Here is a 95,826-nt window from a genome sequence, read left to right on the forward strand (position 1 = left end):
CGCTGAAGGCATCTAAGCGTGAAGCCCCCCTCAAGATGAGATATCCCATGACGTCAAGTCAGTAAGACCCCTTGAAGACGACGAGGTAGATAGGGCAGAGGTGGAAGTGTCGTAAGGCATGGAGCTGACTGTTACTAATAGGTCGAGGGCATAACCAGGAAGGGAACAGACGGATGATTGATTCTTTGTATGTAGTTTTCAGGGTACATAAAATCCTGAATAGAGTGGCCCAGTGGCTCAGTTGGTTAGAGCGCCGCCCTGTCACGGCGGAGGTCGAGAGTTCGAGTCTCTTCTGGGTCGTCTGTGGGGTCTTAGCTCAGCTGGGAGAGCATCTGCCTTACAAGCAGAGGGTCATAGGTTCGAGCCCTATAGGCCCCACTTAAAAATCTGGATGGGTTCCCGAGTGGCCAAAGGGGGCAGACTGTAAATCTGTTGGCAACGCCTTCGAAGGTTCGAATCCTTCCCCATCCATTTTAAGCCGATGTGGCTCAATTGGCAGAGCAGCTGATTTGTAATCAGCAGGTTATCGGTTCGAGTCCGATCATCGGCTTTTGTCTCAGGAAGAGATAGTTAATTTAATAGCGCGGGGTGGAGCAGTCTGGAAGCTCGTCGGGCTCATAACCCGAAGGTCGCAGGTTCAAATCCTGCTCCCGCAACTCGGACTGTATAAGTCCAATGCCCAGATAGCTCAGTTGGTAGAGCAGAGGACTGAAAATCCTCGTGTCGCTGGTTCGATTCCGGCTCTGGGCATTTTCTCTGTAAAAATTTAATTGCTGATAAGGGCGTGTAGCTCAGGTGGTAGAGCACTTGACTTTTAATCAAGTTGTCCGGGGTTCGAATCCCCGCACGCTCACTTTTTAAAAAGCCGGGATGTGGTATTCCGGAAATGTAATTAAGTCACAAAATGAGCCGGGGATTTTTCCCTGGCTTTTTTGCTATCAAAAAAGCCGGGATGAAAATCGCCGGCTGAGAAAAGAGGAAAATATATGTAAAAAAGCTCTCTGGCTTTGTATGTCTATAATATAGCGGCTAATTGTGAGGAGAGTGTGAAGGATGTATAAAAAGCAGGTTAAGAATTATAAAGATATTTGGTATCAGAGATAAAAAAAGAGAAAACGAAAGGAACGGGTGTAAACCGGAAAGGAGAGGGAAATGGAACGTTTATACAAAATGCTGGAAGCATATGCACAATCAGATTACTATCCCTTTCATATGCCGGGACATAAGAGGAATTCTCTTCTGACCGGGGCTGCTCTTCCATATAGTCTTGATATTACGGAAATAGATGGGTTTGACGATCTGCACCATGCGGAAGGGGTATTGATGGAAGCAGAGGAGAGAGCCGCTGAATTATACCGGGCGGAGGAAACCCATTATCTGATCAACGGAAGTACAGCAGGAATATTAAGCGCTGTACTGGGATGTACCGAGCGGGGCGGGAAGATTCTGATGGCCCGTAATTGTCACAAATCTGTTTATAATGCAGTATTTATGAATGAGCTTCATCCGGTTTATGTATATCCCGAATATTTCAGTAAAACGGAACTTTGCGGGGAGATCCGTGTGTCGGATGTGGAACGGATACTGGCGTCAGACAGTGAAATTAAGGCAGTGGTGATTACGTCCCCCACCTACGACGGTGTGGTGTCGGATGTCCGGGGAATTGCAGGAGCAGCGCACAGAAAAGGAATTCCCCTGATCGTGGATGAGGCTCACGGAGCTCATTTTGGTTTTCACCCATATTTCCCGGAGAACTCGAACACGAAAGATGCCGATGTTGTGATTCACAGTTTGCACAAAACGCTTCCATCGCTTACTCAGACCGCTTTGATTCATATAAACGGAAATCTGGTTGACAGAGGGAAGATCAGAAGATATCTGCATATCCTGCAGTCGAGCAGTCCATCTTATGTTCTGATGGCAGGGATGGACGAATGTATCCGGATGCTGTCTGAGAGGGGCAGGGAAATATTTGAAAGTTACGCAGGCCTTCTTGAGAAAACCAGAGTGGAGCTGCAGAATCTCCGGAATATCGAGCTGCTTTCAACGGAAAATTATGACCGGTCAAAGCTGGTAATATCGGTAAAAAATGCTTCATCCGCCGAAAGCGGAATGACTATGGGAAACAGAGAGTGTGGGAACAGAAAACCTTTTACCGGGAGAATGCTCTATCAGATACTTCTGGGAACTTATCATCTGCAGATGGAAATGGCAGCCGGATCCTATGTGCTGGCTATGACTTCGCCGGCTGACACGGAAACCGGAATGGCACGTCTTGTCACTGCACTGCGTGAGATTGATGCAAGACTGGAAAAAGACCCGGAAAAGGATAGCGCGGGAGAAAAGCCTCAGGGGGAACGGCAGCGGTTCCCCGGCCAAGAGATTATCTTTATTCCTTCTGAAGTAGAAAGGCAGGGAGAGAGCATCGCAGTCTCCTGGGAGCAGGCACAGGGGAGAGTAGCGGTGGAATATGCGTACCTTTATCCTCCGGGGATCCCGCTGGTCGTACCCGGGGAGAGAATCGGCAGACTTACATCGGAAAAGGTACGGGAGTATATCAGGATGGGATTTACAATAGAAGGTACGGAAATGAAAGGAAAGATCAGGGTACTGGCAGATGGGTAAGATATTTTATATAATGGGAAAAAGTTCATCAGGCAAGGATACGATTTATAAAGAAATGAAAAAGCGCCATCCTCAGCTCCGCACGATTGTGCCTTATACAACCCGCCCGATTCGAGAAGGGGAAAAGGATGGAGTGGAGTACTTTTTTACAGATGACGCCACACTGGAGAAAATGCAGAAGGAAGGCAGAGTAATAGAAGTGCGCTCCTATCATACCAGATGCGGTATCTGGACGTATTTTACTGCGGATGACGGCCAGATCGATCTGGAGCACTGGGACTATATAATGATAGGAACACTGGAGTCTTACCGGGCGCTGAGAAAGTATTTCGGGGAAAGCCGCATGGTGCCGGTCTATATTGAGGTTGAGGACGGGCTGAGGCTGATGCGGGCGCTTGAGAGGGAACGCAGACAGGAACGGCCACAGTATGCGGAAATGTGCAGGCGTTTTCTGGCGGACTGCGAAGATTTTTCGGAAGAGAATCTGAGGCGTGCGGGGATCCGGAAAGTATTTGAAAACAACAGCCTCGAGGAATGTATTGGAGAAATTGAGAAATATATAGGGGTATAACTTGACCGGAATATGTGTTATACTTTATAGGTAGTAAAAATGCACGGCAGGTGAACAGTTATGAGTGGTTTTAAGGATGTAGTAGGTCACAAAAATATTATAAAATATATAGAGAATGCGGTGATGGCGGATGCGGTTTCCCATGCCTATATTCTGAACGGTGAGCGGGGATCAGGGAAAAAGATGCTCGCCAATCTGTTCGCGATGAGTCTGCAGTGCCAGGACAGGCAGGAAGACGGAGAAGCCTGCGGAAAGTGTCAGTCCTGCCGTCAGGCTCTGAGCGGAAACCAGCCGGATATTATCCGTGTGACGCATGAAAAGCCGAATACCATCAGTGTGGATGATATCCGGGAACAGGTAAACAATGACATTGTGATCCGGCCTTACAGCAGCCGGTATAAGATTTACATTATTCCGGATGCGGATCTGATGAGTGTACAGGCTCAGAACGCGCTTCTGAAGACGATCGAAGAGCCGCCGGAATATGCTGTGATTATGCTGCTGACGGAGAATGCAGATACGCTCCTTCCGACGATCCGTTCCAGATGCGTTATGATGAAGCTTCGCAATATCAAGGATCAGCTTGTGAGAAAGTATCTGATGGAACAGATGCATATCCCGGATTACAAGGCGGATGTCTGCGTTGCATTTGCCCAGGGGAATATGGGAAAGGCAATCATGCTTGCCACCTCGGACTATTTCAATGAGATCAAAGAGGAAGCGGTCCACCTGCTCAGGAATATCGATGAGATGAGTGTCTCTGAACTGATGGAAGCAGTGAAGCGGTGTATGTCTTATAAGCTGGAGATTAATGACTATCTGGATATTATTGCCATATGGTACAGGGACGTGCTGATTTACAAGGCTACGAAGAACGTGGACAGGGTTGTGTTCTCGGACCAGCTCAGATACATTAAAATACGCGCAAGCAAGAGTTCCTATGAGGGAATTGAGAATATCCTGGATGCCCTGGAAAAGGCGAAGGCAAGGATAAAGGCGAACGTGAATTTTGAGCTGACAATGGAACTGCTGCTGCTGACAATAAAGGAGAACTGACAGAAAATGACAAAAGTGATTGGTGTGAGATTCCGGACGGCAGGGAAGATATATTTCTTTGCGCCGGGAAAATTCAATATAAAACAGGGAGACCATGTAATTGTTGAGACGGCCAGAGGAATTGAGTATGGGCGGGTTGTGAGCGGACCGAAGGAAGTGAAGGACGAGGAAGTCGTGCAGCCGCTCAAATCGGTAATACGTATTGCGAATGAACAGGACAGGAAGACTGTGGAGAAGAATCATCAGAAGGAGAAGGAAGCGTTTAAGATCTGCCAGGAAAAGATACGCAAGCACGGGCTGGAGATGAAGCTGATCGACGTGGAATACACCTTTGACAACAACAAGGTACTGTTCTATTTCACTGCAGACGGAAGGATTGATTTCCGGGAACTTGTCAAAGATCTGGCGGCAGTGTTCCGGACGAGGATTGAGCTCAGGCAGATCGGGGTACGTGATGAGACAAAGATACGGGGCGGAATCGGTATCTGCGGGCGTCCGCTCTGCTGCAGCACATATCTGACCGAGTTCGCTGCGGTCTCCATAAAAATGGCGAAGGAACAGAATCTTTCGCTGAATCCCACGAAGATATCAGGGGTGTGCGGAAGACTGATGTGCTGTCTTACGAATGAGGAAGAGACGTATGAGATACTCAACAGCCAGCTCCCGTCGGTCGGCGATACCGTGACCACGAAAGAAGGACTGACTGGTGTGGTCCACTCCCTGAGTGTGCTCCGCAAACAGGTGAAGGTTGTTGTAAATCTGGAAAATGATGAGAAAGAGATCCGTGAATATAAGGCGGAGGATCTGAAATTTAAACCGCGCAGAAAGAAGCAGAAAGTTTCAAAAGATGAAATGAAGAAGCTTGCGGCTCTTGAAAAGGGAGAAGGAGCGTCGAAATTAGATGACAAGTGATGTGAGACCGGGGGAAAGGCTGGATGACCTGCAGCTTGGCGGGCTTGAGCTGATTCAGAACCCGGAGAAGTTCTGTTTTGGTGTAGACGCTGTGCTGCTGTCGGATTTTGTCAGGGTAAAACCGGGAGAGTCGGTGCTTGACCTGGGAACCGGAAACGGGATTATCCCGGTGCTTCTCTCGGCTAAGACGAAGGGAAAGCATTTTACGGGTCTGGAAATTCAGGCTGACACGGCAGAGATGGCAAGGCGGAGTGTGAGACATAATCATCTGGAAGAGCGGATCGATATCGTCACGGGAGATATCAAAGAGGCGGCAGAGATATTTAAGCCTGCCTTTTTTGATGTTATTACGACGAATCCCCCGTATATGCTTTCCGAACACGGGCTGCGCAATCCGGATGATGCAAAGGCGATCGCCCGGCATGAAGTGCTCTGCTCCCTGGATGATATTCTCAGGGAGAGTATGAAACTGATGCAGGACAAGTGCCGCTTTTACATGATACACAGGCCGTTCCGCCTGACAGAGATACTGACCAAGATGAGTTACTACAAGATCGAGCCGAAGCGGCTGCGCTTTGTGCATCCTTATATTGACAAGGAACCTTCCATGGTTCTTGTCGAAGGGGTAAAAGGAGCAAGACCGCGGGTTACGGTGGAACCGCCGCTGATAATGTACCCGAAGTGACAGGAGGTGTGTGATGTCAGGAACATTATATCTGTGTGCAACGCCGATCGGGAATCTGGAGGATATGACCTTCCGCGCGGTGCGAATTCTGCGGGAGGCGGATGTGATTGCCGCTGAGGATACCAGAAACAGCATAAAACTGCTGAATCATTTTGAGATCCGGACGCCGATGACAAGTTACCATGAGCACAACAAGTATGAAAAAGGGGAAAAACTGGTGGACCGGATGCTTGAAGGAGAGACGGTTGCCCTGATTACCGATGCAGGTACACCGGGAATATCTGATCCGGGAGAAGTGCTTGTACAGATGTGTGTGGAAGCGGGAATCCAGGTGATATCCGTACCGGGGGCTTCTGCGTGCATTACGGCGCTTACGGTTTCCGGCCTGGGGACGAGAAGGTTTGCCTTTGAGGCATTTCTTCCCTCTGACAGGAAAGAACGGGAAGAGATTCTCAGAGAGCTTCAGAATGAGACGAGGACGATTATAATCTACGAAGCGCCGCACAGACTGCTGCGGACGCTTAAGATCCTTTTTGAATGGCTTGGAGACAGGAAAGTTTCAGTCTGCAGGGAGCTTACGAAAAAGCACGAGACCGTTTACCGGAGCACGCTGTCGGAGGCGTGTGCATATTACGGAGAAAATGAGGCAAGAGGAGAGTGCGTGATTGTCATCGAAGGGAAAAGCCGGGCAGATATAGAGCTTGAAAAAAGAGAGAAATGGTCGGAGATGAGTATTCCGGACCATGTGAAGCACTATATGGATCTGGGCCTGGACAAAAAAGAGGCGATGAAGTGTGCGGCAAAGGACCGGGGTGTGACAAAACGGGAGATCTACAATTATTTTGTTAATGCAGGTCTGTAAAAATGAGGTTATAGAATTTAATACATTAATGAAAAAGCATCTGACGACACAGAAAAAATTCGATTCGCCAGATGCTCTTTTTATATCTTTTCAGACTGTATCTTTTCAGTCTGCCCGGGGTTATCCCGGACTTCAACAATCTTTCCCTCTTTCATAAAAACTGTCTTTTTATTCAGGGCACATACTTCATCATAATCATTGGTTACATAGAGAACCGTGATTCCCAGACGTTCATTGATCTTAAGAATATCCGAGATCATTTCGTGTCTGCGGTCGTCATTCTGCCGTGCAAAATCCTCGTCCACGAGAAGCACCTTAGGCTGGCAGACGATAGCGCGTCCAAGCGCCACACGCTGTTTTTCCGCATCGGAGATCGCCCGGAGCTTTTTGTCAAGGACACCGGTGATGCCGAGAAGGGAGGCGGCTGATTTTACACGGGAATCGATCACGTTGCGGGGAAGATCCCTCAGCCGCAGTCCAAGTGCCATATTGTCATACACATTAAAATGTTTATACAGTGTGTAGTTCTGAAAGGCCATTGCAAGCCGTCTGTCCCGGGGAAGGATGTCGTTTAACAGTTCTTTTCCAAGCCAGATTTTTCCGGAAGTAATATCCTCGAGCCCTCCGACCATGCGGAGAATGGTTGATTTCCCGCATCCGCTGGGCCCATGGAATACAACGAATTCCCCGTCCTCGACTGTGAGATTTACGTCGTTTACGGAGACGAAACCGTTGGGATAAGTTTTTGTTAAGTGTTCAAATGTCACGCTGGCCATGAGTACACCTCCATCTTTGTCTCTTTCCTATTTTAACACAAAGAAATGAGAGGTACAATCAAAAAGATACAGTCGGAGCTGACTTAAAATACTGTGCGGGCGAATACAACGCTGGCGGCAAGACCGGCAAAAGTGGCGATCATCGCGCCGGCGAGTGTATAGCGGGATCGGCGGATGCCGGCAGTCATGAAATAGACGCTCATGGTATAGAAGATCGTCTCGGTACAGCACATGGAAATAGAGGCAATCAGTCCAAGTTCGGAGTCGGTGCCATACTCCTTGTAGATATCGAGAAGGAGCCCGGTCGCTGCGGAGGAGGAGAACATCTTGACCACGGAGAGGGGCACCAGTTCTCCGGGAAATCCGATCTGTGCGGTAAACTGCCCGATGAGGGCAGCAAGAAAGTCGAGAAAACCGGATGCACGCAGAATGCCTACGGCAGCCATCAGTCCGATCAGTGTGGGCATGATGCGGATCACTGTGAGAAAACCGCTTTTGGCTCCGCGGATAAATGTATCGTAGACATTGACGCCCCGCAGAAGCCCGTAGACAACGACAGCGAGAATGATAAAAGGTACAATAAAATTAGAAATGTAGAGGAAAACCTGCATAAAAAACTCCTGTTTCTGTAGAATGCCCGGATATCCTATGGCAGCTTTTTCAGACCCGGCTGATTTATGTATATGCAGAATGGGGGATATGAAGAACGTGATATATGCGTCGCAGTGCGGAAGGAATATCACTGAATTGTGGCACATAATATACAGTAAAGCCTTTCCGGGAGCAGTTATGTTTAACAGAAATATCAGAGAGCGTACTGCGGCAGCAGGAATCGCCGTACTGGCTGCAGTATACATATGTGCGGGATGCGCAGGGGGACAAAGCGGGGGAGGAACCGACGAAGCCTTTGAAAATTATACGATGGCACTGTTCCGAAATGAGGCGGCATCCGATACCGTGAATCTGCATTACACTCTGAAAAATCCGGAAAAATACGGGATTGTGCAGCAGGATGTGACGTTCGGGAGCTTTCAGGCGGATGAGGAGGCGGTTATGGCGTCCTCTGAAAACATGAGGAAGGCCCTGGAACAATTCGACTATGAAGGATTGAGTATACAGAACCGGATTACCTACGATATTCTGGAATATTATCTGAAGATGGCCGACCGGAGCGCGGAGTATCTGCTGTATGATGAACCCCTCGGGCTTGTGAGCGGCGTGCAGACACAGTTGCCGGTAGTGCTCTCAGAGTACCGTTTCTATGACAGGGAAGACGTTGATACATATCTGGAACTGCTTTCCACGACCGGAGAATATTTTGACAGTTTGATCGAGTTTGAGCGGGATAAATCGGCAGCAGGACTTTTTATGGCAGACTATGCTGCTGACACGGTAATAGAGCAGTGCAGGGCATTTCTGGATATGGGAGATGGAAACTATCTTTATTCTACATTTGCTGACCGCATAAAAGATGTAAATGAGTTGACAGAGCAGGAAAAAAGTGACTACGTTCAGGAGAACGCGCGCTGCATAGGAGATTATGTCTATCCGGCGTATGAGAAACTGATTTCGGCGGTGGAGAGTCTGAAAGGCAGCGGCAAGAATGAGAAGGGACTGAAATATCTGCCGGGCGGACGGGAATACTACGAGCTTGTGGTGGAACAGTCTGCCGGTGTGGATCAGACGGTACGGGAACTGGAGGATCTTACAAGAAGGCAGATCACGGACGATCTGGAGGCGATGGAAGAAGTCCTGGGAATTACAGCGGATGAAGCAAAGGAAGCAGCGGCTTCCATGGCGAACGGGAATGCGGAAATGATCCTGGGCAGCCTGAAAGAGGGAATTGCCGGGGCGTTTCCGGAGGCACCGGAGACAGCTCTGGAGGTGAAGTATGTGCCGGAGGAGATGGAGGAACATTTAAGTCCGGCATTTTACATGATTCCGGCAATAGATAATACACAGGAGAATGTGATCTATATTAATCAGGCGCATATGGGCGACAGCCTGACTTTGTTTACAACACTGGCACATGAAGGTTATCCGGGACATCTCTACCAGACCCTGTACTATGAAGGGACAGATCCGGATCCCCTCAGAAATATGTTCAATTTCGGCGGCTATGTGGAAGGATGGGCTACCTATGCGGAAATGTGCAGCTACTACCTGACACCGCTTTCCAAAGAGCAGGCGACGCTTCTGCAGAAGAACAGTTCGATTATCCTGGGGCTGTATGCGCTTGCGGATATGGGGATTCATTATGAGGGATGGAGCCGTATGGATACGGTGGAGTTCTTCAGTAATTACGGCATAACGGACGGGGAAACGATTGACCGTATCTATGAGCTGATCATCGGATCTCCGGGAAATTATCTCAAATATTATATCGGTTATGTACAGTTCCTGGAGATGAAAAAAGACTGGGTGAAGGAAAAGGGGACGGCGTTTTCACAGAAAGAGTTTCATGAAGCTGTGCTCACTGTGGGACCTGCGCCTTTTGAGATTGTGGAGAAATATATGTGGAACATCTGTGAGGAGAAGTAGATGCTGAATTATCTGTGGGCGGGGATGATCCTGGCGGGCATCCTCTTTGGGGCATTTAACGGAAAAATGGCGGACATAACGAATGCCGCGCTGGATTCTGCCAAAGATGCCGTGACACTGTGCATTACAATGATCGGGGTGATGGCGTTCTGGACGGGAATCATGGAGATCGCTTCGAAAGCGGGCGTTATCGGGATGGCGTCAAAGAAGTTGGGACCGGTGATCCGGTTCCTCTTTCCGGAACTGCCGAAAGAGCACAAGGCAAACGAGCATATTGCCACGAATTTTATTGCAAATTTTCTGGGGCTTGGCTGGGCGGCAACTCCGGCAGGGCTGAAAGCCATGGAGGAACTGGAAAAACTGGAGGACGAAAGACGGGCGGGACGCTCGTCCGGTCCTGTCCGGAAAAGAGGAATCGCCAACAATGAGATGTGTACATTTCTGATTATTAACATATCGTCGCTGCAGCTTATACCCGTGAATGTGATTGCTTACCGGAGCCAGTACGGAAGTGCAAATCCGGCAGCAATCGTGGGAGCGGGAATACTGGCGACAGCGGTGAGCACGGGGGCAGCGGTGATCTTCTGCAGGATAATGGACCGGGGACGGGGAAAGTGATTGTCTACGGTCCGTTCCTGTCTATTCAATCTGCAGTATAAGATCTGTATATTCTTCGATCAGTTCATCTGTGGTGAAATACAGTTCATTGCCATAGACCATCCACTCACCGGAATGGTCAGAGAGAAATACCAGTACATTCTGCTCCTTTGTGATAAGATCGAGCACATCACTGATATCCTTTGTAAGTCTGTCGATATCGCTGCCGGAGGGCATGTTTTCCCCGACAATCTCCCGGTAGAAGTCTCTGTAATAGGAATCAATCTCCGTATCCCGGTTAATGTAGGACATGAGGGCATCTTCTGTCTGAAGCCGGGCAAGCGTTTCGATGGATTCGGACAGAGAAGCCTGAACCTGGGAGAGGGAGGCGCGTGTCTGGAGAAAATAGGGTCCATCTGTACGGTATGTATCGGTTGTCAGCGCATTTGTGATGACAGATGCATACAGATTTTCGTCGATCGTACTGTAGCACTCCAATGTATCGGAAAGATAGCTTTTTATTGCTTTTTCAACTTTTGCATAGTCGCCTGTAGTTACAGTGCGCCTCAGCATATCTGCAATTTCCGAACTGTCTTCGCTGCCAGGAACCAGCAGTTCACTGATTTGTGAAATTTCTTCGCGCAGGTCATCTTCCTGCTGAAAATCTTTGACTACCTGAATCACGACAACTACGGCAAATACAGCAAGAAGTGCCGCGATTATACCGACTGCAGTAAGGATGATTTTTTTCACAGTTATTTCCCCCTCTTCTGTTTTCCGTTTCCCCCGGTTCCGTTTTTCCCCGGTTCCGTTTCCCCCGGTTCCGTTTTTCCCGGCTCCGCTTTCCCTGTAGATAATTTATTATACCACACTTGACGTATTATAAGAAGAGTGATAATATATGTGTAACTATAAATATTAAAAGGCACCGGGAGGAAGAAGCATATGCTGTTGAAAACATATGAGCGGATTCTGGAAATGTTTCGCGGAAGCCATGGGTACATGAGCTTTGAAGAGCTGAAAGAAGAGGGAATAACAGTAACGCAGATTCAGGAACTTACAGAAAAGGGAGTGCTGGAGAAGTTCGCGAGAGGATGGTACTGGTGCGGTCAGTGCGGGATAGAGAAACCGGAGCATCACAGATATATTGAGATCGGGAAGGTGAATCAGAATGCGGTGATCTGTATGGACAGCGCCTGTTATCTTCAGGGGCTTCTGTCGGAGGAGCCGGAAGTGATATCTGTGGCAACGGAGCGGACAGACAGGAGAAAAATGGAGTTTTCCTTCCCGGTGAAGCGGTATTATCTGCAGAATACGGGCCTGGAGGATGAGGTGGAAACAGTTGCCACGGAATTCGGATCGTTTAAGGTCTATTCTGTGGACAGAACTGCGTGCGACTGTATCCGTATGAAGGACAGGCTGGATGAAGCGGTTCTGGCGGAAGTGTGCCGGAACTACAGAGCTCGGAATAAAGATATGGAGAGGCTTCTGGAATACGGAAAGGAACTTCGGGCACTGAAGTGTATAAAAGAGCAGGCCGGACAGTGGTATGATGTGGAAGAATGAGTGTTTGCTGAGTAACCGAGGAGAATGAAATGCAGCTTAGACAGGAGATACCGGATCAATTCTGGGGATTGTTCCGATCTGTAAACAGAGAAGTTTATATAGAATCTTTATTATGCATAAACAGAGAATATGAATACAGCAATTATTTCCTGACCAGAGAGGTCTGCCTTCAGATACTGAATGATATGAACGCGGAAAAGCGGCTCCGTCTGGAGCGGGAAGAGACAGAATCGGACTTTGATATGCTTGAGACGCCTTCCCTCAGGATCCTGAACTGGCTTGTCCGGACGGGCTGGCTTAAGAAAATTGAAGATTACGTTTCCATGACGACGAATATTGTGATTCCCGATTATGCGGCAGTGTTCATTGAAGCTTTCGAGAAGCTTTCATCGGAGGATCTGGAGGAGACGGAAGTCTATATACAGAATGTATACGCTACACTGTATTCTTTCCGGAATGACCCGAGAGTGAATCTGAATATGCTGCGGACCGCACTGGTGAATACGAGGAAGCTGAATAAGGCGCTTCAGGACATGCTCCACAATATGGACAAGTTTTTTGCACGGCTCCTAGATAAAAGGACCTATGGCGAGCTGCTCCGCGAACATCTGGAAGGGTATGTGGAGGAGGTGGTCAGAAAGAAGTACCACATTCTGAAGACCTCCGACAACTTCTACATATATAAGAACGACATCAAGGAATGTCTTCGCGAGATGCGGGAAGACGAGGAGTGGATTGAGAAAGTGCGCGCCCGCTCAAAGGCGTCGGGTGACGGCGGCGAGGACGTTCTGGAACTGATTGACCTGATCGACAGGGGATTTGACGATATTGAGCACCGCATCGCCAACATGGACAGGGAACATTCCAAATATGTGCGGGCGACGGTGACGCGGCTCAATTATCTCCTGAGCGGAGAGACGGATACGAAAGGCCTGGTAATCAAGCTGCTTGGCCGTATGGAAGACAGCACGAAGCGCGAGGAGATCATTGCGGCGGCGGGAAGCAGGATGAATCTCTCCCTTCTGGAGATTCTGTCGGAAAAATCTCTGTATAAGAGACGGCGTGCCAGAACGGACTTCATCAGCAGGATGGAACCGGACGAGGAGATCGAGGATCTGGACCGGGATGAAGTGCTGAAGATGAACCGCATACAGACCCGTTACAGCCGGGCAGACATCGAATCTTTCATTGAGTCCAATATGAAAGAGGACGTTATGGATGCGGGAGAGCTGAAGGATATGTCGGAAGAGGATTTTGAAAAGCTGATACTCGCATATGACTACAGTACGAGGAGAAACAGCCCATATATGGTTGAGGAGGAGACTTCCGAGATGGTGGAGAGCGGAAGATACCGCTACCCGAAACTGAAATTTATACGGAGGAGACCCGGATGATAGAATATTACGATAAGCTGATGGAGGAAGAGCAGGATGCGGTCAGGGATATTATACAGATCCTGTTCCGGCAGACATTTCTTCTTGAGAGAAAATATGACCGGCGTTCCGGAAGAATGACGCCGGTGAGGGAATACAGGACGGCAGATAAGCATCTGGATTTCCTGAAAGAATACTTCCGGATTGCAGGGATTGAGCTGCGGCAGAACGTACATATGGGAGTGATCTATATCCAGGGGGAAGGCCTGTGGGGAGAGAAGCTTCCCAGACTCGCCACAATCTATCTGCTGGTCCTGAAGATCCTGTATGACGAGCAGATGGCGGAGGTCTCGTCGAGCAGCCATGTGGTGGTGACGATGGGGATGCTAAACGGCAAGGCAGGAGAGTTCCATGTGCTCGGATCGCTGCCGTCTCCCACGGAGATAAGGAGAACCGTGGCGCTGCTGAAAAAATATCAGATTATCGAGCCGGCAGATGTGCTGGAAGAGCTGAACGAGAACACCCGCCTGGTGATTTATCCGTGTATCAACGCGGTGCTTGCAGGGGATGACATCAGGGAACTTTTAAATACATTCAGTGAGGAGGACTACAGTGGAGACGAAGCAGCCGTTCAAGGCACTCTCGAAGATATGCCTGAATAACTGGCATTACATAGACAGGAAAATACTTTCGTTCAACGAAGGGGTCAACTTCTTTACCGGACATTCGGGGAGCGGAAAGTCTACCGTGATTGACGCCCTTCAGATCGTCCTGTATGCGAATACGGACGGCAGGGGATTCTTTAATAAGGCAGCTGCAGACGATTCGGACCGTTCTCTGATCGAGTATCTGAGAGGAATGGTGAATATCGGGGAGAACAATGAAGCGCAGTATCTGCGCAATCGGAATTTTTCCAGCACCATCGTTCTGGAGTTCGAACAGACTGATACCCGGGAGAAGCAGTGCGTAGGTGTCGTATTCGACGTGGAGACAGCTACCAATGAGATCGGAAGACTGTTCTTCTGGCATAAGAGCGGCCTGCTTGAGAACCATTACCGGGCGGACAGACGGTGCCTTACGACGGTTGAGGTGAGAGAGTATCTGCAGCGGTCGTTTGAGCGGACGGATTATTACTGCGGTCCGAGCAATGAAAGGTTCCGGAAGCAGTTGTATGACATTTATCTGGGCGGTCTGGACATGGAAAAGTTTCCAAGGTTATTTAAACGTGCCATACCCTTCCGGATGAATATTAAACTGGAAGATTTTGTGAAAGAGTATATCTGTATGGAGCAGGATATCCATATCGAAGATCTTCAGGAAAGTGTCATGCAGTACGGCCGGATGCGCAGCAAGATCGAGGAGACGATGAAGGAGATATGCGCACTTGAGGACATCCGCAGGAGCTATGAAGAATATGAGAACAGGAGCCGTGATGTGGCGGCGTGCGACTATCAGATCCGGAAGCTGGAGATCCTGCAGATGCAGGCGAAAGTTAAGGAAATACAGACCCGTCTGGAGACAAATACAGGAGAAGTGAAGCGTCTGGAAACGGTAAAACAGTGTCTGGAAGGGCAGCAGGAGGAACTGAGGAAAGAGTATGAGGAGGTCCTGCTGCGAATTGCGGACAGCGGCTATTCTGCTTTGGAGAAAGAGCTTGAAAATCTCAATGAAACACTGGAGCGGCTGTTGGGAAGCAGGGCAAAGTGGCAGCGGACAGCCCAGGGACTGGAAGCGTGGAAGAAAAAGGACGTTACCCCCAATCAGATGATCTGGGATATCGAAAGCTTTGAGAGGATGACCATTGATGAGAGCACCCTGGGAAGGCTCAAAGAAGAGATATCGCAGCTTCGGACCAGCCTGGAAGAAGACCAGAAGGATACGGAAAGCCGGCTGCGGGCAGTGAAGAAAGAAGAAAAGGATGCCCGGGAAGAATTAAAAGAGCTGAAGCAGGGGAAAAAGGCATATCCCAGAGAACTGGAAGAGGCGAGATATGAACTGCGGAACCGGCTTCATGAGAGATGCGGAAAGTTCGTACCCGTGCAGATTCTTGCCGATCTGATCGATGTGAAAGACGAAAAGTGGCACAATGCCGTGGAAGGCTATATGGGAAACAACAAGCTGCTTCTTGTGGTGGAACCGGATTACGTGAAGGATGCCATGGAGATCTACCGGTCCATGGACAGAAAGAAGTATTTCCGCGCGGCTGTGCTCGATACGGAAAAGGTTATGGAACAGCAGAAAGGAAAGGAACAGCCTCCCCGGGAATCCCTTGCGTCTGAGGTGACTGCGAAGGAGCCTTATGTAAGAGCCTATGTGGATTTCTTCCTGGGAAATGTGATCAAATGCGGCAGCGTGGACGAGCTGCGTCAGCAGAAGATCGGAATTACTGCGGACTGTATGCTGTATCACGGCTTCCGACTCCAGCATATTAATCCGGATAATTACACCCGGCGTGCCTATATCGGCGAGACGAGCATGCGCCAGCGTATCCGGCGCCTGGAGGCGCGCTGCACAGAACTGCAGGAGGAGCGGATACCGCTTCAGGAGATGAAGGAGGAGATCAGGAAAATACTGGAATTTGAAAGCCTTTCTCTTCCGGAAGAGGATTATCTTGGCTGGAAAAAGGAAATTTCTGAGATATCAAAAAAAGAAAAGAGAAAAAATCAAGTTATTGAAGAAATGAAAAAGTTGCGAGAAGAATCTGTCTCAGTATGGGAGGAAAAGAAGAACAGGCTGTTTGTGCAGCAGGAAGAAATGAAGGAAAACCTGCAGAATATTCAGCAGGAGATCTGGAAGAACCGGGATAATGCCGAGAGGTGGAAAAAATCATATATTGAAACAACTGCGGAATTGACTGAGAAAGAAAAAGATTTTCAAAGAAATGAAGATAAGGAAAAAGAGTTTGAAGAATATCTGTCTGGAAAGCGGTCCTCCAACTTTGATTACCTGCGTCAACAGAGAATGGCGGAGAGGACTCCTATGGAAAATGCAAGAAACCATGCGTTCTCGGACCTTGTGGACAGGCGTACCATGTATCTGAGAAATTACCCAAACCGGACATTCTCTGCAACGATCCGGGAGAATGCCCCCTATGACAGGCTTCTGGAGAGTCTGAGCTGTGATGAGCTGGAAGAGTACCGGCAGGCAGCAAAAGAGCAGGCCCGTTCTGCGGTAGAGCATTTTAAGGATGATTTCATTTACAAGATCCGCAGTGCCATTCGGGAGGCATACCAGAAGAAAGATGAACTGAACCGTATTATCAGCAGGCTGGATTTCGGAAAGGACAAGTATCAGTTCGTCATCACGAAAAACAAAGGTCCGGATGGAAAGTACTATAAGATGTTTATGGACGATTCCCTCAGCATTAATCCCGCGCAGCTGACGGGAAGCATGGAAAACCAGCTCAATCTTTTCACCATGGAGCATGAAGAAGAGTACGGGGATATGATGAATGAGCTGATCCAGATCTTTATCCCGCCGGAGGATGCTACCAGGGAAGAACTCGACCAGGCAAAGAAGAACATGGAAAAATATGCGGACTACCGTACCTATCTTTCTTTTGACATGCAGCAGATTGTGCGGGGAGACCATGAGATGAAGATCGGTCTGAGCAAGATGATCCGGAAGAACTCCGGAGGAGAGGGGCAGAACCCTCTGTACATTGCTCTGCTGGCAAGTTTCGCCCAGATCTACCGGATCAATCTTTCTCCGAAGATACGGCGGCCTGCGACAATACGCTTGGTAGTTCTGGACGAGGCGTTCTCGAAGATGGATGCGGAGAAGGTGGCAAGCTGTATTTCGCTGATCCGGGGGCTTGGGTTCCAGGCGATCATCAGCGCGACAAACGACAAGATCCAGAACTATCTGGAGAATGTAGACAAGACATTTGTGTTTGCAAACCCGAACAAGAAGCATATTTCCATCCAGGAGTTCGAGAGGACGGAATACGGGCAGCTTAAGGGAGAGGATGAACAGACGACAGAAGGAGGAATAATAATATGAAACTTATGATTGCGTCGGATATTCACGGCTCGGCATTGTACTGTGAAAAGATGCTGAACGCCTGTGACAGAGAGGGGGCGGAAAGACTGCTGCTGCTCGGAGATATTCTCTACCACGGACCGCGCAATGATCTGCCCGAGGGCTATGCGCCGAAACAGGTGATCAGCATGCTCAATCCGCGGAAAGGGGAGATCCTCTGTGTGCGGGGCAACTGTGACACCGAGGTAGATCAGATGGTTCTGGAATTCCCGATTATGGCGGACTATTGCTTTCTGGAACTGATGGCGGAAAGCACGACCGGACAAGGCAGGGCTGCCGGCGTGGAAGATGCACAGACAGGGCAGTGCATGCAGATGCTTCATGTATTTGCCACCCACGGGCACATTTATCATCCGCATCATATGCCGCCCATGAAGAACGGGGATATCCTGCTTAACGGGCATACCCATATTCCCGCCTGTGAGGAGATACTGGATATGGACGGAAACCGGTACTGGTACCTGAACCCGGGCTCGGTGTCTATTCCAAAAGAAGGATCTGCCCACAGTTATATGATCTATGAGAACGGGGAATTTATCTGGAAGAATCTTGAAGGGGAGGAGTACATGACATGGAAGACAGAATCGCGCTTCTGATCGACGCGGATAATGTGTCCGCAAAATATATCAAGCCCATACTGGACGAGCTTTCCAAGTATGGCAATGTAACTTACAAGAGAATCTACGGGGACTGGACAAAGACGAACAATGCGGGATGGAAGGAGGAACTTCTGCAGAATTCCATCACGCCGATTCAGCAGTTCAGCTACACCCACGGGAAAAATGCCACCGATTCCGCCATGATTATTGACGCCATGGATATGCTCTATCAGAGTGAACTGGAAGGATTCTGCCTCGTCTCCAGTGACAGTGACTTTACAAAACTTGCAAGCCGCCTGAGAGAGAGCGGAAAGACGGTGATCGGAATGGGGGAGGACAAAACGCCGATCCCCTTCCGCAAAGCCTGTGACATCTTCACCGTCCTGGAGCTTCTTCTGGAGGACAATATGGAGAAGGAAGACCGGGAGGAAAAGCCTGCCCAGCATCACGCGCAGGGCAAAGAACAGAAGAAAACTTCCGTGGCGGCCCCGACCAAGGATCAGATCGAGGAAGCGGTGGTCAAGATTATCACAGAGAATCAGAATGATGACAGGGAGACCGGACTGGGAGAGGTGGGAAGCCGCCTGGTGAAACTGTATCCGGACTTCGACGTAAGACGCTACGGGTACAGCCTGCTGTCCAAATTTCTGGAGACGCTGCCGAAGCTCAAGCTGATGCAGGAGGGCACCAAGGTAACGGTAACGCTTTACGAAGACAAGAGTAAAAAGGAAATGCTGGAAGAGTATATCCTGCAGCAGATCATGAGCGCAGGAAGATACGGGATCTCCCTGGGCTCTCTGGGAAACCGGATCCGCACGAAGGACAGGAATTTCAAGGTGCGGGACTATGGTTATTCCCAGTTCAAGCAGTATATCCAGAGCTTTGACCAGGTAGAGCTGGTGGATGACGGGGAGCGGACGAGAGCCGTGTATGTGCCGGAGTGAGAGTGGCATAGGAAAAAGAGTGAGGCAGAGAGAAGGCGCGTGGGATGTATCTGCCAGGGAATATGTGATACGGGCATGAAAGAAAGGAACGGGAAATATGCTTCGGGTTGCTGTAGTAGAGGATGATGAGAAGAGCAGAAATCTTCTGCGGGATATGATCGGACGTTATGCCGGAGAGCATCAGATGGAGATTAGGACCGATGAATTTGCTGACGGCAGAGAGATTGTGGAAAACTATACGCCGGATTATGATATCCTTCTGTTTGATATCGAGATGCCGGGGCTGAGCGGAATGGAAGCGGCGGAGAAGATCCGGGAGACGGACCGGGATGTGGTCATGGTTTTTATCACGAACATGGCGCAGTACGCCATAAAAGGATATGAAGTGGATGCCCTTGACTTCATCCTGAAACCGGTCAGTTATGAGACTTTTTCCATGCGCTTTACCAGAGCGGCGGGACGGGTAAAGAACCGGGAAGGAAAACGGCTCACCATCAGTCTGCCGGACGGGACGAAATGGATTGACAGCCGGAAGATCTTCTATGTAGAAACGCAGAACCGGATGCTGGTCTACCATACGGAGGACGGGGTCTTTTCCGTGCGCGGCGCTCTGAAAGACGTTCAGCGGGAACTGGAAGAGTGCCATTTTGTCAAATGCAACCAGTGCTATCTGGTAAACCTGAGATATGTAACTGAGATCCGCAAGAATGTGGCTGTGGTTGCCGGGGATGAACTGGAAATCAGTCGGAGAAACCGCAATGCCTTTCTTGCGGCGGTGACAGATTTCCTGGGAAGCTGATTCTGTGGAAGTGACATTTATAAATAAATGTCGGACGCGAAAAGGAAGAGCAGATACGGGAAATATCTGATGCGGAAAGAATACCTGACACGGGAAATATCGGAGAAAAGAGGTGGAGTCATGGAAAATCCGGCAGAGATTCAGCAATGTATTCTTTATGGGGCAGGACTGTGGGGAGCCTGCCTGGTTTTTCTGCTGCCTCTGGAGCGAAAACAGCATTTTGCGCTGCGGGTCTGTGCTTCGGCAGTGCTGATCCCGGTCATGTCTCTCCTGTATTTTGTTTCAGACGGAATTCTTCAGGAGGAAATCCGGGCGGAAATTCTTCTGATTCTTGTCAGCTATGCGTCTGCTTCAGCAGTGTTCCGGGTATGCGTGAAGGTGCGGGGATTCGAGATGTGGTACTGTGGTGTATGGGGATTTGTCACGAATCTGCTGTTCCTGGAGTTCGGATGGATGGTGGGCGGAAAAGCGGGATTTGTGCTGCAGGGGATTGTCTTCGTCCTGGGATACACGGTCATTGGATTTACGGGCGCCCGCTGGATGCCGGAAAAGGGACATTATACCATCGGACCGAGACAGATGATCTCTGCATGGGTGCTGTGCGCGATGGCGGCAACCGTGGGATTGCTTGCAAATCTGGGGATGACAATTCCGCCGGTGAGTGTGATGCTGCAGATTTACTGCGTGACGATTCTGTATCTGCAGAATACTCTGTTTAAGAAGAGCAGTATGAGGAAGGAACTGGATATGATTCATCTGCTCTGGCATCAGCAGAAAGAACAGTACCGGATATCCAGGGAGACGATTGATCTGATCAATCACAAATGCCACGATCTGAAGCACCAGGTCAGCGCCATGCGAACGATAAAGGATGCTGATGAGCGGGAGAAATACCTGCAGGAAGTTGAAAATTCCGTACAGATCTACAATGCAATTGTGAGGACGGGAAATGAAATACTGGATACGATTCTTACCGAAAAGAGCCTGCTCTGTGAGAACAGCGGAATTCACATTAACTGCGTTGCTGACGGAGCGCTGCTGTCTTTTATGAATCCGGTAGATCTGTATACGCTTTTCGGAAATGCGATTGACAATGCCATCGAAGCGGTGAGGAAGATCGGTCGGAAGGAAAAGCGGGTGATTGACATTATGATTTATGAGAGACAGAAGCTGATTGCGGTGCAGATTGTGAACCCTGTGGAAAACGAGATGAAATTCGAGGACGGGCTTCCGCTGACGACAAAGGCAAAAAACGGATACCACGGATTCGGGATGAAGAGTATGAGGCATACGGTGGAGAAGTACGGCGGATATCTCAGATCGGAAGTGAAAGACGGATGTTTTTATCTGAAGATTATGGTGCCGCAGAAGGAGGAAAGTACGGCGCTGTGATGAAGCGGTTTGATTTTGAATGATAAATATAAACGGGAAAATGGCAGATCCCGCAGAGATGCTCATGTTGGAAAGCGTGGCATTCTGCGGGATTTTGCTGTTGGAGAGGCATTCTGCGGAACCACTTATTCAACAGGAACGACCACTTATTCAAAGTATATTGTATTTGTGCAAAACAGACGATATAATGAGCTTTACGAATATGAAAAACAGAAGATTAAACAAAAAATATTACTGGTACAGATATAAAAAATATATATGGAGCGGCTGTTATGGAGAAAAAAGAATTGAGAAAAAGCATCAAACTGAATCAGGGGTGGAGGTTTACCGGACCGTCAGGACGGGAGGAAGCGGTTAATCTGCCGCACACCTGGAATGCGAAAGACGGTCAGGACGGCGGAAACGACTATTACAGGGGAACCTGTCATTACCGGACAGAGTTTGCAGAGCCGGAGTTTGACCGGGAGAGGGAAGTGGTCTATCTGGAGTTCCGCGGAGTCAATGCAACGGCGGACGTGGAGCTTAACGGACAGAAGGTTATGCACCATGACGGTGGTTACTCAACATTCCGAAAAGATATTACAGAGTTTCTTGAGAAAGAAAATGAAATACGCGTAGCTGTGGATAACAGTGTGAATGACCGGGTTTATCCGCAGAAAGCAGATTTTACTTTTTATGGGGGAATCTACCGCGATGTTTATCTGCGGATTGTGCCGAAAGATCATTTCGACCTGGACTACTACGGCGGTGAAGGCGTCAGGATTACTCCCCGGGTAAAAGGGAAGGACGCGGTTGTACGGGTGGAGAGCTGCTGTAAAGTTCCGGACGCCCGCATAAAAGTGACGATACTCGATGCCTGTGGGAGAACGGCTGCTGAGTCGGAAGGAGCAGATGCAGAAGCGGTAATCACGAATGTACATCTCTGGGACGGCGTGAAAGATCCTTATATGTATACGGCACTTGTGCGGCTTCTCAAAGACGGGGCGGCAGTGGATGAAGTCAGCGTGCCCTTTGGCGTGAGAACCTTTTCCGTGGATCCGAAGAAAGGCTTCTTCCTGAACGGACGCCCGTATCCGCTTCACGGAGTTTCCAGACATCAGGACAGAAAAGGAATAGGAAATGCCCTGACTGAGAGACAGCACGAGGAAGACATGGAGATGATCCGGGAGATCGGGGCGAATACAATCCGGTTGGCGCATTATCAGCATGATCAGTATTTTTACGACCTGTGCGACCGGTACGGTATGATTGTGTGGGCTGAGATCCCGTATATTTCCGAGCATATGCCGAACGGAAGAGAGAACACGATAAGCCAGATGAAAGAGCTGATCGTGCAGAATTACAATCACCCGAGCATCGTTACATGGGGAATCTCCAACGAGATCACGATCTCCACAAAGGATAAAAAGGACATGATGGAGAACCACAGAGAGTTGAACGATCTGTGCCACAGTATGGATCCCGGAAGACCGACCACCCTGGCATGTTATGCAATGTGCGGACCGTTTAACCCGGTCGCGCATGTGACCGACCTGGTCAGCTGGAATCTGTATCTGGGATGGTATGTACCGGGCCTTTTCCTGAACGACTGGTGGATCAGTTTCTTCCATAAAGTATATCCGAACCGGTGCCTGGGCTTCTCCGAATATGGATGTGAGGGAATGCCGAACCTGCATTCTTCCACTCCGCACCGTGGGGACCACACAGAGGAATACCAGTGCATTTACCACGAATTTATGCTGAAATGCTTTGAGAGACATCCCTATATGTGGAGCACGCATGTGTGGAATATGTTCGATTTCGCGGCGGATGCCCGGGACCAGGGCGGCGAGCCGGGAATGAACCACAAAGGACTTGTGACATTTGACAGAAAGATAAAAAAGGACAGCTTCTATATTTATAAGGCATACTGGAGCGATGAGCCTTTCGTGCATCTGTGCGGAAAACGTTATGTGAACAGAGCAGAAAGTGAAACTACAATAAAAGTTTACAGCAACTGCAGGGAGATCGAGCTGTATCAGAACGGCAGACTGCTGGAGAAAAAGACAGGAGAAAAAGTATTTGAGTTCCGGGTAAAGCTGGAAGCAGAGAACGAGATCCGTGTGGTGTCGGGAGAGTACAGCGATACCATGACAGTCAGAAAAGTGGCTGCACCGGATCCGGCATATCAGCTGCCGAAAAAGAAGGGGAAGAGCGCAAACTGGGTGTAAACCAGGGGGCAGCTCCTCCTGTTTTTAGAGGAGCAGAGGGCAGACTTAATAAGATGCTATCCTGCTGTCCATACGGCGGGATGCTATAAAAAGTCCGTTCTGACATTTATGGGAATGGCAGGAGCGGCAAAGTATCAAATACCAGGAGGATAACTGTATGGAGAAAAAGAAAAAGCCCGGTGTTGGAAAATGGGGGATTCTGACAGGAATATCGGCTGTTCTGCTGATTGCCGTAATCATCGGTACAACCATAGCCTTTCAGTATGCGACAACCATTAACGTGGCACTGAATGTATCTACCTACCGGATCGTAGAAGGAGAATCCGATACAGATACAGAGTATTTCAAGAGTGATTTTTCTTCAGATGAAGAAAGACAGGCTTACGAGGAGGAACTGTGCGCCACTCTGGAAGAGGAAGGCGCAGCGCTGCTGAAAAATGATAACGAAGCGCTGCCTCTGGCGGAAGGGGCAAAGGTCAGCCTTTTCGCACACGGTTCCGTTGATCTTATGTACGGCGGCACAGGTTCGGGATCTGTTGATACGGCAAATGCCCCGTCTCTGCAGGATGCGCTTACAGATAACGGAATCGAAGTAAACGGGACGCTCTGGGACTTCTATTCATCCGATGAGATTATGGAGAATTACAGCAGAGTTACCCCGGATGCGATTTCCGATACACTGGAAGCAAACACACAGTATGCGGTGAACGAGGTGCCGTGGAGTGAAGTGGAAACGGCAGCATCCGACAGCTTTGCAGAGTACGGTGATGCGGCAATCGTTGTCCTGTCCCGTTCCGGCGGCGAGGGAGCTGATCTCCCGAGCGGAAATAACGGTACGGATGCGGATTATATTTCAGGATCCGAGGGAAGCGGAAACTATCTTGAGCTTTCCCAGGAAGAACTGGATATGATGGCAGGACTCAAAGAACTGAAGGATGAAGGTGTTTTTGACAGTATTATTGTACTGCTGAATTCTTCCAATGCGATTGAACTTGATTTTCTCAGCCGGGAGATCTGCGGAGTGGACTATGGCGTTGACGCCTGTATGTGGATCGGCGATGTGGGACAGACCGGAATTAACGGCGTCGCAAGCCTGCTGGCAGGCGAGGTCAGCCCGTCCGGAAGTATTGTGGACACGTTCTGTTATGACAATATGACGAATCCTGCAATGTATAATTTCTATTCCCAGGCTTACGCGAATGCGGAAGATTATGAGCTTCTTACGGACGGCCCGGATGTTCAGGGAATGTATTCCACATATCAGGAAGGCATCTATCTCGGATACCGTTATTATGAGACACGCTATGAAGATGCTGTTATGGGAACCGGAAATGCGGGGGACTACGACTATAACACAACTGTCGCGTACCCGTTCGGTTACGGAATAAGCTACACAGACTTTTCTTACAGCGATTTCCAGGTGACAGAGTCCGAAGATGGCTTCGATGTTACTGTGACAGTGACAAATACCGGAGATACATATTCGGGAAAGAAAACGGTTCAGGTATATTTCCAGTCTCCTTACACAGACTATGACAGGGCGAACGGAATCGAAAAGGCATCTGTCGAGCTGTGCGGTTTTGACAAGACGGAGAGTCTTGCGCCGGGAGCATCAGAGACGGTTACGATTCATGTGGATCTGACAGAGCTTCGTACATATGATTCCAACAATGCGCAGACCTACATTCTGGATGCAGGCGACTACTATTTCACAGTTGCCGACGGAGCGCATGAAGCTGTAAATAACATTCTTGCGGCGAAAGGTTATTCACCGGAGAATTCATCCGCTATGGATGCGGAAGGCAGCGCGGATATGACCTACAGATGGAACAATCCGGAACTTGATACGACTGTTTTCTCGACTTCCGAAGCTACCGGAGCCGAGATTACAAATCTTTTTGACGAGGCGGACCCGAACAAGAGCAGCGATGCTCCGGGCGAAGTTACATGGCTGTCACGTACAGACTGGGAGGGAACTTTCCCGACATCGCCGGCAGTTCTGACTGCAAACGAGACGATGGCGGAGTCCCTTGAGTTTACACAGTACAGTCCGGAAGACTATGAGGCGCCGGAGATGCCGACTCTTGAGGCAGACAACGGACTGACCCTGGCTTCTCTGATCGGAGCGGACTATGATGACGAGATGTGGGATGAACTTCTGGATCAGCTTACCTTTGAGGAAATGGTTCAGACAATCACCCTCGGCTTCCATAATACAGCGGCAATTCCGTCAATCGGAAAGGCAGCTACCAAGGATGAGAACGGTCCGCAGGGACTGACAGCGGCGCTGACAGGCGGTGAGTCTGCAATGTGCTATACTTCGGAAGATATTATGGCAGCTACATTTAATACAGATCTGCTGAACGACGTGGGAAGATGCATCGGTGAAGACTGTCTTGCAATGGGATATTCGGGACTGTACGGACCGGGTGTCAATATGCATCGTACTGCTTATTCAGGAAGAAACTTTGAATATTATTCAGAGGATCCGTTTATCTCCGGTACAATCTGCGCAGCAGAGGTACAGGGAATCCAGTCAAAGGGCGTATATGTATATCTGAAGCATGTGGCGCTGAATGATTCGGAATCAAGCCGGAGAGGTGTGAATACATGGCTGAACGAGCAGACAGCCCGTGAGATTTATCTGGAAGTGGCGGACAAAGCTGTTATCGACGGTGGCGCATGGTGTACAATGAGCGGATTTAACCGCTGGGGAACCAAGTGGTGCGGCGAATACACAGCGCTTCAGACAGATTATCTGCGCGGAGAGCTCGGTATGCGTGGAATGAGCATTACCGATTATTCGGGATCCAGCAAGTATATGGATCTTGCGGACGGCCTGATTGCAGGAACAGATATCTGGGACAGCCCGGACGCGACCATTCACACGGCAAATGCATATGAGTATGAAGATGACGCCTTCATTGTATCTGAAATGAGAGAGGCAATGCACAACATTCTTTATACAGTAGTGAACAGCAATGCAATGAACGGCCTGTCTGAGGCAGACCGGCTTGAGTCTGTGACGCCGTGGTGGCAGACTGCACTGTATGCGGCAATCGCAGTATTCGCAGTTCTGACAGTGTTAAGCGGTGTGATGCTTGTACGTGCGGTACGGCGTAAGAAAGCCGGAACAGAGGTGAAATAGGAATGAAACAGGATGCAGCAAAAGCTGCGCCGCAGAATGCGGTAAACAGGGCTAAGATTTATCAGCTTGTTCTTTTCCCCATGAATAACGGGGCGACGAACGTATATTATATCCTGACCATGAACTTTATCGCTTACTATGCAAACGGTGTTCTGGGACTCCTGCTCGCGTTTGCCACAACGATGGTTACGCTGATGCGGGTGCTGGATGCGTTTATCGATCCGGTGATCGGGGCGATTATGGACCGGACATCTACCCGGTGGGGAAAATTCCGTCCGTTTATGGTTCTGGGAAACGGGATTATGATCGTGGCATCGCTGATTATGTTTTTCGGTCTGCGTCTGATTCCGGAAAATGTAATGTGGCTGCGGTACATATGTTATACACTCTTTTACATTCTGTATATGGTGGGCTACACGTTCCAGACATCCGTCACCCGTTCCGGGCAGACCTGTCTTACCAATGATCCGAAGCAGCGCCCGCTGTTTACGATCTTCAATACAGTGGCGAGCCTGATCGGAATGGGACTTGTACAGTTTTTGGCACCGCTGATCACAGGGGGAGATTATACGAGCGAAACGTTCTTCAACATTATGATCCCTCTGGCGATCGTAGTATCAGCAGTTATGACGATCCTTGCAGTGATCGGTATTGCAGAGAAAGATCAGCCGAAGTATTTCGGCATCGGCGGAGGAAGCGGAAAAGAGAAAGTCAAGGTAAAAGAATATGTCGCTATCCTCAGGGCAAACAAAGAACTTCAGCGCCTTATGGTAGCGGGAGCAGGGTGCAAGCTGGCGTTTTCCATTGCCACGAATATGACGGTCTTAAGTATGCTCTACGGGGCAATGATGGGGGATTACGGCGGACTGTATCTGCCTATGATGATCGTGGGATATGTATTTTCTGTGCCGTTTTTCCTGCTGACTGTGCGCACTTCGCAGAAGAAAGGACAGAAAGCGTCTCTTGTATTTTATACGAAGATCGCTCTTGTCATGTATGTGGGAGTTCTCGTGCTTCTGCTGTTCTGGCAGCAGGGCGCGGCGTCTGTGAATCTGAGCCTGCGCCATATCAATATCTATACGGTGCTTTACATATTATTCTTTGGCATCGGATACGGCGCGTATTACGCCACGGCGGATATGCCGATCCCCATGGTTGCGGACTGTTCAGATTACGAGACATTCCGGTCCGGACGGTATATCCCGGGAATCATCGGAACATTGTTTTCTCTGGTTGACAAACTGGTGAGCTCCCTTGGCTCCACGGTGGTCGGTCTGGCAGTTACCGCAATCGGCCTGTCTAAACTGCCGGATGGTACGACGCCCTATACGGACGGCATGCACATGCTTGTCGTGATTCTGTTCTGCGTCGTTCCTATGATTGCGTGGATTGCCACTTTGATTGCAATGCACGGCTATAAGCTGACTGGTGCGAAGATGAAAGAGATCCAGGCCATCAATGCGGTGAGAAAGGATGCAATCAATAAGGGAATGGGTGTCAGCGAGGCACTTGAGAAGTGGAAGACGATTGAGGATGTGCCCGAGGAATTCAGACAAGGGTGAGAAAATAGAATAACGAAGAAAACGCGGAGGCGCATGAGAGGTTGATCTTTCATGCGCCTCCGTCTTTTTCAAATACATCATAATACATGAAAATCCCGGACGCTGACCTTGCCGGACCCGTATCCCCATGATAAAATAAACCTATATCAGATGACGGGACTCGATTTCATGCTTTGAGCAGAAGCAGAGCCACAAAGGAGGTCAGATCCGGATGAACAGAATAAGTCTGCCGTATGGTATTGATAATTTTGAGACAGTGCGAACAAGCAACTGCTATTATATTGATAAAACAGGATTCATCAAGGAATTGTTGGGCGAAGCCTTTTCTGTAAATCTGCTTACCAGACCAAGAAGGTTTGGCAAGACACTGACTATGAGTATGCTCGCAGAGTTCTTTGATATCAGAAAAGACAGCAGGGCGCTTTTTGATGGGCTTGAGATATCGGAAGATCAGGAACTTTGCCGACAGTGGATGAACCAGTATCCGGTGCTTTTTCTTACGCTTAAGGATGTGGAAGGAAATCGGTTTGAAGATGCCTATGGGCTGTTGAAATTTGTTATCTCGTCTTTATGCATTGAACATTCCTATCTGGGAGAAAGTGACAAAACGGATGAAGATGATAAAATCTGTTTTTCCAGATTGAAAAGCAGGACAGGGGATGTAACGGATGTTCAGAGTTCATTGTTTTTGCTGACACGTATGATGAACACACATTATGGGAAAAAGGTAATTATTCTTGTGGATGAGTACGACGTTCCTCTTGCCAAGGCGGGAGACTACAATTACTATGAAGAAATGCTCAATATTGTCAAAAGATTTCTGGGAATGGTATGGAAGTCAAATCCGTATTTGCAATTTGCAGTAGTAAGCGGATGTCTGCGGATTGCAAAGGAGAGCATTTTTACTGGAGCCAATAATTTTATCTCCAATTCAATATCAGACACTCATTATCAGAATTACTTCGGCTTCACGGAAGAGGAAGTGAGGATGCTTTTGGAAGATTCCGGTTTCCCGGAGGCATTGCCGAAAATAAAGAGATGGTATGACGGTTACCGCTTTGGGGAAAAAGAAATTTACTGCCCATGGGATGTGATCAATCATGTACGCGCGCTGATGCAGAATCCAGGTGCGGAACCGGAAAACTACTGGATTGATACCAGTCATAATAATATTATCCGCAGATTTATTGAATTGCCGGATATCAATGTAAATGACAAATTCGAGATACTTCTTTCCGGCGGTGTTATTCAGGTGAGAATCCGGGAAGATCTGACATATGATATCGCTGATACTTCTGAAGAAAATCTGTGGAGCATCCTTTATCTGACAGGATATCTGACTCAGGTCCTTCCGGAAGACCTGCCGGATGGTATGAAGATGGAAAGAGACAAAAAGGTTCTGCGGATTCCGAACGAGGAAATTAAATCGGTATTCAGCGATACTGTCAAGGCGTGGTTTGAAGATAAAATAGAAGCGGAGGACCGCCGGGAATTTTTCCGGGAAGGAATGCATGATACGGTTGGGAGAGAGCGAGTGAGGGCTGTATAGCGAAAACAAAATGGAGAGCGTAGGACTGATTTAAAGCCACAGCAAGAAGCAGGGAGGTGTGAAAATGGCGCGTACGGTTGGAATTGGCGTCCAGGAGTTTGCGGATATAAGAGAAAAAAATTATTTTTATATAGATAAAACTGATTTTATACGGGAGTGGTGGGAAAATGGGGCGAGCGTTACCCTGATCACCCGTCCCCGCCGGTTTGGGAAAACCCTGACCATGAGCATGGTGGAGGAGTTCTTCTCTGTGGAATATGCAGGAAGAGACGATTTGTTTGATGGTTTATCCATCTGGCGAAAAGATGAATTCCGCGCGCTGCAGGGGACGTATCCGGTAATCAGTCTGTCATTTGCCAATGTGAAGGAGAAGAACTATCCGGATATGAAAACGAGAATATGTCAGTTGATCACAGATTTATATAGCAAAAATTATTTCCTGCTTGACAGCGGGCTGTTGACGGTGGAGGAAAGAAGATTTTTTCAGGAGGTCACAGCTGATATGCCGGAGGTGGTGGCGACGATCGCACTCTACAAAATGTCGGATTTCCTCTTCAGGTATTATGGGAAAAAGGTGATAATCCTGCTGGATGAATATGATACCCCCATGCAGGAGGCTTATGTGGATGGATACTGGGATGAGATGACGGCATTTACCAGAAATCTGTTTAATTCTACTTTTAAGACGAATCCCTGGCTGGAACGTGCTATTATGACTGGAATTACCCGGGTCAGTAAAGAATCTATTTTTTCGGATCTGAATAATCTGAAAGTAGTTGAAACAACATCGGATGAATACGCAGTCGCGTTTGGATTCACGGAGGAGGAAGTATTCGATGCCATGGATGAATACGGATATTCAAACAAACAGGAGGTAAAAGACTGGTATGACGGATTTGTATTCGGGAATCACAGGGATATTTATAATCCATGGTCCGTTTTAAACTATCTGGACACAGGAAAACTTACAACTTACTGGGCAAATACAAGCTCCAACAGTATGGTCGGGAAACTGATCCGTGAGGGAAGTCCGGAAGTAAAGACGATCATGGAAGACCTGCTGAACGGAAAGGTACTGCGGACTCAGTTGGATGAACAGATTGTTTTCAGTCAGTTGGAATATAAACGCAATGCAATCTGGAGCCTGTTGTTAGCCAGTGGCTATCTGAAAGTGGAAAATTATAAGCTCGATCCGGATAAAGGAAAAGCGGAGTACGGATTAGCTTTGACAAATAAAGAGGTACGTCTCATGTTTGAGGATATGATAGAGGACTGGTTTGCGGGATACACACCTGCATACAATGAATTTATCAAAGCACTGCTTGTGGGAGATCTGGATGCAATGAATGAATATATGAATCAGGTTGCATCTGAGACTTTCAGCTTTTTCGACACTGGAAAGCGGACTTCCGGCAAAACAGAGCCGGAACGTTTCTATCACGGTTTTGTTCTGGGGATGATGGTAGACCTGCGGGGTAGATACAGTATCTCATCCAACCGGGAGAGCGGATTCGGGAGATATGATGTGGTTCTGGAACCGGCGTCCCGGGCAGGTGACGCAATTATCATAGAATTTAAGGTTCATAACCCAAGGAAAGAGAAAACGATAGAAGAGACGGTGGAGAATGCACTGCAGCAGATTGAGGAGAAGAAATACGAAACAAGCCTGACAGCCAGAGGTATTCCGGCAGAAAAAATACGGAAATATGGCTTTGCATTTGAAGGGAAAACGGTGCTGATAGGCTGAGATTTAAGAGAGGATCCCCGGGGTAAAGTTTGCATTTGTCTGAAAAATGACAAAAAAATAACAATCCCGGGGCAAATTTTTGTCAATTCATCTGTCTTGTCACATGTAAACAACAGTGGTATACTGGGAACACTTGGAAGCAAAGGATGATTACGGGAGAGGTGTAAAGATGACAGTCAGAGAAGAGATCAAACAGTTGAAAAGGGAGAAGAACGCCATAATCCTGGCCCACTATTACGTGAGTCCCGAGGTGCAGGAACTGGCGGATTACATAGGAGACTCCTTCTATCTGAGCAAAATCGCGGCGGAGACAGACGCAGAGGTGATCGTGTTCTGCGGCGTTTCCTTTATGGGGGAGAGCGCGAAGGTGCTGAGTCCGGGAAAAACCGTGCTGATGCCGGACGCCGGTGCGGACTGCGCCATGGCCCACATGGCGGACCCGGAAACGATAGAAAAGATGCGGGATGAGTACGATGACCTGGCGGTTGTCTGCTACATCAACTCGACGGCAGAGCTGAAGCGGTATTCCGACGTGTGTGTAACTTCGGCAAATGCCGTGAAAATCGTGCGGGCTCTGCCGAACAGAAACATTTTCTTTATCCCGGACCGGAATCTGGCACGGTTTGCAGCGTCCCAGGTGCCGGAGAAACATTTCATATTTAATGAAGGTTTCTGCCCGGTTCACGAGAAGATGAAAGCGGAGGAAGTGCGCAGGGCGAAAGAAATGCATCCGGCAGCGGAGGTGCTTGCACATCCGGAATGTACCCGTGAGCTTCTGGAACTGACGGATTATATCGGCAGTACATCCGGGATTATCAGCTACGCGGAAAAGAGCGGCGCAAAGGAATTTATTGTCTGTACGGAAAACGGAGTCAGATACGAGTTGGAGAAGCGCTGTCCGGATAAGAAGTTCTATTTCCCGGAGACAGAGCCGGTATGCCGGGACATGAAGCTGATCACGCCGGAGAAAATCCTTCATGTGCTGAAAACCGGGGAGAATGCAGTGCGCATGGAAGCGGAGATCTGCGAGGCATCGAGGAAACCTCTTGAGAGAATGCTGGAACTGGCGAGGTAAGCTATGCCGCGGATCTGTGGCAGAATGGAGAGTACGATGAAAAAGGAAAAGGTATTAAAAAAGAAGGTATTAAATAAAGATCTGGCCACCGATGTTGTGATCGTGGGAACCGGAGTGGGAGGGCTGTTCAGTGCGCTGAATCTGCCCGGAGACAGGAAGATCATCATGATTACAAAGTCGGATCTGGAGAGCAGTGATTCGTTTCTGGCTCAGGGAGGAATCTGTGTGTTAAGAGGCGAGGACGATTACGACAGCTATTTTGAGGACACCATGAGAGCAGGTCATTATGAGAACCGTAAGGAATCTGTAGACATCATGATCCGCAGTTCCAGGGAGATTATCCATGACCTGATCGGATATGGCGTGGAATTTGAAAAACGGGAGAATGCGGCGGGAGAAAATGATGAGAAAGACAGAAAAACGGGAGACCCGCTTCTGGGAGAGTATGCGTTTACCCGGGAGGGAGCCCATTCAAAGCCCAGAATTCTTTTCCACGAGGACATTACGGGAAAAGAGATTACAAGCAAGCTTCTGGCACAGGTAAAAAAGCTTGAAAATGTGTCCATTTACGAATATACTACTATGACGGACATTATAGAAGAGAACGGCCGGTGCTGCGGAATCGTGGCGGAGAATCCGGAGGGAAAAACGATCCGGATCAGGGCGGATTACACGATCCTGGCAAGTGGCGGAATCGGCGGGTGCTACCGCCATTCCACAAATTTCCCGCATCTGACAGGGGACGCTCTGGATATCTCGAAGAGACACGGCATCCGTCTGGAGCACCTGGACTATGTGCAGATCCACCCTACGACACTGTACTCGAAGAAGCCGGGACGCCGTTTCCTGATCTCGGAGTCTGTGCGCGGTGAGGGGGCGGTCCTTCTGGATAAAAACGGAAACCGTTTTGTTAACGAGCTTCTTCCCCGGGATGTAGTGACGAAAGCCATTCAGGAGCAGATGGAAAAGGACGGCACAGACCATGTGTGGCTGTCCATGAAGAATATTGACAAAGAGACCATATTAAAGCATTTTCCGAATATTTACCATCACTGTCTGGAAGAAGGCTATGATGTGACAAAAGAGCCAATTCCCGTTGTCCCGGCGCAGCACTATTTCATGGGCGGGATCTGGGTGGACTCGGACAGCAGGACAAGTATGGAGCAGCTTTTTGCCGTAGGGGAGACGAGCTGTAACGGTGTACACGGCGCCAACCGGCTCGCGAGCAATTCGCTTCTTGAGAGTCTTGTGTTCGCAAAGCGGGCGGCGAAGAAAATCGCGGCGGAATATGAGGAGCGGGATCAGAAAAACGATTATGGAATCGGTCGGGAATCAGACCGGGAAATGAAACAGGAGAGGAAAAGGGCATGAACGAGATAACAATGAAGCTTCAGGCGGACCATCTGATTATGGAGGCGCTGAAAGAGGACATTTCCAGTGAAGATGTGAGCACCAATGCGGTGATGAAAGAGGCGGTAAAAGGTGAAGTGGAGCTGATCTGCAAGCAGGACGGCATTATCGCGGGACTTGAGGTGTACCGCAGAGTTTTTGAACTTCTGGATCCGAAGACGGAGGCGGAGTTCTGCTGCAAGGACGGCGACGAGGTGAAAAAAGGACAGCTCATGGGAAAAGTGACCGGGGATATCCGGGTGCTTCTCTCCGGCGAACGGGTGGCGCTGAACTATCTGCAGAGAATGAGCGGAATCGCAACTTACACCCACTCTGTAGCGCAGCTCCTGGCAGGAACAAAGACGAAGCTGCTCGACACGAGAAAGACAACGCCGAATATGCGGATTTTTGAAAAATATGCGGTCCGTGTAGGCGGAGGATACAACCACCGTTATAATCTGTCTGACGGTGTGCTGCTCAAGGACAACCATATCGGGGCGGCAGGCAGCGTAACGAAAGCTGTGAAGATGGCGAAGGAATATGCGCCGTTTGTGCGGAAGATTGAGATTGAAGTGGAGAATCTCGATATGGTGAAAGAGGCGGTGGAAGCCGGGGCGGATATCATTATGCTGGACAATATGTCAACAGATGAAATGCGCGAGGCTATCCGCATCATTGACGGAAGGGCGCAGACCGAGTGCTCGGGCAATGTGACGAAGGAGAACATCGGGCGGCTTACAGAGCTTGGAGTGGACTATATTTCCAGCGGGGCGCTGACGCATTCTGCTCCGATACTTGACATTTCCATGAAAAACCTTCATGCTGTAGAGTAAGCTGAGAACTGTATTATCAGTCCGGCCGGGGATTCCGTATGCAGATAGGCGGGGATTATTCGCGGGTGCGGGAGGCAGTTCCGGGCACGGGACTATGTATATGGATGAGTATGCAGAACACAGAACAGGGAAAGGAAGAGAATTGATGACAGGAACGGACAGAAGAAAGGCAATTGTAGAACAGATCCGGCACAGCGCAGCCCCGGTGCCGGGAAAGGCACTGGCAGCCGAGTATGATGTCAGCCGTCAGGTGATCGTACAGGACATCGCTCTGATCCGGGCCTCCGGGTACAATGTTCTGTCTACGAACCGGGGGTATGTGCTCAACGAGCCATCTGTTGTGAGCCGGGTTTTCAAAGTGAAGCACACGGATGAGCAGCTCGAAGATGAACTGAACTCCATCGTGGATCTGGGCGGCATTGTCAGAAACGTGATGGTTAATCACAAAGTTTACGGGCATCTGGAAGCAGAACTTAACGTCACGTCAAGGAGAAAGGCTGCAGAATTTATGGAGGAGATCCGCAGCGGAAAGTCCAGCCCTCTGAAAAACATTACTTCCGGATATCATTATCATACTGTGGAGGCTGACAGTGAGGAGACCCTGAATCTGATTGAAAATATGCTTAAGGAAAAAGGGTATCTGGTGGAGAGACCGGTTTCATCCCGCCCGTAATACGGGGCGGGATTTTTTCGTTGCATCCATACTTGTTTTGATTTACAATGAAACAATAGTGGAAAAAGCAATTTTTATCAGGTAGAGGCAATATATTATGGAAGAGATTCGTACATTATTTGAACATATACTGAACCGGGAGTTCATCCGTGCGGTGATCAGCGGACCGAGAGCAAAGGACGGTGTGATCCGGGTAAAGGTGCGCCCGGTGGAAATGAAGGGAAAGCTTCTGTTTCAACTGGAGTCTTTCACGTCAACCCAGGCGTTTCATGAGAATCTGGATGCGGAAGCGGCGAAGGAGAGACTGGCGGAATATCTGGGGAACTTCCGGCAGATGCAGGCAGAGACCGTACATGAGGAATGGAACGTACTTGTCAGCAAAAAGGGGAAAGCTACAATTCGCAGCAAAAAGAAAAAGAATGCGTCTGCGGCGGCTGATCTTTCCCACAACAGAAGCAAGAGATATATTCTGGAGGAGGGGACTCCGGTCCCGTTTCTGCAGGATCTGGGTGTGATGACGCAGGACGGAAAGATCGTGCGGACGAAGATGGACAAATTCCGGCAGATCAACCGTTTCCTTGAGTTTATTGAGGATGTCCTGCCGCAGCTTGACCGGGACCGGGAACTGACGATCCTGGATTTCGGGTGTGGAAAGTCTTATCTTACTTTTGCAATGTATTATTTTCTGCACGAGTTAAGAAAATATGATATAAGGATTATCGGGCTGGATCTGAAAAAAGATGTGATCCGGCACTGCAGCGAGCTGGGAAAGAAGTACGGCTATGAGAAACTGACATTTCTGGAAGGGGATATTGCCGATTATGAGGGTGTGAACCAGGTGGATATGGTTGTCACGCTCCACGCCTGTGACACGGCCACCGATTACGCGCTGGCAAAGGCAATCGGATGGAATGCGAAGGTGATCCTGTCCGTGCCCTGCTGTCAGCATGAACTGAATGGTCAGTTCGGACAGACGGGGAGTGAATCGGACAAATCGTGCAGGTCAGATGAAAAATGCAGAACAGGTGAAACGTGCAGGACAGGCATAGCCGGGACGCAGCGGAATCAGGTCCTGGCGCCGGTTATGGACTACGGCCTTCTGCGGGAGCGTTTCGCGGCGCTTATGACGGACGGACTGCGGGCAAAGTATCTGGAGCGCGAAGGGTATGAGACACAGGTGCTTGAGTTTATTGATATGGAGCATACGCCGAAAAATATTCTGCTCCGTGCGGTGAAGAGGGGAAGGAGAAACGAAACCGCGGCCGGAGAAATACGAAGATGCGAGGAATTCCTGCAGGTGCAGCCGACGCTCGGGAGGCTGCTGGATGCTGTGGGAGAGGAGAATACCGGCACACAGAAACAGGAGATATAGAATCAGCAATAAAGGGGAGATCAGATTATAATGAAGAAATGGATCATTAAGATCGGGGTTCTGGCGGCTGTTTTCATAGCCGCGCTTGTGATCAGCAGCTTTGTGATAAACAGCGGAACAGATGATGAGATCGTTGATATGGGGGCGCCGTCTCTTCCGCGTATTTCCTTTCAGGTAAACGGGAAAAAGGTGAATACGCTGTTCGGATATGTGGACGAGATGGAGATCACCGCCATGCGTGATACGATCACACCGTTGGAGAGTACAGGCGTCCTGACCATGGAAATCGAGGAGGATGGGAATACCATCGATGCGGTAAATTATGCGGTGTATTCCCTGGATGGAAAGGAAACCGTAAGTGAGGATCAGGCGGATGTCCCGGGGCCCGATGAGACGGTTCTGCTGGAACTGAATAATTCACTTACCGAGTCGGGACAGGAAGCGGTACTGAAAGTGACGCTGACTGTGGACGGCAAAGAGATCCGGTATTATACGAGGATAGTAAGGTCCGATGATATCCCGGCAGCGCAGGCTCTTGCGTTTACACAGGATTTTCATACCAAAGCCCTCGAACAGAGTGCCACGGATGAGCTGGAACGCTATCTGGAACCGGGAGACGAGAGCGACAATACAACCTATCAGACGGTGAATATTCATTCGGACATCACTCATGTCCAGTGGGGCAGCCTGGAACCGCAGGTGATCGGAGATGTGGAGTGGAGCATCAAGGAATGCAATAATGTGTATACGTCAATCCTCGCAAAATACCAGGTGGTCTGTACAGACGATGACGGAGTGGCGAGAACCTATGATATCAGGGAATTTTTCCGTGTGCGGGTAGGTACGGACCGGGTCTATCTGCTGAACTACAACCGGGATATGGAGCAGGTATTTGACGGAAATGAAGCCGTTTCCAATGGAAGTATCCATCTGGGGATTGCTTCGGCGGATGTCCCCTTTGACACAAATAAAGATGAAACGATCGTCGCATTTGTGCAGAACCGGGATCTCTGGATGTTTAACAGTGAGACCGGTGTGCTCTCCCAGGTTTTCAGTTTCGGCAGCAGTGAGGGAAGAGATGCGCGCAGCAGATACGACCAGCACGATGTTCGGATCATCAGTGTCGGAGACAGCGGCGATCTGGCGTTTGCGGTGTATGGATATATGAACCGGGGCGTTCATGAGGGGCAGGTCGGCGTCGGCATCTACTATTTTGATGCGGAGAAAAATGCGATTCAGGAGAAGGCGTTTATTCCGAGTACGAAATCCTTTGCTATTGCGGAAGATGAGCTCGGCAGGATGGTGTTCTATAACCAGAGCCATGAAATGCTCTATGTTCTGGCAGCTGGCACGCTGTACCAGGTGAACCTGGAGTCCGGAGAACAGACAGTTCTGGCGGAAAATCTGGAGGAAGGGCAGTATGCGGTATCCGATGACGGACACCTGATGGCTTATCAGACGAACGGAGGACTGTATACCGCGACCCAGATACAGGTGATGGATTTAAGGAGCGGCGACAGTTACGAGGTAAATGCTTCCGACGGTCAGGCGGTACGGCCTCTCGGTTTTGTGAACAGCGATTTCATTTACGGGAAAATCAATCCGGCCGATGCCGGTACGACTGCGGCGGGCGGCGAGATTACACCCATGTATGAAATGGAAATCCGCAGCTCGGACAATAAGGCGGTGGCATCCTACTCGTTTTCAGACAGCGGGATATATATTACGGATATTCTGATCAATGAAAACATGGTGACAGTCAACCGGGCTGTGAAAAACGGAAGTGTATATAATTCCACCTCCCAGGAGTATGTGACAAACAATGTGGAGCGTCAGACAGTTACCGTCACATCGGGAACCTATACGACGGAGCGGATGCAGAGGCAGGTACGGATTACATTTGGCAGCGGAATTAAGAGTGAGGATGTGAGTATTCTCCGCCCGAATCAGCTGGTATCGGGAGAACCGCTTACGATTACGCTGAGCGGTACAAGCGAGACGGAGAAATATTACGTTTACGGCATGGGCGAGCTGGATGGAATCTATGACCGGGCAGCTTATGCAATTCAGCGTGCAGATGAGATCTCCGGTGTAGTGATCTCATCAAACCAGGCATATGTGTGGGAGAGAGGCAACCGGAACCTGGTGTACTCCATCGATGTGGAGCCCTTCCAGAGAACGGCGGATGAAACTTCTCTGGCGGCATGCCAGAGATTCATGGAGCAGTACGATGCACAGAAGGTGGATCTGACCGGATGTACCCTGGAACAGGTGCTCTATGTGATCAACAAAGGATGCCCGGTGATTGCCCTGACCAGTGCGGACCACGCGATTCTGCTGACCGGCTACACCAGGACGGATATCACCTATATCGACCCGGATACCGGGACAAAGACAACCGTCAGCCAGAGCGAGATGGAGGGAATGGTCAGCGGAAGCGGGAATACCTTCATAGGATATATCAGATAAATGAATCTTTGATACAGGAATAAGCTCCCGCCAGAAAGAGAATGACTACGATGCGGGCCCGGGTATCCGACAGCAGGATATTGCTCACTGCTCAGGACGCTGCGCTCTAATTCGCTGTTCGCAACACCTGCTGTCGGATACCCGGGCTTCCCGCCGGCAGGTTCTCTTTCTGCCGGGAGATTATACCGTATAAAAAACACAATTTTTCCGGAAAGAAGTTTTGAAAAGAGGGGTGAGTCTCCTCCCTCCTGCGTTATACTTCTCTCTGAAAAATTGTGTTTTTTACATTGTAAAACTGCCCCTCGGAGAAAAAATCCTTCCGACTGGTTTTCCCGGTTCAAGCGGACAGGTGTTGCGAACAGCGCATGCAAGCGCAGCGCAGCCCTAAGCGGTGAGCAATATCCTGTCCGCTTGGACCGGGACCCTCCCATAGTCGAAAAATCTCATCTGACACAGCAGTTTTCTAATGTCAAAGATTAACTTTTCAGCAGCCCGTCGATGAGGCGCGATGCTTCGCTCCGGGTGATGGTCTCGGGATCCCACTGGATCTCGACTCCTTTTTTGCGGATCAGGTTGGTGAGGAAGGAGATCTGCTTCGGCGTGGCGGGCTGAGGTCTCTTCACCCGGTAGACAAGCTGTTTCGGGGAGAAGAGCTCCGGGGCTTCTGCCTCAAAGTAGTGGGCGAGTGTCTGATAGAGCTTGGCGGTGGCAAGGGCGTCATGGTAGGCGCGGTGGGCGGATTTGTTTTCGATATGATAGTATTCGCACAGGCTTCCCAGGCTTTTGGAGTCCAGGGAACTGTGAACTTTCTGGGCGATCTTCAGGGTATCAATTCCCAGTTTCTCAAATGCCATGCCGTCCCTGGCGGCGCTGCATTTCATAAAACTGTAGTCAAAGGAGACGTTGTGGCCGATGAGTACGTCATCCTCGCAGAAATCAATGAAATCCGAGACCACCTGTTTCCTGGGGCGGGCGTCAGCGACCATGTCGTTGGTGATTCCGGTAAGACCGGTGATGTACGTGGAAATGGGACTTAGGGGATGGATAAATTCCATGAAGCGGTCCGCCACTTTCCCATCCCTTACTTTCAGGGCGCCGATCTCGATGATTTCGTTTTCCTGGGGATCGAGCCCGGTTGTTTCAACGTCAAAGGCGATATATGATTTCAGCATGTCGGTATCCTTTCTTTTGTATCGTTTCTTTTTATAGTTTTATCTGTATAACCTCGTCTGTACGGTTTCTGGAGCCGTGAAAAATCCTCTCGGGTTGCTATTTACCCCGTGAAAAATCCTTTATTGCAAATTTGCGGATATTATGCAAATTCTGCATGTCATTATAGTACATTTTACAGAAAAAATGTAGTGATTTTAACATCCAATTATAATTAAAATATAAAGAAAATAAAAAAAGTATAAAAATAGATCATTTACAATCAAATGCTTTATTGTTATACTAATTTACTGTGTTAAAGTATTTCCTCAGAAAGGAAAAGGAGGGTAAATCAAATGATAACATTTATTATCGGTCTCGTCATCCTTATTGGCGGAGCGGCGCTCTACGGAAAATTCTGTGAGCATGTCTTTGGCCCTGACGACAGGAAAACCCCCGCCTACACAAAACAGGACGGCGTAGATTATGTACCTATGAAGAAATGGAAAAACAGCCTGATCAACCTGCTGAATATCGCAGGAACAGGCCCGATCCTCGGACCGATCCAGGGTATCCTTTTCGGACCGATCGCGTTTATCACGATCCCCATCGGAAACATTATCGGCGGCGCTATGCACGATTATTTTTCAGGAATGATCTGCCTGCGCGACGGCGGTACGCAGATGCCGGATATGATCCGCAAGTACAGCAACAGAGGTATTTACACATTCTACCAGATTTTCTGCAGTGTTCTGCTTCTCCTTGTAGGTGCGGTGTTCATCTACACACCGGGAGACATTGCAGCGACACAGGTATTTGGTTTTGACGGCAAGGCTACATCCGTATCCACATGGGTGATCTACGGCGTGATCTTTGTATACTATCTGATCGCGACTGTATTCCCTATCGATAAGATCATCGGACGGATCTACCCGATCTTCGGAGCAATCCTTCTGTTCTCCGCAGTCGGCGTGTTCATCGGACTCTTTGTTCACGGTTATCCGCTGACAGAGCTCTGGGATGACTGGAACGGCGGACTGGTTGCATACGGTGATTATTTCAGCGCAAACCACTTTGTCCCGATCTTCTTCATCACGGTGGCATGCGGTATCCTTTCCGGATTCCACTCCACACAGACGGCGATTATCTCCCGTACGATGAAGAGCGAGAAGGAAGGACGCACGACATTCTATAACATGATGGTTCTGGAAGGATTCATCGCCATGGTATGGGCAGCAGGCGCCATGGGTGTTTACAACCTGGGACTTCAGGCTGCAGATGCCAACCTCGCAACAGCGACGATCGGTGTTGTCTGCAAGAACATCCTCGGACCGGTGGGCGGTATTATTGCCATCGCAGGAGTTATCGTACTTCCGATTACATCCGGAGATACAGCGCTCCGTGCGCTTCGTATGACCATTGCCGATGCATTCCATCTGGATCAGACAAAGATAAGGAAACGTCTTGCCCTTGCGGCGGTTATCTTTGCACTTGTCATTGTGATCCTTGTATTTGCGAAACTCAACAGTGACGGATTCAACGTTCTCTGGAGATATTTCGCATGGTCAAACCAGACCCTGTCCCTGTTCGCATTCCTTGCAATCTCCGTATGGATGTTTGAGACGGGACGCGGAAAATATGTGTGGATGCCGCTGATTCCGGGCGCATGGTACACATTTGTGACCATGACATACATCATCAACGCAAAGATCGGCTTTAACGTACCGTGGCCGGTGGCTTATGTGCTCGGTGCGGTTCTCGCTGTCGCTTACGTGGCTGCAATTCTCTGGTATGGAAGAATGCGCGCGAAAATGAAAGCGAACAAAAAGGACAAAAAGTAAAAACCAGAAATTCTGTCATAAAATATCATGGAGCGGGCAACTCTTTTCTGTGAGAGCTGCCCGCAGTTTTTTTGAAGATTGATTTTTCCGGGAATTTGCCATATAATGAAGCGGAAACGGAGCAATCCTGTAAAGTTTTGCGCGCTGCGCGATCCGGATGCGGGATGTTCACGAAAAATAAGGAAAGGGGGCATTATATGCTGAAAGGAAAGACCGTTCTTCTGGCGGTGTCAGGCAGTATCGCCGCATACAAGATCGCGTATCTGGCGAGCGCACTGAAAAAGCTGGAGGCGGACGTTCATGTGCTGATGACGCAGAACGCCACGAACTTTATCAATCCGATTACCTTTGAGACGCTCACGGGAAACAAATGTCTGGTAGACACGTTTGACCGGAATTTTGAGTTCAGTGTGGAGCATGTTTCTCTGGCGAAGAAAGCGGATGTGGTGATGATCGCTCCTGCCAGCGCCAATGTGATCGGCAAGATCGCCCATGGGATTGCGGACGATATGCTGACGACCACGGTTATGGCGTGCAGGTGCAAAAAGTTCGTATCGCCGGCCATGAACACAAACATGTTTGAGAATCCCATTGTACAGGATAACCTGAAGACACTGGAACATTATGGGTATGAGGTGATCAGCCCTGCATCGGGGTATCTGGCGTGCGGGGACACCGGGAAGGGAAAGATGCCGGAGCCGGAGCTCCTGATGGAGTATATCCTGCGGGAAGTCGGATGCGAAAAAGACATGGAGGGCATGAAAGTGCTTGTGACCGCGGGACCGACCCGGGAGCCTGTGGATCCGGTGCGCTACATTACAAATCATTCGACCGGGAAGATGGGATACGCGATTGCAAAGATCTGTATGCGCAGAGGAGCGCAGGTGACGCTTGTGAGCGGTCCGTCTGCGGTGAAGCCGCCGGAGTTTGTGGAGTTGGTTCCCGTTACGACGGCGAAGGAAATGTTCGATGCGGTGACGGAGCGTGCAGGGCGGCAGGACGTTATCATCAAGGCAGCCGCAGTGGCGGATTACCGCCCGAAATATGTGAGCGGAGAGAAGATGAAGAAAAAAGACGGAGGTCTGTCCCTGGAGATGGAACGCACGGACGACATCCTGGCTTATCTGGGAGAACACAAAAGACCCGGACAGTTTTTATGCGGATTCGCCATGGAGACCGAGAATCTCCTGGAGAACTCCAGAAGAAAACTGGAGAAGAAAAATCTGGATATGATCGTAGCCAACAGTCTCAGAGTAGAGGGCGCCGGATTCGGCGGCGACACGAATGTTGTGACGATCATCACGGAAAAAGAAGAGATTCCGCTTGAGAAGATGACAAAGGAAGAGACGGCGGGGAAGATCCTTGACCAGATCCTTAAAATGCAGAATCACTAATTCTGTACCGTAAGTATTGTATCTCGATAAGAGAATGATAACCTAAGGAGGCAGTTATGAAAAATAATTATAATACAGGCAGCAGGACACAGGCAGGAAGCAGAATCAGTACCATGAGTATGGTCCAGGTGGCGATTTTCGGTGCAATTATATGCATCATGGCATTTACCCCCTTTCTCGGTTATATACCGCTTGGATTCACTCGCGCGACGATCATACACGTCCCGGTTATAGTCGCTTCACTGCTGATGGGACCAAAGAAAGGCGGAGCGCTCGGATTTCTGTTCGGGCTGACAAGCTTTATCAACAACACCATGAACCCTACGCCCACATCGTTTGTATTCACCCCGTTTTACAGCGTGGGGGATGTGAGCGGCGGAATCGGAAGCATAATCATCTGCTTTATTCCAAGGATTCTGGTGGGAGTCGTTCCGTTTTATGTGTACAGACTGGCGATGAAGGTCCGGAAGAAGCCGGGGGTATCCCCAACCGGTCTGATACTTGCCGGTGTGGCAGGCGCGCTGACGAACACGCTGCTTGTGATGAATCTGATCTTTGTGTTTTTCCGGGAGGCTTATGCCGCGGCAAATGACGTTGCAGTGACGGCGGTCTACACTTTCATCCTGTCGGTGATCGGGATAAACGGTGTGCCCGAGGCGATTATCGCCGGTATACTTACCCTCTGCATCGGGAAAGCACTTCTGAAGAAAAGTGTCAGGGAAAGACTGGGATTTCGAAATGATTTTGGCTATTGATATTGGAAATACAAATATTGTGATCGGGTGTATCGATGATCCGGAGAAGTATTCTTCCGGCTGTGTGTTTGTGGAGAGACTTTCCACTGTGCGTACCAAGACGGAACTGGAATATGCCATTGACATTAAAAATGTACTGGATATCTATCATATCAAGAAAACAGAGCTGGAGGGCGGAATCATCTCGTCCGTTGTGCCGCAGATCACTACCATTGTGAAACTGGCTGTGGAGAAAATCCTGAAAAAAGAGGTGCTGGTGGTGGGCGCGGGGATTAAGACCGGCTTAAATATCCGGATCGACAATCCGGCGCAGCTCGGCAGCGATCTCGTGGTTGACTCCGTGGCGGGAATCGCGGAATATCCCGTGCCGCTGCTGATTTTTGACATGGGAACTGCGAATACGGTGTGTGTGATTGACAAAAACAAGAACTACATCGGCGGAATGATCTATCCCGGGGTGGGCGTATCCCTGGATTCGCTGACCGCGCATGCCTCACAGCTTGGAGGAATCAGCCTGGAGGCGCCGGAGCACATCATCGGGAAAAATACCGTGGACTGCATGAAGAGCGGGACAATCTACAGCGCCGCTGCTGCCATCGACGGTCTGATTGACAGGCTTACGGATGAGCTGGGCGGAAAGGCAACGGTGATCGCCACCGGAGGGCTGGCAAAGAAGATTATTCCGCACTGCAGGCGGAAGATTATACTGGATGACAATCTGCTGTTGAAAGGCCTGGCAGTCATATACAGGAAAAACAGGAGGGAGCGGTAGTACCGTTCCCTCCTGTTTTTCCGTGGTGCGCCTGGCGGCGCACCGTTATGTATTGAAAAATTATATGTTTTTGCTTACATTTGCCAGATATACAAACTGACATTTCAGGAAGACATTTTATCTAAAAATCCTGCTGCAGTGAGTACGCTCAGCTCCATATCATTTTTCATATATTCGTAAACCGGTTGTTTGTCTGACTCTCCATGAACTCCGTAATCACTGTCTTCCGTAATAATTACTTTGTCTGCATGTACTGCTGTGCCGACAAAGACGTGGTCCTCTTCCTCGTGAAAACCCAGTTTTTGTAAAGTATTTTTATCTTTTGGTGATAACTTTGAGTCACCCCAGACCTTTCGCTGCTCACGACTTAATTGCTTCATGCGCAGCTCAAATTTCCTGCTGTTTTTTATATTATCCCGATATTCTCTTTCTATTTCATTATTGTAATCCAGTGCCAGATAAAGAGAATTACATTGAAAAAATGCACTCAGGGCATCGTCACAGGCAAGGTCATATTCACTGTCGACGATGGCCTTTATCCAGATATTAGTGTCTATTACTATGTTCTGCTGCATGTTTCTCCTTCTTCCTTCTTACCTCATCAAGTTTCTCAAGATCATTATAATCTGACGAGAAAAAATGTATAAATGCAGGGGGTGTGTTTTGAAAGTTTCCGTTTTCATCAATCGGTATTGTGTATATAACCGTTCCCTGTTCTGTATTATCCTCTAAAAAGTAAACGGTGATTTCTTCCGGGGACAGGATTTCCTCAGCAATTCGCCTTTGCATACGAAGCAGCAGATATTCGCTGCCTGTTTCCAGAAGAATCCGCCCCTGTCTGGAACCTTCAATCAACAGATCTCCAAGCTCACTTTGCATATTGGTCTGAAGAAAGGCTTCCGGAGAATCGACCAAAAGTGTCCGGTTTTGAAGCGTATCCAAAGCAGCTGCAAGAGGCAGACTTTGCGAGATACCGAATCCATTATCAACCAGATTAGATTCAATGCCGGTTTTGATATCTTTTAATATAAATTCGCCCCGGTTCATACCGGACATTTTCCAATGATAGGTATAACCGAATTTTTCCAACCATTTTCTGACAAGAGAAAATTCTTTGCCCTGAATTTCCGAAAGTGCATACAGCATTTCGTACACATCGTGTCCGGACAGATCTATATGGCGGGGGCTGGTACCTGCCAACTGCATTGTGCGTTCGGGCAGACTGCGGTGAGCTGAAATTATTTGAAAAGTTTTTGCAAATTCACCGAGCGAAAGAAGGCAGCATCCGGCTTTCTTTTCTATATCTTCCGGAATATTAAAGCCGGCTTTCCTTTCCAGGAAAAAAATATTGACAGAATTATAATATTGAAGAAAATCAATATGTTGTGTTCCTTCTTTTGCAAATACATCTGTTACCTGCCCGTATTCGTCGGGGCTGTTGCCAAAATAAATGTGATATTCCAATGTTTTGCTATCGGAGACAAAGCGAAAAGCAAACTTTACAGTGTAATTTTCTGAAGTTTTGCTGCATATATCACTGAAAGAGCCAAAGACTTCGCTTAATCCAGAGAGGCTGCTGAATTTTTCTTCACGGATCAGGCGGCTGTATGCAGCAGAAAGCATCTGAAGGGCCTGAAAAAGGGCACTCTTCCCGGAAGAATTATTCCCCAGTAAAAGTGTGAGGCGGTTCAGCTTTATCCAACCGGTGTTTCGAAAGACTTTAAAGTCCTGTAGCTGGAAGGCTTCGAGCCTGTAAATTTCAGGAGGATTCTCTGAAGACAGGGAGCACGTATCGAACAGGGATGTGCCTACAGTATCAATGTTCAGCGTCTTATTTTTTTCAAATCCGGTTTCGAGCATAGTTTATTTCTCCTTATACAGAGTATATTCAACTTTCCTGACCGAACGGTTCCCAAGAAAGTATGACCAGAGATGAAGTTTCAGCTTCTTTCCAGAGATACTTCCTATTTCAAAAGGAACGCTTGTTCCTGTGCCCAGAGCATTGTTGAAATTAATACAAGTTAAAGTGAGGCTGCCGTTCAGAAAGTCAGCTTTGATTTCATCTTTTTGATCGGGGATGTCGGTAAAATGTACCGTAATATCTCCAAAATGGCTGCCTTCATCTGTTATGTGAAGCAGCAGTTCTGATTGAGGATTTTCCATCAGGAATGCTGCGGAAGCTATGATCTCATAGCCAGCATTTTCTACTGTGATTTCCATAATAAACATCACGCCTTTCCAAATAGAGTTTCGGGTAATCAGTTTCGAAATATATCTCTATTATAGAGGCTGGAGCGCTGTTTGTCACAGGAAATTTTCGGATTGGTGAAGATATGGAAGAATTCTATAAAAAGGACAGGACTTCTATCCAGAAGTCCCATCCCATATGAAGAAAAATAACATGTCACCTTACAGTGTATCGCCTCTTCTGATATATCCCGGCTTGTCCGGTGAAGCGATGACACGTTTGCCGCGGATCAGCTTCGCGTGCTTGTCTACGACCAGGTTCTCTGCGTGTACACCCTTGCCGATGATAACGTCTGCAGAGATGACGCAGTTTTTGACGACAGCGCCTGCCTTGATCGTACAGCCTCTTCCGATAATACTGTTCTCGATGGTGCCCTCGATGGTGCAGCCGTTGGAGATTACGGAAGATTTCACATTGCTGCCCTCAAAATACTGGGTCGGGCAGGAATCGTTCGTGCGGGTGTAGATCGGCCAGTCATCGCTGAAAAGCCCGTCAGCGGTCTGGAAGTCGATCAGGGACATATTTGCCTCATAATAGCTGTTGAAATCCGTGATCGCTGCAAAGTATCCCCGGTGCGGAACGGCACGGATGTCAAGTTCCTCGCACTCCTCGTTGATGATATCAGCGAAGGTGTACATAGCGGACAGCTTGTGTGCTTTGTTTACCAGTTCAATGAACAGCTCTTTGGACATTACATATGTATCCATGAAGATGTTGCGGTTCTTCGCATTACCACGGTTCGGCTCGAAGGAGAGGACCCCTTTCTGTTTGTTGATGTTGAGCGTCTGGCAGTTGAGGAATGCTTCCTTCGCATTGTCAACTGCGTGGTACATCAGAGTGATGTCGGCGCCGGAATCAATGTGTGTCTGCAGGAATGAGCTGTAGTCTGCCGTGTAGACCATGTAACTCGGGGCAATCACGACATACGGGAATTTGATTCTTTCAATAATATCCATGTTCTCCATGTATGCGGCGATGTCGATGTTGTACAGATCGTTTGCCACAGCGCTCTCTGCAAAGAGAATGTTGAGGTTGCCGCGCTTGGAGTTGATGTTGTAGTGACGTCCGGTGCCGAGGTGCTCGGTCAGCGAACGGGGTTTTCTGCGGACATAAACCTGAATGTTGTCGATGCCGCTGTTGCTCATATTGGAGATCGGGAAATCGATCACACGGTATCTGCCAAGGAACGAGAAAGCTGCCACCGGGCGGTAATCCTGAAGCCCTTCTACTTTGATATGATTTCCGGCGAAGTTAATAATTCCAAAAGCCTGACTCATACTATTCATCCCCCTTTACACGTTTTGCTACCAGTTCGATATTCTGGCTGTCAGCGCTGCCGACAACGGCATTCCTGCCGATCTTGACGTTGTCCGCCACAAGCGCGCGGGTTACAACTGCGCCCTCTGCCACTTCAACGCCGGGCATCAGGACGCTGTCGATGACTTTTGCGCCCTCTGCCACCTTCGCTCCGGTGAAGAGAACGGAGTTCTTAACCGATCCGTCTACCACACAGCCCTGGGTGATAAATGCCCTGTCGATGGTGGCGTCCGGTCCGATGTACTGCGGAAGTGCGGTTACGTCTTCTGTATAGATCTTCCATGTGGAATCGTTGAGATCCAGCTCGTTGTTCTTGTCGAGCAGATCCATGTTCGCCTCCCAGAGAGAGTCGATCGTTCCCACATCTTTCCAGTATCCTTTGTATTTGTAAGCATATAATTTCTTGCCGTCTGCGAGAAGAGCCGGGATAATATCCTTTCCGAAATCATGATTGGAATCTGCGCTCTTCATATCAGCCAGAAGCATCTTGCGAAGAAGTTTCCAGTCAAAGATGTAGATACCCATGGAAGCCAGGTTGCTCTTCGGCTTCTCCGGTTTCTCCTCAAATTCAACGATGCGTCCGTCCTCATCTGTATTCATGATTCCGAAACGGCTTGCCTCTTTCATCGGCACCTCAATAACGGCGATAGTTGCGTCAGCACCGCATTCCTTGTGATATGCAAGCATCTTTGCATAATTCATCTTGTAGATGTGGTCACCGGAGAGAATCAGAAGATATTCCGGTGAAAATGTATCGATGAAATCGATATTCTGCGAAATGGCGTCTGCAGTTCCTCTGTATACGTCAAGATTTGCGTCTGCCTTCTCACGCGGCGGGAGTACATATACACCGCTGTTCTTTGCGTCAAGTCCCCAGCGGCGTCCCACTGCGACATAACTGTTGAGCTGGATGGATTCATACTGCGTCAGAACACCGACAACATCGATTCCACTGTTTGCACAGTTACTGAGTGGAAAATCGATGATACGGTATTTTCCACCATATGAAACGGCAGGTTTTGCCATTTTTTTGGTCAATTCATGCAGACGAGTTCCTCGACCACCAGCCAAAATCATAGCTAACATGTTATTTTGCTTCATAGTGAGCCCTCTCTTTCATTTTTCTGTTCTATATTATACATTTTTTTTGAATGATTTGCTATATTTTTGTGTAAAAAAACGGAACTTTACATAAAATATTTTGGTGTTTTTTTATATAAAATAGCAGCGCGTGCTTCGGACGGGACTCCAACCGAAAATCCGTGCTATTTTACCGTAATATCATATGTTTTTGCCCGGGCTGCCCTTCCGTGGCCGGAAGGCAGAGAGCTGGCGGCAGCTGAAAAATCTGTATAGAAAGAGGAGAATAAATGGAAACAGAATTCGTAATGCAGGAAATGATGATCGGTAAATTTGAAGAGTATCTGGTCGAGAGGGAAAACTCGGCTTCGACGGTGGAAAAATATGTAAGGGATGTAAAAACTTTTTTCCGGTTTCTCGGAGATGTTCCGGCAGTCAGCAGGAAGAGGCTTCTGGAATATAAGGACTGGCTGTTGGAAAATTATGCAGTGCGCAGCGCCAATTCCATGCTCGTGGCGCTTAACCAGTTCCTGGTATTTATAGAAAAGGGGAAAATGCGGATAAAGCAGATCAGGGTCCAGACGCAGATGTTCCGGGAAGCAGAGCGGGAAATGGACAGGGAGGAATTCATCCGGCTTGTGAAGACCGCACGGGCCCACGGCAGGGAACAGCTGGCACTGCTCATGGAAACGGTCTGCTCTACAGGCATCCGCATCAGCGAACTGAGATTCTTCCGGGTGGAGAATGTCCGCAGAGGGATGGTGAAAGTGTGGAATAAAGGAAAATACCGCCTTGTGCTCCTGCCGGAGAGCATCCGGAAGAAACTTCTTATATATATAAGTAAGAACAAAATACGTTCCGGCGCGGTATTCTGTACGAGGAACGGCAAGGAGAAGGACCGCTCGAATATATGGAAAGAGATGAAGAGTGTTGCGGAAAAAGCAGACATTGACCCTGAGAAGGTATTCCCCCATAATCTGAGACATCTTTTCGCGAGGACCTTTTATAAAAAGACGAAAAATCTCATCAATCTTGCCGATATACTGGGACACAGCAGCCTGGAGGTCACGAGGATATATACGTCGGAGGGGATCGAGGAGTGGAAGCGGAATCTGGAGATGCTGGATCTGGTGGATGAGGGGGACTGGAAGGAGAAGAAAAAATAACCACATAATATTAATTATGTGGTAAAGATACTGCAAAAAATTTCAGTAAGAGAACATTTATTCTCTAAAATTCTATACCACAAGTATTTGAAAGTCAATAGTGAAAAAATAACTTTCTATAAGAACCATTTAATATATAGATAACTATAATTTCTGAAAATTGATACAGACGATTCTAAATATTACATAAAATCAAAATGCTGCTGCCGGATAAAAATTTCTCGGGAAATATCTCTGCCAATTACAGAACAGAGAAAATATACGGATCTGTTTGAGTTAATAATGACTGACAGGACTGCGGAATAAGCTGTCTTTTCAGTAAACTTCTTTACAAACTATTTCCATTCACCCCAGTGAAGCCAGATTTACCACATAATTAATATTATGTGGTGAAAATATACAGAGCATTTTCTGCAGCTGCTTTCGTACAGAGAGGACGCTGCAAATTCTTACAGACAGTTAAAAAATAGCCGACGGTCAGAAGTTGAATTCGGAAAAGTGTGATTAGTTGGCAAATATTTTAGCTGGTTTAACGTATAAAGTTAGTGTGAAAGAAGGAACGGAGGGCTATGAATAAGGGTGTAGGAAAAAAACAGGGGAATGTGGGAAGACGATTGGCCGGAATTGTGATCACTCTGGTAATGGTGCTTGGAATGTGTACAGGACTGACACCTCAGGGGACAGGAGAAGTACAGGCGGTAACGACGACAGGAACCAGCGGGCATGTGGCGGATGATGATACGCGGACAACATATACAAATTATTTAAATGACGGAACCAGCGGGGAGTTGACCACGGAATTTTCCGGGCGAGTGTGGGCGGACAAGACGGTCACTACCGATGATCAGACATTCAGCGGTGATGCCGGACCTGATATCAAAGTAACAAATGACTCGGATTTTCTGGTGACGTATTCCGCCTTGGCGACGACACAGAGTATTACCGGAGAGGCTCAGAGTCCGCTTGATGTTGTGTTTGTAGTGGACTTTTCGGGATCGATGATAAATTATGCAATGGATAACGTAGAAAGCCGACTGGCAAATTTGCTGGATGCGCTGAACAGCTCGATTAAGACTCTGATGGAGGCCAATGAGTATAACAGAGTGGCGGTGGTATGCTATTCAGGAAAGCCGGATGAAAGTGTATCCGCATCAGAAGTTTTGTTGCCTTTAAACCACTATTCTTCGAGCCAGAATTACTTTTCTATTAGTGACCGCACGGCGACTACATCAGAAAGAACAGTTAGTTGGAATATAGATGGGGTATCAGGGAATCACACTGTTCAGCAGGCACATGCTACGAATACTCAGATGGGCCTGTATACTGGTATGAATTTATTGACTGTTTCGGATACAACAGTGGAAATCAATGGTCAAACAGTTCAGCGCGTACCAGCGGTGATTCACTTATCTGACGGTAATCCCACAGTTTCGTCAGACAGTCAAAATTGGTGGGAACCGGCAAACAATTCGGGAAACGGCAATGGTGTTGTCCGTATCAGCTCAGTAGGAAACGGCCTGAAAGCAATGATGACGGCAACCTATATGAAGCAAGAAATTAATCGGCATTATAATGCTGATTCAAACTCCGATTATGCGGTGCATGTATATAACATTGGGATGGGGCTGAATGGTATTTTCAATGAGGTAAAAGCCTCTTCTAATTGGAATACGGATATAGATGCCAATAAATCGCAAAATCTCGCGTATGTATCACTGAATCCAGGTAGCCACTGGAATGACAGTAATAATATTGCTCAAAATTTTCGGGATACATGGAATCAATATAAGAACGGCACTAACGTAATCATACCGGTTTCAGAGCCAGCGGCAAGTGCTGGACCAGGAGATTGGACATCTTGGTGGGAGAGTACCTTTCCATCAGAGAATTATACAGTTACTCATCCTTCTCAGAATGATATTACTGAAGTCAATGATTTGAACTATGTGGATCAATATTTTTCTGCTGATAGTGCAGATCAAGTTACAGAAGTTTTTGAAAATATTGTCAGCGACATCACAATGTCCACCCCTCAGGTGCCGACAAATGTCAGCCCTGATGCTATCGACCAGAGCGGCTACATTACATATACTGATGAAATCGGCGATTATATGGAGGTCAAGGATGTAAAAAACCTGATCTTCTCCGGTACGAATTTTACAAATCCTACTGGAAGTACAAACGGCAATACCACTACCTACGCCTTCAGCGGTGAGATTGACAGCCCGGTTTACGGGAAGCAGAACGCCAATGATATTGTTATTACGGTTACATCGAACACGGATAGCAGCACGGGCAAAATGACTCAGACTCTTACGGTAAAAATACCTGCTTCAGCGATTCCCCTGCGTGTGAATACAGTAGAGTTGGATTCATCCGGGAATGTGAAAAGTCACACAACTAATAATGCCTATCCTGTGCGTCTTTGTTATACCGTAGGAGTGCAGGATGGCGTAAAGAATGCTGACGGAACTGTGGATCTTTCAAAGATTGACGATGCATACAAGCAGGCAAATACCGGAACGGACGGCCTGTATTTTTACAGCAACAAATATACGGGTGATATAAAGTGCGAGGATCAGGAGACAGCGGGCAACGCATACGTCGAGTTTACACCTGCGAAGAACAACCCATATTTCTATGTTCAGGAGAGTATTCCGCTGTATACAAACGAATTGTGTACGGAGCCGGTAACAGAAATGCCGACTCCTAATGACGGCAAGACTTACTATTATCAGGTACAGTATTACAGCGGCACGCAAAGCGTAACCGAAAGCCGCTCAGTCACCGGAATCAAGGGGACGACCGAACTAATAAACAATCAGTATTGCGTGAAAGCAGGCGAAATGAATGCGCCTCATGCTGATTCCAAACATGCAGAAAAGCAAACTAATAATACTGCTACTGCGGAGCTGTATTATTACGCGCATATGGACGGAGAAAATGCGAAAATACATCTGGGCAATAACGGACGGCTTGCGGTAAAAACGGCTTCACTTGCCGTAGAAAAGGACATAGAAGTTCCAGAAGGAATGGACGCCGGACAATTCGCAGATCAGGAATTCTCTTTTACCGTGACGCTCAAGGATACTGACAGTAACTTGGTTTCAGGTACATTTTCCACAAGGCATGTAGCTGATGACGGGAATGGAAATGAAGTGTCTGTAGAAAGCGGAATAACTTCATTGAATTTCACTGACGGAACCGCCACGTTTAACCTCAAACCCGGTGAGAAACTCTATATCGACGGGCTCGTCAAAGGATGGAGTTATACGGTAAGTGAGACGGATGATCCAGACGATGGTTTTGATCAGACTACTCCGGCAGACGGAGACGCATCAGGTATACTCGGAGATGCAACGACAACAGCTTTGTTTGCTAATACATATTATCCCGGTTCTATTGCCGTGACCAAGCGGGACGGTGCGGGAGATCCGCTGAAAGGCGCGGCGTTCCAGCTCTATAAGGATGATGGAACAGGCGGCAAAACGAAAGTCGGAAGTCCGGTTTCCACAGTGCCGAGAATACGGCAGAGGATAGCGAACGGAGATTCTCGATTTGACCTTGAGCATATGATTTTTACGGATACGGATGGCAAGAGCTATCCGGTCCATACTGACGGCTCCGGCACGCAGAGATATTTCTATTACCGCAGCCTGACCACTGAAGAACAGCAGAAATATGAGCAGGGCACCCTTACGGGGTATGAGGAAGTCGCCGAGTTTACAAATCTTCTTGTAAATGAAGCGTACTATCTCAAGGAAACTGTAGTACCAGACGGGTACAATGCGCCTCAAACCGATGATGACGGATACCTGATCGTGGGACAAAACGAACAGACGAAAATTTCAGTACCAACCTCAGATGGCGGAACTTCGGTATATCATCTTCTGTTTACGGTGACTAACCATAAGAAGATGGTCCTGCCAACTACCGGCCTTTCAGGCATAGGATGGTATCTGGCAGCGGGAGTATTGTTTCTGACCGGGTCAGTCGTCTTATGGAAGCTGAAAGGTGCAAAGAAAAGAACTGTAAGAATACATGCCCGCCGCCGCAGACGGCGTAAATAAGTGATATAAAAGTGCAAAAATGCTTTTATATAAATAAACTCTCATAAAACAAGAAAAGGAAGGAGAAAATCTTATGAGAAAGAGTAACAGATTATTATCTCGTTTCACAGGAACGTTTGCTGCTCTGGCGCTCGTAATCGGTCTGGCGCCGGCAACGGCGTTTGCCGCAGATGGAGAAGCGAGTATCACGATTAAAGAACCGACATGGTCGGATGGCAGTAAAGACTGGGCGGGTACACAGGCAAACGCGTATCTGGTGCTGGATCAGGTAGATGATTCAGAGACAGATCCTGCTAAGAAACTTTATTCCGTAACTACTGACTTCGATGCATTTTTCAACATCGATACGGATGCCGGAAGCGGTTCAATCGATGAAGTATTTGGAACTGCCGGAACTGGCGGCATTGTGTACCTGTGGTTTGACGACACTGACCTTTCTGCCGGTAGGACCCAGCCTGCTTCCGGTGAGTATATCACCTTCTCCGGTGATGACGCCAAGGCGCTTGATAAGACATACGGTGAAGCTGACCTGGTGAGCCGTATCGTTGGAGATGGTGGTGAAGGTGGAAGCAATGCGGGTGTGTTCTATTCCTGGATTGAGAAGTATATTGAAAAGAATAGGAATAGTATAACTGAGCCACTTACAGCCATAGCTGGATCAGATGCAACTATGACTATCAGTAACCTTAAGGAGGGATACTACGCCATCGACTTCAAGAACATTCCCTCTGGCTTAAGTCTCAAGCAGGGGGTGATGATTGCGACGACAGGGAGTACCTCAGCTGAGATGAACCTCAAGGCGGAGGATCTGCCTTTTGACAAGAAAATAAGCGAGAAGGACGCGAACGAGTGGTTTGATGAGCTTACTGCCGAGACAGGGGATGTGCTTGACTATCAGCTGACAGCGCAGGTTCCCACGCTGACCGACTATGACAATCTCACCAAGTTTACTATGAGTGATACGCTGGAAAAGCAGGAGTTTGATCCTGCCAGTGTTGAAATTGCTATCAATGGTGCCGCTATTACACGGGGAACGGGTGCTGACAGTAATAAGTTTTATATTGGACAGACTCTCCTTGCGACACTGACTCCGGTCGGCTATGCCAATGGCGAGAGTTCCTTCACCCTCACTTTTGTACCATCTGCTCTCGAGGCATATGAGGGCGAGACAGTCGCTGTTACCTACAGTGCAAGGCTTACCACTGACGCGGTGAAGGTAAACGTCAATGACGCCGAACTGGTATGGAGCAATAACGGATCTGACAGCAGCCTGACTGATTCCACCGAGGTGTATACCTACGGCATCGAGCTGACAAAGACCTTCAGTGACGCTACTGTTTCAGCTGATGAGATTGGTGAGGTGACATTCCAGCTGTACAGGGTAAATGGGCAGAATGAGGAGCCCCTCTATTTTACCGGCTCTGCCGGAAGTTACATCCTTGTGTCCGATTCCGATGGAACTGGCAGTGTAACGATGGACCTCAAACTTGACACGTCCAGCAGGAAACTGACTGTTGTGGGGCTGGATGATGATGAGACCTACATCCTGAAGGAGACCAATACTGCAGACGGCTATAACCTGATTGACGAGAATGTCACCATTGATCTTGAAGCACAGGCTGACCCAAAGGCAATGCTGCTTGACGAAAAAGCAACAAGCGTCAAACTGGGAAGTAATCGTCTTACGGTGTCCTTTGTAAACAATACGAACACTACAGATACGGCAATTGCAAGCGTTGCCTTCGAGCTGTACAACCAGAAAGGCTTCAGCCTGCCGCAAACAGGCGGCGCAGGCACATGGGCGCTGACAATGGGAGGGATTCTTCTGATCGCAGCGGCGGGAGGACTGTTTGTGATCTCCAGAAGAAAAAAATCTTCTAAATAACTGCAAGGAACACAATGATTTATATAGATGTGGGCGGAAATTTCCGCCCATCCTTCTTTCTGATGCTTTTCCCCGTGCTTTGCCGGAGCCTTGGGAAAAGCATCTGAACTTTTATCATGAGGTGTGGAAACGGGGGCAAGGTATGTGAAGCAAAGGATTCTGACGATAATGACGGTACTGGTCTTTCTGGCCGGGATATCACTTTTGGCATACCCGGCTGTCAGCAACCTGCTTTATGAAAAAGAACAGGAAGAGAGCATGAAGCATTACAACAGTGTCGTTGAGGAGAAGATGACGACGGATGAACATGCGGCAGAACTGCGGGAGTGCAGGGATTACAATCAGGGGCTTCTGCAGGGGGGAGTCCTGCTTACGGACCCCTTTGATACGAGTCAGCTGGATCCTTCTGCCATGCCTTATGCCGGGCTGTTGAACGTGGACGGAGAGGGAGGGATGGCATATCTGCGGATTCCGGCTATCAATGTGGAACTGATGATCTATCATGGGACAGAAGAGGAAGTGCTGCAAAAGGGAGTGGGGCATTTACAGGGGAGTTCTCTTCCTGTGGGAGGAACAGGAAGTCATTGTGTCCTGTCTGCGCATACGGGACTTAATGACAAAAAGCTGTTTACAGATCTGAACCAGTTGAGAAAAGGCGACGTCTTCTATATCCATGTACTGGGAGAGGTGCTGGCCTATCAGGTTGATCAGATTCAGGTAGTGCTCCCGGAGGAGACGGAAGATCTGAAGATTAATGCACAGCAGGATTATGTCACACTGGTAACCTGTACACCATACGGAATCAATACCCACCGTTTGCTGGTACGGGGAACCCGTGTGCCCTATATAGAGGAAGCAGAGCAGACTGACGTGATGCCAAGACAGAGTACATGGCTGGAACAGTACCTGCTGGCGGCTGCTGTAGGAAGTACAGTAGTGCTGGCGGCTGTGGCAGGAACTATCCTGCGGAGACGAAAGAGATCAAAGACAGCGAGACGCAGGAGAAGGCGCAGAGGAGGATGAAGAGTGTGAGAAGGATATGTTTCAGACTGCTGATCCTGGCGTTTTTTATTTCCGGGGCTCTCATGCTTATGTATCCTCATTTACACAGCCTGTACGCAGAGTTCTGCAACAGGAAAGAAATAGACATGATAGAACGTAGGAAAAAGAGAATTGAGGAACAAGAGCCTGAAGACAGTGCAGAAAAGAGATATCTCCAACTTTATGAGGATATGAAGACGTATAACGAGGAAATATTTCGAAGCGGTCAGAGCGGACTGGCAGATGCGTGGAGCCTTACTCAGCCGCCTTTTCAGCTGTCGGATTATGACGCCCCGGAGGAAGCTGTCGGATATTTGTTCATTGAGACCATGGATGTAGAACTGCCTCTGTATTTGGGGGCGTCAGAGGAAAATTTAAGCAGGGGAGCAGCAGTTCTGGGACAGACCAGTATGCCCATAGGCGGGGAGAACAGTAACTGTGTGATCGCCGCACACCGGGGATGGAAAGGAATTCCCATGTTTCGGGATATTGAGCTTTTATGCCCGGGAGACAAGGTGACGCTGGCTAATTTATGGGAAACTCTGGAGTATAGAGTGGTGAAGTGTATTGTTATCACCCCGGATGACATGGACGCTGTAAAAATTGTAGAGGGAGCGGATATGGTGACGCTCGTGACCTGTCATCCGTATACGCAGAACTATCAGCGGTACGTGGTCTACTGCCGGAGGGAACAGGCAGAACAGGACAGCGGAGACGAAAAGAGCGGCGGAAATGATGCGGATGATCTGCTGATCCCATATGAGGGCGTGGAATATGAACCCTCGGGAGATGAGATCCGGCGGGAGCAGCTGATAAATTATGCGGGGATCGCATTGTTTGCGGGCGTGTGTGCTGTGCTCGCTGCGGCTCTTATGAAGAAGATCTTTTCAAAGGGCGGAAAAGATGGAGAAAAACGTAAGAACAGACAAAGGAAAAAACGGAGAAAGCGAAGAAAGCACAGAGATGGAATAAAGAAAAGTTAAGAACGGAGGATGCACAGTGAGCCACGGAAGAGATCTGACGGGAAAACGTTTCGGACATTTGACCGTGACCGAAAAAACAGAGAAACGGGAGGAGCATTACACAGTCTGGCGCTGCCGGTGCGACTGCGGAAAGGAGATCTATGTAAATACGAAGCGGCTGACCAGGGGGACAGTGAGGGACTGCGGGTGTGTTCCAAGGACGGACGCGCGCCGGGGAAGCATTGCAGAGGATCTGAGGGGAAGGCGGTTCGGAGAACTTACAGTGCTTGAGCGCGCGGAAAACAGAAACGGACGTACATGCTGGCTGTGCCGGTGCTCCTGCGGCAGAGAAAAGATCGTGCCGGCGCATGATCTGAAAGCCGGAAAGACACGGAGCTGCGGAGCACCGGAACACAAAGCGCAGCACCGGAGCATCGACTTAAGAGGAAGAACATTCGGACGTCTGACTGCGCTTTATCCGACAACGCGGAGAGACCGGAGAGGTTCGGTATACTGGCACTGTGTCTGTACATGCGGGAATGAGAAAGAGTTTTCGGAGGCGTCGCTGATGCATGGAAACTGCCGCAGCTGCGGGTGTCTGAAGGCTGAAAACCAGAAGAAGATCTCAAGCCAGCTCCATATGGTCGACGGCACCTGTATTGAGATGCTTGAAAAGCGGAAATACCGGAATGACAATACTAGCGGTTTTCGGGGCGTATACAGGATGAAAAACGGAAAATTCCGTGTAAATATCGGATTTAAGGGGAGACGGTTTTATCTCGGAAGCTTTGAACGTTATGATGAGGCTGTGAGGATGAGAGAGGAAGCTGAGGAGATGATACACGGCGGGTTCGTACAGGCTTACCGGAGATGGCAGAAGAAGGCGGAGGCAGATCCGGTATGGAAAGAGGCAAACCCACTGATCTTTGAAGTTGAGATGGAGAAAGGAACCCTGCAGATCCGGAAAAATATCTGAAACGGTATAGCGGAGAAAGCCTATGGAAAAGTGTGCGGAAATATATGAGAAAAACTTCCTGATTTTTTGAAAACAGGAAGTTTTTCTTTTGTGCATTTTATGGATTGACAATATTTTTTATTCTTTATACTATATTGTTAGTTACCGAACAAATTTTTCTTTTTGACATTTCACAGGAGAGATCAGCGGTCATGGAAGATCATAAGAAGTTAAGAACTGCGGACGACGTGGGCCGGATGATCCACATGGTTTCCCATCAGCTAAAAAGACAGATGTGTGAGCGCGAGGAGGAGGACAGCCTGACGAACATGCAGAGGAGAGTCCTGCATTATATTATGTTCGAGTCCCTGCGGCGCGACATTTATCAGAAGGATGTGGAGAAGGAATTCCAGATCCGTCGGTCAACAGCGACCGGGATCCTGCAGCTGCTTGAGAAAAACGGGTTCGTAAGCCGGGAGTCTGTGGTGTGGGACGCAAGGCTTAAGAAGGTGGTTCCGACTCAGAAAGCAGAGGCGCACAGGGAACAGATCCTGAACAACATCCGCTATGTGGAAGGACTGCTGACGAAGGGGATACCCAAGAAAGATGTGGAGGTCTGCGTCCGGGTATTGGGGCAGATGTCGGAAAATTTGCTGGGTGATGAGAAGAAAAGAGGAGAGGAGACAACAGACCATGAATAGGAAATTACTTCGTTCTGTCCGGGAATACAAGCGCGAGACGATCCTGACGCCTGTGCTTGTCATGCTCGAGGTACTGATGGAAGTACTGATCCCGCTTCTGATGGCGAATATTATCGATATCGGGATCACAGAAGGCGATATGGATTACATCATCAGAATCGGGCTTCTGCTCATTGTAATGGCGATGATCGCCCTGTTTCTGGGGGCGAAAGCCGGGCAGACCGCAGCGATTGCATCAGCGGGTTATGCCAAGAACCTGCGGCATGATATTTTTTACAAGGTGCAGGATTTCTCATTTGGAAACATCGACCATTTTTCGACTTCCGGGCTTGTGACCAGGCTGACGACAGATATCACAAACGTGCAGATGGCATATATGTTTTCAATCCGTCTGCTTGCCAGGGCGCCGTTCATGATCATTCTTTCACTGATCATGACTATGACGATCAGCGTGCCGATCGCACTGATCCTTCTTGTTACGATCCCGATTCTGGGAGGCGTGCTGATCTGGATCGCAAAGAAAGCGCACCCGCATTTTATTGAAGTGTTTGATGAGTACGATGTGCTGAACAATACGGTGCAGGAGAATGTTAATGCCGCCCGCGTTGTGAAAGCATATGTACGCGAAGATTATGAGAATAAAAAGTTCGGGAAGATCTCCCGGAAAATTTTTGTGCTGTTTACGAAAGCAGAGAAGATCGTGGCGTGGAACTCGCCGATCATGCAGTTTACCGTATACGCGGTCGTGCTGATCATGGTGCTGATCGGGGGCAGGAATATCATCGGCGGGAGCATGCAGACCGGAGAACTTACAAGCGTGATCGTGTATGCGATCCAGATCCTGTCATCCCTGATGATGGTGACATTTGTATTTGTACAGATCATGATCGCTGAGGCATCTACGGACCGTATCAGCGAAGTTCTCGATGAGGTGCCGGAGATGGAGGATTCCGAGGATGCCATCAAAGAGGTGCCCAACGGTGACATTGATTTTGAGCATGTGGATTTCAGCTATTCCGGAAAGGGCGGAAATCTTTCCCTCAAGGATGCGAACCTTCACATTAAGAGCGGTCAGATCGTGGGAATCATCGGCGGAACCGGTAGTGCCAAGAGTACGCTGGTGCAGCTGATCCCGAGACTGTACGATGTGACGGGCGGAAGCGTGAAGGTAGGCGGAATCGACGTCAGAAAGTACAATCTGAAAGCACTCCGCGACCAGGTATCCGTGGTTCTTCAGAAGAACGTCCTGTTCACGGGAAGCATTTATGAAAATGTGCGTTGGGGCGATGAGAACGCGAGCGATGAGGAAGTGCAGCGTGTCTGTAAACTGGCTCAGGCTGACAGCTTTATCCAGGAGTTCCCGGGCAAGTATGACACGATGATCGTGGAAGGCGGAAACAACGTGTCCGGCGGTCAGAAGCAGAGACTCTGTATCGCGCGTGCCCTCCTGAAAAAGCCGAAGATCCTGATTCTTGACGACTCTACCAGTGCGGTGGATACCAAGACAGATGCCCTGATCCGTCAGGCATTCCGCGAGGAGATCCCGGACACGACAAAGATCATCATTGCCCAGAGGATTTCTTCTGTGGAGGATGCGGATATGATCATCGTGATGGAGAACGGAGAGATCAACGGTATTGGAACTTCCGAAGAACTGCTTCGCACGAATGCGATCTACCGGGAAGTTTATGAATCACAGATGAAAGGAGGCGCTGACAATGAGTAGACAGGAAAGACCCCGGGTAAATGCCGGAACGATCAAGACAGCAAAGCGCCTGCTGGGATATGTGACCGGAACTTATAAAATACAGTTTATCGTTGTGCTTTTTTGTATCCTGGTCAGTTCTGTGGCATCGATCTCAGTGTCGCTGTCCCTGCGTTATCTGCTGGATGATTATATCATTCCTCTGATCGGCCAGAAGGATCCGGATTACAGTGAACTTTATATGGCGCTGACCGTACTGGGGACGATCTTCCTGTGCGGAGTTATCGCGACATTTGTCTACAGCAGGCTGATGGTCACGATCGGACAGGGCGTGCTTAAGCGTGTCCGCGATGAGATGTTTGAACATATGCAGACTCTGCCGATCCGCTATTTTGATCAGAATACGAACGGTTCGATCATGAGCCTTTACACAAACGATACGGATACCCTCAGACAGATGATCAACCAGTCCATTCCGCAGGTGCTGATGTCGTCGCTGACGATCATTGTGACATTTGTTGCAATGCTGGTGTTAAGCCCGCTGCTGACACTTCTTGCGGTGCTTGTAATTGTTGTGATGATTCTCGTATCAAAAGTGGTTACGGGGAACAGCGGAAAGTACTTTATCCGGCAGCAGCTTGACCTGGCGAATGTGACCGGATTCGTGGAAGAGCGGATGAATGGACAGAGAGTGGTCAAGGTGTTCAACCATGAGAAAATTTCTGAGGAGGAGTTCGACAAGCTGAATGAGCAGCTCTTTGAGAGCTCTTCAAAGGCCCATACATTTGCCAGTATCATGGGACCGGTGATCGGAAACATCGGAAACGTACAGTTTGTGCTGACCGCAGTGTTCGGCGGCTTTTTGTCGGTAGCGGGAATCGGAAACATTACACTTGGCGTTATGGCTTCCTATCTGCAGTTTACAAAGAGCTTTACCCAGCCTTTCATGCAGATCGCCCAGCAGTTCAACTCTATCATCATGGCGCTTGCCGGAGCGGAAAGAATCTTCCGTATGATGGATGAAGAGCCGGAAGTGGACGAGGGATACGTTACCCTGGTCAATGCGAAGAAGGATGCGGACGGCAATATTACAGAATGCAAGGAGCGCACCGGACTGTGGGCGTGGAAACATCCCCATCAGGCGGACGGAACGGTTACTTATACCGAGCTCAAAGGTGATGTGCGTTTCTATGACATGACATTCGGCTACACGCCGGACCATATGGTGCTCCATAATCTGACACTGTATGCAAAGCCGGGACAGAAGCTGGCGTTCGTCGGTTCCACCGGGGCCGGAAAGACCACTATCACGAACCTGATCAACCGGTTCTACGATGTGGCTGACGGAAAGATCCGTTATGACGATATCAATATCAACAAGATTAAGAAAGCCGATCTGAGACGGTCTCTGGGAATCGTGCTCCAGGATACTCATCTGTTTACCGGAACCATTATGGAGAATATCCGGTACGGTAAACTGGACGCCACCGACGAGGAAGTCTACAAGGCGGCAAAACTGGCTCATGCAGACGGATTTATCCGCATGCTGCCGAAAGGATATGACACTCACTTAAGCGGAGACGGCGAGGAACTCTCCCAGGGACAGCGGCAGCTGCTGGCGATCGCAAGAGCTGCTATTGCAGATCCGCCGGTACTGATTCTGGATGAGGCGACGTCCTCCATCGATACCAGAACCGAGAGTATCGTGCAGAAGGGTATGGATAACCTGATGAAGGGGCGTACCGTATTCGTAATCGCACACCGGCTGTCCACGATCCGGAACAGTGATGCGATCATGGTGCTTGAGCACGGCAGGATCATCGAGAGAGGAACCCATGAGGAGCTGCTGAAGCTGAAAGGGACGTATTATCAGTTGTATACTGGAAAGCTGGAGCTTTCGTAATTTTCGGGGACGTAGTAAAGTTAAGTTTTACTACGTCCCGTTTTATTGTTCACTCTGTCCCGAATTGCAAAACCACCCGTCCCTTTTTGAGCAATTTATTCCTCAATTTATCGGGGAAAATATCGGAAATAAGCGCAATTATGTTTTCTGTGTTAAGCGAATACAGCAGAAGATGAAAAAGGGGAGAAAGAACGAAAAACATTTCGAAAAGTGAAAAACACCACAAATTCGTTGATTTTAGGGGAATACGGCCAGATGCCTATTAGAATCGTGCGGATTAGGGACAGGGGATGCCTAAAAAAGGGACGGGGGGTGCGTCAAAAAGGGACAGGGTAAAAGTGAATTGGGGACGTAGCAAAGTTGAACTTCACTACGTCCCCGATACAATTTACATTTTACTACATTCAAAAAATATGGTAAAATATTATCGGTTCTGCCGTGCAGGAAGGAAAACAGTAGTGGTTTCGGATGAGCGGCAGACAAAGTAACGGAGCAAGAGCAGACCGACAGCAGAAAAACTCCTGCACCATGGAGTATGTACGGAGCGGCAGAGCGGTCTGACAGCAGTAGGAGGTTTTCAGATGATCAAATTATATGATAACGGTGTCTATCTTATGAACGGCACCCAGATCGTGGAAGATACGGGAAATGCAGAGGTCCCGGTATCGAAGGAAGAAGCGGCGCAGAATACGATGGCGTACAGCATCCTGAAAGAGCACAATACATCACCGGACATGAAGAATCTGCAGATCCGGTTTGACAAGCTGACGTCCCACGACATTACATTTGTCGGGATTATTCAGACGGCGCGTGCGTCAGGACTGAAGAAGTTCCCGATGCCGTACGTGCTGACCAACTGCCACAACAGTCTCTGTGCGGTAGGAGGTACGATCAATGAGGATGACCACATGTTCGGTCTGACCTGTGCGAAGAAATACGGCGGCGTCTATGTTCCGCCTCATCAGGCAGTTATCCACCAGTTTGCCCGCGAGATGCTGGCAGGCGGCGGCAGGATGATCCTCGGATCAGACAGCCATACCCGTTACGGCGCACTTGGAACCATGGCTATGGGCGAGGGCGGTCCGGAGCTTGTAAAACAGCTTCTCAACAAGACATATGATATCAAGATGCCTGGTGTGATCGCCATCTATCTGGACGGCGAACCGATGAAAGGCGTGGGCCCGCAGGATGTGGCGCTGGCAATTATCGGCGCAGTATTTAAAAACGGCTATGTAAATAATAAAGTGATGGAGTTCGTCGGACCGGGCGTGAAGGGATTAAGCGCGGATTTCCGTATCGGCATTGACGTTATGACAACGGAGACAACCTGCCTGTCCTCCATCTGGACAACGGATGAGAAGATCGAGGAATTCTACGAGATCCACGGCAGAAGAGAGGATTACAAAGAACTGAATCCGGGAGCATGTGCTTACTATGACGGATGTGTTTACGTCAACTTAAGCGAGATCAAGCCGATGATCGCCATGCCGTTCCATCCGAGCAACGTATACACCATTGACGAGCTGAACGAGAACCTGGCGGACATCCTCCACGAGGTGGAGAAGAAAGCTCTTGTCAGCCTGGACGGTGCGGTAGAGTACTCTCTGCAGGACAAGATCAGAGACGGAAAATTCTATGTAGAGCAGGGAATCATCGCCGGATGTGCGGGCGGCGGATTTGAAAATATCTGTGCGGCAGCAGACATCATTAAAGGAAGAAATATCGGTGCGGATGAATTTACATTCAGCGTTTATCCGGCAAGTATGCCGATCTATATGGAACTGGTGAAGAACGGCGCGGTAGCGGATCTTCTCGAGGCCGGAACGGTTGTGAAGACGGCGTTCTGCGGTCCCTGCTTCGGTGCAGGCGACACCCCGGCGAACAACGCGTTCTCCATCCGCCACACCACGAGAAACTTCCCGAACCGTGAGGGAAGCAAGCTCCAGAGCGGCCAGATCTCTTCCGTTGCGCTTATGGACGCACGTTCGATTGCGGCGACAGCGGCGAACAAGGGATACCTGACCCCGGCGACTGCGATGGATGTGGAGTACAAGGGACAGAAATATTACTTTGACAGCAATATTTATGCAAACAGAGTATTTGACAGCCACGGCGTGGCTGACCCCAGCGTGGAGATCAAATTCGGCCCGAACATCAAGGACTGGCCGGAGATGTCACCCCTTCCGGAGAACCTGATTGTGAAGATCGTCTCCGAGATCCACGACCCGGTTACGACAACGGACGAGCTGATTCCGTCCGGAGAGACTTCCTCTTACCGTTCCAATCCGCTTGGACTGGCAGAGTTCGCGCTCTCAAGAAAGGATCCGGCATATGTGGGCCGTGCGAAGGAAGTGCAGAAAGCGCAGAAGGCCATCGAGGCAGGGACATGTCCTCTGGACGCTCTGGAGGAACTGAAACCGGTGATGGCTGCGATCCAGGAGAAGTATCCGGAGGTCGGAAAAGGAAATATCGGCGTGGGAAGTACGATCTTCGCCGTGAAACCGGGCGACGGATCTGCACGTGAGCAGGCGGCTTCCTGCCAGAAGGTGCTCGGCGGATGGGCGAATATCGCTATCGAGTATGCGACGAAGCGCTACCGCTCCAACCTCATCAACTGGGGTATGCTGCCGCTCCTGACGGATGCGGATCATGAGGCGCTTCCGTTTAAGAACGGAGATTATATCTTCATTCCGGATGTGAGAAAAGCAGTGGAAGACAAGGCGGATGTAATCAAGGCGTATGTGGTGAAAGACGGACTTCAGGAAGTTGATTTCCGCATGGGAGATCTGACAGATACTGAGAGACAGATCATTCTGGACGGCTGCCTGATCAACTACTACAGAGCAACGCTGGAGTAAATAAGGGAATAACTTACAGGGACCGGCTCCCCAGGGCATGAAGCCCGGCGGGATGCACGGTCCCTGTTTTGTCCGGGAGAAAATTTTTCTGATTTTTCTGCAACAAAATACAGACAGGGAGACTCTAATCTACAGATACCGAAAAAGCAGTACTGCGGGAGGAGGGGAGCAATGCGCGATTATGAAAACAGTACCGAGCCGGAGCTGATCCGGTGGGCAAAACAGGGAGATGTGGATGCATTTTCACGGCTGTACGCAGGAATTTATAAAGATCTGTATCGGTTCGCCCTGTATACGGTGCGCCACAGGCAGGATGCAGAAGATGCGGTAAGCGAGGCTGTGGCGGCAGCCTGGGAGAATATCGGGCAGCTCAGAAAAGAAGAATCTTTCCGCGCATGGATATTTACGATTCTGAATAACTGCTGCAGAAAGATTCTGCGCAGACAGCGGAAAGATGTGGGAAGCCTGACCGACAGCATACAGCAGGGCAGCGCTCAGGGAAATGGAAGCGGAGTGCAGGAACTTGCAGGCAGTGTCCGGAAACATGCGGACGGCGCCCGGGGGTATGCAGACCAGGATTATGCGGAAAAGCTTGATGTGCGCGAGGCATTCGGAGCACTGGAGGAAGAGGAACGCATGATTCTGGCATTTTCGGTGTTCGGAGGCTACCGGAGTGAGGAGATCGGGGCGATTATGGAGAAAAATGCCGCTACAGTCCGATCCAGAAAGAGCAGAGCCCTGGAGAAAATGCGCAGGATGCTGACGTGACAGGAAAGCTTGTATAGGCGAGAGGAGGCGCAGAAAATGTCAGAAAAAAGAGAAAGAAACCCGGAGGAGATTCTTGACCGGATCCGGAAGGCGGCGGAGAGCGAACCGGTGCCGGAATCCCTGGAGCCGGATCAGATCAGGAAGAGACTGAAAACCATACAGAAAGAAAAACGGCTTCAGAGGCTGAAGAAATATGTCCCCGCCTTTGCCGCTGCAGCATGCATCTGTCTGGTGGCAGGAATCGGGGCTGCCGGAGGGCTGCCCGGTCTGATGAGAGGTATGGAGAACGGCTCGGGAGGGAATGTGGAAAGCAGCGTGGAAAGCGGTTCGGGCTCCGGCATGGAAAGCAGTGCGGAGAGCGGCTCCGGCTCCGGTGCGGAGAGCAGCTCGGAAGCCGGCATGGAAAGCAGTGCGGAGGCAGGAAAGTCCGCATCTCTTCCGGAAGAGAACAGGCTCATGTACGCCCGGGATTACGATGAGATCTATGAATATCTGCAGCGGGCACCCTCCTGGAATTCTGCGGGAAGCGTCCATTCCAGCGGCGCGGCCCAGAACGGCGCGATCTCAAACGGCGCGATCCCGGAGTCGGGAGACGCCACAGATTCCGGAAGCCAGATGCAGTCGGGACAGGCATCATCGGATTCGTATGCGGGACCGTCCGGGGGAGAGGAAGGTCTCTCCTATACCGACACCAATATCCGTCAGGAGGGTGTGGAGGAAGGCGATATCGTCAAGACTGACGGGAAGAACCTTTATATTATGAATAACATGACCGTGGAGATCGTGGGGATCGATTCCGGTATTCTGGAAGAAAAGTCGGAGATCGTACTGGATGAGGATGCATATCTGGCGGAGCTCTATGTCCGGGACGACCGACTGCTTGTTGTGTATACGAAAAGTATTTACGAGGAGAATACAGCCTTTTTCGGAGGATACCGGAACAACACGTATTCTGTCGTGTATGACGTCAGCGATCCGTCTTCGCCCCGGCCGGTGGGCAGCATTTCTCAGAGCGGTATCTATCATACCATGCGGGTGAGCGGAGATTATGTATATGTTCTGACGGATTATTCGGTGGATTCATCAGTATACAGGGGCAGTACCAGGTCTTATGTGCCGGAGGTGCAGGGAGAACTCATGGATGCGGGGAGCATTATCATGCCGCCGGAAAACAGCGGCAGCCAGTATACAGTGATCACGGCATTTTCCCTGAAAGACCCCGGGGAGAAGACAGACAGCAAGGCTGTATTCGGAAACACGGGACTCTGCTATGTGAGCGCGGACAGCATTTACGTGACAGAGCAGTACTACAGCGGCGGCGCAGGAGAGACTGACAAGACGAGTATCCGCAGGATTGCCTACAAGGACGGAGAACTGGAAGGAATCGCCCAGACGAAGATCGACGGAGTTCTGAACGATTCATTTTGTATTGATGAGTATGAGGGCAGTCTGCGCCTGGTCGCGACAGTGACACAGATCGGCACTGCAGAGGCACGGGAAGACAGCGGCAGTTCGAAAGAATGGCCGGAAGAAGCCTCCGCATCAACGGAAGAGGCTGCGGATGAGTGGAAGCAGAGCAACAGCCTGTATATTCTGGACGAAAAGCTTCAGGAGGTAAGCAGGATTAAAGATATCGCTCCGGATGAGCAGATTTATTCGGCCAGATTCATGGGGGATACCGGTTACTTTGTCACCTTCCGCCAGGTGGACCCGCTCTTTTCTGTGGACCTGTCCGATCCGGAACATCCGGAGATCATCGGAGCGCTGAAGATCCCTGGATTCTCGGAATATCTGCACCCTTACGGCGACGGACTGCTGCTGGGACTCGGCATGGCGACGGACGAGGAGGGAATCACCACGACGGGAGTCAAGCTGTCCATGTTCGACATTTCAGATCCCTCCGACGTAAAGGAAACCGACAGCCTCATCCTGGAAGATATGTATTATACGGATGCTGCATATGACTACAAGGCAGTGTATGCCGACGCGGAAAACGGTCTGTTCGGATTCGCGGCTTACGGCGATGACCAGATCTACTATATCTTCACCTGGGAGGAAGGTCAGGGCTTCCGGGAAGTATTTCAGCGGAAGATAAGCGGCGGCGGAGCGAGAGGAATCCGCGTTGGAGATATTTTCTATCTGGTATCCGCAAATACGGTGGAGTCCTACCGGATGGACGGATATGTGAAGATCGACGATATTGTTCTGTGAGGACGGTCTGTGAGAACGGCTGTCCGGAAGAACAATTCAGACTTTACTTTATGTGAAAAGCAGGATAAAATGAAATTGGCGTATACATCCGGGCGAACCGGATCCCCAGGGCCTGTTATGCTGTTATGCGGCCCGGGCGGGACCCGGATTGCCCGGATGTATTGGAATCCGGATGGATTCAGATAAGGAAAGGACCGGAAATATGATATTTGACACACATGCACATTATGATGATGAACAGTTTGATATTGACAGGGCGGAGCTGCTCGGACAGATGGAAGCAGGGGGAATCGGCACCATTGTAAATGCCGGCTCATCCGTGGCGTCCTGGGATAAAATCATCCGGCTCACAGAGGAGTACCCGTTTATATACGGCGCTGTCGGTGTCCATCCGGACGAGGTCGGAGAGCTGGATGAGGGGAAAATTACGCGCATGGCAGAACTGCTTGAGCGGGATAAAATCGTGGCAGTGGGGGAGATCGGCCTGGACTATTACTGGGATAAGGAAAAGCACGACCTGCAGAAGAAGTGGTTTATCCGTCAGATTGACCTTGCCCGGGAGAAACACATGCCGGTAATCATACACAGCCGGGAAGCTGCCGCAGATACGATGGAGATCATGAAGGACCATGCCGCGGGGATGAATGCGGTTATTCACTGTTATTCCTATTCGCCGGAAATGGCAAGAGAGTATGTGAAGATGGGATACTTCATCGGAATCGGAGGCGTCGTCACTTTTAAGAATTCAAAGAAACTCAAAGAGGTCGTGCGGGAGATACCCCTGGAGTCTATCGTGCTGGAGACGGACTGTCCCTATCTGTCGCCGGAGCCCTTCCGGGGAAAGAGAAATTCATCGCTGAACCTGCCTTATGTGGTGCAGGTAATCGCAGACCTCAAAGAGACAACATGCGAAAATGTGATTCAGACGACAGATGAGAATGCGCGCAGACTATATCATCTGGAGAAAGGTACAATGACAGCAGGAGGAGAGTTATGAAGCAGCCGACGCTTGGAAATCCGCAGAATACGATAGCTGTACTGCAGAAATACAATTTTGTTTTTCAGAAAAAGTTCGGGCAGAATTTTCTGATTGATACCCATGTACTGGACAAAATCATCCGTTCCGCCCAGATCGGACCGGATGATTTCGTTCTGGAGATCGGTCCCGGGATCGGCACGATGACCCAGTATCTGGCGTGCGCCGCGGGAAAAGTAGTGGCAGTGGAGATCGACCGCGCCCTGATTCCGATTCTTGAAGACACACTGGACGGATATGACAACGTGAGAGTAATCAACGATGATGTACTGAAGGTGGATATTGCAAAACTGGCGGAGGAGGAAAATGGCGGGCGCCCCATCAAGGTGGTGGCGAATCTGCCGTATTATATTACCACGCCCATTATTATGGGGCTGTTTGAGAATTACGTCCCGATCCAGAGCATAACCGTTATGGTGCAGAAAGAGGTGGCGGACCGGATGCAGGTGGGACCCGGGACAAAAGACTACGGCGCTCTGTCTCTTGCCGTACAGTATTACGCGAAGCCTTATATTGTGGCGATTGTCCCGCCGAACTGCTTTATGCCGCGGCCGAAAGTTGGATCTGCGGTGATCCGGCTTGAGAAATATGAGAAGCCGCCGGTGGACGTAAAAGATGAAAAGCTGATGTTCCGGATTATCCGGGCCTCCTTCAACCAGCGCAGAAAAACACTGGCAAACGGACTGAAAAATTCAGCGGAGCTCGAATTTACAAAAGAGGAGATCGAGGCGGCCATTGCATCTCTCGGCAAAGGACCGTCGGTCCGCGGGGAGGCTCTGACTCTGGAAGAATTTGCCCGATTGTCAAATAAGCTGTGTTCATAAATATTTAATAGACAGTTTATTGTATAATTTTCACATTTTTAGTATAATAAAAAGGTCATACAGAAAAAAGAGAGAAGGAGGAAAGTCACATGGCAAAAGATATTAACAGCATTTTTTTCGATATCACTCCCGAGATAGAAGAACTGGCTCTCAAATGTGAACAGAATAATGCGATCGATAAGGAACTTTACACGAAGTATGAGGTGAAGCGGGGCTTAAGGGATATCAACGGAAAAGGCGTTCTTGCAGGACTTACGAATGTTTCTGATGTCTGTGCGACAAAGATCGTCGATGGAAAGAGTGTTCCGTGTGAAGGCAATCTCTACTATAGAGGTTACAACATCAAGGATCTGGTAAAAGGGTTCCTGGATGCGAAGCATTCCGGATTTGAGGAGACTGCTTACCTGCTTCTTTTCGGAGAACTTCCCGATAAGGACGAACTGAGACATTTTCAGGATATGCTTGCCGAGCGGCGCGCGCTGCCGCCGAACTTTGTGCGGGATATTATCATGAAAGCGCCCAGCCGCGATATGATGAACAGCATAACAAGGAGTATTCTCCAACTGTATTCCTACGATGACAAGGCGGATGACACGAGTATTCCGAACGTACTCCGCCAGTGCCTGAACCTGATCGCACAGTTCCCGATGCTTATGGTTTACGGCTATCACGCATATAATTACAAACTGGGTGAAGACCTGTATATCTACTCGCCAAAGCCGGAGCTTTCCGCGGCGGAGAACATTCTGATGATGCTGCGCGAGGACAGGAAATATACGAAGCTCGAGGCGAAGATCCTGGATATGGCGCTTGTGCTCCATATGGATCACGGCGGCGGAAACAACTCTACTTTTACAACCCACGTTGTCACCTCCTCCGGAACAGACACCTATTCCACGATGGCAGCTGCGATGGCTTCCCTGAAGGGACCGAAGCACGGCGGGGCAAATGTAAAGGTGACACAGATGTTCGAAGATATGAAACAGCATCTGACAGACTGGAACGATGATGATCAGATCAGGGCATATCTGGAAGCACTTCTCGATAAGAAAGCGTTCGATAAAAAAGGACTTATCTATGGAATGGGGCATGCGGTTTATTCGATTTCTGACCCCCGTGCAGATATTTTCAAACGTTTTGTAAAACAGCTTGCAAAAGAGAAAAAGCATGAAGCAGAGTACGCGCTCTATGAGAAGGTGGAACATATGGCTCCGCAGATCATAGGGGAAAAGAGAAAGATGTATAAAGGCGTTAATGCCAATGTAGATTTCTACAGCGGTCTTGTGTACAGTATGCTGGATCTGCCCCCGGCACTTTACACTCCGATTTTTGCCGCCGCGCGTATCGTCGGCTGGAGCGCACACAGACTGGAAGAGCTTAAGAATGTTGACAAGATTATCCGTCCGGCTTACAAGGCGCTTGCACCGCACCGTGAATACATAAAATTAGATGACAGGTAAGTGAGTAACATGAGAGACGAGTTTTATTTCCCATCAAAAGACGGCAACACTGAGATCCATACGATTGAGTGGAAACCGGAGGGTAAAGTGAGGGCTGTCCTGCAGATCTGCCACGGAATGGTGGAGTATATCGGACGCTACGATGAATTTGCGCAGTTCCTGTGCGGCAAAGGATTTTATGTTGTGGGAAATGACCATCTCGGTCATGGAAAATCCGTACAGTCAAAGTCGGAATACGGATTTTTTAATGAAAAATATGGAAATGCATGTGTGCTCGGCGATATGCATACGCTGCGTCAGCGCACGGAGAAAAAATACCCGGATGTCCCCTATTTTATGCTGGGACACAGTATGGGATCGACGCTGCTGCGCCAGTATATCCAGATGTATGGCAACGGCTTAAGCGGCGCGGTTCTGATGGGAGTGGTTTCGGATCAGAACAAGCTGCTGCTCGAATTCGGAAAGCGGCTGTGCCGTGTGATGGCGGCGTTCCGGGGCTGGCACTACAGGAGCAGGATGATCGATTCCATGGCAATCGGCTCCTATAATAAAAAATTTAAACCTGCCCGGACAAGAGCCGACTGGATTACAAGCGACCAGGAACATCTGGACGCCTATGTTGAGGATCCCCTGTGTTCTTTCATGTTCACGGTGAACGCTTACTACAGTATGTTCGGCGGTATGCTGCTGATGAACAGGAAGGAAAGCGTCTACATGATTCCCAAGACGCTCCCTGTGCTCTTCGTCTCAGGGGCGGAGGATCCGGTGGGAGATTTCGGAAAAGGTGTCCGGAAGGTCTATGAAAAATATAAAAATGCCGGTATCCAGGATGTATCGCTGAGGCTCTATGCGGGAGACCGCCATGAGATCCTCAATGAGACGGACCGGAAGCAGGTGTATGAGGATCTGCTGGAGTGGTTCGAGGAGCGGACCCCGGGAGAGGGCAGAGAACAAAGTTAAAAATGAAAATGAAAGCGGCGCTGCTGCAGGAAGTATCCTTTAAGAGAGAACTTTCTGCGGCGGCGCTTTTTTCATTGTATTCCGTTTGTTAGGGAGTGCATTTCGGGCAGATACGTGCTACAATCATTAGGACGCAGTGAAATTGCAGTCGGAAAAATTATAAGGAAAGAGGAGGGCATTATGTTCAATCCAAACAGTACGTTTCTGTTTCTTCTGGCAGGACTGGTTATTCTTTTTGTCATCGCCCAGTCTGTATTCTTTCTCGTGCGCTCATACCGCAGAGGAAAAGAACTGGGAATGGATATGGGCCAGATCAGAAAAACCATCATTTCTACAGCAATATTTACCTTTGCACCGGCAGTATCGATTCTGCTCGGAGTGATTACGCTGTCCCAGTTTCTGGGGCTTCCGCTTCCATGGCTCCGCCTGAGCGTGATCGGAGCGATCACTTACGAATTACCGGCGGCCACGACAACAGCCAATGCGTTGGGAATCACCTCGCTGTCGGAGACGATCACGGATCCACAGGCGTATACGGCGATCGCGTGGGTTATGACTCTGGGTATCTTCCCGGGGCTGATCTGGGTGCCGCTGTTCATCAAGAAGATCCAGGGTGGTCTGATGAAGATCAAGAGCAAGGACAGCAAATGGGGAGACATTGTTATGACAGCGCTTTTCCTGGGGATGATCTCTGCATTTCTGGGAATGGTATTTGCAGATATCAGGGAAGGCCTCCACGGCTGGATTCCGATCTTTGTCCTGCTGTTCTCCGCATTCGTCATGGGAATCTGCGGAATCCTTGTGAAGAAATGCAATATGAAATGGATGGAGAACTATGCGCTGCCCATCAGTATGCTGGCGGCAATGGTATTTGCGGCGGTGATCACGCCGATAATCGGATGATAAACGGTCGCATCGTGAGCGGATGAAAAACAACAGGAGGTTTTATAAGATATGAAGAATAATGGAAGATCCTACGAAGAAAAAACGCATATTTACGGGCGTATCTGGATTCTGCTTGCACTGGGAATGATTTTCTCTTTCCCGACGGCAGCGTGTATCTATTATGATGCGTGGCCGGGGCTCAAACCGGTATTCCAGGGGCTTCTGGGCGTTGCCCCCATTTTCTGGACGGTAGGGCTGATCGAGGTGCTTACATTTGTTCCCATGCTTGGTACGGCAGGTTCCTATCTGGCATTCGTGACCGGAAATCTGACGAACCTGAAAGTGCCGGCAGCGCTTACCGCCATGGAAAACGCGAAAGTGAAACCGGGAACCGAGGAGGGGGAAGTGATCTCCACGATCGCAGTGGCGACTTCCTCTATTGTGACGACGCTGATCATTGCCCTGGGTGTGGCGCTTCTCGTGCCGCTTACCCCGATCCTGAATTCTCCGGTGCTCAAGCCGGCATTTGACAATATTCTGCCGTCTCTGTTCGGCGGGCTGGCAGTTGTATATGTGAGCAAGAACTGGAAGATATCCATCGCGCCGCTTGTGTTTATGGTTGTGCTTTTCCTTCTGGTTCCGTCTCTGTCCGGATCGGTGGGCGTGCTTGTGCCTGTGGGAGCGCTGATCGCTATCGGTGCAGCGCGGATTCTCTATAAGAAGGGGAAGCTGTAGGAGCAGGGAAACTGCGGAAAGAAAACGAAAGTATTTTGTCCGCCGCCGTGGGAACAAAACAGGTTTGCGGCGGGAAAAGATAGAAAAATGGTAGAAAAATGATAGAAAAGAGGTCGTAGGACAATGATAATCGTATACATTATACTGGCGGTGATTGTGATATTTCTCGCGGTTCTGCTCATCCGCGCGGCGATGTTCAAGCCCCTTCCGGAGCCGGTGCCGTCGCAGGAGAAGGTGAATCTGGAACGTGACAGGATTGTGAAGGATATGGTCGAGATGATCCGCTGTAAAACCGTTTCCTATAACGATGAAAGCCTGATCGATACGGAGGAGTTTCGGAAATTCCAGGATCTGCTCCCGCAGCTCTATCCGCTGGTACACGGCAAATGTTCCCGGGAGTTCGTGGGCGTGAACGGAATGCTCTACCACTGGAAAGGGAAAACGCCGGATGAGCCGGTGGTGCTTATGTCTCATTATGATGTGGTCCCGGTGGAGGAGTCCCTCTGGGAGAAGCCGGCTTTTGAAGGAATCGTCGAGGACGGCTGTATCTGGGGACGGGGTACCCTGGATACGAAAGGAACTTTCTGCGGCATCATGGAGGCGGCGGAAAAACTGATCGCAGAAGGCTTTGTACCGGAGCATGATATTTACTTTGCCTTTTCCGGCCAGGAGGAGATCAACGGACCGTCCTGCCCGGCGATCGTGGATCTGTTTGAGGAGCGGGGCATCCGTCCTGCCCTGGTTGTGGATGAAGGCGGAGCCGTGGTCGAGAGCGTATTCCCGGGCGTGGACCGTGACTGCGCGCTGATCGGTATCGCGGAGAAGGGGCTGACCAACATCGAATTCAGGGCAAAGAGCGGCGGCGGACATGCATCCATGCCTCCGGTACACACGATCGTCGGGGAGCTTGCCCAGGCGGTGGTGGATGTGGAGAACCATCCGTTCCCGCGCCAGTTTACGAAACCGGTAAGAGAGATGCTGAACGTACTGGGACGCCACTCCGGTTTTGCATACAGGATCATCTTTGCAAATATGTGGTGCATGGCGCCGCTTTTCGATATGGTATGCAAACTGTCAGGCGGGGAGCTCAACGCCATACTGCGGACGACATGCGCGGTGACAAAGATGCAGGGCGGCAAAGCATTCAATGTGATCCCGCCGGCGGCTTCCGTGGGAATGAACTTAAGACTGATGGGGAAAGATACGGTGGATTCGGCGAAGGCATATCTGGAGAAGACGATCCACAATCCGAATATCGAAGTGTCGGTATACGAGGGCAGAAATCCTTCCACAGAGTCGGATACGGACTGCAAAGAGTATAAGAGGCTCTGCCAGGCTGTAAAAGATACATGGACGGACGCGATCATTTCCCCGTATCTGATGATGGCATGCAGCGACTCCTGGCATTACTGCCGGATCACGGACCATGTGTATAAATTCTCTGCCATGAAGCTGTCCAAAGAAGAGCGGGGGATGATCCACGGAAATAATGAGAGAGTGCCGGTGGACACACTGGTGAAGACCGTGGAGTTCTATGTGCGGCTGATGAAGATGTGCTGATCGCTGCCTCTGCCAAAGAATTTTGACACGTAAAATCCGCCCTGAAAAAGATTCTGGATAGACATTACTCCTCCGGGAAGGCAGAATGGTCTGGAAAGGAGTAAAAGACAGCATGGAAATTGGAAAGAAGTTAAAAGAAGCGAGACTGCAGTCCGGACTGACGCAGGAAAAGGCGGCAGAGAAGATCGGGGTTTCCCGCCAGACCATTTCAAACTGGGAAAATGAAAAATCTTATCCGGACATCGTCAGTGTGATCAGGCTAAGCGATATTTATTCCATCAGTCTTGACAGCCTTTTGAAAGGGGACGATAAAATGATGGAGCACCTGGAGGAAAGCACAGATATTGTAAGGAGCAACCGGAAGCTTGCCGCGGCGGCAGGCGCCAACGTGGTTCTGGTGGCGGTGATGGTAATTCTGAGCATGTTCCTGCCGGAGAATGAATATTTCCTTGCAGCCGTATTCTGCCTGATGATTATAGCTGCTTCGGTTCTGTTTTACCAGATTATAAAACGGTTTTAAGGAGGCGGTTTTTATGACAGGAATTGAGATTATTCCGGCAGTTGGCGGCGCATTTCTGCTTGTCGGAGTGATATCTGTCGTGTATCAGATTTTCCAGATGGTAGTGATCGACGCGCGGGCACGCAATCTGAAGCATCCCGGATTCTGGGGAGTTTTCACCCTGGGAAGTGATAACCTGATTCTCTATCTGATCGGAAGGAGAAGGTATCCGGTGGTCCGCATGACAGACGCGGACAGGAAAGAAATGGCAAGGCGCAAAAAGGTGATTGGCGTAAGCCTGGCCTTTATGGCGGCGGGAGCTATCGGAATCGTGCTGTACGGGATGCTTACTTCATCATTGTGATCTGATAAAATTTTGAGGGCGGGAAGCCCGTATATTTCTTAAACGCAGTTGAAAAGTGATGCACAGAGTTAAAGCCGAGCAGTGAGGCGATCTCTGTGTATGACTTTTCATTTTTTATGATCAGAGTCTGGGCGGCTTCCATTTTCAGGACATGGAAATAGTGAATGATGCTCTGCCCGGTCTCTTTCTTGAAAATTCTCTTCAGATTGGCGGATCCGACCAGAAATTCCGAGGCAATATCATCGATGGACAGGCTGGCGCCAAGGTTGTCGTTCATATATTTGATGACCTGGTTGACCAGCTGGTTTTTATAAATGTGTTTCTGCTGCGTGCGGACGGCAGGCGCGGCGGCCGGGGAGGAGAATGTCCCGTAGGTGATGCCGCGGCGTGCCCGGGAGAGGTAGTCAAAGCGGATATCTTCGGGCAGGGCGGCAGAAAAATGCCTCTCGATGAGCAGCAGAAGAAGGCTGTTAAATGCGGCATAGAGAATGGAAGAGGTGACGTTGAAATAGTTCCCGATCTCTTTGTCGTACAGGATGGAAGGCTTGCTGCTCTTGATCGTCTGTATGATATTCATGTGATATTCGATGGAGGCAAGTGTGGACAGAACCGTGCTGTCGGCATCTGTCGGCTGGTTCATGATGGAAAGCAGGTTCCCGGAAGGCTCTCCGAAATGAAATACCATGACGTCTGCCTGTGAGAAGGAGACGAACAGATGGACGATGTCCGCACAGTAGACGAGAAGGAGCTGCTGTTTCTGTACGAGAAATTCGTTTTTCATGGAAACGATCTGAATCTGTCCGGTTTTGACATAAAACAGATAGTAATGCCCCTGTTCCTTGAAGGAGTAGGGGGTATTCGGTTCGTATTTCTGTATGTGTGAATCTGCCAAATTCTCGATTTGAATACTCAGATTATTATACACTTTACCCATATCGTCCTCTTTTCTGATTTACACAAAATGATACATATTTTTATAATATGCTATTATATGATCAAAATCAATGCTTTTTTTATAAAAAAAGTACCGTTTTATGTAAATCTATTTATATATGAGAATTGTAAGATATAGTCATGTCAGGAACATAGTAAGGCAGAAAGAGGAAAAAGTAAACAAAATCTATGGAGGTGCGAAATGCAAATGAAAAAATGGATGAAAAAGGGAATCGCAGTTGCAGTTGCCGGAACGACAGTATTCAGCCTGGCAGCCTGCTCAGGCGGCGGAGAGAAAAAATCAGAGGACGAGATGAAGATCGGCAGTGACATCATCAAAGATGAGGTGACTCTTCAGGTGTCCGCATCCAAAGGAAAAATGCAGGATTTCATCACAGCAGTGACAGATATCTACAATGAGAAAAATGATGCGAATGTAAGCGTTGAATTTGTTACAGTCGCTTCCGGAACCGCGACAGTACAGATGATCACACCGAAGCTGGTATCCGGAGAGGAGATGCCGGACATTGTCTCTATTTCTGATGACAAGGCGGCAGGTGTTATGGAGAAATTCGAGGATTCCTTCTACAGTGCGGAAGACTATGGATTCTTTGACCAGTACGGTTCGGATTTCTTCGAGCAGAAACTTAACATCTTAAGAGCACAGTCCGCGAATGACAAGATCATCGCATTCCCGAATGACTTTACGGCAGCGTTCAGCTACTATCAGCCGGAAGCATTCGAGGCAGTCGGCGTAAACTTCGAGGACATCAAGTCCTGGGATGAGTACATTGAAGTGGCGAAAAAGGTAAAAGATGCCACAGGTCTTTACGGAATCGCCCTTCCGGAGGCAGGAGAGTTCGAGTTTTTTGTAGACCTGATGTCACAGCAGGGTATGCCGCTGGTTGACAAGGATGGAAATATCAACCTTGGAACACAGGAAGCAAAGAATGCGGCAGAGATCGTTAAGAAGATGAAAGATGCGGGAATCGTGAATTTCTACGGTTCTCAGGACGGAGAGAAAGCGTTCCAGGAATGTGCAATGTTCGTGGCAGGCGGATGGTATGCGAAGAACATGGAGCTGAACTTCCCGGATGCAGCAGGAAAATGGAGAATGTCCGCACTTGTTCCGTTCTCTGAGGCTGACGCAGGAAAATCTCCGGTATCCGGAGGCTCCAGCTGGTATGTTCCGAAGGATGGCAAGAATCCGGAAGTCGCTCTGCAGTTCCTTACATTCATCAGCACAGATGAGGACTGCCTGAAGGCGGCACTGGAAGGCGGCGTTGCAGTTTCCAATACAAAGGCTTATGAGACGGACGCTGCACAGACAGAGTTTGAGTATTACGGAAATCAGAAATACTACGATGTAATCAGCAGCACAGGTGCAAATACAGCAGATGTATACTATACCCCGTCCTATTCAGACGCGACAGCCTATGTATCCACAGCATCCTACGCATACTGGGAATCCGGAGACTATGACGGATCCTACATGAAGGAAGCAGACAATTACGCACAGAAATACGGCGTGAAAGTAAACAACTGAAGTTAAAACAGAAAGCTGGAAATAACAGACAGCCAGAATAATTCAAAAAAGGCAGGACAGACGCAGTTCTGCCTTTCTCTTGAGATGAGGTTAATAATGAAAAAAGTAAAAAGAAAACCAGGTTTAAAGACATATGCAAAAAGTGCATACGGATTTGCAGCTCCGTTTTTCGTCTTTTTCGTAGTGACAATTCTGATCCCGGTCATTGTTTCTTTTGTGTTCAGTTTTATGCAGATCGGGAGCACGTTTAAGTTTGTAGGGCTGCAGAATTACATTGATATTTTCAAGGACCCGCTGTTCCTGCAGTCTTATATTAACATTTTTATCATCATGATCGGTTATATTCCGATTACCATGCTGCTCTCCCTTTTCTTCGCGGTACTTCTGAACAGTCCGCACATTCACGGAAAGGGATTCTTCCGGACGATTTATTATATTCCGACTGTAACTTCTACGGTTGCGGTAGCGTCTGTATTTATGACGTTCTTTAATCCTACCGGACTGTTCAACGGCGTCCTGGAAATGCTCGGGCTGCCTGAAGTGCAGTGGCTGACAGATCCGGTCTGGCTCAGAGTGTCCATGATCATTACAGAGATCTGGATCAATATCGGTTACAATGCAGTACTGTTTCTCGCCGGACTGCAGAGTATACCGAGAATGGTATATGAGAGCGCGGAAATCGACGGGGCCGGCAAGATCAAACAGTTCTTTACGATCACCATCCCGCTGATGAAACCGGTTATCCTGATGGCGACAGTGCTTGCCACCATCAATGGTCTTGGAAGTTTCAATATCCCAAACATTTTCTTCGGCACATCCAACGGTCCGGAGAATGCGGCAATTGTAGTCGGGGTAAACCTGTACAAGACAAGTTTTGAACTGGTAGATTTCGGTAAGGCATCGGCAATTGCATGGACGATGGTATTCGTTGCGGCAGTGCTGTCCTTCGTGCAGTTTAAATTCGGAGGTAATGACGATGAAGCGGAATAACAGGGGAAGACAGATATTCAGTTACTTTTTACTGGCAGTAGGTGCGTTTATCTTTATCCTGCCTTATTTCTATATGATTGTTGCGTCTACCCAGGACAACGCACAGATCATCGGAGGCGGCGTAAACTTCAAATTCGGGGACTCCTTTATGGACAACCTGCACTGGCTTCTGGAGCGGTACGACTATGTGCGCGTAATCATCAACTCCATCATCATCGCTGTTGTCAGCACGATTCTGGCAACCGTCAGCTCCACGATGGTGGGATACGCTCTGGCAAAATATAAATTCAAAGGAGACAAGCTCCTGTTCAACACAATCATGGTGTCCAGGATGGTTCCGTTTTTCACAACGCTGATCCCTCTTTTCTATATCATGAGCAGAATGGGGCTGACCAATACATATACGGGTATTATCATTCCATCCATTGCCAGCACAACGTCGGCATTCATGATGAAACAGTATGCGACACAGTTCCCTACATCGCTGATGGAAGCGGCGAGGATTGACGGGGCAAGCGAGTGGATGATCTTCCGGAAGATCGCTGTGCCGATTCTGATGCCGTCCATTGTCACAACCGGGCTTCTCGTGTTCATGGGAAGCTGGAACCAGTATCTGTATCCTCTCGTTATGCTGACCAGAGGCGATATGTATACGGTGCCGCTTGTAATCAAGAATATCACGACTTCCAGTACGGGCGATCCGATCAATTACGGCGGAATTATGTTTGTACTGGCAACATCGGTTATCCCGATGGTACTGATCTACATGGTCGGCCAGGCAAAATTCAAGGCAACCGATCTGGATGCGGCAGATAAGTAGAGGCGAAAAAATAGAGATAAGTTGAGGGCAACAGGATGAAAGAGACAGATGTACAGTGGGCAGGCGAAATGCTTGCAAAACTGGAAGAAAAAGTAAAGGCGGAACTGGGACGGCTTGGGGATGCCATCCCCTATATGCCTCATGACGGAAAATATACGGATGTGGCGCAGGAACGGGGGATCGACTGGTGGACCAACGGTTTCTGGGGCGGACTTCTCTGGCAGCTGTACAGCGTGACCGGGGAAGATGTGTACAGAGATGCTGCGGTCGTGCAGGAAAAGAGACTTGACGAAGCGCTTTACCGTTTCCGGGATATCCATCACGATGTGGGATTCATGTGGCTGCATACGGCGGTGGCGCACTATAAGGCGACCGGGGATGAGCAGGCATACTATACGGGTCTCCATGCGGCGACACTGCTTGCCGGACGTTTTAACACAGTAGGTAATTATATCGTTGCCTGGAATGACAACAAACCGGGCTGGGTGATTATTGACAGCATGATGAATATCGTCCTGCTGTACTGGGCTTCCGAGCAGACGAAGGACCCGCGTTTTAAGACGATTGCAAAGAAACATGCAGATACGGTGGCGCGCTATCTCGTGAGGGAAGACGGTTCGGTAGGCCATATCGCCAGCTTTGATCCGGATACAGGAGAGTTCCTGGAGCAGATCGGCGGCCAGGGATACAGCGCATCCTCTGCGTGGAGCCGCGGAAATGCATGGGCGGTATACGGATTTGCGTTAAGCTATAAATATACAAGAAATTCCTACTATCTGATGCTTGCGAAACGGGTGGCTAATTATTTCATCGCATCCGTGAGCAGGACGGGATATATTCCCCGCGTGGATTTCCAGGCGCCGGAGGAGCCGAAGATTTACGATACGAGCGCAGGACTGTGCGCGGCCTGCGGCATGATGGAGATCGCAAAATGGGTTTCCCGGGAGGAGCGCCAGTTCTATGAGGCGTCCGCTGTCAATATTATCCGGGCAACGGAAGAGAAATATGCCAACTGGAATATGGATGAGGACGGGATTATCGGGGGAGCTACCGAGGCATACCACAGACCGTCAACCTACGAGGTGCCGCTGATTTATTCGGATTACTTTTTCACGGAAGGGCTGCTGCGGATTCTCGGAAAGGAATTCCCGATCTGGTAGGGAGAAAGGATATTGAGGATGAATCCGCACAATAATGATAGAATCAGACTGGACAGCAAGGACGACTACCTGGCGCTGTTCCATGGCATCAACGATCCGCTGAAGAAATATTACAGCAGCAGTTCCGCGCGGATCGATTATGCGGTGAACGGCGTGGGATACGGAAACAGGATGGCCGGAATTGAGGGCTTTGCCCGGGTGCTGTGGGGGGCAGGTCCGGCCGTGGACCGGCTGGATCCGGAATGGCTGAATCTGATCCGCACCGGGATCTGCAACGGAACGGATCCGGCACACCCGGATTACTGGGGAGAGATCGGAGACTTTGACCAGCGGATGGTGGAAATTCCTGCCATTGCGCTGGCACTGTACCACAGAGACTGTTCCCTGTGGAAACAGCTTACGGAGCCGGAGCAGTACCGGGTGATCCAGTGGCTCGGACAGATCCTGCGCCACAGGTGCGCGGATGGCAACTGGCAGTTCTTTAAAGTGCTGACAGGAAAAGTGATACAGAAGCTGGGGCATGAGGCGGACCAGGATGCGATCGATGAGGCGATGCAGAAGATCCATGCCTGCTATATCGGCGGCGGCTGGTACAGGGACAGCAGCAGGGGACGGCAGGATTATTACAATCCTTTCGCTTTCCATTACTACGGACTGGTGTACAGCGTGCTGGAACCGGAAGATCCGAACAGCCGGATTTTCCGGGAGCGCGCTGCTCTGCACGCAAGAGATTTCCTCCATTTTTTCGCAGAGGACGGAGCAAATGTACCGTTTGGAAGAAGCATGATCTACCGCCATGCGGCAGCGGCATTCTGGGCGGCGCTTCTCTATGCGGGAGTATGCCCCTTCGAAGAGGGAGAACTGAAAGGACTGCTGAACCGGAATCTGCGCTGGTGGCTGCAGCAGGATATCTTTGACCCGAACGGCGTGCTTTCCGTCGGGTATGCCTATCCACAGCTGCTTATGTCGGAACCCTATAACAGCAGCCTGTCTCCTTACTGGTCCAACAAAGTATTCCTGATCCTGGCGCTGGATGATGACCATGATCTCTGGAGGACGCCGGAGAAAGCCATGCCGGTGCGCGGGGAGCAGCACGCTGTCGGAAAAGCAGGTCTGTGTGCAGTTCATGACAACGGGCACACATTTTTCCTGAATGCCGGACAGCCGGGGGCAAACTACCATACGCTGACCAATGAGAAATATCTGAAATTCGCCTACTCCAGCCAGTTCGGTTTCTCGGTTCCGAGAAGCGGGAGCTTAAAGGAAGAGGCGGCAATGGACTCCATGCTGGGCGTACAGTTCAGCGATATCCGGATGATTGTCAGCAGGCAGAGAAAGCCGGTGGAGGAGACAGGGCCGTTTTTCGTCAGAAACCGGGTGGAGGATGTATGCGTCACAGAAAGCTGCGCGGCGTCAACCTGGAAGATCGGGGACAGAGTGGAGCTCCGGACATATCTGACGTCGGTAAAAGGCTGGCAGATCCGGATTCACCGGATCCGTACAAGTGAGGAAATCGTTGTCTATGAGACCGGATTCGCTGTGGGCAATCCGCCGGAGAATCCGGGAGAAGTCAGAACAGACGGCACAGGCTGCTGCTTTGAGGGCGGGAGAGGATTCACCGGAATATGCAGCCTGATTGACGGAATCACGCGGAATGACTGCATGGTAGAGTGCAACCCGAATACAAACCTTATGGACTGGGAAAAGACCTGCCTTCCGGGGCTGATTTCCACGCTCGGGAAGGGAGAACATCTGCTTGTGACAGGAGTGTATGCACACCGCGATACGGAATATGGCAGGAGACAGTGGAAGAACTGTCCGGCGGTGGAAATCCTGCCGGAGCGGGTGGAGATCCGCTGCGGGAATGAGCGGAAGATGGTGGAGCTGTAATAAGAAGGTACCAGATGCCGCCGTATGGAATAATTCCATACGGCGGTTTTTCTGTACAAAGGAAATATTAATAAAGTTTATATAAGGATTGAAATATCCTCTTTTTTATATACTATTTCCACCGTCCTGTGCGCTTCCCTTCTCAATGCAGCGAGTACGCCGCGAAGAAGCCTCCTCTTACCGCCTCGGCAACCTGACCTACTTTCACGCAGTCGCCGATGACAAGTGTGGTCGGATATTTCTCGCAGAGAGCATCCACATATTCGGAGTTCGGTTTCGTTCCGAATGCAGCGATAATGCAGTCTGCGCTGACCTCAACTTCACCATCCGGTCCTTCTGCGACAACGCCGTCCGGGCGGATCTCTTTGATTGTGGTGGATACCATGGATTTCACATGGTTGTCACGCAGCCGGAACATAAGCGGATTCCGGTTGTCCAGAAGTGCGGTCGGACAGAGCTGATCCTGCATCTCGATGATCGTTACGTCTTTGCCGTCCATCGCCAGTTCCAGAGCTTCGTCACATCCGGATATACCGCCGCCGCATACAACGAACTTCTGTCCGGAGATCTTCTCCGGGTGAAGATGTGCGTCGCAGACTTCTACGGCATTTTCGATGCCCGGGATATTCGGCAGGAACGGGGATGCGCCCATGGCTGCGATAATCCGGTCCTTATCCTCCAGTTCCGGAGAATCCGGGGTGATCGTAGTGTTCAACTTGAATACAACGCCTGCTTTTTCGCACTGAAGGATTTCCCAGTCGATGAATTCACGCAGCCTGTGTTTGAATTTCGGGGCGCTGGCAGCATTGAACTGTCCGCCGAGAACATTGTTTTTCTCATACAGAGTAACATGGTGACCCTGCAGAGCGGCAACTCTTGCAGCCTCCAGACCGCCGGGGCCTCCGCCGATGACAGCGACTTTCTTCGGGGAATCTGTCTTCTTAAATGTGTAATCCTGCTCCGCTACGGCAACAGTGTTTACTGCGCAGCCGATCTTGCGGTTCTCGTACAGTCTTCCCACGCAGATCTGGTTGCAGAGCAGACACGGGCGGATGTCTTCTCTTCTGCCTTCCAGAAGTTTGTTGGGAAGATCCGGGTCTGCGATCAGCGGGCGGCCCATCATGATATAATCCACTTTGCCCTCTTCCAGAGCTTTTTCCGCACTTTCCGGGGAATGATTTCCTGCACAGAGAACGATGACGTCGCAGGCTTCCTTGATCTTTGCGGCGTAGTCAACCATACAGGAATCGCCCTGATAGATGGAAGGACAGATCCACTGTTTGTCCTCATAGCATCCCATATCGATGTCAAATGCATCAACGCCGAGCTCTTTCATGTAATTGACGATCTGGATGGATTCCTCCAGGGTACGTCCGCCGTCGAAATCGTGGTCTGCAGCCATGCGCATCAGGATCGGGAAGTCCGGTCCGACCGCTGCTCTCATTGCCTCGTAGATTTCTTTTACAATACGCATACGGTTCTCAAACGATCCCCCATACTCGTCGGTTCTCTTGTTCCACGCCGGAGTCATGAACTGGTCAAGAATGTATCCGCTGTGTGCATGGATCTCGATGGCGTCTGCCTCTGCGACGACTGCTCTCTGAGCGGCGCGGCCAAAAGCCCCTACCAGATCATGGATCTCGTCAATGGTGAATGCACGGCAGAGTTTATCCGGGAAATAGAAAGAAGGAACTTCGCTGGCGCTTACCATCTGGGCGTCTGAAAACGGGAACGCATTCCGTCCCAGTCCGCAGCCGATCTGAAGACAGGCTTTACACCCCTCGCTGTGGATTGCCTCAATGATATAGGACCATCCCTTCATCTGCTGGTCCGTGTCGGCGGTGGTTATGTAATCGATCCAGGGATCGGTCTTGTTGGTGCAGTACTGAGCCTCAATGATCAGCATGCCGATGCCGCCTCTTGCCCTGCGGCGGTAATATTCGATCTGGGCGCCCGACGGGAATCCGTCGTGGTTCTCTGAAAATGTGCCCATCGGGGACATGACAATCCTGTTTTTCAGGGACATGTTTTTGATCTTTCCGCGTTCAAACAATTTTTCGTAGTTCTTTACCATTTTAAGCATCCTCCTTTTTCAAAAATGTACTATAATTTAAAGTATAACTGTACATAAAAGACAATGCATCGGTCAAAAATATAATTTTTGCGAGAAAATATGTGCGCAATGCACAATAAAGGAAAATCACAATAAAAACTGCGCGAGAGGACAGGAGAGGAGGCGAGTGGCGGTTGGGTCTGCAGAAAAGAGACCGGAAAAAGCCGTCACATATTTACATGAAACTGACAGAGATCTTAAAACAGCTCGGCATAGAAGTCGTATCACAACGGATTACACATGAGAAGGAATACTATGGCGTGGATTTTTACAAGAAGGGCGTGGCGCATTATGAGAATGTTATTTACCTGAGCGAAGAAAAGACAGAGGACCCCCATCTTACGGTTATTTTTTCGGAAGAGTCGCAAGCAGCAGAGATACAAGCAGGTGAGACACAAGCGGAAGAGGCAGAGCAGGATGACTATGTCATAACGAAGACTCCGCTTGCGCTGTGTTTTGAGCGGCTTCACAGGTATTTTCTGGAAATGGATGAAAAATGGTTCCTCGTACAGCCGTTTATCTCCTATTTTCTGGGAGAAAACGGACACGATATCAAAAAGATCGCGGAAAAGGCGGCAGAGGTTCTGGAAAATCCGGTCATTATCACAAATGCGGCCTATAAAGTCCTGGCTATTAATGATGCCGGCGGGAAGGTGGAGGACCCGGTGTTTGACAGCGCCCTGCAGAGCGGCTACTGCTCCGCAGAGTCCATCCGTACTTTTGAATATGAAGGCATTACCGAAAAAGTGCTGCAGACGGAACATGCATTTCTGCTCTCCACAGGGCTGGCGGAAAAGATTCCCAGAGTTCTTGCAAAAGTTATGGTAAACGGGAAAGTCGCCGCTTATGTAGGCGTACTGCAGGTAAAGAGGAAGATCACCAGGCAGGACCTGAATATGACGGAGCTTCTGTGCCAGATCCTTCAGAAAGAGATTGAGCGGGACGCCGCGCTTCTTGATCCCACGAACATTATCTATGAATCGATCATCCGGGATGTCCTGTCAGGGCAGATTACCACTCCGTTCGTGCTCCAGGAAAGGCTGAAAGCCTCCCGGTGGATGACGAAGAAATATTTCCGCTGCACGCTGATCGCCACCTATAACCAGTACAAACAGATCGACAATATTTCTTATCTGGTCAACAAGATTTCCGCTACACTTGCCGTTAAGGTGATCCGCTATCACAACAATATTCTGATTCTGAATAATTATGACAGCAGGGAACAGTGGCACAGACAGATCAATATGATTGAGAGAGAGGCGAAGATCCTTTCCCTGAAACTGGGGGTATCCAACGAATTTGAGTCGCTGCTTGATCTGGGGCAGTATTACCGGGAAGCGCTCAATGCAGCGGAGATCGCCATGATCCTGAAAGCGCGGGATACCGTATTTTACTTTGCCGCTTTCCTGCCCTACTATCTGATATCCTGCGTGGACAAGGATGTGCTGAAAGCCTGCCGGAACACATATTACAGCAGATTAAAGAAGTATGACGAAAAACATCATACTTCTTATATCGAGACACTTTATTATTTTATTCTCTATAACTGCAGCATTCAGGATGCGGCAAAGAAGATGTGTGTACACCGCAACACGATGGCGCATCGGATTGAGAAGATCATCGAGATTACCAACATTCCCATACAGAACGGCATAGTGCTGCAGAATTTTGTGCTGTTCCACCAGATACAGATGTATCTGATGAGGGTGGAGGAATGAAGCAGGCGCTGAAGACATCGGTTATGTCGGTCATTCCACCGCTTTATGCATTGGCAGTACAGCAGGCAGGTTATTTATCCACCTTATACACCGGCAGCACAGCATCCCGGATACATTCTGCGAAAGCCTGCGCGCCGGTACTGTTTACGTGTGTCTCATCGCTCTCGAAATACTCGCTGTGTCCCTCGCTTGCGGCATACCAGTCGATCAGGTATGTGTTGTCATGGGCTTCGACAAATTCGCGCATTTCCTGATTGTTAGACTCTTCCCAGGTGGTATATGGTGCTCTTGCCGTCATGATGAACAGAGGAGTATCCGGCCCCATACGTTCCCTCAGTGTGGGAAGAGAATCATACATAAGACCGTTTGCACCAAGTGCAAAGATTACGCCGTCTCCGTTCCAACCCTGATTATTCACATAGGAGTCATAGATATCGTAACTCTCGGTGGTGTACCGGCTGATTGCGGCATCGCAGATGCTGTTTGGGAAAATCGCGTAAAAATCATCGGCAGCGCCCAGGGCAATAGAGTCTCCGATCAGGAGAAGATGGAGGTCTGCCAGGATTTCTTCGTCCGTTTTCGGTGCGGAAGAATCATCAGATCCCTGCTGTGCATCGTCTGCGGCACTGCTGTCGTCTCCGGTTTGCTGCGCCTTTTCCTTTGCAGTCTCGCCGGCAGCCTGCGCCTGTGCTTCCAGGTCTTCAATGTTGCTCAGCGCCTGTTCTTTTGGAACAAAAATTACGCACAGAACAGCAGAGAGAGTGACAGCGAAAGTGACCAGACATGCTTTCATGGCTTTTTTCAGTACATGGACGGCATGCCTGCGTTCCCGTCTGGATCTGGGGCGTGAGGTGATGGTTGTAATGCTTTTTCCGATGATACCATGCCGGACAGGTGTCTCAATAAACCGGTAGGAAAGAGCGGAAAAGATCAGAGTGAGCATGATCTCAATGAGGATCATCCACCAGGTGGATTTTTTTCCGCCGCTGACCAGAAGAATGATGGGATAATGCCACAGATAAATCCCGTATGAGCGGTCGCCGATCCATTTCAGAGGCGGCAGTCCGAGAACTGCTCCCAGCAGGCTTCTTCTGTTCAGAACGGCATAGATCACCACCACAGAGAGCAGAGAGACGAGCACCTGCCCTCCTTTGTAGAGAAAACTGCTGTAACCATCCACGAATCCCGCGATGCACAGAATCCCGATCAGGGCGGCAAGTCCGAGCCCGTCTCTTACCGTGGAGGGAAGAATATTCAGTTCCTTCTCATGCTCGGATGCCATGGCGAGAAGCGCTCCGAAAAGGAGTGAGAAAGCCCGGGTATCCGTTCCGTAATAGACCCGGCTTGGATCCTGGGCCGGATCGAACAGGATCCACATAAGAGCGGCAGATATAAGAGCAAGCAGCGCTGTCACGCCGGGAATCAGTTTCCTGTGCTCTTTAAGCCGGGAAAGCGCCATCAGGATCAGAGGATAGACCAGATAAAACTGTGCTTCGATCGCCAGTGACCAGCAGTGGGTCAGAGGAGAAGGCGCTCCCGCATTTTCAAAATACGAGACATTATTGAATATCTGCCACCAGTTGTTATAGCAGAAAATGGCAGACAATAAATCAGAGCAGGCTTTTGTAAAAAGCACCCGGTTAAAAACAGCGCTCGCAAATATCAGCGCTGCGAGCATTGTCAGGATCGCCGGGAGCAGCCTGCGGATCCGCCGGATCCAGAAGTTCTTCAGATCAATGGTGCCCGTGGTATCTGATTCTGTCAGCAGAATCCGTGTGATCAGAAAACCGGATATGACGAAAAATACGGTGACGCCGATGAGGCCTCCCTTTGCAAAAGGAAGCTGCAGATGATATGCAAGTACGGCAAGTACCGCTATTGCTCTCAGCCCGTCTATTCCGTTTATATATCTTTGCTGCTTTCGGAAACCGGCAGTGTGTTCCTCACCCATTTGTATCCCCCCAGATAAATTATTGTAAACATATTTTGAGAAGGAAAGAAATCCCCTCCTGACTATTCTAGCATATATAGTAGAGAAGGGGATAGAAAATTCATAATATTTGACAAAAAGCAGGAGAATCGGAGACAACCGGATCAGCAGTCCCCGCTGACCATCAGCTTGATAATCTCTTCATTCGTCTCTTTCATGCCGTCCTTTCCGAGGCGTCCGATGCCGCGGATGGTGGATTCCACATCTTTCATGACGATGCCGTCTCCGCCTTTGAACTCCTGATTGTTCTTGTACATGTTGTAGCCCAGGATTCCCGCGTCCACGGAAAATGCGATTTTCGCCGCGCAGGATGCCTTCGCTCCGTCGCAGACGATGCCGGAGACAATTGCAAGGGCGTTGACGACGGTGTGGATTACTGCCTGGTAGTCGCCGCCGCAGAGGTAAACGATTCCCGCTCCGGCTCCTGCCCCGGCGCTGACAGCGCCGCAATATGCGGAGAGAGTCCCGATTCCTGTTTTCTCGTGGATGGCAACGAGATTGGAGAGAACAAGCGCCCGGTAGAGTTCCTCCTTGCTGGAGTTCAGTTCTTTCGCATATTCGATCAGGGGAACCGAGCAGGTGATTCCCTGATTTCCGCTTCCGGAATTGATAATTACGGGGAGTTCGCAGCCATTCATCCGGGCGTCTGATCCGGCGGCTGCCTTTGCCTTCGCCCGCACGGTAATGTCGTTCCCGTAGGAATGAAGGAGAACACTTCCGATATTTGCTCCGTAATCACCGAGCAGCCCCTCCTCGGCAATGGCGTTATTATAGCGGATCTGGCGGTCCAGAAGTTTTGCCACGTCAGAGGTGTCCACGGTACAGGCAAAATTCCAGATGTCTTCCATGTTCAGAAGACTGCGGTCTGCCCGGTTTGCTCCCTCATCTTCATCGTTCTCTTCTGCCTTCAGCTCTTTTTCCAGAAGAATATCTCCGTCCTTTTCGATCAGAACGATATTTGTATGGTAATCAGCGATTCTTACTTTCACATAAGAGTCCCCTTTATATTCCGTGACAATGATGTCGAATACATGGCCGTAGTCGATATGCTCCACCTCAATCGGTGCGTGATCCAGAAAGTCCCGGATCTTGTCTACCTGGTCTTCCGGCACATGGGAAATGACTTCGAGCTCTTTGTCGGGATCTCCAGCTATGATTCCGGCAGCCGCTGCTGCGGGAATGCCCTTGAGGTGGTTGGTGTTCGGCACGATCACGCTTTTTACATTCTTAATAATGCTTCCGCTGACCTGCAGAACGACCCGGTCCGGTATGTCCCCCAGAACTTCACGGGCTTTGGCGGCAGCATATGCGAGGGCGATAGGTTCCGTGCACCCGAAGGCGGGGACAAGCTCCTCCTCGAGAATCCGGATGTAGGTCTGATAGCGGATATCGTCTTTTTTCATTTTTTATGTCAGCTCCTTTATCTTTCTTATTGTAAATGTGTAAATATGGTAAATGATATTAAATAAAACAGATGCAGCCGCGCATTGCCTTGCTTTTTATTAACAGATCCAGCAGATACAGCGGCGCAATGCTTTGCTTCTATAATAATAAAGGAAGCCGGAGAGAATTTCAATTACTATGATCAATAAAGTAACTGAAAGATGGCAGACCCGGTATCAGAGCAGAAAGTCCTGACATTATGGGTAAGCTTGACATTATGGGAATGTTTGAAATTATTATAGGAAAGCTTGAAATTACAGGAAGGGAAGATTGCTATGGAATTTGCTTTACAGAAGTCACTATCTGCCGGTGAAGTAAAGATAATCCGGCAGAAACTGCACTTAAAACAAAAAGAACTGGCAGAATTACTTAATGTGTCTGTCAAAACTGTGGAGCACTGGGAGAGCAGCGGCGGCAGTGCAAAAGGGGCGGCGGCAGCATTGCTGTGCATTTTCCGGGAGAGGACATGGCTTCTGGAGGAACTGGAGGTTCCGGAACTGAAAATGCCGCTGCGGCTCAGGTATATGTATGAGAATCAGCTGTGTACAGTGATCGATGTGGATGATCGCGAACAGCGGATCCGGATTAAAAATTTTGTTACAGATCCATTATTCTGTGCCTTTGGGCGCAATGAGCATCCTTCTTATGAAGACTATGAGAATTTTCTGGAATCCAGGTGCTTCCCGCGGACACGGGATAAGATGAAGATTATTCTCCGCGAACTGGATCTCCCGTTTTACGACCCATTTATGATTATACAGAAGACAGAGGGGCGGATGGCGGAGGATAATTTCTGGATAAAGATAGAGAGGAGCGGTGTATAACCGCTCACTTCATCCGCTCCTCCAGCTCTCTGCACAGCCAGGGAATCTGCGACTCGAACTCAGCGGCGTACCATCTGGCGTCACTGGCATCTGCAGTCGCTTCGATACACATTACCACGAAATCCGCAGCCAGCGCCAGTGCGTCGCCCAGTTCCAGTCCCCGCATCAGCCCGCCGAAAGCGGCGGAGGAGTAGAGATCTCCCGTACCGTGATAGCTCTGAGGGCATTTCTTTGTAAAATAGGAAAATTCATTTCCATCCCGGTCCAGGCTGGCAACTCCGAGCCTGCCCGGTTCAAAGCTCACGCCGGTGAGGACTGCGGTTCTGCAGCCAAGCTCCAAAAGCCGCTGTAAAAGCTCGTGAATATAGGTTTCATCATACTTGCCTTCCTGCCGATATGGCATACCGGTGAGCAGGCAGGCTTCCGTGATATTCGGCAGGATTACATCGGCTTTGGCGCATACTTTCGCCATGGCAGAAGGAAAACTCTCGTCGAAAGCCGGGTAGAGCTGGCCATTGTCCGCCATGGCAGGATCCACCAGGATCAGATTTTCACCGGTGCGGAAGCGGTCGAAGAAATCCGCAGTCTGTCCGCACTGTTCCCGGGAGGCAAGATATCCGGTGTAGATCCCGTCAAACGTGATCCCTTCTTTTTCCCAGGTGTCGGCGATCGGTTCGATCTGGTCCGAAAGATCTTTGCAGGTAAAGCTCCGGAACATGGTATGATTGGAAAGGACAGCTGTCGGAAGGATGCCGCACTCCACGCCCATTGCGGAAATAACCGGGAGCGCCACGGTGATCGAACAGCGTCCGATACAGGAAATGTCCTGGACAGTAACAATTCTTTTCATAATAAAGTAGTCTCCTTTTGTTGGTATTGATTTGTGAAACGTATGCTGTAAATGCATGTTGTATATGCGCGCTGTATAGGAAAATATAGCAGAAACTGGATTGAATAAAAATAGCCAAAATAATATAATTTAACCAGTCCAGTTCATACGGTGGATCGGGAGCAAACTTCGGGAGGGGACTGCTGGCCGCAGAATAAAGAAAATGCCCGGGAGGTGTCCAGAATTTGTCCTGCGTGGATTACATAGTGTGTTATAAACAACGAAAACCCGCTAACCACAAGGGCTAACGGGCTTCGTCGTTTTTATAGTTATCTAAAGGAATGAGAGTAAAGTGCGACACCATCTGGTGTCTTTACTTTATGAGGGGGGAGATAGTTGTTTATCAACTATCTGTCATTTATTATAGACAGCAAATGTGACGAAAGTATGAGTGAATTATAAAAGAAAATGAAAATTTCTAAATTGAAAATAAAAAAACTTTAAAGTACCGATAATCCGGAGTTTATCGAAGTATTTTGGAGAATACATCTGAATAAAAAATACGGATATGATAATATGAGAAGCTGAGAAACATAAAAACGTGTAAATACACAAAAAACAGGAGCAAATCGATGGAGATAAAAGGAGATGCTTATCTGCAGCAACTGATTGAGCGAAAGACGAACGGATCGATTAAGGTGATTGCCGGCATCCGCAGATGCGGAAAGTCTTATTTATTTTTTAATATTTTTAACGAATGTTAAGCAAGAATTCCCCCAACCTCTGCAGGTGGCGGGATAAATTGCCATTATTATCTGAATATTTTGATTTTTTCTCACTTGTAAAAGAACACTTGTTCTCCATCCGGGGATGTGATATAATATGATCAGTCGAAATGTGAAAGGATCTGATTATATTGAGAAATATGGATCATAATGCACATTCAGTTTTTCTTCTTTATTATCATCTCATAATGGTCGTAAAGTATCGTCGAAAAGTGATTGATGACCAGATTTCTGACCGGGCAAAGGATATCTTTGAGTATATTTCACCAAAGTACGGGATTGCTTTAGAAGAATGGAATCATGATCAGGATCATG

76 protein-coding genes, 7 tRNA genes and 1 rRNA gene are annotated in these 95,826 nt (G+C 49.2%); 70 read left to right on the top strand and 14 right to left on the bottom strand.

The annotated features are described in order from the left end of the window. The 14 genes from B5F07_RS12940 to rsmI all read left to right on the top strand — a co-directional run. Positions 1–158: ribosomal RNA gene (locus tag B5F07_RS12940) — 23S ribosomal RNA — on the top strand; the annotation flags it as partial. 68 nt (positions 159–226) lie between these two features. Then, positions 227–300, top strand: a tRNA-Asp gene (locus B5F07_RS12945). Between the two features lie 5 nt (positions 301–305). Beyond that, positions 306–378: transfer RNA gene (locus B5F07_RS12950), tRNA-Val, on the top strand. 11 nt (positions 379–389) lie between these two features. Continuing rightward, positions 390–471, top strand: a tRNA-Tyr gene (locus B5F07_RS12955). A 6-nt stretch (positions 472–477) separates the two neighbouring features. Next, a tRNA-Thr gene (locus B5F07_RS12960) sits at positions 478–550 on the top strand. A gap of 32 nt (positions 551–582) precedes the next feature. Next, positions 583–656, top strand: a tRNA-Met gene (locus B5F07_RS12965). 21 nt (positions 657–677) lie between these two features. Then, a tRNA-Phe gene (locus B5F07_RS12970) sits at positions 678–750 on the top strand. 30 nt (positions 751–780) lie between these two features. Next, positions 781–853: transfer RNA gene (locus tag B5F07_RS12975), tRNA-Lys, on the top strand. A 299-nt stretch (positions 854–1,152) separates the two neighbouring features. Continuing rightward, a complete protein-coding gene (locus B5F07_RS12980) occupies positions 1,153–2,625 on the top strand; it encodes an aminotransferase class I/II-fold pyridoxal phosphate-dependent enzyme (protein WP_087161713.1) in 1,473 nt (490 codons plus the stop codon). Then, positions 2,618–3,196: a guanylate kinase gene (locus tag B5F07_RS12985; protein WP_087161714.1), complete on the top strand. Its 579-nt coding sequence runs from the start codon at positions 2,618–2,620 to the stop codon at positions 3,194–3,196. The genes B5F07_RS12980 and B5F07_RS12985 overlap by 8 nt, the downstream gene beginning before the upstream one ends. Positions 3,197–3,256: 60 nt before the next feature. Next, positions 3,257–4,252, top strand: coding sequence for a DNA polymerase III subunit delta' (gene holB, locus B5F07_RS12990; protein WP_087161715.1), 996 nt, complete (start codon positions 3,257–3,259; stop codon positions 4,250–4,252). Between the two features lie 6 nt (positions 4,253–4,258). After that, positions 4,259–5,164, top strand: coding sequence for a PSP1 domain-containing protein (locus tag B5F07_RS12995; RefSeq protein WP_087161716.1), 906 nt, complete (start codon positions 4,259–4,261; stop codon positions 5,162–5,164). Further along, positions 5,154–5,849 (top strand): tRNA1(Val) (adenine(37)-N6)-methyltransferase, encoded by a 696-nt coding sequence (locus B5F07_RS13000; RefSeq protein WP_087161717.1) that lies wholly within the window; start codon positions 5,154–5,156, stop codon positions 5,847–5,849. The genes B5F07_RS12995 and B5F07_RS13000 overlap by 11 nt, the downstream gene beginning before the upstream one ends. A gap of 13 nt (positions 5,850–5,862) precedes the next feature. Continuing rightward, entirely contained in the window at positions 5,863–6,711 is an 849-nt protein-coding gene (gene rsmI, locus B5F07_RS13005; protein WP_087161718.1) for a 16S rRNA (cytidine(1402)-2'-O)-methyltransferase, read from the top strand. Positions 6,712–6,791: 80 nt separating this feature from the next. Here rsmI and B5F07_RS13010 read toward each other — a convergent pair whose 3' ends face one another. Both B5F07_RS13010 and B5F07_RS13015 read right to left on the bottom strand, forming a co-directional pair. Further along, positions 6,792–7,487, bottom strand: coding sequence for an ABC transporter ATP-binding protein (locus B5F07_RS13010; protein ID WP_087161719.1), 696 nt, complete (start codon positions 7,485–7,487; stop codon positions 6,792–6,794). A gap of 83 nt (positions 7,488–7,570) precedes the next feature. Next, a complete protein-coding gene (locus B5F07_RS13015; RefSeq protein WP_087161720.1) occupies positions 7,571–8,098 on the bottom strand; it encodes a spore maturation protein in 528 nt (175 codons plus the stop codon). 178 nt (positions 8,099–8,276) lie between these two features. On the opposite strand from B5F07_RS13015, the gene B5F07_RS13020 reads away from it, so the two are divergent. Together B5F07_RS13020 and B5F07_RS13025 are read left to right on the top strand one after the other, a co-directional pair. Beyond that, positions 8,277–10,028 carry a DUF885 domain-containing protein gene (locus tag B5F07_RS13020; protein ID WP_087161779.1) on the top strand — a complete coding sequence of 584 codons (1,752 nt, stop codon included), beginning with the start codon at positions 8,277–8,279 and terminating at the stop codon, positions 10,026–10,028. Then, positions 10,029–10,646 carry a nucleoside recognition domain-containing protein gene (locus B5F07_RS13025; RefSeq protein WP_087161721.1) on the top strand — a complete coding sequence of 206 codons (618 nt, stop codon included), beginning with the start codon at positions 10,029–10,031 and terminating at the stop codon, positions 10,644–10,646. A gap of 21 nt (positions 10,647–10,667) precedes the next feature. Here the strand turns inward: B5F07_RS13025 and B5F07_RS13030 are convergent, their stop codons facing one another. Further along, positions 10,668–11,378, bottom strand: coding sequence for a hypothetical protein (locus tag B5F07_RS13030; protein ID WP_087161722.1), 711 nt, complete (start codon positions 11,376–11,378; stop codon positions 10,668–10,670). Between the two features lie 192 nt (positions 11,379–11,570). On the opposite strand from B5F07_RS13030, the gene B5F07_RS13035 reads away from it, so the two are divergent. The 20 genes from B5F07_RS13035 (at position 11,571) to B5F07_RS13130 (ending at position 39,366) form a co-directional block, all read left to right on the top strand. After that, entirely contained in the window at positions 11,571–12,191 is a 621-nt protein-coding gene (locus tag B5F07_RS13035; RefSeq protein ID WP_087161723.1) for a type IV toxin-antitoxin system AbiEi family antitoxin domain-containing protein, read from the top strand. Positions 12,192–12,220: 29 nt separating this feature from the next. After that, the gene (locus B5F07_RS13040) at positions 12,221–13,585 is read left to right on the top strand and encodes a Wadjet anti-phage system protein JetA family protein (RefSeq protein ID WP_087161724.1); all 1,365 of its coding nucleotides are present in this window, start codon (positions 12,221–12,223) and stop codon (positions 13,583–13,585) included. After that, a complete protein-coding gene (locus B5F07_RS13045) occupies positions 13,582–14,226 on the top strand; it encodes a DUF4194 domain-containing protein (RefSeq protein ID WP_087161725.1) in 645 nt (214 codons plus the stop codon). Before B5F07_RS13040 ends, B5F07_RS13045 begins: the two co-directional genes overlap by 4 nt. Further along, positions 14,177–17,566: an ATP-binding protein gene (locus tag B5F07_RS13050; RefSeq protein WP_087161726.1), complete on the top strand. Its 3,390-nt coding sequence runs from the start codon at positions 14,177–14,179 to the stop codon at positions 17,564–17,566. Before B5F07_RS13045 ends, B5F07_RS13050 begins: the two co-directional genes overlap by 50 nt. Then, positions 17,563–18,201, top strand: a complete 639-nt coding sequence (gene yfcE / locus B5F07_RS13055; RefSeq protein ID WP_087161727.1) for a phosphodiesterase — start codon at positions 17,563–17,565, stop codon at positions 18,199–18,201. The genes B5F07_RS13050 and yfcE overlap by 4 nt, the downstream gene beginning before the upstream one ends. Continuing rightward, positions 18,177–19,148: an NYN domain-containing protein gene (locus B5F07_RS13060; protein WP_087161728.1), complete on the top strand. Its 972-nt coding sequence runs from the start codon at positions 18,177–18,179 to the stop codon at positions 19,146–19,148. The genes yfcE and B5F07_RS13060 overlap by 25 nt, the downstream gene beginning before the upstream one ends. Before the next feature lie 97 nt (positions 19,149–19,245). Then, positions 19,246–19,947, top strand: a complete 702-nt coding sequence (locus B5F07_RS13065) for a LytR/AlgR family response regulator transcription factor (protein WP_087161729.1) — start codon at positions 19,246–19,248, stop codon at positions 19,945–19,947. Positions 19,948–20,067: 120 nt separating this feature from the next. After that, positions 20,068–21,339: an ATP-binding protein gene (locus tag B5F07_RS13070; RefSeq protein ID WP_087161780.1), complete on the top strand. Its 1,272-nt coding sequence runs from the start codon at positions 20,068–20,070 to the stop codon at positions 21,337–21,339. A 15-nt stretch (positions 21,340–21,354) separates the two neighbouring features. Continuing rightward, positions 21,355–21,588, top strand: coding sequence for a hypothetical protein (locus B5F07_RS13075; RefSeq protein ID WP_087161730.1), 234 nt, complete (start codon positions 21,355–21,357; stop codon positions 21,586–21,588). A gap of 23 nt (positions 21,589–21,611) precedes the next feature. Beyond that, the gene (locus B5F07_RS13080; protein WP_242972527.1) at positions 21,612–23,549 is read left to right on the top strand and encodes a glycoside hydrolase family 2 protein; all 1,938 of its coding nucleotides are present in this window, start codon (positions 21,612–21,614) and stop codon (positions 23,547–23,549) included. Between the two features lie 157 nt (positions 23,550–23,706). After that, positions 23,707–26,697: a glycoside hydrolase family 3 protein gene (locus B5F07_RS13085; protein WP_087161731.1), complete on the top strand. Its 2,991-nt coding sequence runs from the start codon at positions 23,707–23,709 to the stop codon at positions 26,695–26,697. Between the two features lie 2 nt (positions 26,698–26,699). Then, positions 26,700–28,259, top strand: a complete 1,560-nt coding sequence (locus B5F07_RS13090; protein WP_087161732.1) for an MFS transporter — start codon at positions 26,700–26,702, stop codon at positions 28,257–28,259. Positions 28,260–28,470: 211 nt separating this feature from the next. Then, positions 28,471–29,808, top strand: a complete 1,338-nt coding sequence (locus B5F07_RS13095; RefSeq protein WP_087161733.1) for an AAA family ATPase — start codon at positions 28,471–28,473, stop codon at positions 29,806–29,808. Between the two features lie 64 nt (positions 29,809–29,872). Further along, positions 29,873–31,555, top strand: a complete 1,683-nt coding sequence (locus B5F07_RS13100; protein WP_087161734.1) for an AAA family ATPase — start codon at positions 29,873–29,875, stop codon at positions 31,553–31,555. 169 nt (positions 31,556–31,724) lie between these two features. Continuing rightward, on the top strand, positions 31,725–32,630 hold the full coding sequence (gene nadA, locus B5F07_RS13105) for a quinolinate synthase NadA (protein ID WP_087161735.1): 906 nt from the start codon (positions 31,725–31,727) through the stop codon (positions 32,628–32,630). A gap of 36 nt (positions 32,631–32,666) precedes the next feature. Next, on the top strand, positions 32,667–34,001 hold the full coding sequence (locus B5F07_RS13110; RefSeq protein ID WP_087161782.1) for an L-aspartate oxidase: 1,335 nt from the start codon (positions 32,667–32,669) through the stop codon (positions 33,999–34,001). Further along, positions 33,998–34,852 (top strand): carboxylating nicotinate-nucleotide diphosphorylase, encoded by an 855-nt coding sequence (gene nadC, locus B5F07_RS13115; RefSeq protein ID WP_087161736.1) that lies wholly within the window; start codon positions 33,998–34,000, stop codon positions 34,850–34,852. Before B5F07_RS13110 ends, nadC begins: the two co-directional genes overlap by 4 nt. 145 nt (positions 34,853–34,997) lie before the next feature. Continuing rightward, positions 34,998–35,525: a transcription repressor NadR gene (locus tag B5F07_RS13120; RefSeq protein ID WP_087161783.1), complete on the top strand. Its 528-nt coding sequence runs from the start codon at positions 34,998–35,000 to the stop codon at positions 35,523–35,525. Between the two features lie 97 nt (positions 35,526–35,622). Further along, a complete protein-coding gene (locus tag B5F07_RS13125) occupies positions 35,623–36,897 on the top strand; it encodes a class I SAM-dependent methyltransferase (RefSeq protein WP_087161737.1) in 1,275 nt (424 codons plus the stop codon). Positions 36,898–36,927: 30 nt separating this feature from the next. Then, positions 36,928–39,366, top strand: coding sequence for a C39 family peptidase (locus B5F07_RS13130; RefSeq protein ID WP_087161738.1), 2,439 nt, complete (start codon positions 36,928–36,930; stop codon positions 39,364–39,366). 476 nt (positions 39,367–39,842) lie between these two features. On the opposite strand, the gene B5F07_RS13135 is transcribed toward B5F07_RS13130, so the two are convergent. Then, positions 39,843–40,538, bottom strand: a complete 696-nt coding sequence (locus tag B5F07_RS13135; protein WP_087161739.1) for a 3'-5' exonuclease — start codon at positions 40,536–40,538, stop codon at positions 39,843–39,845. A gap of 333 nt (positions 40,539–40,871) precedes the next feature. On the opposite strand from B5F07_RS13135, the gene B5F07_RS13140 reads away from it, so the two are divergent. The 4 genes from B5F07_RS13140 to B5F07_RS13155 all read left to right on the top strand — a co-directional run bounded on the left by B5F07_RS13140 (position 40,872) and on the right by B5F07_RS13155 (position 45,277). Next, entirely contained in the window at positions 40,872–42,356 is a 1,485-nt protein-coding gene (locus B5F07_RS13140) for a carbon starvation CstA family protein (protein ID WP_087161740.1), read from the top strand. Between the two features lie 197 nt (positions 42,357–42,553). After that, positions 42,554–43,750 carry a bifunctional phosphopantothenoylcysteine decarboxylase/phosphopantothenate--cysteine ligase CoaBC gene (gene coaBC, locus B5F07_RS13145; RefSeq protein ID WP_087161741.1) on the top strand — a complete coding sequence of 399 codons (1,197 nt, stop codon included), beginning with the start codon at positions 42,554–42,556 and terminating at the stop codon, positions 43,748–43,750. A 56-nt stretch (positions 43,751–43,806) separates the two neighbouring features. Then, positions 43,807–44,505: an ECF transporter S component gene (locus B5F07_RS13150; protein ID WP_087161742.1), complete on the top strand. Its 699-nt coding sequence runs from the start codon at positions 43,807–43,809 to the stop codon at positions 44,503–44,505. After that, positions 44,489–45,277, top strand: coding sequence for a type III pantothenate kinase (locus B5F07_RS13155; protein WP_087161743.1), 789 nt, complete (start codon positions 44,489–44,491; stop codon positions 45,275–45,277). The genes B5F07_RS13150 and B5F07_RS13155 overlap by 17 nt, the downstream gene beginning before the upstream one ends. Positions 45,278–45,381: 104 nt before the next feature. Here the strand turns inward: B5F07_RS13155 and B5F07_RS13160 are convergent, their stop codons facing one another. The 5 genes from B5F07_RS13160 to B5F07_RS13180 all read right to left on the bottom strand — a co-directional run bounded on the left by B5F07_RS13160 (position 45,382) and on the right by B5F07_RS13180 (position 49,943). Continuing rightward, the gene (locus B5F07_RS13160) at positions 45,382–45,852 is read right to left on the bottom strand and encodes a PIN domain-containing protein (RefSeq protein ID WP_087161744.1); all 471 of its coding nucleotides are present in this window, start codon (positions 45,850–45,852) and stop codon (positions 45,382–45,384) included. Further along, the gene (locus B5F07_RS13165) at positions 45,824–47,137 is read right to left on the bottom strand and encodes an AAA family ATPase (RefSeq protein WP_087161745.1); all 1,314 of its coding nucleotides are present in this window, start codon (positions 47,135–47,137) and stop codon (positions 45,824–45,826) included. The genes B5F07_RS13160 and B5F07_RS13165 overlap by 29 nt, the downstream gene beginning before the upstream one ends. A gap of 3 nt (positions 47,138–47,140) precedes the next feature. Next, positions 47,141–47,497 (bottom strand): DUF6864 domain-containing function, encoded by a 357-nt coding sequence (locus tag B5F07_RS13170; protein WP_140398020.1) that lies wholly within the window; start codon positions 47,495–47,497, stop codon positions 47,141–47,143. Positions 47,498–47,686: 189 nt separating this feature from the next. Further along, the gene (gene glgD / locus B5F07_RS13175) at positions 47,687–48,802 is read right to left on the bottom strand and encodes a glucose-1-phosphate adenylyltransferase subunit GlgD (RefSeq protein WP_087161747.1); all 1,116 of its coding nucleotides are present in this window, start codon (positions 48,800–48,802) and stop codon (positions 47,687–47,689) included. 1 nt (position 48,803) lies between these two features. After that, positions 48,804–49,943, bottom strand: coding sequence for a glucose-1-phosphate adenylyltransferase (locus B5F07_RS13180; RefSeq protein ID WP_087161748.1), 1,140 nt, complete (start codon positions 49,941–49,943; stop codon positions 48,804–48,806). Between the two features lie 269 nt (positions 49,944–50,212). Here B5F07_RS13180 and B5F07_RS13185 point away from each other — a divergent pair, with 269 nt between their 5' ends. The 21 genes from B5F07_RS13185 to B5F07_RS13285 all read left to right on the top strand — a co-directional run bounded on the left by B5F07_RS13185 (position 50,213) and on the right by B5F07_RS13285 (position 78,470). Next, the gene (locus B5F07_RS13185) at positions 50,213–51,088 is read left to right on the top strand and encodes a tyrosine-type recombinase/integrase (protein WP_087161749.1); all 876 of its coding nucleotides are present in this window, start codon (positions 50,213–50,215) and stop codon (positions 51,086–51,088) included. Between the two features lie 569 nt (positions 51,089–51,657). Continuing rightward, a complete protein-coding gene (locus B5F07_RS13190; RefSeq protein ID WP_087161750.1) occupies positions 51,658–55,158 on the top strand; it encodes a DUF7601 domain-containing protein in 3,501 nt (1,166 codons plus the stop codon). Positions 55,159–55,231: 73 nt separating this feature from the next. After that, on the top strand, positions 55,232–57,043 hold the full coding sequence (locus B5F07_RS13195; protein WP_087161751.1) for an isopeptide-forming domain-containing fimbrial protein: 1,812 nt from the start codon (positions 55,232–55,234) through the stop codon (positions 57,041–57,043). Between the two features lie 144 nt (positions 57,044–57,187). Further along, a complete protein-coding gene (locus B5F07_RS13200; RefSeq protein WP_140398021.1) occupies positions 57,188–58,066 on the top strand; it encodes a class C sortase in 879 nt (292 codons plus the stop codon). A 5-nt stretch (positions 58,067–58,071) separates the two neighbouring features. Beyond that, positions 58,072–59,067, top strand: a complete 996-nt coding sequence (locus B5F07_RS13205; RefSeq protein WP_162613131.1) for a class C sortase — start codon at positions 58,072–58,074, stop codon at positions 59,065–59,067. A gap of 16 nt (positions 59,068–59,083) precedes the next feature. Next, the gene (locus B5F07_RS13210) at positions 59,084–60,022 is read left to right on the top strand and encodes a transcriptional regulator (protein WP_087161754.1); all 939 of its coding nucleotides are present in this window, start codon (positions 59,084–59,086) and stop codon (positions 60,020–60,022) included. A 191-nt stretch (positions 60,023–60,213) separates the two neighbouring features. Beyond that, positions 60,214–60,702, top strand: a complete 489-nt coding sequence (locus tag B5F07_RS13215) for a MarR family winged helix-turn-helix transcriptional regulator (RefSeq protein WP_087161755.1) — start codon at positions 60,214–60,216, stop codon at positions 60,700–60,702. Continuing rightward, complete coding sequence (locus tag B5F07_RS13220) at positions 60,695–62,428, top strand: ABC transporter ATP-binding protein (protein ID WP_087161756.1); 1,734 nt, start codon at positions 60,695–60,697, stop codon at positions 62,426–62,428. The genes B5F07_RS13215 and B5F07_RS13220 overlap by 8 nt, the downstream gene beginning before the upstream one ends. Beyond that, positions 62,421–64,310 (top strand): ABC transporter ATP-binding protein, encoded by a 1,890-nt coding sequence (locus tag B5F07_RS13225; protein WP_087161757.1) that lies wholly within the window; start codon positions 62,421–62,423, stop codon positions 64,308–64,310. Before B5F07_RS13220 ends, B5F07_RS13225 begins: the two co-directional genes overlap by 8 nt. Before the next feature lie 581 nt (positions 64,311–64,891). Beyond that, a complete protein-coding gene (locus tag B5F07_RS13230; RefSeq protein ID WP_087161758.1) occupies positions 64,892–67,168 on the top strand; it encodes a hydratase in 2,277 nt (758 codons plus the stop codon). Positions 67,169–67,339: 171 nt separating this feature from the next. Then, positions 67,340–67,936: an RNA polymerase sigma factor gene (locus tag B5F07_RS13235; RefSeq protein WP_087161759.1), complete on the top strand. Its 597-nt coding sequence runs from the start codon at positions 67,340–67,342 to the stop codon at positions 67,934–67,936. A gap of 36 nt (positions 67,937–67,972) precedes the next feature. Beyond that, positions 67,973–70,147, top strand: a complete 2,175-nt coding sequence (locus B5F07_RS13240; RefSeq protein ID WP_087161760.1) for a beta-propeller domain-containing protein — start codon at positions 67,973–67,975, stop codon at positions 70,145–70,147. A 202-nt stretch (positions 70,148–70,349) separates the two neighbouring features. After that, positions 70,350–71,144, top strand: a complete 795-nt coding sequence (locus tag B5F07_RS13245) for a TatD family hydrolase (RefSeq protein WP_087161784.1) — start codon at positions 70,350–70,352, stop codon at positions 71,142–71,144. After that, a complete protein-coding gene (rsmA, locus tag B5F07_RS13250) occupies positions 71,141–72,007 on the top strand; it encodes a 16S rRNA (adenine(1518)-N(6)/adenine(1519)-N(6))-dimethyltransferase RsmA (RefSeq protein WP_087161761.1) in 867 nt (288 codons plus the stop codon). The genes B5F07_RS13245 and rsmA overlap by 4 nt, the downstream gene beginning before the upstream one ends. Positions 72,008–72,096: 89 nt before the next feature. Further along, a complete protein-coding gene (locus B5F07_RS13255) occupies positions 72,097–73,467 on the top strand; it encodes a citrate/2-methylcitrate synthase (RefSeq protein WP_087161762.1) in 1,371 nt (456 codons plus the stop codon). A 9-nt stretch (positions 73,468–73,476) separates the two neighbouring features. Beyond that, positions 73,477–74,427, top strand: coding sequence for an alpha/beta fold hydrolase (locus B5F07_RS13260; protein WP_087161763.1), 951 nt, complete (start codon positions 73,477–73,479; stop codon positions 74,425–74,427). A 180-nt stretch (positions 74,428–74,607) separates the two neighbouring features. Next, entirely contained in the window at positions 74,608–75,330 is a 723-nt protein-coding gene (locus B5F07_RS13265; protein WP_162613132.1) for a DUF5058 family protein, read from the top strand. 51 nt (positions 75,331–75,381) lie between these two features. Continuing rightward, positions 75,382–76,047, top strand: coding sequence for a hypothetical protein (locus B5F07_RS13270; RefSeq protein WP_087161764.1), 666 nt, complete (start codon positions 75,382–75,384; stop codon positions 76,045–76,047). Positions 76,048–76,170: 123 nt separating this feature from the next. Then, positions 76,171–77,607: a M20 family peptidase gene (locus B5F07_RS13275; RefSeq protein ID WP_087161765.1), complete on the top strand. Its 1,437-nt coding sequence runs from the start codon at positions 76,171–76,173 to the stop codon at positions 77,605–77,607. A 112-nt stretch (positions 77,608–77,719) separates the two neighbouring features. Then, the gene (locus B5F07_RS13280) at positions 77,720–78,127 is read left to right on the top strand and encodes a helix-turn-helix domain-containing protein (RefSeq protein ID WP_087161786.1); all 408 of its coding nucleotides are present in this window, start codon (positions 77,720–77,722) and stop codon (positions 78,125–78,127) included. A gap of 13 nt (positions 78,128–78,140) precedes the next feature. Continuing rightward, positions 78,141–78,470: a hypothetical protein gene (locus tag B5F07_RS13285; protein WP_087161766.1), complete on the top strand. Its 330-nt coding sequence runs from the start codon at positions 78,141–78,143 to the stop codon at positions 78,468–78,470. Here B5F07_RS13285 and B5F07_RS13290 read toward each other — a convergent pair. After that, positions 78,454–79,404: a helix-turn-helix domain-containing protein gene (locus tag B5F07_RS13290; protein ID WP_087161767.1), complete on the bottom strand. Its 951-nt coding sequence runs from the start codon at positions 79,402–79,404 to the stop codon at positions 78,454–78,456. The genes B5F07_RS13285 and B5F07_RS13290 overlap by 17 nt on opposite strands. 207 nt (positions 79,405–79,611) lie before the next feature. Here B5F07_RS13290 and B5F07_RS13295 point away from each other — a divergent pair, with 207 nt between their 5' ends. From B5F07_RS13295 to B5F07_RS13315, 5 genes are all read left to right on the top strand, one after another. Beyond that, positions 79,612–80,949 carry an ABC transporter substrate-binding protein gene (locus B5F07_RS13295; protein ID WP_087161768.1) on the top strand — a complete coding sequence of 446 codons (1,338 nt, stop codon included), beginning with the start codon at positions 79,612–79,614 and terminating at the stop codon, positions 80,947–80,949. A 96-nt stretch (positions 80,950–81,045) separates the two neighbouring features. Further along, complete coding sequence (locus tag B5F07_RS13300) at positions 81,046–81,939, top strand: carbohydrate ABC transporter permease (protein WP_087161769.1); 894 nt, start codon at positions 81,046–81,048, stop codon at positions 81,937–81,939. Next, on the top strand, positions 81,926–82,759 hold the full coding sequence (locus B5F07_RS13305; protein WP_087161770.1) for a carbohydrate ABC transporter permease: 834 nt from the start codon (positions 81,926–81,928) through the stop codon (positions 82,757–82,759). The genes B5F07_RS13300 and B5F07_RS13305 overlap by 14 nt, the downstream gene beginning before the upstream one ends. 35 nt (positions 82,760–82,794) lie before the next feature. Further along, a complete protein-coding gene (locus B5F07_RS13310) occupies positions 82,795–83,919 on the top strand; it encodes a glycoside hydrolase family 88 protein (RefSeq protein ID WP_087161771.1) in 1,125 nt (374 codons plus the stop codon). Between the two features lie 18 nt (positions 83,920–83,937). Next, a complete protein-coding gene (locus B5F07_RS13315) occupies positions 83,938–85,809 on the top strand; it encodes a DUF2264 domain-containing protein (RefSeq protein WP_087161772.1) in 1,872 nt (623 codons plus the stop codon). A gap of 142 nt (positions 85,810–85,951) precedes the next feature. Here B5F07_RS13315 and B5F07_RS13320 read toward each other — a convergent pair whose 3' ends face one another. Next, positions 85,952–87,883 (bottom strand): NAD(P)/FAD-dependent oxidoreductase, encoded by a 1,932-nt coding sequence (locus B5F07_RS13320; RefSeq protein WP_162613133.1) that lies wholly within the window; start codon positions 87,881–87,883, stop codon positions 85,952–85,954. A 173-nt stretch (positions 87,884–88,056) separates the two neighbouring features. On the opposite strand from B5F07_RS13320, the gene B5F07_RS13325 reads away from it, so the two are divergent. Beyond that, positions 88,057–89,640: a PucR family transcriptional regulator gene (locus tag B5F07_RS13325; RefSeq protein WP_087161774.1), complete on the top strand. Its 1,584-nt coding sequence runs from the start codon at positions 88,057–88,059 to the stop codon at positions 89,638–89,640. Between the two features lie 70 nt (positions 89,641–89,710). On the opposite strand, the gene B5F07_RS13330 is transcribed toward B5F07_RS13325, so the two are convergent. Together B5F07_RS13330 and B5F07_RS13335 are read right to left on the bottom strand one after the other, a co-directional pair. Then, entirely contained in the window at positions 89,711–91,591 is a 1,881-nt protein-coding gene (locus B5F07_RS13330) for an acyltransferase family protein (protein ID WP_087161775.1), read from the bottom strand. A gap of 143 nt (positions 91,592–91,734) precedes the next feature. Further along, the gene (locus B5F07_RS13335) at positions 91,735–93,033 is read right to left on the bottom strand and encodes an L-cysteine desulfidase family protein (protein ID WP_087161776.1); all 1,299 of its coding nucleotides are present in this window, start codon (positions 93,031–93,033) and stop codon (positions 91,735–91,737) included. A gap of 315 nt (positions 93,034–93,348) precedes the next feature. On the opposite strand from B5F07_RS13335, the gene B5F07_RS13340 reads away from it, so the two are divergent. Next, complete coding sequence (locus B5F07_RS13340) at positions 93,349–93,897, top strand: helix-turn-helix domain-containing protein (protein ID WP_087161777.1); 549 nt, start codon at positions 93,349–93,351, stop codon at positions 93,895–93,897. Between the two features lie 4 nt (positions 93,898–93,901). Here the strand turns inward: B5F07_RS13340 and B5F07_RS13345 are convergent, their stop codons facing one another. Next, entirely contained in the window at positions 93,902–94,747 is an 846-nt protein-coding gene (locus B5F07_RS13345; RefSeq protein WP_087161778.1) for a pyridoxamine kinase, read from the bottom strand. A gap of 611 nt (positions 94,748–95,358) precedes the next feature. On the opposite strand from B5F07_RS13345, the gene B5F07_RS22360 reads away from it, so the two are divergent. Further along, entirely contained in the window at positions 95,359–95,490 is a 132-nt protein-coding gene (locus B5F07_RS22360) for a hypothetical protein (RefSeq protein WP_330397820.1), read from the top strand. Between the two features lie 161 nt (positions 95,491–95,651). After that, positions 95,652–95,826: transposase (locus B5F07_RS13350; protein WP_204248844.1), on the top strand; the 175-nt coding region annotated here is incomplete at its 3' end.

The organism is Lachnoclostridium sp. An169, from assembly GCF_002160525.1.
Lineage (GTDB): Bacteria > Bacillota > Clostridia > Lachnospirales > Lachnospiraceae > Mediterraneibacter > Mediterraneibacter cottocaccae.

Coding starts and splice junctions, on each gene's coding strand:
- B5F07_RS13015 (WP_087161720.1), bottom strand. CDS start 8,098: ATGCAGGTTTTCCTCTACATTTCTAATTTTATTGTACCTTTTATCATT.
- B5F07_RS12995 (WP_087161716.1), top strand. CDS start 4,259: ATGACAAAAGTGATTGGTGTGAGATTCCGGACGGCAGGGAAGATATAT.
- B5F07_RS13260 (WP_087161763.1), top strand. CDS start 73,477: ATGAGAGACGAGTTTTATTTCCCATCAAAAGACGGCAACACTGAGATC.
- B5F07_RS13130 (WP_087161738.1), top strand. CDS start 36,928: ATGAAGAAATGGATCATTAAGATCGGGGTTCTGGCGGCTGTTTTCATA.
- B5F07_RS13280 (WP_087161786.1), top strand. CDS start 77,720: ATGGAAATTGGAAAGAAGTTAAAAGAAGCGAGACTGCAGTCCGGACTG.
- B5F07_RS22360 (WP_330397820.1), top strand. CDS start 95,359: ATGGAGATAAAAGGAGATGCTTATCTGCAGCAACTGATTGAGCGAAAG.
- B5F07_RS13215 (WP_087161755.1), top strand. CDS start 60,214: ATGGAAGATCATAAGAAGTTAAGAACTGCGGACGACGTGGGCCGGATG.
- B5F07_RS13095 (WP_087161733.1), top strand. CDS start 28,471: ATGAACAGAATAAGTCTGCCGTATGGTATTGATAATTTTGAGACAGTG.
- B5F07_RS13045 (WP_087161725.1), top strand. CDS start 13,582: ATGATAGAATATTACGATAAGCTGATGGAGGAAGAGCAGGATGCGGTC.
- B5F07_RS13125 (WP_087161737.1), top strand. CDS start 35,623: ATGGAAGAGATTCGTACATTATTTGAACATATACTGAACCGGGAGTTC.
- B5F07_RS13020 (WP_087161779.1), top strand. CDS start 8,277: ATGTTTAACAGAAATATCAGAGAGCGTACTGCGGCAGCAGGAATCGCC.
- B5F07_RS13330 (WP_087161775.1), bottom strand. CDS start 91,591: ATGGGTGAGGAACACACTGCCGGTTTCCGAAAGCAGCAAAGATATATA.
- B5F07_RS13080 (WP_242972527.1), top strand. CDS start 21,612: ATGGAGAAAAAAGAATTGAGAAAAAGCATCAAACTGAATCAGGGGTGG.
- B5F07_RS13225 (WP_087161757.1), top strand. CDS start 62,421: ATGAGTAGACAGGAAAGACCCCGGGTAAATGCCGGAACGATCAAGACA.
- B5F07_RS13335 (WP_087161776.1), bottom strand. CDS start 93,033: ATGAAAAAAGACGATATCCGCTATCAGACCTACATCCGGATTCTCGAG.
- B5F07_RS13120 (WP_087161783.1), top strand. CDS start 34,998: ATGACAGGAACGGACAGAAGAAAGGCAATTGTAGAACAGATCCGGCAC.
- yfcE (WP_087161727.1), top strand. CDS start 17,563: ATGAAACTTATGATTGCGTCGGATATTCACGGCTCGGCATTGTACTGT.
- B5F07_RS13170 (WP_140398020.1), bottom strand. CDS start 47,497: ATGGAAATCACAGTAGAAAATGCTGGCTATGAGATCATAGCTTCCGCA.
- B5F07_RS13295 (WP_087161768.1), top strand. CDS start 79,612: ATGAAAAAATGGATGAAAAAGGGAATCGCAGTTGCAGTTGCCGGAACG.
- B5F07_RS13000 (WP_087161717.1), top strand. CDS start 5,154: ATGACAAGTGATGTGAGACCGGGGGAAAGGCTGGATGACCTGCAGCTT.
- B5F07_RS13150 (WP_087161742.1), top strand. CDS start 43,807: ATGAAAAATAATTATAATACAGGCAGCAGGACACAGGCAGGAAGCAGA.
- B5F07_RS13165 (WP_087161745.1), bottom strand. CDS start 47,137: ATGCTCGAAACCGGATTTGAAAAAAATAAGACGCTGAACATTGATACT.
- B5F07_RS13220 (WP_087161756.1), top strand. CDS start 60,695: ATGAATAGGAAATTACTTCGTTCTGTCCGGGAATACAAGCGCGAGACG.
- B5F07_RS12985 (WP_087161714.1), top strand. CDS start 2,618: ATGGGTAAGATATTTTATATAATGGGAAAAAGTTCATCAGGCAAGGAT.
- B5F07_RS13300 (WP_087161769.1), top strand. CDS start 81,046: ATGAAAAAAGTAAAAAGAAAACCAGGTTTAAAGACATATGCAAAAAGT.
- nadC (WP_087161736.1), top strand. CDS start 33,998: ATGAACGAGATAACAATGAAGCTTCAGGCGGACCATCTGATTATGGAG.
- B5F07_RS13035 (WP_087161723.1), top strand. CDS start 11,571: ATGCTGTTGAAAACATATGAGCGGATTCTGGAAATGTTTCGCGGAAGC.
- B5F07_RS13290 (WP_087161767.1), bottom strand. CDS start 79,404: ATGGGTAAAGTGTATAATAATCTGAGTATTCAAATCGAGAATTTGGCA.
- B5F07_RS13275 (WP_087161765.1), top strand. CDS start 76,171: ATGATAATCGTATACATTATACTGGCGGTGATTGTGATATTTCTCGCG.
- B5F07_RS13320 (WP_162613133.1), bottom strand. CDS start 87,883: ATGGTAAAGAACTACGAAAAATTGTTTGAACGCGGAAAGATCAAAAAC.
- rsmA (WP_087161761.1), top strand. CDS start 71,141: ATGAAGCAGCCGACGCTTGGAAATCCGCAGAATACGATAGCTGTACTG.
- B5F07_RS13340 (WP_087161777.1), top strand. CDS start 93,349: ATGGAATTTGCTTTACAGAAGTCACTATCTGCCGGTGAAGTAAAGATA.
- B5F07_RS13195 (WP_087161751.1), top strand. CDS start 55,232: ATGAGAAAGAGTAACAGATTATTATCTCGTTTCACAGGAACGTTTGCT.
- B5F07_RS13025 (WP_087161721.1), top strand. CDS start 10,029: ATGCTGAATTATCTGTGGGCGGGGATGATCCTGGCGGGCATCCTCTTT.
- B5F07_RS13270 (WP_087161764.1), top strand. CDS start 75,382: ATGAAGAATAATGGAAGATCCTACGAAGAAAAAACGCATATTTACGGG.
- glgD (WP_087161747.1), bottom strand. CDS start 48,802: ATGAGTCAGGCTTTTGGAATTATTAACTTCGCCGGAAATCATATCAAA.
- B5F07_RS13010 (WP_087161719.1), bottom strand. CDS start 7,487: ATGGCCAGCGTGACATTTGAACACTTAACAAAAACTTATCCCAACGGT.
- B5F07_RS13235 (WP_087161759.1), top strand. CDS start 67,340: ATGCGCGATTATGAAAACAGTACCGAGCCGGAGCTGATCCGGTGGGCA.
- B5F07_RS13180 (WP_087161748.1), bottom strand. CDS start 49,943: ATGAAGCAAAATAACATGTTAGCTATGATTTTGGCTGGTGGTCGAGGA.
- B5F07_RS13065 (WP_087161729.1), top strand. CDS start 19,246: ATGCTTCGGGTTGCTGTAGTAGAGGATGATGAGAAGAGCAGAAATCTT.
- B5F07_RS13085 (WP_087161731.1), top strand. CDS start 23,707: ATGGAGAAAAAGAAAAAGCCCGGTGTTGGAAAATGGGGGATTCTGACA.
- holB (WP_087161715.1), top strand. CDS start 3,257: ATGAGTGGTTTTAAGGATGTAGTAGGTCACAAAAATATTATAAAATAT.
- B5F07_RS13240 (WP_087161760.1), top strand. CDS start 67,973: ATGTCAGAAAAAAGAGAAAGAAACCCGGAGGAGATTCTTGACCGGATC.
- nadA (WP_087161735.1), top strand. CDS start 31,725: ATGACAGTCAGAGAAGAGATCAAACAGTTGAAAAGGGAGAAGAACGCC.
- B5F07_RS13135 (WP_087161739.1), bottom strand. CDS start 40,538: ATGCTGAAATCATATATCGCCTTTGACGTTGAAACAACCGGGCTCGAT.
- B5F07_RS12980 (WP_087161713.1), top strand. CDS start 1,153: ATGGAACGTTTATACAAAATGCTGGAAGCATATGCACAATCAGATTAC.
- B5F07_RS13140 (WP_087161740.1), top strand. CDS start 40,872: ATGATAACATTTATTATCGGTCTCGTCATCCTTATTGGCGGAGCGGCG.
- B5F07_RS13245 (WP_087161784.1), top strand. CDS start 70,350: ATGATATTTGACACACATGCACATTATGATGATGAACAGTTTGATATT.
- B5F07_RS13310 (WP_087161771.1), top strand. CDS start 82,795: ATGAAAGAGACAGATGTACAGTGGGCAGGCGAAATGCTTGCAAAACTG.
- B5F07_RS13100 (WP_087161734.1), top strand. CDS start 29,873: ATGGCGCGTACGGTTGGAATTGGCGTCCAGGAGTTTGCGGATATAAGA.
- B5F07_RS13160 (WP_087161744.1), bottom strand. CDS start 45,852: ATGCAGCAGAACATAGTAATAGACACTAATATCTGGATAAAGGCCATC.
- B5F07_RS13190 (WP_087161750.1), top strand. CDS start 51,658: ATGAATAAGGGTGTAGGAAAAAAACAGGGGAATGTGGGAAGACGATTG.
- B5F07_RS13315 (WP_087161772.1), top strand. CDS start 83,938: ATGAATCCGCACAATAATGATAGAATCAGACTGGACAGCAAGGACGAC.
- B5F07_RS13255 (WP_087161762.1), top strand. CDS start 72,097: ATGGCAAAAGATATTAACAGCATTTTTTTCGATATCACTCCCGAGATA.
- rsmI (WP_087161718.1), top strand. CDS start 5,863: ATGTCAGGAACATTATATCTGTGTGCAACGCCGATCGGGAATCTGGAG.
- B5F07_RS13265 (WP_162613132.1), top strand. CDS start 74,608: ATGTTCAATCCAAACAGTACGTTTCTGTTTCTTCTGGCAGGACTGGTT.
- B5F07_RS13185 (WP_087161749.1), top strand. CDS start 50,213: ATGGAAACAGAATTCGTAATGCAGGAAATGATGATCGGTAAATTTGAA.
- B5F07_RS13285 (WP_087161766.1), top strand. CDS start 78,141: ATGACAGGAATTGAGATTATTCCGGCAGTTGGCGGCGCATTTCTGCTT.
- coaBC (WP_087161741.1), top strand. CDS start 42,554: ATGCTGAAAGGAAAGACCGTTCTTCTGGCGGTGTCAGGCAGTATCGCC.
- B5F07_RS13345 (WP_087161778.1), bottom strand. CDS start 94,747: ATGAAAAGAATTGTTACTGTCCAGGACATTTCCTGTATCGGACGCTGT.
- B5F07_RS13230 (WP_087161758.1), top strand. CDS start 64,892: ATGATCAAATTATATGATAACGGTGTCTATCTTATGAACGGCACCCAG.
- B5F07_RS13090 (WP_087161732.1), top strand. CDS start 26,700: ATGAAACAGGATGCAGCAAAAGCTGCGCCGCAGAATGCGGTAAACAGG.
- B5F07_RS13060 (WP_087161728.1), top strand. CDS start 18,177: ATGGAAGACAGAATCGCGCTTCTGATCGACGCGGATAATGTGTCCGCA.
- B5F07_RS13305 (WP_087161770.1), top strand. CDS start 81,926: ATGAAGCGGAATAACAGGGGAAGACAGATATTCAGTTACTTTTTACTG.
- B5F07_RS13155 (WP_087161743.1), top strand. CDS start 44,489: ATGATTTTGGCTATTGATATTGGAAATACAAATATTGTGATCGGGTGT.
- B5F07_RS13070 (WP_087161780.1), top strand. CDS start 20,068: ATGGAAAATCCGGCAGAGATTCAGCAATGTATTCTTTATGGGGCAGGA.
- B5F07_RS13110 (WP_087161782.1), top strand. CDS start 32,667: ATGAAAAAGGAAAAGGTATTAAAAAAGAAGGTATTAAATAAAGATCTG.
- B5F07_RS13040 (WP_087161724.1), top strand. CDS start 12,221: ATGCAGCTTAGACAGGAGATACCGGATCAATTCTGGGGATTGTTCCGA.